Genomic DNA, 114337 nt, shown 5'->3' on the forward strand with positions numbered 1-114337 from the left:
TGCTACATGTCGAACAACACTAAGTGTGATTCAACTCACTGTCAACACCCTTTCCCATGCTGAATTCCCCCATCTCAAAGCCTCGAGGCGGGCCATTGACACCCTCCCCCGCAGCGCCTAGTTTGTTCACATCTAGGTATCCGATTCGTATATGCGAATCCATGGGGAGCGAGGTCACCGCACATCCCCGTACCCCGCACCCCGTCACACGATGCATTCCCCCCGGCCAAAGGAGCCCGAGCATGACCATTGCCGCCCGTCCATGGTTGGACGAGATCCAGGCCTATCGGCCCGGAACCAGATCCGCTTCCGCGGACGGTTCCATGGCCTCCAACGAGTCACCGCTTGGCGCCAGCCCAAAGCTGGGTGATTCCATTGCCAAGGCACTGGCCGGGGTGCACCGCTACCCCGATCCGCTGGCCGATGAGCTGCGCAGCCAACTGGCCGGACTGCACGGCGTGCACCCCGAACAGATCCTCATCGGCAATGGTTCCGACGAGCTGATATTCCTGCTCTCCACCACGTTCCTCGCCCAAGGCGGCCACGCCGTTTGCGCCGACCCCGCCTACCAGATCGACAGGATCGGCGCGCTATCGGTCAACGCCACCATCACCCAGGTCCCCCTACGCGATTGGAAGCACGATCTGGCCGCAATGGCCGCTCTCCGGGCGGACATTGCCTATATCGTGAACCCGCACAATCCGACCGGCACCACCAGGTCCCGGGCAGAGATCGATACCTTCACCGCCGAAAGCCCGGCCCACCTGGTCGTGGTCGACGAGGCCTACATCGACTTCACGACGGATCCCGAGGCGCTCACGGCCATCCCCCTGGTGGCCGGCGGCCGTGTCGCGGTCCTGCGCACCTTCTCCAAGATCCACGGACTGGCCGGCCTGCGGGTCGGCTACCTCGTGGCCGATTCGGCGATCATCGCCGCGATACGCAAGGTCCGGGCCCCCTTCTCCGTTGGCTCCTTGGCCCAGGCCGCCGCATTGGCAGCCCTGGCCGACACCGGGCACCGGGAAGCCGTGCGCGAGCACACGCTGCGCCTGCGCGGGCAGCTGGTCGACCTGTTGGCCTGCCATGGGCTGCACGCGGTGGAATCGGAGGCGAACTTCGTTCTCCTGCCGGTCCCAGACGAAAACGCCTTCGTCGCGGGCCTGCGCACCCACGGTGTCTCGGTTCGCCCCGGGTCCGCTCTCGGGGCACCGGGTACCGTGCGCATCTCCGTGCCCACCGAGGCCGGGCTCGAGCTCTTGCGCTCGGCCCTGCACCACACCCATCCCGCAAACCACCGCGAAACCGCCAACCACCGATAAAGGAGATCCACCCATGTTCGTACGCAACGCCTGGTATGTCATCGCCCAGTCAGAGGAAATCGACAGGGTTCCGCTCAAGCGCACCGTGCTCGGCGAGGACGTGGTCCTGTTCCGCAAGACCGACGGGACGGTCGCTGCCTTGGACGACCGCTGCGCCCACCGCGCCTATCCGCTGTCCGAGGGCCGGATCGTCGGGGACAACATCCAATGCGGTTACCACGGCTTCGAGTACAACTGCGCCGGGGTCTGCGTCAGGGTCCCCGCCCAGGCCCGCATCCCCGAACGCGCCGTGGTGAGGTCATACCCCGTCGTCGAGTCCCACCGGTGGGTGTGGATCTGGATGGGAGATGCGGCCCTCGCGAAAACCGCTGAGGTGCCCGACACGCACTGGATGACCGATCCCGCCTGGGACCGCGTGACCCACCAGCGGCTCTTTGAATGCAGTGCCGACCTGATCCACGACAACCTCTTGGACCTGACCCACGAGGGCTTCCTGCATGAATCGACCATCGGCGACGAGGCCGTGTACGAAAACGGGATCACCGTGGAGGTCGACGGGAACACCGTCTCGGTGGACCGCTGGATGCCTGCATGCCACCCTTCGGCGCTGTTCGAGAAGGCCACCGGACTCAGCCTCGCGGATCGCTGGCACACCACGGTCTTCCAGCTTCCCTCCCTGCATGTCATCCACGCCGGGGTGGTGGAGGTCGGTGGAAGACGCGAGGATGGCCACCTGCTGCGGGTGCTCAATGCGATCACCCCGGCCACCGAGAACACCGCATGGTACTTCTACGCCTTCTGCCGCGACTTCTCCGTGGGTGACACGGCCCTGAACGAGCTGCTGGCCGAGAGCCTGGGCGGGGTACTGACCGAGGACTCCGACGCCCTGGCGCTCCAGCAGGTCAAGATGGAGTCTCGCCCCGCGAACATGCCCGATGTGCTGATTGCCCAGGACGCCGGCGTGGCCAAGGCCCGAAGGATGATGAAGCAGCTGCTGGCCGCCGAGTTCCGGGCCCAGTCCCCGGCGCCCGAGAAAGTCGCTGCCCCGTGAGGTTGCTGTTGCGCGCCAATGCGCACCGCCGCGAGCCCGGCGGGGGCATGGAAATCGCGGCTTCCCCGGACACCCGCGAGCGTGAACGCTGGCAATGGGACGTGCACCTGGCCGCGGACCCGGTCGGGGAGGCGCCGCTGCCGGCCTCGGTGGAGTCCCTGGTGGCCACCGGGGCCATGGCGCTGGCCGACGGATCGCTTGTGCACGTGGTGGCCCGCTCGGCGCCGGCCGAGGCCGTGCCCTCGGTGGAAATCCACCACCTGGCCGACGCCATGGAGCTGTGCCGCGGCCTGCACGAGGTCATGCTCGTGGTGGCAGGCGGGCCGGGGCTACTGGTCGAGGGGCGCCACCGGCTGGAGCGGCTTGATGCCCTGGTCCTGGAGGGGGACGACCCGTTGACGCTCCCGCTCGAAGCCGATGGTGCCGGACCAATACCGATCGCCGTCATACGGCTCAAGGGCACGGGGCAACTCGGCTGGGTGCCCTAGCGACAGGAGGACGGGAACCGCGCGAAGGAATAACACCGGTCATTTCACCGCTGCCCCTGAGGGATGCGCCGCCGCAGCGGCGGCGCGGGGAAGGACAGATGAAAAAAATCGGTTTCTTGACCTTTGGCCATTCGGGCGGCTCCAGCAATTCGCCGGTGCCCACCGGCGCCGACGCCGTGCGCCAGATGGTGGACCTGGCCGTCGCGGCCGAGGAGTCCGGGTTCGACGGAGCCTGGATGCGGGTGCACCACTTTGGCAACTCGCTCTCCACGCCGTTCCCCCTGTTGGCGGCCATGGCGGCGAAAACCACGACGCTCGAGGTCGGCACCGGGGTGATCGACATGAGATATGAAAATCCCCTCTACATGGCCGAGCAGGCGGGCGCCGTGGATGCGATCAGCAGCGGCCGGCTGCAGCTGGGCGTCAGCCGCGGGTCGCCCGAGCCGGCCCGCGACGGGCAGCACCAGTTCGGCTACCACCTGGAGCCGGGCAACAGCTGGGCCAACGAGACCCGCGAACGCACCGCCCTGTTCCGCAAGGCGATCTCAGGGGCGGGCATCGCCCATCCGGAACCCGGCGGGCACCACCACGACCATGACGAGCTGCTGCCGATCAACCCGATCTCCCCGGGCCTGGAAAACAGGATCTGGTGGGGAGCGGCGACCATCGGCTCGGGGCTGTGGACCGGCGAAGTCGGCATGAACCTGCTCTCCTCCACGCTGCTGCTGGAGGACGACGGGCGGCCCTTCCACGTGCTGCAGGCCGACCAGCTTCGCCGGTACAAGGCTGCATATGCCGCCAGCGGGCACACCACCGGGGGGATGACCGCGGTGACCCGCAGCGCGTTCCCGGTCACCACCGACAAGGACGAGATCTACTTCGGGCGCCGCGAACGCGGGGACTCGGTGGGGATCCTGGACGGCTCGGTGGCCCGCTCGGGACCCACCTATTCGGGTTCCCCCGAGGAAGTCGCACAGCAGTTCATGGCGGACGAGGCGATCGGCGAGGCCGACTACGTCCTCTTCGCGCTGCCGAACCAGCTCGGTGTGGACTACAACGCGCACGTGATGACGGAGATCGCGAACATCGCCCGTGAAATCGGCTGGAAGAACTAGCTTTCCCCCATGCCGTTGGGCTTCTACCGGAAATCCGGGCCCGCGCCCTGCCGCTCCTCGTCCAGGGCGACCGCCACGGCAAGCCTTCGCGCCGCGTCCAGCTCAATGGCCGCGGCAAGTGCCAGCACCAGCACCAGCACCAGCACCAGGATGGCCAAGGCAGTGAACAGCAGCCCGGCGACGTAGCTGTGGACGCCACTGGGCATCGTGTCGCGGTGGAAGAATTCGGCGTTCTCCCCGGCCACGCGCACGTCGCCGGCGACGGTGAGCATCGCGCCGCCGGTTCGGCCAGGCCCCGGCCCGGATTGACCCGGGTTCCGGCGGGCCGGCCGGTGCGGACCAGCCCCGCGGCTCGCAGTTCCCGGTAGGCCTTGGCCACCGTGCCGGAGGCCAGGCGCAGGTCCCCGGCGAGCTGGCGCACGGTGGGCAGCCTGGCATTGGCCGGCAGCACACCTCCGTGGATCAGTGCGGCGAGCTGGCAACGGACCTGTTCGGCGGGACCCGACGGGTGCACCGGGTCCACGATGATCGATCCGGCGACCAGGGCTTCCGGTGTCGGTTGCGCGGGGAGAACCGCCGGACGCCGTTGACGCGTTCACGAATCCACCTTCCCCAACTTGTATCGGTGCAACACTCCAAGCACCACCGACATCTTGTGTCAATACGTTGACACCAGAATGCGAGGGGCCCATTGGCGCCCCTTGGCCAAGAAAGGGCATGGCACCGGGAGCGAGGCCCGGGCCGAGCAAGGCAGGCGGATCCGGTCACCTACTCCCAATCCACGCCTCCGCCAGGAGGCCAGGCAGTCCCCGCGCCAGCACCCGGCACCAAAACCGAACGGGCGCTTCCCCCTGCCGGGAGCACCCACCCTCCGCCGTTCCTGCCGCTGGGCGCGAACGCGGCCCGACCCCAACCACTCGCACCCCGGGACCAATTCGATGATATGGATCACAAATCGACGTCGAATCATGAAGCCGTTGAGAAACGTTGATTTTCAGAAATGCTTTACCATCGCATGTGAACCGTGACACACTATGGTTGTTATCCATAACATGCTGTGCGGTTTGGCAACACGTTGGGTGGGGACGTCGTGTGGGCTGGGGCCGTTCGCAACTGATGAGGAGCAAGATGCGAAGTTCACCAGGCAAGATTCGTAGAGCCGTCGGTCTAAGTGCCGTCGGCGCCATCGCGGCCGCCGCGCTGGTCCCGCTGGGGATCACCGGGGCCGCGGCAGTACCCGAGGCCACCGACGCGTCGGCAAGCACCATTTCCTCGCAAGCACTCCAGGTCACGGTCTCCCGCGACTTCCCGCAGGTGCTCAAGTACACCGAGGCCTCCACCTCCGCGACCCTCGACGGAGCCACCAAGCCCATCGATGCGATCACGATCAACGGCGAGACCCGCAAGGTCGAGGTGACTTCGAAGCCAGCCGGCGAATCGGCCATGGACTACCGGATCACCGTTCCGGAAATCCCGGGCGCCGTGATCAAGGCCCGAATCAGCGTCGAGGACTCCGTGATGACGTTCCGCGTCACGGAGATCACCGACGGCGACTCCACCAAGATCCGCACGCTGGGCATCCCCGGAAACAACCTGGTCAGCGTGTCCTCGACCAACCCCGGCGCCCAGGTCTCCACGGCCAACCTCTCGGTGGACCGCGCCAAGAGCGGTGACACCTTCACCCGGGTCTCCGACTCCACGCCCCTGGACACCAAGCCCCAGGAATCGGCCTTCGCCCTGGCAAACACCGATAAACTCGCCGCGGCGCTGGAATCCAATTCCCTGTACGACACCTCCTCCGGTTCCGGATACCGGTCCCAGGGCCGCTTCCAGCGCCAGGCCGTGAAGGACGGCGAGCACGTGCGCGTGGGCATCTCCAGCGGCGACTGGCTCTACCGCGCCAAGGAATCCAACGAGATCGAGGAGCTGCCCTGGTCCAAGGTGAAGATCACCGCCGACGCCAACGCCGATGGGACGGTCGACTGGCAGGACGCCGCCATCGCGCTGCGCGACATCGCGGTGCTCCCGCACAAGGGCGAAGACGTCAAGGACAAGGTCGTCCAGCGCATCCCGTTCAACTTCGCCTCCCAGGCAACGCACCCGTTCCTGCGCACACTGGATGACACCAAGCGCATCGCGCTGGCCACCGACGGTCTCGGCCAGTCGGCCATCCTCAAGGGGTTCGGCAACGAGGGGCACGACTCGGCAAACACCGACTTCGCCGACAACTACAACACCCGCGCCGGCGGACTTGGGGACCTGAACCAGCTCCTGGAGGCCAGCAAGAAATGGAACGCCTCCTACGGCGTCCACATCAACCAGACCGAGGCCTACCCGGAATCCAAGTTCTTCTCCGACGACCTGGTCGACCCGAAGGCCAAGGGCTGGAGCTGGCTGGACCAGTCGTACTACATCAACCAGCGCAAGGACATCCTCACCGGCAACCTGGCCGAGCGCGTGAAGAAATTCCGCGAACAGACCAGCGAGAACCTGGACATGGTCTACGTCGATGTCTACTACCAATATGGCTGGCTGGCCGAGCGCCTGCAGAAGGAACTGGTCAAGAACGGCTTCCGGGTCAGCTCCGAGTGGGCCCACTCGCTGGACCGGAACAACACGTGGTCCCACTGGGCCACTGACGAGAAGTACGGCGGATCCAACAACAAGGGCGTCAACTCGGACATCATCCGATTTGCGCTCAACTCGCAGAAGGACACCTGGAACCCGCACCCGTTGCTGGGCAACGCCAACATCGTCGAGTGGGAAGGCTGGACAGGGCAGAACGACTACAACGCCTTCTACCAGAACATCTGGAAGAAGAACCTGCCGGCGAAGTTCCTGCAGCAGCAGGAAATCGTCAATTGGGAGAAGGAACGGATCGACCTCACCGGCGGCGTCTCCGTCACCGGGACCTCGGCCGGGGACCGGGTCATCACCGATTCGGGCGCCGAGGTGCTGCGCGGGGACAGCTACCTGTTGCCCTGGGCAGCGGACGGCACCTTCGACGCCAGCGGCGACGAACCCACCAAGCTGTACCACTACAGCGCCAAGGGAGGCACCAGCACCTGGACGCTGCCGGAGCGCTTTCGCCAAAACGGCGGGTACAAGCTCTACAAGCTCACCGACACCGGCCGCGAACTGGTCGACCAGCCCAAGGCCAGCAAGGGCAAGATCACGCTGAGGGCCGAGGCCGGGCAGCCCTACGTGCTCGCGCACGACGCCCGTCCCGCGCTGCCGCAGCAGGCGGACTTCGGCCAGGGAACCGGCGTCACCGACCCCGGCTTCAATTCCGGCACCCTGGAATCCTGGAACCCGGCCGGCTCGGCCACCGTCGAACGCAACGACAAGGGCCACAGCTACGCGGTCCTGGGCGAAGGAACCTCCGCGATCTCGCAGAAGCTGGGCAAACTGGAACCGGGAACCTACTCGGTCGGCGCCTGGGTCGAGGTGGAAAAGGGCAAGTCCCGGGAAACGACGCTGTCCGTGCAGGGCCAGGGCACCGCATCCGTGTCCAACACCATCCACAGCTCACGGGCCACCAACTACGTCGCCGCCGACGAGAAGCACGGCACCAACTTCCAGCGCTTGCGCGTACTGGTCGAGGTGAAGGAATCGGGCTCCCCGGAGCTGCGGATCTCCGTCAGCGACGGAACGGCCAAGGTCCGCATCGACGACGTGCGCGTCGTGGCCACCGCAAAGGTCCCCACCTCCGGCGTCATCTCGGAGGACTTCGAGGACATCGACCAGGGGTGGGGCCCCTTCGTGAAGGGCAATGCCGGCGGGTCCACGGATCCCCGCACCCACCTCGCCGAACTCAACGCGCCGTATACGCAGTCCGGCTGGAACTCCAAGGCAACCGACGACGTCATCGACGGCAAGTGGTCGCTGAAATCCCATGCGGAGAACAAGGGCCCGGGCGGCGGCCCGGGGCTGGTCTACCGGACCAGCAACTACACCGTCCCGATGACACCGGGCCACGAGTACCGGGTCGGCTTCGACTACCAGAACGCCTTGGCGGGCGAATACAACTGGGTTGGCGGCTACGCCTCGGCCAATGGCACCGTCAAGACCCAAACCAAGGCGCTGCCGCGCCAGCTGGAAACCGCCCGCTTCACCGACACCGTCGTGGCCGGCGGATGCGGCGACACCTGGGTGGGACTCGAACGCGTTGGCAGTTCGGAACTGGCCGACTTCTCGCTGGACAACCTGCTGGTCGAGGACCTCGGTGCAGCGGCAAGCATTCCCGCCTGCGGGCAGGTTGACGTCGCGCTGGAGGGCGACGTGATCAAGCAGGACCAGGAGAACACCTTCACCACCACGTTCACCAGCGACGAGCCCGCCGACATCAAGGACCTCGAGGTAGCCCTCGAGCTACCCGAAGGCTGGAGGGCCACGGCCAAGACCGCGAACACAGCCGCCACGCTGGCCCCGGGTGCGAAGCTGGAAACCACGTGGGCCGTGGTGCCCCCGGCATCCGCGGACGGAGATTACACGGTGGGCACCACCGCGTCCTACTTCACCACCGCGGACCCGGTGGGTACGCGCACGGTCTCCGACGACGTGGCCGTCTACACGCTGCCGGCACCTCCCGCGGGCACCGTCTACGCCAGCGACCACCAGTGGGTCAGCGCCGACAACGGCTGGGGCCCGGTGGAGAAGGACAAGGCCAACGGCGAAAACGGCGAGGGCGACGGGCCTGCCATCACCCTGAACGGCGTCGTCTACCCCAAGGGCCTGGGTGCGCACGCACCCAGCACCGTGCGCTACTTCACGGGCGGCAAGTGCTCCTCCTTCACGGCGCAGGTCGGCATCGACGACGTCCAGAAGACCCTGGGCTCGGTCGGCTTCACCGTGCTGGCCGACGGCAAGTCCGTCGCTGCTTCCCCGGTGATGCGGGCAACCAGTGCTACCCACGCGCTGAGTGCCGACATCACCGGCGCCGAGTACGTCGACCTGGTGGCAGACGTTGCCGGGGACGGCAACGGCAACGACCACGCGGACTGGGCCGACGCCAAGTTCACCTGCAAGTAGGCGTTCGCCACCGGTCGGTTGGGGCCCTTGCCCCCGGGATTCGTTCCCGGGGGCAAGGGCCCCTTCCCGTATCGCGGTCCGTCCCCGCACAACAACAACGCCCGCAAACAACGATGGCGTCGGGCCTGCCTTCCACGGAAGGTCGACCCGACGCCATCGGCGTTGCAGCCAAGAACTACGCGGTCGCCACGATGTACGTGGTGGCGGTGACCGTGGCGTGCTTGGCCGCGACCAGCACGTCGATGAGCGAGGAGAGCACGACCATCGAGCCGTCCACCTCCAGCTTCACCGGGTACTGGTGCGCCAGCATGGCCAGCATCCCGCGGATCGGCTCGGCCGATTCGTCCTGGCCCAGTTCCGGGTTCCAGCCCAGCAGCACGTCGGCGGGCGCATCGGCGCGCGCCGGGGTGTAGCTGATGGCAAAGGACAGGATCTTCCCGCCGCGGGCCTTGGGCTTGTCGCGGAACACGATCACTCCCTGGGCACCGGTGGCGTCATCGAGCAACATCTTCTGCGCGCTGCCCAGGGTCATGTTCGCCGGATCCCACTTGTGGATCGAGTTGTAGAACTCGATGACCAGCTTTGTCAGCTCGACGCTGCCGGTTCCGATGTCCTCCAGGGTCAGCCCGTCGTCGTCGAAGAGCGGCAGCGCCAGGCCACCGGGCTCGACAACCACGTCGCGGGCCACCTGGATCTGTTTCATGCCCAGCGACGCGCAGAACCCCGCCGCCGTAGCAGCATCGGTTCCTGCTGTCACGGTGTAGCGGGCCTTCAGCTCGGTGCTTTGCCCGGCAGGGACCAACGCGCGAAGGCGCGCCACCAGCTCCGTGCCCACGCCGGTGCGGCGGTGCTCCCGTGCCACTTCCACATACAGCCACAGCCGCTGCGGATGCAGGGTCGAGGCGAACACCACCCCGGCGGCGACCGCGATGCCCTGGTCGGTGGCCACCAGCGCGCGGCTGAACGGCGCATTCGAGTCCTTGCGGAACATCGTGCGGTCCTGGTGGGCGTGCGGGGAGGCCGGGTCGCCGAAGATCTCCAGCAACGCCAGGTCGTCCCCGTCCGTCCAGGGCCGGTACTCGAGTGTCGACATGTTCCTAGGCTCCGTTGAGGCGCTCGGACAGGTAGGTGCGCACCTTGTCCAGTGCCACGCGTTCCTGGGCCATGGTGTCGCGGTCGCGGATGGTCACGGCCTGGTCCTCGAGGGTGTCGAAGTCCACGGTGATGCAGAAAGGCGTGCCGATCTCATCCTGGCGGCGGTAGCGGCGGCCAATGGCGCCTGCGTCGTCGAAGTCGATGTTCCAGGACTTGCGCAGCTCGGCGGCAAGCGCCTTGGCCTTCGGGGACAGGTCCTCGTTGCGCGAAAGCGGAAGCACCGCGGCCTTGACCGGGGCCAGGCGCGGATCGAGCTTGAGCACGGTGCGCTTGTCCACCCCGCCCTTGGCGTTCGGGGCCTCGTCCTCGACGTAGGCGTCGACCAGGAACGCCATCATCGAACGGGTCAGGCCAAAGGACGGCTCGATCACGTACGGGGTGAAACGCTCTCCGGTGGCCTGGTTGAAGTAGGACAGCTCGGTGCCCGAGGCCTTGGAGTGGGAAGACAGGTCGTAGTCGGTGCGGTTGGCGACACCCATGAGCTCGCCCCACTCCGAACCCTGGAAGCCGAAGCGGTACTCGAAGTCGATGGTGGCCTCGGAGTAGTGGGCACGCTCGCCGTCCGGGACGTCGAAGCGGCGCAGGTTTTCCTCGTTGATGCCCAAATCCAGGAACCAGGCCCAGCAGTCCTCGACCCACTTGTCGAAGAACGCCGGGGCGTCCTCGGGTGCGGTGAAGAACTCGATTTCCATCTGCTCGAACTCGCGGGTGCGGAAGATGAAGTTGCCGGGGGTGATCTCGTTGCGGAAGGCCTTGCCGATCTGGCCGATGCCGAACGGCGGCTTCTTGCGGGACGCGGTGAGCACGTTGTTGAAGTTCACGAAGATGCCCTGGGCGGTTTCCGGACGCATGTAGGCCATGCCGGCGGCCGTGTCGACCGGGCCCAGGAAGGTCTTCATCAGCCCGGAGAACATCTGCGGTTCGGTGAACTGGCCCTTGGTGCCGCAGTCCGGGCAGGGGATTTCGCTCATGCCGTCGACCGGCTTGCGCTTCTTCTTGGCCTCGAAGGCCTCCAGGAGGTGGTCCGCGCGGTGGCGCTTGTGGCAGGAGGTGCACTCGACCAGCGGGTCGGTGAACGTTGCAACATGGCCGGAAGCTTCCCAGACGGCCTTGGGCAGGATGATGGAGGAGTCAAGTCCCACCATGTCCTCGCGCCCGCGGACGAAGGTCTGCCACCATTCGCGCTTGATGTTTTCCTTGAGCTCGGTGCCCAGGGGTCCGTAGTCCCATGCCGAGCGGGAGCCACCGTAGATTTCACCGGCCTGGAAGACGAAGCCGCGCCGTTTGGCGAGGGAGATGACTTGATCGAGCTTGGACTGAGGCGCCATAACAACTCCAATGGTTCACGAGGCCGCTGGTTGCGGTCCGTTGGGCGAAAACATACTCGCCAAGCCTAACGTGTTTGCCCCGTGAAGTCCGAGTTTCCGCCCCGGTCCCGGCGCATGATGCCCGGCACCCTGCCGCCGCCTTGCGAAGGCGGACCCAGGTCTGCCGGATTGCCGCATCGAGCAGGAGGTTCATTCTTCGCCGGGCCCGCTGGAGGTTGTCGCAGGAGTCGGTGTCATGCCCGTAGCCGGCTCTGGTTTTCCTACTCAGCAGTCTCCCCAGATGTGGTGCGGCTTCGCCATCGACCGCGGCCAGCAACTTCACGGCGTTGCGCTGGTCCTCCCGCTTTGCATGCGTTCCCAGTGGGAAGGCGCAGATGGCGTCGCAGGCCGCGATGCCCGCATGGACGCACGGCGTGAGAACAGCGTCCGGTGCGTCCCGGGCCTCATCGGCCAGTTCCAGTGCATCCGTTACCACTTTGCGAAATTGGACCGCTTTCGCCACGCGTCCTCGACGAACCCCCGCCTCGGCGGGAACGGTTTTCACGAGGCCAGCTTCGAGCGACCCGGCCTGTGCTCAGGCGATGCCCGCTCACCTGCAATGTGGATGCCGTCACGCACGATGGAATCGAAAACGGGGTCAGGTGTGATTTCCGAATCCCGTCACACCAGCAGCCGGGTATCGTTTCCGGTTCATTTCGATACGGCAGCGGAGAAGTCGTTCAAATCTGCGTTTGCCGGAACATCTCCGACGTCGTCGGGAAGGACCACAAGCACGTCAATGTCGCTGTCGAGTGTCATCTCGCCGCGCGCAGCGGACCCGAACATCGTCACGGCCAATGGTTGGACATCCCAAGGCCGGATCAGTTGTTGCATGCCCAATAAAAGTCGCCGCTTCGTCTGAGCCATTTCCATGAGTAGGCCCTGCACTCAAATGATCCCGGTTCAACACGTACACGAATGCGTTGCCGTGACGCTCTTCCAGAACGATTCCCTGCTGCACAAGCCTGGCAATCCCCTGGCGCAATCCGTTCAAGCATCCGGCATCCGGCATGAGCCCTCGGATCCTGGGCACAGTAAGTGGTGCTTCTGCTCTCGCCAAGACAAGCAGGATCCCGGCTTCGAGTGTTGGAGTGATGACAGGCAACGGGTTCTGAAGGCGCATGCGGCTGGTCCTGTCGCCGAATGAACGGCTGCAAGCCCCAGGTGCAGAATATTGCACCTGGATTCAGAATACTGCGTCTTACTTGCCCATACCGATATTGCCCCTGAATTCAATCCGGTCAGGAGAGGAGTCCCCGGCCCGCAGCCACACCGGCGCGGACGCCCCCAACGACTCGACCCCGCCACGGGGATTCGGTTTCGGCTCCGCGTCAACGATTGACATCGATGCAATCGTTTCCCCGCCGCCCCGCTTTCGCTTGAAGCTTGGCTGAAAGTCTTTCGAGCCATGCCCGTCCCTGCACCCGGATCCCACCGAGCGGCTCCCGATCAGTGCGGGGGCGCCCCCGGGAAGCCTCCGGGGCGAAACCGCCGGACCACCTTGGTATTGAATTCCCCCATCACACAATTTTGGCGGTCCGCGGCTGAGAACGTCGGCCACGGCCCGCCAAAAGGACCAAGTCATTTCCGGGACAACAGGGTCTTTCCCCCGTGGCCAGGAAGGACCGGGAAATGGGCCGGGCCCTGTTCAGGCTTTCGCAGCCACGGCGGGGTACCTGCCCCATCCCCGGCGGGACAGACACAACGAACCACTTGCCCCTCGACCCCCGGCAACACGCAAAAGTAACTGGTTGTCTCTTGGATCGTCATCACGGTCGCTCCCGGGTCTTCCGTTGCCATCGCGGAGAGCGGACCCAGACCCGCCAAGAACAGTGTGCCTGCGGCCAATCCGGTGAGACCCGACGCCTTGTGTGGAAAAAACATGATGCCACCTTCCATATTTCCTGAATTCGATACTTCAACACTGCTCTCGGACACCGTGTTCCTGCATCGGGAATGAGCACCCAGAAGACGACGCAAATACCTGAGATACCGGGCACTCTCGCCTATGGAGGTGCAAGCTGCGAGACTGGATCGCATGGCCCCCGATCGTGAATGGACCAGCCCGGAACTCGTCGGACGGGCTACTGAACTGGGTGAAATAGATGCCGTCCTGCGCGGTGCCCATGCCGGAACGGCCGTCACATTGGTGGTCTCGGGAGACCCCGGTGTCGGAAAAACGACACTGATCAATCGGGCCTGCTCGAATGCGGATTCCGCGGCTTCGATTCTTTTCGGCGGGTGCCTGCCATTGGCCTCGATCAGCGTCCCTTTCCTTCCCTTGCGCACCGTCATCCGGGGTTCTCCCCCGGTGGGGGGAATCCCCCACCCCGTGTTCGGAACCAGCGGCCAGACGCCAGATGAGTCCATCGTGGCCCTTGACGACTGGCTGACGGAGATCAGCCGGGCCCGACCCGTGGTGCTGGTGGTTGATGACCTGCACTGGGCCGATCCAAGTACCCTCGATGCACTGATGTACCTGATAGCGGGGCCTGGTGACAGGCGCCTGTCTATCCTCGCCACCCTGCGCAACGTGGAAGTCGGCGAAGGACATCCGCTGCAGCGCTGGCTGGCGGACATCCGACGCATGCCCCGCGTTTCCTGGCTGGAGCTGGGGCCACTGGACTATCGGGCGACGGGAGCCCAGCTGGCCCAGGTGTTGGGTTCCGCACCGCACCAGTCATTGATTCGGGAGGTCTTTTCCCACACCGCAGGGAACCCCTACCTGAACCGGCTCATGGTTGGCGGGCTGCGCGCCGACACCCGCCATTTGCCGGCGCAGCTGCCTGTGGACCTGCGGACAGCGGTCCTGCGGTCCTGGCACAGCCTGACTCCGGAGGCGCGCGAACTCACCGAGCTGATGGCCGTTGGCGGTCGCCCCCAGCGGGCGGAGGACCTGGACGAATTTATGCAGCAATCCGGGCCCCGGTGTAACGTTTTGGCCTTCTTGCGTGAGGCGGCGGACGCAGGAATTGCGGAATGCGACGCCGGCGGCGCACTGTGGTGGTTCCACCATCCGCTCATCGCCGAAGCCCTGGAACAGGGGCTTGATGAGGGGAGACGGCGACGTTGGCACGCGGTTTTCGCCGCGCACGAGGAAAGACGGCTAGGCGAAGGGGTCACCGCTCGTTTCGGGTCGCTGGCGGCACTGGCCCACCACCATGATGCCGCCGGAAACTTCGCCGAGGCCTATCGGTGGACGTTGCGTGCCGCCACCGCGACCAACGAGGCCAGCGGAACCGTTGGAAAGTTGCCGCTGCTCCGCCGCGCGCTGGAGTTGCAGGACATTCTTGGCCATGAGAAGGAAGAACGTGAATGGCTGCTCAACAGGATGCGCGCCGCGGCAGCAGACACCGGTGCCATGGAGGATGAATTGGAGGCGGTGGAGGCCTTGATTTCGGAGATCACCGCCGTTGATCGACCGCTTGAGGCCTCCGAACTGATGGTGAGGCAGGCCCAGCTGAGGTTTACCACCGGACAGGAGTTTCTCTCGATCAGCCGGATGAGCCGCGCAGTGCAGCTTGCCAGTGCGAATAAACAGAGTTGGCAATACGCCTTGGCGCTTGCCGAACTCGCTGTTGCAGAATTATGGAGGGAGGAACCCGACGGGCAAGTCCACGCATCGGAGGCCTTGCGCGCTGCCCGGCGTGCGGGCAACCCCCGCGCGTTGTCCTATGCCTATGTTGCCAATGCCATGGCCTCTTTGAATAGTGGAAATTTGACCCGAGGTCGCGAAGCGGCGGCGCTGGGGGTCGAAGCCGCGACACGGACGCGAGATTTCATGGCGATGTTTTCTGCCATCGTGTGGCAGGCAAACGTCACGGAATCATTTGCCAGCCAGACCTATGCCGATTTCATGCGCGCCGGCAGGGGCATCATGGCAAACAAGGGATCACCGCATGTTTACCTCGCCACGCTGGCCGGTTTTGAGGCAGGCGCCTACTTGGCCATCGGTCGTTGGACGGATTGCGCCTTGGCACTTCGCGTGGCCCTTGGTTCGGACCCCGGCGCCATGGGTGATGTCTTGGCTCGATTGACGGCCGCCCAGCTGGCGGTCCGGCAGGGCAAACAAAGCGAGGCCGAAGCGCACCTTGCCCGAGCCGAGGAATTGTCCGCACAAGCGTCCAAGTTCATGAATCATAAATTCGACGACATCCGTGCCGAGGTCTATCTGGCTGCCGGAAACCCCGAGGCTGCATACACGACCATCATGCGCTACGCCAAAGCCGAACTCCCGGCCGAGTACATGACCGAAGCAAGCGTTCCACTGGCTGCCCGTGCGCTGGCGGATCGCATCGAACGTGCACGCGATGAGGGAAGCCCCACCGCAGATCTGCTCGCGTTCGTCGACGATCTCCTGCAACTTTTTCCCCGCGTGCTTCAGGAAGAATTCGACACCGAGCTGTTCAAAACGCAGATGCAAGCCCTCAATGGGCTTTTTCGGGCCGAGGTCGGCCGTGCCCGCTCCTCCTCCGAGAACGGTCGGCAATGGGTGGCGGCGGCGGATGCATGCCGGGATGCAACCCTCCGCTGGGAGGAAGCCTATTGCTGCTGGCGGGCCGTGCAAGCGATGCTGTTGCACGCCAACAGCCAACGCGGGCCGGCCACCGAGATTCTTCGCCGCGGCCTCGAACTTGCCGAGCAACTCCAGGCCCGTCCGATCCAGGCATCGCTGATGCAAATTGCCGCCCAGGCCAGAATCGCCATACTTCGCCCGGCCCCAGGGGCCTCTGCCGGTGGCATGGTCGAATTGCCCGGTCTCACCCCGCGCGAACGGGAGCTCCTTGGCTTTGTCGTCTCCGGTCTGACTTACGCGGAGATCGCCCGGACCTTGGTCATCAGTGAGAAGACCGTCAGCACGCACGTCTCAAACATGTTGCGCAAAACGGGCACCGCGAACCGCCTGGATCTATCCCAACTGGCCACCCGACAGCGCAATGACCCGACAACGAGGACCGGCCGACCCTAGCCTGGCCACGGGCGGCATTATCCCGGCGGCCATCCGCGGGTCTTGGAGCCGGCAGGGGTTTGCCGGCCGGGCCGAAGCCCGACCGGCAAACCGGTGTCGTAGATGCCTAGCGTTCAGGGACCCAGGTCGGGGCCTCGACGCCGGCCCCGGTCAGGCTGTCGCAGCGGACCAGTTGCGTTCCAATCCTTGTCAGCGAACACGTCGAGGTATCCGTGGTGACAGTGCTGACCGTGGTTTGCTCATCGACGATTGGTCCTCCGGGATCCAGCCGGGCAAATGCCGGGGAGGAAGCGGCGAGGGCCACTGCCAGCGAGGCAAAGACCAGGCCGGCGAACCGTGTTGTCTTGCGTGCGGAATTCATGGAGCTTGCCTTTCGTGTGCAGTGATTCCGATACCTCAATCGTGCTCGTTGGCCGCTTCGGGGGCATCGGGAACGGCCCCTCAAAAAACCGGCCAAACCCCTGAGATTACGGCTCCCGCGGGGCCCGATGGTGACAAACTGGATTTGTGGCACTGGAACTTGGGGTGACGGGCCCGGAACTCGTGGGGAGGGCGACGGAGCTCGATGACATCGGCGCGTCCTTGGAGGCGGCGATATCCGGTGCCGCCTGCATCCTGGTGGTCTCCGGAGACCCCGGTGTCGGGAAGACCGCGCTCGTGCAGCACGCCTGCGCGGCGGTCTCCTCCGAGATGTGGATCCTGGCAGGGGCCGCACTGCCGCTGGCCTCCATCACCGTCCCGTTCCTGCCACTGCGCTCGGCCATCCGCAGGGCCCCGGTTCTCGAGGGGATCCCGACCCCCGGCCTTGGGCCCGGAGGATGGGCGGCCAACGACGTGATTGTCGCGATCGATGACTGGTTGACCCAGCTGTGCCTGTTACGGCCCGTGGCGCTGGTCGTCGATGACCTGCAATGGGCGGACCAGGGCACCTTGGATGCGCTGATGTACCTCATCGCCGGGCCCGCGGACCGCCGCCTGGCCATCCTGGCGACCCTACGCAGCGGCGAGCTGGGGGAACTGCATCCTCTGCAGCGCTGGCTGGCCGACATCCGGCGCATGCCCCGGATCTCCTGGGTGGCGCTGGAGCCGCTGGACCGCACCTCGACCGGAGCCCAGATTGCCCAGGCCATGGGATCCGCCCCGCACCAGTCGCTGGTGCAAGAGGTTTTTTCACGCACCGCCGGAAACGCCTACCTCAACCGGCTCATGGTCAGCGGCCTGCGCCCCGAGACCAGGCACCTGCCCCGGACGCTGCCCGAGGACCTCAAGTCGGCCGTACTGCGGTCCTGGCGCGGCATGTCCGACGGCGCGCGGCAGCTGACCCAGCTCATGGCCGTGGGCGGTCGTCCCATCCGAGCCCAGGACCTGGCCGGCCTGTCGCAGCAGGCCGGGACCCAGCACGACGCCGCGGCCATCCTGCGGGAGACGACGGAGGCCGGGATCACCGAATGCTGGCCGGACGGGACGCACTGGTGGTTCCACCATCCGATGATCTCCGAGGTCCTGGAACAGGGAATGGAAAGCGGGCAGCGCCGGGACTGGCACGCGCTGTTCGCCGCCTACGGGGCGCGACTGCTGGCCCAGGGAACCACCCCGGACTTCGAATTCATGGCGGCCCTTGCCCAGCACCACTACGATGCAGGGAACGTCGGCGAGTCCTACCGCTGGACGCTGCGGGCCGTCGCGGCCGCGGGATCGGCCGGCGGGTCAAACGAGATCCTGCGCCTGTTGCATCGGGCGCTGGCCCTGCACGGACAGCTGCCGCAGGTCGATGAAAGCCGCGAGGAACTGTTGCATCGGTTGCGCACCGTTGCCGAGGCGGCCGGGGCCATGGAGGATGAACTCGATGCCTTGGACGCCCTGTTGGCGGAGCTTGACCCGGCCCGGCGGCCACTGGACGTCGCAGAGATGCTGGTGCGCCGCACGCTGGTGCGTTTTTCCTCGGGGCTCGAATTCCTCTCGGCCGATGCGCTGCTCCAGGCCGTCCGACTGGCTGAGGTTTCCCCCGAGAGCTGGCAATATGCCTATGCCCTGGCCGAGCTCGCCCATGTGGGCCTGTGGAAGGACGATCCCGACGCGCGCCGAATGGCCGCTACGGCGCTGGAGCTGGCCCGGAAGGCGGGAAACCCCCGGGCCCTGTCCTACGCACTGACGGCCAACTCCATGGCTGCGCTGCTCGGGGAACGCCCCGGCGAGGCACGCCTGCTGGCCGCCCAGGGTGCCGCGGCCGCCGCGCGGGCCCGGGATTTCTGGGCCCTTCTCCACGCGACGACCTGGCAGGCCAACGCGACCGAGGCCTGGACCAGCCAGGTGTTTGCCGACCTGATGCGCTCGGGCAGGCAGCAGATGGCCATGCTCGGCTCCCCGCACGTGTATCTCTCCAAGATGGCTGCGGACGAGGCCAGCAGCTACCTGTCCATCGGCCGCTGGCGCGAATGCAGGCAGGCCCTGCGCGTGGCACTGGGCGCGGACCCGGGCCCGCTGGGCGATGTTGCCGCCCGCCTGACCGCCGCCCGGCTGGCTGCCCTGCAGGGCAGCCAGGACGAGGCCAAGGCGCATCTGGCCCGTGCCGAGGAACTGTTCGCACACAAGTCCGGGTACAACAACCTCGACTTCGACGCGGTCCGCGCGGAGGTGCTCCTGGCCGACGGCGACCCTTCGGCGGCCTACCTCGCTGCCATGGCCGGGGCCGGCAAGGAGGGCCAGCCTCCGACCATGTGCGAGTGGCTGCTGCCGCTTGCGGCCCGCGCCCTGGCGGACATGCTTCAGGGCGCCCGGGACGAGGGCGCCGACACCGCGGACATGCTTGCGTCCACCGACGAGCTGGTGGAACGATTCCCCTCCGTGCTGCGGGAATCGGGCAACGACACCCCGTTCTATGCGGCGCAGGTAGCCGCCTTCGAGTGGCTCTACCGCGCGGAGACCGGCAGGGCCCGCTCCGACGCCGGGAACGCTGCGCAGTGGATCGCCGCTGCCGAAGCCTGCCAGGGGGGATCCCTGCGCTGGGAGGAAGCCTACTGCTGCCGGCGGGCGGTGCAGGTGCTGCTGCTTCACGGCCATTCCGGCCACGGGCCCGCCACTTCGTACCTTCGCCGCGGGCTCGTCCTGGCCAACGAACTTCATGCACGTCCCATCCAGGACTCGCTGCTGGAAATCGCCGCCCGGGCCAGGATCGCCACCCACCAGCCAAGCATCGGGCAGGCACCCGACGGATCCATCGAGCTGCCGGGCCTCACGGCGCGCGAACGGGAGATCCTCGGCTACGTCGTGGCCGGGCGCACCTATGGGGAAATCGCCCGGTCCCTGGTCATCAGCGAAAAGACCGTCAGCTCGCACATCTCAAACATGCTGCGCAAGACCGGCACCTCCAACCGCCTTGACCTCTCGCGCTTCGCGACCCGGCATGGACCGGAACCCACCGCGCCTGATGACCGACGCTGACCCGCCGGCGCTGTGGCGGGTACGTCAGCCGACAGCGGCCCGGCGGGCTTCGATCGGATCGAGCAGGGCGCCGCGCATTTCCTCGCTGAGTTGCGGGGGCACATCAATCTCCACGGCCAGGGCCTGCAGGATCCGGCTGAGGTAGTTCCGGGCCGCCGCCGCGAGCGTGATGTCAACAATCTCCCGGTCGGTGAAGCCGAGGTCGCGCAATCGCCGGCTGTCTGACTCGTCCATGGCGGCCGAGTCGCCGCTGAGCTTCACGGCGTAATCCATCATCGCCACCTCGGCCTCGGCCAGGCCGGCGGAACGGTAGTCCGTGGCGATCCCCAGCAGTTCCCGCTCGTCGATGTACTTCAGGGCCTTGTTCCCGTGGGCCAGCCGGCAGTGCCGGGAGCCGATGCCCAGCGCCGCGGCCAGGGTGACCAGTTCGTAGCGGCGCATGCCCATGGATTTGGTGATCGAGGACTGCAGGGCCTTCCACGCCTCAAAGGCCTCGGGGTTCAGGGCCAGGACCTTGGTGTGGCTCGGCACGTAGCCCAGCGCGGCGCGGTCCGCGGCGTAGGCTGCTGCGGTTGCGCCGACGGCCTCGGCCTCGCTGGTGGTCTGGAGAATGCCCATGGCGTCCTGCTTCCTTGGTCCTTCGGATGTTCCTGTTTCATCCTGAGTGTAGAAGCGCCGGCCGCCGCGGCACATGGGGAAGATGCCCCATCTTCGCCGCCTGGGTGCGCCCGGCTTCCGTGCAAGGAAGCGGGCGCGCCACTATTTGCGCAGGTGCCGGAACGTGCTGACGGGGATCGAGGCCAGCGACACCGCGGCCAGGGTGAGCAGCGTCCCGGCAATGGTCGCGGCATCGATGACGGTGCCGGGGGCCGGCACCAACACATCGATCAGCAGGGAGCCGAGAAGCTGACCGCAGATCATTCCCAGCCCGGTCAAAAGGACCCCGAGGTGCTTGACCAGGAATGCCGATAGCCCGATGAACACGCAGCCCAACGGGCCGCCAAGGTAATACCACCACTCGGCGGGCAACGCCGCCGGAGGGCCGGTGGCCGGCATGCGCACCAGCAGCAGGATGGCCAGCAGGATCCCGCCAACCACGAAGTTCACCAGCGTCGCTGCCACCGGCGTCCCGTAGGCCTGGGCCTGGACCCCGTTCATTGCGGCCTGGAACGCCATGAGAAAACCCACCACCAGGGGCACGGCCATGGGCACCAGCAACGTGGCGATGGCCCCGGCCGACCCCATCCGCGGGCCGACAGCCCAGATGACCCCGGCTATGGTCAGCCCGGCTCCCAGCGCCCGGATGGCGCTGACGCGCCGCCGGCCCCCGGGTCCGAAACCCAGGCCGTCGACCAGCAGGGAGCCCAGCGTCTGGCCCGTGACGATGGCGACCGTGAACAATGCGACGCCGACCAGTGGCACGGTGAGCGTCTGGGAGATCACCACGAACGCACCGACGCAGCCGGCGGCCAGGTACCAGAGCGGGAAGCGCTTTTCCCGCAGGGCCCGTGGGATGGCCAGGGCCCCGGCCCGAGCCCCCGGCAGCGCAAGGGAGGCGATGGCCAGCAGGATGAGCCCGGTGGTGAAGCTGACCAGCGAGGCGGCGACCGGGTCCCCGAGCTTGGCGCCCAGGGCTCCGTTGATGCGGCTCTGGATCGGCATTGCCAGTCCGGCAAACACCGCCGTAGCCAGGTACAGGGGCATCAGCGAACGCTGGTCGGTCCGGGTGGCTGCTGTTGTTGGACTCATGGTGTCTTTCGTGTCTTCCATCGTGGCCGGCCGTTGGGTTGCCAGGAGGCCACCAGGACCGCCAGCAGGGTGACCAGTGTTCCAATGATTTCATTTCCGCCGACCTTCTCCGGCGTCAGGATCAGGTCCATCGCCAGGGATCCGACCAGTTGTCCGGTGACCAACCCGATTCCCAGCACCAGGGCGCCAAGCCGCGGCACCAGGGTGACCCCGGTGACCACGAACAGGATTCCCAGCGGCCCGGCAAGGTACATCCACCACAGCGGAACGGAGGTGAACCCGAACGATTCGATCTTCAGCAAGGCCACGATCGCCATGGCGATGAGCAGCCCGGCGGTGGAGGCCAGATAGTTGATGGCCGTGGCAGTGGTCGTGGACCCGTAGGCCTGACCGGCTCGGCCGTTCATCGATTGCTGGAAGCTCACCAAGAGGCCTGCCTCCATGGCCACGGCCAGGGAAACCCAGGCAAGCGGCGACTCGGCCGAGCGTGCACCGGTCCCCCAGGAGGCGATCACGGCGCCGACGACCAACAGCACCGCCCCGAGGATCCGGATGCGGGTCACGGGCTGCTTTCCGGCCGGGCTGAATCCGATCACGTCGATGACGATACTGGTCAGGGTCCTGGCACCGACCACGGCAACGGCGAAGAGCGCCAGGCCGATGTTGCTCACGCTCATGGCCTGGGCCACCATGTAGTACGCACCCACCAGCCCGGCCAGGAGGAACCAGCGCGGGATCTGGCGCTCGCGCCACACGGAACCGAATTTCTTCCAGCCCGCCCGGGCCCCGGGAAGCGCGATGCTTGCCACCACCAGGCAGGCCAGGGAGGTCAGTGCGCTGATCAACGCCGCCGCAAAGTAGCCGCCCAGGAAACCCGCCGCGTTGGAGGTGATCAGCGCCTGCAGGGGCATCAACATGCCAGCCGAACCTGCCAACGCCAGCGGAACTGCGTGCGAGCGGGGTTCGGGGCGGGCCACGGCTCTCCTTGGGGACGGGGAATCTTCCTACTACTGAAACCTACTGTTAACCGTCTGCGGGCCCGGCATTGTGTCGTTCACAGCACAATGCGGGGCCCTGACCCCGTATTGGTGCATGGTCATGGACCCGTATGCGCCATGATGGATACATGGCAAAATCCGAAGCATTCCACCTCCAAATCCGCGACGAATCGATCCGACTGGGCCAGCTGTTGAAGCTTGCCTCGTTCGCCGAAGACGGATTCCATGCAAAGCAGATGATCGAAGACGGGCTGGTGAAGGTCAACGGCGAGATCGAAACCCGTCGCGGCGCCCAGATCCGCAACGGCGACACCGTGAGCGTCAATGGCGAATCCATCACGGTCGAGTCGGCATAGCTCGCCGCATCGAACGGGTGGCGGCCAGCGGCCCTACCAGCTGACCGTCGCCAGCCCCTGCACTGCTTCCGGGCTCATGCCGGCGGCCCGCGCCGCGGCAACCAGGCTCCTGGCCTCCGCCAGCGCCGGGTCCTGAAGCGCCCGGCCCGCGTTCACCCGGGTTCCGTTGGCGCGCCCGGTGCCCACCAATCCGGCGCCCTCGAGTTCCCTAAAGGCCTTGTCCCTGGGTCCGGGCACGGGTCCACGGTCCCCGAGTGTTCCAGCTGACGCACCAGCGGGTTGCCCCGGCCGCGAAACCTCAGGGTGCCGGCACGGCAATCGGTTGATCGCGCGCGGTGCCCGCATCGTGGGCCACGCACAAAAAACCTCCTGCTTGCACCAATGGTTCACGGCAAGCAGGAGGTCGTGTTCACGTCTTCTGCCCGACAGTCGCCGGTCGCACTAGATCGAGGCGCCCTTGAGCACGACGTGGCTCAGGAATTCGTGGACGTGCGCCATTTCCTGGGCATTGACCGAGTGGAGCATGTTCGCATAGAGCACCTTGGTGACGTGCACGTCGGTGGTTGCCCAGGCGTGGGTGTAGTCGATCTTGTCCTGGGTGATGACCGGGTCGGCCTGGTCGCGTCCCCAGAACACCGGCTTCTTCATGTCCCTGAGCAGCTCGTCCTGGAAGAAGCCTTCGCCTTCTTCCGGCACGGCGAATCCCGACAGGCCGATGACCGTGGAAATAGCCTGGGGCTGGTGGCGCAGCAGGGAGGTGGCCACGGCCATGCCCATGGAGAAGCCCAGGAGGCTCACCGAGGAGTGCTGCTTGGAGACCGGCTCCAACCATTCCCACAGGTCGGCGATGGCCTTCTTGACGGCATCGAACGAGTAGTCGAGGTCCTGCATCAGCGGGAACCAGGTGTACCCGGGGCCCAAGGCCTGGGGCGCCCTCACCGATACCACGGTGAACTCCTCGGGCAGCATGGGGGCCAGGCCCATCAGGTCTTCTTCATTGGAGAGGTAACCGTGCAGAAGCACCAAAAGCGGGGTGCCGGTACGTTCGGCTTCCGGGCGGGACCAAATGACAGTGGGGTTCCAACTTGTTTCACTCACCAGACCAGTCAAGCAGAAATCCCTCTCCCCGGGGAATCCGGAAGAAACCTACGCTTAGGTAACTTACGTATTCTTTGGTAGGACTAAGTTGTGAACAACATCAGCGAGACCCCTTCCGTGGAAACCGCCGCCACCGGCTCCGCCCTTCATCCCTGGCGACGCTACGTGGCCCTGGGCGATTCCTTCACGGAGGGCATCGGCGATGTCGACCCACAGAGCCCAGGCGGCTACCGCGGCTGGGCGGACCGCGTGGCCGAACAGCTCAGCCACGGCATTGACGACTTTGCCTATGCCAACCTGGCCGTCCGTGGCCGGCTCATCACCCGGATCTTTGACGAACAAGCCGGCCCCGCCCTCGAGCTCAAGCCCGATCTCATCAGCCTCTGCGCGGGCGGCAACGACGTCATCCGCCCCGGCGGGGACCCGGATGCCATTGCCGACAAGCTCGACGCCTTGATGCGCATCCTGGCTACGTCGAACGCAACCATCCTGCTTTTCACCGGACCCGACATCCGAGACACCCCGGTGCTCGGCGGCATCCGCGGCAAGGTCGCGATCTACAACGAAAACGTCCGCACCATCGCCGCCCGCTACGACGCGGTGGTCGCCGACATGTGGTCCCTGCGCGAATTGCACGAACCGCGGATGTGGGCCGACGACCGCCTGCATTTCTCCCCCTTGGGCCACCACACGATTGCGGCCATGGCCCTTGACGCGCTGAACGTGCCGCACGACCTGCAGCACCTCGAACCCGGCGAGGTCGAGGTCAAGAACTGGCGCGAAGCCCGGCGCGACGACTTCATCTGGGCACGCGCGCACCTGGCACCCTGGGTCCTGCGCCGCATCCGGCACCAGTCCTCGGGCGATGGAATCTCAGCCAAGCGGCCGCTGGCCACGACGTTCACGGTGCCGCCACCCAACGACTCGCTGGGCAACGGCCCGGCGATCTAGGAGCGCGACGGCTCGACACCAGAACGGCATCCAACCATCAAAGGTGAGGTCACGGTCGGAAAACGTTTCCGGGTTTGAGGGCCACGGTTCACCGCTCCGTGATCTACTGGTGCAAAGCGAAGGATGTCCGCCGGCCCCACGGGCTGGCCCCACGAGAACGGCTGCCGCATGAACTTCACCGAGGATTCCCTGGACGAGCAGGAATTTGTCGACTTTGGCACGGTGCAACCCGGCCCCTTCGGCGACTCGAATCCCATGAACGACCTGGTGGTTGGATTCGGTGTTTTCAGCGTGCTCTTCGCAATCGCCTTTGTGGCGGTGATCGGGTTCATTGTCTTTGTGGCCGTCCGGAACTACAAGGCCGGCAAGAACGCGGGCCTGGATCCATTCACCCTGCAAACCGAACTGGCGGTCCGCGCCGCAAAGTCGCAGATGCTGGCACCCCGGCAAAGCCGCGAACAACGCCTGGCCGAGCTCGAGGACCTGCTGGCCCGCCGGGTGATCACCTCCGAGGAACACCAACAGGCCCGGATGAAGATCCTGACCGAGGACTGAAGGCAAAAAGACGGCCGGGGCCCGAAGAAGCGTTCACTTCTTCGGGCCCCGGCCGCTTGCCCGCACCGCGGATGTGCGGGCGAGGTTGCGTCAGCTGAAGATCTCCCGTGTCAGCGGCTCGCTGAGCTGCTCGATGTCGGTCAGGAATCCGTCGTGGCCGATCGGCGAGGTGATGTACTTGACCTCGCACGGGTTCGGCAGCGTCTTGGCCAGAAGCTCGGACTGCTCGGGCCAGTACAGGCGATCCGAATCGACGGCACCCACCAGGAAATTCACGCCCGCGAGCCTGCCCAGGGCATCCCTGAGCGACCCGTGCCCGCGGCCCACGTCGTGGCTCATCAAGGCCTCGGTCAGCACCAGGTAGCTGTTGGCGTCGAAGCGGCCCACCAACTTGTCGGCCTGGTGGTCCAGATAGCTCTCCACCTGGTACCGGCCCCGGTCAAGGCCAACACTGGCCACCGGCTGCTCGGACCCCTGCGGGGCACGGCCGAACCGGACATCCAGCTCGGCTGCCGTGCGGTAGGTGATGTGGGCAATGCGCCGTGCGATGCCCAGACCTGCCGAGGGAACGCGTTCGTTGGAGTAGTAGTCGCCCCCGGCAAAGTCCGGATCCAACCGGATGGCCGCGGACTGCGCCTGCGCAAAGGCGATCTGCTCGGCCGAGGACTCCGCTGCGGCCGCGACCACCACGCAGTTCTTCACCCGTTCGGGGAACTCCACGGCCCACTCCAGGGCACGTGCCCCGCCCATGGAACCGCCCAGCACCGTGTGCCAGGCCTTGATGCCCAGCGCATCGGCAAGCCGCGCCTCCAGGCGCACGGAATCCTTGATGGTGGTGAAGGGGAAACGGGATCCCCAGGGCACGCCCTCCGGATCAAGGCTGGCCGGACCGGTGGAACCGGAGCAGCCACCAACCATGTTGGCCGCCACGACGAAGTAGCGGTTGGTGTCCACCGTCTTGCCCGGGCCCACGAAACCGTCCCACCAACCGGGTTCGGTCGATGCGCCACGGGCCACGTGGCTGTCTCCGGTCAGCGCATGGGCGATATAGACGGCGTTGGTGGCCTCGGCGTTCAGCATGCCCCAGGTTTCATATCCCAGCACGATCTGCGGGAGCGTCGCACCGGTTTCGAAGGTGTAGGGCCCGGTAGGCAAGTGCCGCAGGATTCCGTCGGGCGCCTGGTCCAGCGCGGTGGCGGTTTCTGCGTCGTAGAGCACCACGTTGGCCTCCACGCTCACCGAGTGGCCTGCAGTTCAACATCGCCCAGGGAGGCCACGGCTTCGAAGCCGTCGCGCAGGTCGGCGATGATGTCTGCAATGTTTTCGATGCCCACGCTCAGTCGGACCAGGCCCGGGGAAACACCCGCGGCGACCTGCTCGGCCTCGGTGAGCTGGGAGTGCGTGGTGGAGGCCGGGTGGACCACCAGCGACCGCACATCCCCCAGGTTCGCGACGTGGGAGTGCAGCTTCAACGCGTCGACGAAGCCCTGACCTGCCTCGCGGCCGCCGGAAATCTCGAAGGAGACGATGGCGCCGGTGCCCTTGGGTCCGTACTTGCGTCCGCGCTCGAACCACGGACTGGAGGGGATGCCGGCGTAAATGACGCGTTCCACCTGAGGCTGGGCCTCGAGCCACTGGGCCACTTCCACGGCGTTGGAGACATGCCGCTCAATGCGCAGCGACAGGGTCTCGAGCCCCTGGGCGATGAGGAAGGCGTTGAAGGGGGCAACCGCCGAGCCAAGGTCGCGCAGCAGCTGCACGCGGGCCTTGAGAACATAGGCAAGGTTCGCACCCAGGGCGCCGTTGACGCCCAGGTCCCGGGCGTACACCAGGCCGTTGTATGACTCGTCGGGGGTGTTGAAGCCGGGGAACTTCTCCGGATCGGCGGCAAAGTCGAAGTTGCCCGAGTCCACGATGACCCCGGCCATCGCGGTGCCGTGCCCGCCGAGGTACTTGGTTGCCGAGTGCACGACGATGTCCGCTCCCCATTCGATGGGGCGGATCAGGTACGGGGTGGACAAGGTGTTGTCGACGATCAGCGGGACGCCTGCCTCGTGGGCAATCGCGGAGACCGCTTCGATGTCGAGCACGTCCTGGCGGGGGTTGGAAACCACTTCGCCAAAGAAGGCCTTGGTGTTCGGCTTGACGGCGGCTTTCCAACCCTCGAGGTCATCGGGTTCCGAGACGAAGGTGACCTCGATGCCGAGCTTGCGCAGCGTGTGCTTGAACAGGTTCTGGGTTCCGCCGTAGAGGCTGGGGCTCGCCACGATGTGGTCGCCGGCCTCGGCCAGGTTCAGGATGGCGAAGGTGGTTGCCGCCTGGCCCGAGGCCAGCAGCAGCGCACCCACGCCACCCTCGAGACTGGCGATGCGCTGCTCGACGGCATCCTGGGTGGGATTGCCGATGCGCGTGTAGATGGGCCCCAAATCGCCCAGGGCAAAGCGTGCCGCGGCGGTCTCGGCGCTCGGGAACACGAAGGCGGTGGTCTGGTAGATCGGCAGTGCGCGTGCGCCGGCCGTGGCGTCAGGCTCCTGCCCTGCGTGGATCTGACGTGTTTCAAAGGACCAGTTGTTAGACATTTCTTCCCCTTCAAGGATTTAAGGGGTATGCCCATGGCCGGCTCCGCGATGGAGTCGTCTATGTGCTGGGGCATTCCCGCGCTTGTCCCGCGTCTTTTTGACGCGGGGCCTGGTCTTCACCCGGGGCACCCCACCGCGGTGGAGGGTTGCCGTTCAGCAAGCCGGGGCCTTCTGCTGAAACTCATGACCTTGGCAACAAGTCTGGCCCACGGCGCCGCAGCTCCGCAACCACGTCTCAAATTGTGACAAAACAATTGGACTGCACACCGCTCCTGCGCGTACCCCGAACAACCAGCCCAGATGCAAGTTAGGCCATCCTAAGTCGAGAGCCAGATCACAAAGTGCCATGATAGGCACATGATGAGGTTGGACCATGTAACTTACGCTTGTGGACCCGACGGCCTCGCGGCTACTGCCGCTCGGATCGGCGAGGCCCTTGGACTCGAATCTGTAAAGGGCGGTGTACACCCACGCTTTGGTACGCGCAATGTCATCTTCCCGCTGAAGAATGGCCAGTACCTGGAAGTTGTTGAAGTCCTGAACCACCCGTCGTCTGACAAGGCGCCGTTTGGCCAGGCCGTTCGCGCCCGATCCGAACTCGGTGGCGGCTGGATGGGCTGGTGCGTCGCTGTTGACGACCTGGCTCCGGCGGAAGAGCGCCTGGGCCGGGGTTCGGTTCCGGGCAACCGGAAATTCCCGGACGGACAGGAACTGACCTGGCGCCAGATCGGCATCAATGGCTTGATCGCGGATCCGCAGGTTCCCTACCTGCTGCGCTGGGATGACGGAACCCAGGACCTGCATCCGTCAAAGGCCCTGGAGCCGGTTGGCAAGATCTCCTCGATCAGCATTGCCGGTTCCAGCGAACGCGTTGCCGACTGGCTCGGACAGCCCGAGCAGCTGCCCGTCGGCGAGGTCGTTGTCAACTGGCAGGCTCCCAACGGGACACCGGGAATCCTTTCGGTGACCTTTGAAACGCCAAAGGGTTCAATCACGCTGTAACGACGCAGTCGCAGGAAGCTCCGCCAAGGCGGGGGCCGGCCGGTTTGAACTGGCCGGCCCCCGCCTTGCTTCGTTACTGGCCGGTACCGCCACCGGAGATGTTGTCTTCGGCGGCGTTGCGCAGTTCATCCATCAGGATCTCGAAGTGCCTGACCGCGATCGATCCGGCAGCCAGGAACGTGCCTTGCCGAAGCAGCCAGAAGAGCCCTCCCGGCATCGTGATTCCGGCGCGGTAGAAGCCACCGGGTGATCGCACAACCCAGCAGCGGCGTCAGGACGACGTGGAAGAGCACCCCGATGATCCCCAGGAGCACTCCCAGCCGGAACATCGTCTTCGAGACATCGTCTTCGAGCCCATGGGATGTGGCATGTTCAACTCCCGGATCGATGCGCCGGGCCCCTGCCGCCGGAAGGCCGGCAGGAAAGTGCGCCCAGCGCGCGGACGCCGGTCCCCCGGGCCCAATAGGCCTGCCCAGGAACTCAAGTGATGGCATCAAACGTCATCCAACCGTGTTTTAGGTGCCCAACCCGATGGCCGGACCGAGCAACGCATAACCGACGAACCCGGCGATGTCCAGCAAGGCGTGGGCGATCACCAGCGGCATGACCCTGCCCTTCCTCGAATACACCCAGCCAAAAACGACCCCCATGGCGACGTTGCCGATGAAGGGACCGATCCCCTGGTACAGGTGGTAGCTGCCACGCAGCACGGCACTGGCGCATATGATCTGCCACTTTCCCCAGCCCAGGCGCCCCAGCCGGTCAAAGAAGTACCCGACGACGATGACTTCTTCCAGGATGCCGTGGCGGATCGCGGAGAAGACCAGCACCGGAATCGTCCACCAGTAGTCGTCCAGCGCCGCCGGCACGATGATGGTGGTCAGTCCCAGGGCCCGGCCGGCCGCGTAGACGCCCAGGGTTCCGAGCCCCATGGCCAGAAACAGTCCGGCTCCCCACCCCAGGTCACGGAACGGCCTGGCCACATCAAGGCCGAGCCGGGCAAAGGGGTTGCCTCCGGGAATCCTCCAAAGCAGGTAGAAGACCAGCATCACCGGAACCAGCGCAAAGAAGATGTCCAGCAACTGGTAGGTCAAATCGAAGTACTGGCGCTGGTTCAGCGAATTGTTCAGCGAGGTCGTCTGCGAGCCCAGCGGCGCGCGAGTCATCTTGTCGATGAGATTCACGATCGAGTAGATGCCCGATTGCCCCAGGGAAAGCCCCAGGACAATGAGCAGCTCGATCTTCAGTCCGCGGCGGGTGCCGGGCTCGGGGCCGCTGCGCCCCAAGGACTCGCTGGATGCGGTGTCTTCCGACGCTTTTGGGCTCATGACTTCGATCCTACGTGCTGGGCCTGTGTACCCACATACCAGCTGACCTGCAAGGATGGAAGGATGAGTAGAGAAGCGCTGCCCCGTGAACTTCAGCTGGCCAACGCCCTTTTCCCGGGTCCGGAGTGGAAGAAGGGGCACGTCGATGAGGGAGGACAGTTCCACCTGGTGCTGGTGGCCCCCGGCGAGGCGGTGATGCGCATGAGCCGCACCCCCGCCGCCGCCCGGGACATGCAACGAAGGGTGGACCTCATCGAGGCGCTCTCGGCCCGGTTCAGCTTCCTGCTGCCCACCGCCTTGAGCGAGGTGTGGCACGGCGAGGGGTTCTCCGCCGTCGTCCAGCGCTATGTCCCGGGTGCTGCGCATCCGCCGCACACCGGGGAGCCGGCCGCGCTGCGCGCGCTGCTGGAGGAACTTGCCGCCGTTGACCTCAGGCCGATCGCCCACCTGCTGGCACCGCCGTTTTCCTTCAGGGGACCCTGGACCGGGCAGAAGACCGACGCGACGCTGGCGGCACTGCCGGCGGAATTGGAAGGTGCCGCAGACCTGGTCCTGGAAGCCATCAAGGCCTTTGCGTCGGTACCCACCTCGCTGGTCCACGGGGACCTGGCGGGGAACAACATGCGCTGGAACCAGGGAACGCTGCGCGGAATCATCGACTGGGACCTGGCCTCCGCCTGGGATCCGGCGTTGAACACCGCCTACCTGTCCATGTGGCACGGTGCGGATTTCATCGAAGCCATCGCGCCGAACCCGCAGGAGGCTTGGCGCGCCCGCATTTGGCTGGGCGCCATGGCCCTGGAAAGCGTTTACGACGCGTCGCTGGATCCCGGCCGGGATCTGGCCGCGCTGGCGGAAAAGATCGGGCCGCGCCTGCTGGCCGCCGCCGCGGCCACCGGCTAAAGGACGCCCGTCCCCGGGCCGGCGACGATGACCGGGATGCCTGCCTCCACCAGCTCGCGCTTCTGCTCCTCGGTGATTCCGTCATCGGTGATCAGCGCGCTGAACGTCGAGCGGGTCAGGGTGGCGAAGGCGCTGTGCCCGATCTTCGAGGAGTCGCAGACCAGGTAGCTGCGCCGTGCCCGGCGGATCATCAGGTCGTTGATGGATGCCTCGAACTCGTCCGAGACCGTCGGACCGATGTGCGCCTCCAGCCCGTTGATGCCCACGAAGGCCACGTCGAGGGTGACCTTCTCCAGGGTCTGCTCGGCAAAGGGGCCCACCAACTCGTAGGACCTGGGGTTGAGCACTCCCCCGGTGACCATGACCTTCACGTGCGTGCGCACCGCCAGCATCGAGGCGATATTCACGGCATTGGTCACCACGGTGAAGGTGGTGCGTCCGGAGTCGTCGACCAGGTCGCGGCGCATTCCCAGCTGTGTGGCGATGGCACTCGAGGTGGTGCCCCCGGACAGTCCCACGACCATGTCCCGGGTGACCATGGAGGCTGCGAGCACCGCGATGGCGTGCTTCTGCACCGCGGCGTCTTCCTTTTGGTAGCGCACCGGCAGGTCATAGGCCACGGTGTTGGACACCGCTCCCCCGTGCGTGCGCGAGAGCAGCGACGATGCCGCCAGCGAGTCCAGGTCCCGGCGTGCGGTGGCCGGGGACACCTCGAGCCTGCGCACGACCTCGTCGACCTCGATCTTCCCGAACCGCGAAAGCAGTTCGAGAATGGTGTTGAGGCGTTCTTCGCGTTTCACCCTTGCACCCGTCTGTCGTCATGTGGCTGGTTGGGGCCGCATCCGGCCCCCTGGCGGCACCCCGGGCCTTCGGTTGCCCGGGGCCCGGCGTCTTTGGACCGGTCCCCGCCCGGCTCCGCCGGGGCGGTGCAGGGCCATGTCACCAACGAATTGGCGTCCGGGACGCGGGCATGGAAACCTACTTTACAGCTCCGGCGGACAGTCCGCCGATCAGCCGCTTCTCAATGAGCATGAACAGCACGATCACCGGGATGATGGCCACGATCGAGACGCCGAAAACGTATTGCCAGGCCGTGGAGTACTGGCCGACGAACTTGGTCAGCGCCACCGACAGCGGCTGGTTTTCCGCGGTGGAGAGGATCACCAGCGAGGCGGCGAATTCGTTCCAGCAGGAGACGAAGGTGAAGATCACCGCGGTGACGATGCCGGGCCAGACCAGCGGCAGATTGATCTTGAACAGCACCCTCAGCTTTCCGGCCCCGTCGATCTGGGCCGCCTCATCGACTTCCTTGGGCACCGAGGCGAAGAAGGAGTGCATGATCCACACCGCGAAGGCCAGGTTGAAGGCCGCGTTGATCAGGATCATTGCCAGCCAGGTGTCGTACAGGTTCATGGCCAGCATCTGCTTGAACAGGCCCGCGGTCAGCACCGCCGGCTGCAGCATCTGGGTGACGATGACCAGGAACATGAAGACCATCTTGCCCGGGAACTTGAAGCGCGCGGTGTAGTAGGCGGCCGGGGTGGCCACCAGCAACACCAGCAGGGTGGCGCAGAGCGAGATCACGATGGTGGAGATGAGGTTGTAGGCCACCGGCGTTTCGGGGGTGTCCCACATGGTCAGGTAGTTGGACCACTGGGCGCCCTCGCGGGGCATGTAGCTGGGCGGGATCGAGAGGATCTCGGAGCGGGTCTTGAGCGAGCCGATGAGCATGACCGCGTACGGGACCAGGAACAGGGCGGCGACGCCGAGTCCGGCGACCATGCGCCAGATGACGGTCTTTTGGGAGGCGCGGTCTTCGGTGACCAGGAACGACATTTTCCTAGACCTCCTTCATGGGCTTGACGGTCTTGACGTAGATCGCGACGATGACCAGCACGATCGCGAAGTTGACCACCGAGAGCGCGGAGGAGATGTCCAGCCGGCGGTCGAATTGCAGGACCTTGAAGATGTAGGTCATCAGGGTGTCGGCGCTGTAGCCGGGGATGGCTCCGGTGATGATCTTCAGGATCGGCAGGTTGTTGAAGACATTGATGATGTTGATCAGCACCGCGACGGCCAGGGCCCCGCGCAGCTGCGGCAGGATCACGAACAGGTAGGTGCCCCAGCGGTTGGCGCCGTCCATGCGGGCGGCTTCCAGGGTCTCGTTGGGGATGGCCTGCAGCCCGGCGAGGATCGTGTAGGTGGTGAACGGGATCGAGACGAAGATGGCCACCACGATGGCCACGGCCATGGCCGGGACCGCGTTCTTGGTGAAGCCGAAACCCTCGTCCAGGATGCCGATGTCCGTGAGGAACTTGTTGAAGATCCCGTAGTTGGGATCCACCGCGTAGTAGAACACGGTGGTGGTCATGACGACCGAGGCGGCCCAGGGGACGATGACGGCCATGCGGACCAGGGTCCGTCCGGGGAAGGGCTTGTTCAGGAACTGGGCCAGGGCCAGGGAGATCAGCACCGTGAAGGCCACCACGACCACGACCCAGACCACCGTGTTCAGAAGGATGCGCGGCAGTGCGGGGTCGGCAAAGACCTTGGCGAAGTTGTCCAAACCCACGCCCTTGAGGTCGGTGCCGACCTGCGAGATCTTCCGGGTGGAGTTGTAGATCATGTACCCGGCGGGGAACACCACGATCGCCAGGATCAGCAACAGAGCCGGGCCGATCCACGGCAGTGCCGCGAGGAACGATCCCCCTTCCCGGGCGGATGAGCGCTTGGCGGTGCGCTTCGGTGCGGTGGCGACGCTCATGAGGGTTCTCCTGCGTGACGTGGTGAAAATTCTGTGGCCCGGCCATGCGTCGGGGCCCACCCGTTGGTTCAGGTGGGCCCCGTTGCGTGGTTGGGTGGCAAAGCCGGTGCGGCTACTTGGCCGCGTCGGCCTTGGCCTGGATTTCCTTCAGGACATCCGGGGCGGACTTGCCGGTGGCGATCTGGCCCATCAGCGACTTGAAGGCTCCATCGGTGGCGTTCCAGGCCGGGTTGGTGGTCGGGTAGAACACCGCGTTGGGCAGCATGTCCAGGAACGGCTTGAGGGTTTCGTCGCCGGCCAGCTTCTCGGAGCCCGACATGGTGGTCGGCAGGAAGCCCTCGGTGGAGACCCAGTCGGTGTAGACATCGGCGGAGAAGAAGTAGTCCATGAACTTCTTGACCGCTGCGGCCTTGGAACCATCGTTCTTGAAGGACATCAGGCGGTCTGCAACGCCTAGGGTTGCCGGTTCGCCGGACTTGGTGGCAACCGGTGCGATGCCGTATTCAAGCTTCGGGTTCTCGGTCTTGATCTGTCCCACGGTCTGCGGCAGGCCGTAGGCAAAGCCGAGCTTGCCCTGGATGAAGGTGTTGAGCATCGGGGTGCGCTGGGTGGCGCCCGGATCCTTTTGGGTGACGCCGTCCTTGACCATCTTCTGCATGAACTCAGCGGCCTCGACGTTGGCCGGGGTGTCGACGGCGATGTTGGTGGCGTCGCCGAAGTTTCCGCCGTTGCCGGCGAACCAGATCAGCGATTCGCCCTGGGCCTCTTCGTTGCCCAGGGGCATGCCGTAGCCGTCGGACTTGGTCTTGTCACTGATGGCCTTGGCCGCGTCGTGCAGCTCGTCCCAGGTCTTGGGGACCTCGGTGACGCCCGCCTCTTCCATCAGGGTCTTGTTGTAGAACAGGGCGCGGGCCGAGGCGATCAGCGGCAGGCCGTACTGGGTGCCGTCAACCTTCTCGTTCTCTGCAAAGGACGGCTGGAAGTCGGCCACTGTTGCCTCGGAGGCAATGTCGGTGGCCGGTGCGAGCAGGCCTTCGGCGGCGAACTCGGCAAAGGCGCCTCCGTTGTAGATGTCCGGTGCCTTGTTGCCCTGGATCTTGGTCTTCAGCACGCCTTCGATGTTTTCCCACGACTGCATTTCAAGGTTGACCTTGACGTCGGTGTTGGCTGCCTCGAAGTCCTTGATGACCTTTTCCCAGAGGGCCTTGGTGCCGTCGGAGTAGCTCGGGACCATCATGTCCAGGGTGGTGACGGCGCCGGGTGAGCTGACATCGTCGTTTCCGCCGGTGTTTCCCCCGCCAAAGCCGCAAGAGGTCAGCAGCAGTGCGGCGGCGGCAGCACCGGCAACGACCACGCCTCGGAGATTGCGCTTTTTCATTGATCCTCGTTCCATGGGGTCGTTGTGATCGTTTGGCATTTCACAACGACAAGAATGATGTTATGTGCTTTATTTGCGATCAGAACGATCAATAAAGTACATGCACTCTTGATTATGGTGTGACGACTGACACTGGGTCAAGCCGATTGGGTCACAAAGCAGATACATTTCACACGGATCACGGTTTTGCCTCGACCGGCCTTCGTTTTCGGGCTCAATGGATTCCCGGCGCCGGGAAGGGAGCCGGCAAGCGGGGTCGAGCTAGTTCGATTCCCCGGCAAAGAGGCGCAGCAAGCGTGCGCTCTCCGTCGCCATGGCCTCGCGGCCGCGGGTTAGGTACTTGCGCGAATCCACGACACTCGGATTGGCTTCGAGGTATTCGCGGATGGCCCGGGTGAAGAAGCCGTTCAGGTGCGTGGAGACGTTGATCTTGGTCATGCCCGCATGGATGGCGGCCACGATGTTCTCGTCGCTGACGCCCGAGGAACCGTGCAGCACCAGCGGCACGTCCAGTGCCGCACGGATGCGGGCGATCAGCTCGATGTCCAGGGTGGCGGAGCGGTCCAGCATGGCGTGGGAGGAACCGACCGCCACGGCCAGGGCGTCGACGCCGGTGGCCTGGACAAACGCGCGCGCCTCGTCGGGATCGGTGCGCACGCCCGGCGCATGGGCTCCGTCCTTGCCGCCGATCTTCCCCAGCTCGGCCTCGACGTAGACGCCTGCCGCGTGGGCATACTCGGCCACGCGCCGGGTGGCCGCGACGTTCTGCCCGTACTCCAGGTGCGCGCCGTCGAACATGATCGACCCAAAGCCCAAATCGACCGCGGCCTTGGCCAGGTCCTCGGATTCGGCGTGGTCAAGGTGCACGGCGACCGGGACGTCGGCATTGCGGGCGGCGGCCAGGGATGCCAGGGCAATGGGTTCCAGGGAGCCGTGGTAGCCCACGCAGTTTTCGGAGATCTGCAGGATCACCGGGGTTTGGGCGATCTCGGCGCCGCGGATGAGCGCCTCGGCGCTTTCCAGGTGGATGACGTTGAAGGCGCCCTGGCCGATGTTGGCGGCGCGCGCGGCATTCATGATTTCAGCGGTGTTGACCAGGGGCACGGTGGGTGCGTCCTTTCAAGGAGGGGTGGGTGCGCCCTAGGGCGCCGTGGAGGAGGAGAGCACCAGGGCCCGGGCCAGCTCGGGGTGGGAGGGGTGCAGTTCCCCGGCCGTGGGCATGAGCACCGCGGAGGCGGACCAGGCGGCGGCACGCGGCAGGATCACCGTCGCGTGGTCCTCGCCAAGGTGCAGGCCCGCTGCGATGGCGGCGACCACCGAGTCCCCGGCCCCGGTGGGGTTGCCCACCAGCGGTTCGGGCAACCGGGCGGCGTTCCAGCGCGTCGGGGAGTGGGCCCCGAAGTGGAAGAGCCCTTCTTCCCCGGCGCTGGCATAGACGTGCTTGGCGCCGGCGGCCAACAGGATCGCTGCTCCGGTTTGGAGCGAATCGGTGCCGGTGATCTCTGCCAGCTCGTGGTGGTTGGGCTTGAGCACCGTGGCGCCGGCGCGCGCGGCGGCCAGCAGCGCGGGGCCGGAGGTGTCGATGATGCTGGGGATTCTCCGGCGTGCGGCCTCGCGCACGCACCACGGGTAGAAGTCCTCATCCGCCCCCTCGGGCAGCGAGCCGGAGGCGGCCAGCACGGTGGCGCCCTGGTCCAGCAGGGCAATGATTTGTGCGCGCAGGGAGTCCCATTCGGCGTCGCTCAGGGCGCCGCCGCGCTCGTTCAGGACCGTGGTGCGCCCGGTGCCGTGTTCGACCACGGCCATGCTGCGCCTGGTTTCTGGGGCAACATGGACCAGCGAGTGCGCGACGCCGGCGGCTTCAAGCTCCCTGGCGAACACCCGCCCGTTGGCGCCACCCACAGGGGCCAGCGCGATGACGGGCAAGCCCTGGGAGTGCAGCACTCGTGCCACGTTCAGGCCCTTGCCGCCGGCCCTCCGATGCGGGGCGTCGACGCGGTTGGATCCGCCGACATCCAGCGCCTGGAGGCCGTAGGTTTCATCCACCGCGGGATTCGGGGTGATGGTCAGGATCACGGGTGCACTTCCCTGGCTTCGGCTGCCTTCAGGTAGGCGCCGCGCAGGCCGGCGTCCTGGCCCAGCCGGGCCGGGACGATCAGCGGTTCGCGGTGGTAGGAGAGCTTGTGGCGCAGCGAGCGGCGCAGCGGTTCCAGCAACGCCTCTCCGGCCTGGGCCAGCCCGCCGCCGATGATCACTGCCTCGGGTGCGATCGAGGAGCACAGCTGGGCGATGGAGAAGGCGATGGCCTCCACGGCCTCGTTCCAGATCCGTGCGGCCACCGGGTCCCCGGCCTTCATGGCCTTGAGCACCTCGTGGGCGCCTTCGACCGGGCGGCCGCTGGCCTGTGTGTAGCGCTTGGCAATGCCACCTGCCGAGCCGATGGTTTCGAGGCAGCCGTGGGCGCCGCAGGCGCAGTCGAGCCCTCCGGGAACCGCGGCGTGGCCCAGTTCCCCGGCGTAGCCGCCGGCCGAGACGGCGTGGCCGTCGATGAAGAGGGCGGCGGCGATCCCCGTGCCGATCACCAGCATCACCGCGTTGCGCACCTTGGTGCCCAGGGCGGCGCCGGCACCGAAGCGCAGTTCGGCTGCCCCGGCCGTTGACACATCGTGGCCGAAGCCCACCGGCAGGGCGAAGGCCTTGGAAGCCATCTCCCGCAGCGGGGCATCGCGCCAGCCGAGGTTCGCGGAGAAGACCCCGAGCCCCGCGTCCTCGTCAACGATTCCACAGACCAGCAGGCCCACGGCCTGCGGGACGAGCAGGGGCGATTGGGCCATCAGGTCCGTTCCCAGGCCGTGCAGTTGGTCGATCAGCGAGGCGGCCGGATCGGGAGTGCCGCGCCGGGTGGGAACCCGGCGGATGCCCAACAGGTTTCCCGCATCGTCGGACAGCGCCGACTTGATGTCGGTGCCTCCCACGTCAAAGAGCAGGTACGGAGGGTTCATGGTGTGCGGCACTCCCGATCGGTTCCCTAGGCGTCTTCGGACAGGATGACCGAGCGCGACAGGTTGCGCGGGCTATCCGGGTTCATGCCGCGGGCGCGGGCACGGTCCAGGGTGACGCGGTGGATGCGGGCCAGCTCGGCCAGCGGGTGCACGTCGTTGTTGATGTACAGGGCGCCGGTGCGCACCATGTCCCCGGCCAGCCCCTCGGGCTCTTCGCCCAGCATCCAGGTCACGCGGTTCGGTGCGGCGATGGAGATCGGGCCGTGGCGGTAGTCCATGGCCGGGTAGGACTCGGTCCAGCCCTGGACGGCCTCGCGCATCTTCAGCGCAGCCTCGTGGGCCAGGCCGATGGTCCAGCCGCGGCCCAGGAAGGTGAACTGCTCGGCGTCGATCAGTTCCTTCGGGGTTTCGGCGGTGACGGCGGTGCGGGCATCGGCCACGGCCTCGGTCAGGTCGACCCCGACGCTGGTGAGCAGGTAGGCCAGCGCGGAGGTGGCGAAGCGGGTCTGCACGACGGACTGCTCGTCGGCGTAGGGCAGCTCGACCACGGCATCGACCTTGGTGACGATCGGGGAGGTGGTGTCGCCGATGACCGCGACGGTCCGGATCGAGCCATCAAGGTGGCCCAGCAGTTCCAGGACCTCGGAGGTGGTGCCCGAGCGGGTGATGGCCACCAGCACGTCGTAGTCGCGGGTGGCGATGAATGCCTCGGAGGCGGCGAACGCGTCGGTGACGCCCTTGCCGGCAGATTCGCGGGCGGCGGCGTAGGCCTGGGCCATGAACCAGGAGGTGCCGCAGCCGACGACCGCTACGCGCAGGCCATCCGCGGGAAGCAGGGACTCGGCCTTGGACTGGGCGATGGCGCGTTCCCAGATCTCCGGCTGCGAGGTGAGTTCGATGTCCATGTGGTGGCCAAGCTGGCTGATGTCGCTCAAGACTGTCTCCTTCTGTGACCCGGGGCCCACGAATGTGCCCGGGAATGGCAAGTTCTTCCCTACTATGATTGCTTATGATCGTTTGACTTGTCTACCGATCATAAAAAATCTCAACGCGTACATTCCGTTTGGCCTGCCGTGGCGGCACGTTTCGTTCTGGGAACCTGTGTATTCGGCTTCCGGTACCGGAGCCTGCCACCACCCGCACCGCACCGCTTCCGGGCTCTGGCGGTTTCCGGAATTGCCCGGCCGCCTTAAAGCAGTGAAGCCCCGGCACCTGGGAATCTAAAGTGATTCCGGGTGCCGGGGCCCACCCCCAGGCTGCGGCCCGGCTGCGAGGCAGCCAAGCCGAGCAAGGATGCCTAGGACAGCGCGGCGATTGCTGCGTCGTAGTTCGGTTCGCTGGAGATTTCCGGAACCACCTCGTGGTGCAGGACCACGCCGTTCTCGTCGAGGACCACGACCGCGCGGGCCAGCAGGCCGCGCAGCGGTCCGTCGGCCTGGGTCAGGCCGAATTCTGCGCCGAAGTCGGAGCGGAAGCTCGACGCCGGAACAACGTTCTCGAGGCCTTCGGCACCGCAGAAGCGGCCCAGGGCGAACGGCAGGTCGGCCGAAGCACACACGACTGCGGTGTTCTCCAGGCCGGCGGCCAATTCGTTGAACTTGCGGACCGAGGAGGCGCAGACACCGGTGTCGATCGACGGGAAGACGTTGAGCACGACGCGCTTGCCGCGCAGCTCGCTGCTGTTTACGTCGCCAAGGTCGGCGCCGGTGAAAGCAAAGTCGGGAGCGGTTGCGCCAACGGCGGGCAGCTCGCCAACGGTTTGGACAGGGGTACCTTTGAGTGCAGTAATAGCCATGCTCCTTGTTTATCACGAGCGCGACCGGCATCACTAAAAAATTCGCTGGCGGCGTCCGACATCAAGCCAGCCGCGTAATATCCGGTTCGTTGGGCAAATGTCAGTCATAAATCGCAGAACGATGCCCCAGTTCCAATGCGACGATGACCAACTGGTCGTCACTGAGGTCACAAATGATGCGGTAATCCCCAACCCTGTATCGCCACAGGCCAGCCAAGGAGCCGGTGAGCCCCCTGCCCCGGGAACGGGGGTCCGCCAGAGCGGATATCTCTTCCAGCGCCATTATCATTCGTCTTGCCGAGGGCTTGTCCAGCTTTCGCAACTCTTTCGCAGCGCGTTGCGAGTACCTAATCGTCCAGGCCAAGATCACGCTTCATTTCTTCATGGCTAATGGTCAGCTCGCGACCGGCACGTATGTCCGAGGCCAACTGGGCGATGCCGTACTCGCGCTCCAGGCGGGGCAGCCCGGATTCGATGAGCTCTCGCAAGTAGAAGGCCTTCGAACGATTGGTTTGGGCGGCGAGGCGATCCAAACGGGCTTCGGTCTCCTCGTCCAGTCGAACTGAAGTCATGATGCTCCTCTTTTGACTACGATGATTACACGTATTCAAACTATAGGCCTTCTCCCTGGAAGATCTACGGAATGGGACAGGTACTTCCAACGGTCGGAACCCCATGGTGCCTCCGCTTCCGTCATGGCGTTCCGCCGTGACGTCAGGATCTTGACGATGCCACTGCGGGCCTCGAGGGCCAAGAACATGTTGGGAAAGTGTTCATCGTGCCGTTCCGGGTTGCCAGGACCGTCGAAGCGGTGGGCGGGCGCACCTTCAAGGCGGTGCTGCTGACCCACGGGCACGATGACCACATCCGGTACGCCCGCGAATTCGCGGACCTGGTCCAGGCACCGATCCACCTGAACCCGGCCGATACGATGCTCTGGCAGGACGTGTTCCCCGGAACCACCGCCGATGCCGGGATCGCCGACGGGCAGGAGTTCGAGGTGGCCGGCACCACGCTGGTGGCCCTGCACACCCCCGGGCACTCCCCGGGTTCCACCTGCTTCCATGTGGAGTCCCTGGGCACCGTGTTTTCCGGGGACACGCTGTTCAACGGCGGTCCGGGTGCCACCGGGCGCAGCCATTCGAGTTTCGAGACGATCATCGACTCGATCCGCGAACGCCTGCTCACCCTGCCGGCGAGCACCGTGGTGAACACCGGCCACGGGGATGCCACCACGATCGGGGCCGAGGCACCGAACCTGGACGAGTGGATCAAACGCGGCCACTGACATTCGTGTTTGCTGGTGTGGGAGTCATGCAACTTCATGACTCCCACACCTGTTTAATGGGCGCCTACAGTTTCACCATGGAAAGATTGACTATCTCAGGGCCCGAGGCTGGATGCATGCCAAACTCGGTGTCGATATGCGCAAAAATCGAAGTACCTGGAGCGTCAGCCTCGATCTGCACGCCTAAATTTTGCAAGAATCGCGCATAACATACACATTTCAAATAAGCGCTCTGACATGTGGAATCTACAAGCTACGCATAAGTTATGCGTAAAATTATGCATAACTTATGCGCAATACGAACACCAACCCACGGTGCGCATGAGTCACGCTCAGTGCGGGTGGGTGTTCGTATAGACACTCTCCGGCAACGGTGACGAAAACACGGAGCCGACTAGAACTTTGTTGCATCCATGAATGTCTTCGAGTGCGGCACTGCGATGGCTACCCCCGCTTAGACTTTCCCGGCCACCAGTTTTCCGGCGCGAAATACCGGTCCGGAAAGATTCATTCCGGGTCGGTAGGCAAGGTGGGCAACAGAAGGTGCGTTGAGCAGCTGGATATCGGCACGCTTGCCAACTTCCAAGGTTCCGACCTGATCTTGCACGCCCAGGGCCAATGCCCCGCCATAGGTTGCCGCAACGATTGCTTCCTCAATGCTCAGGTGCATCTGCAGCACCGCAGTTGTCACGCAGAAAGCCATCGACGAGGTGTATGAGGTGCCCGGGTTGCAGTTCGATGCCAGCGCGATCTGCACCCCGGCATCGATGAGTTCGCGGCCTGGGGCAAATGGCATGCGAGTGGAAAGGTCGCAGGCCGGCAAGCAGGTGGCAACGGTCCCCACGGTACCGCTGCGGGTGCCAGCATCCCAGCCGGTCCAGGATCCGGCAAGAGCCGAGATGTCGGCCTCATCCAAGAAGTTCACGTGATCGACGCTTGCGGCACCGAATTCGACCGCAAGTTGAGTTCCGGGGCCTGGGCCAAGCTGGTTCCCGTGGACGCGCAACCCCAGCCCCGCGTCGCGGGCGGCAGTGAGCACCTGACGGGACTGGGCTTCGTTGAAGGCCCCGCGTTCGCAGAAGACATCGGCGTACTGCACATAGGGAGCCACCCGTTGGAGCATTTCTCCGCAGACAAGGTCCGTATATTCCTGTGCGTCCATGCCCGCTGGCACCAGGTGCGCTCCGAGGAATGTCACCTGGTCTACGACTGTGGAGGCAATGCGTGCATGGCGGGCTTCTTCCTCGACGGACAGTCCGTAGCCGGTCTTGGTCTCGAGGTAGGTCGTGCCGCCGGCCAGTGCCTCGGCAGCCCGTCCCATGACCAGGCGGGTTAGATCATAATCCGAGGCCGCGCGGGTGGCCGCGGTGGTCACGGCAATTCCGCCGGCTTCGTAGTCCTGCCCGGCCATGCGGGCAACGAATTCGCGGCTGCGATCTCCCGCAAAAACCAGGTGGCTGTGTGAATCAACCCAACCCGGCAATGCGGCACGGTATCCGGCGTCAATGATGGTGTCGGCGTCCGGGGCATCGGCGGCAGGGCCGATCCAAGCGATCCGTTCATCATTGATCAGGATTGCCGCGTTCGGAATCAGGGTGTGATCGACATCCGAGGTGAAAGCCTCAGAAATATTTGTAATCAGTGTGGTGCTCATGAAAACTCCGGGTGCTCGGTGAAGAATGCTGTATAGAGGTCCGCAGGATCCCCCAGCGTTGTGTGGATCCCGTCGCGGGCCACCAGCTGGCCGTTGATGTGCACTTCGGCGATATCCGCGGCAGTTGCCGTGAGCGGAAGCTGTGCCGTGCGTGATCCGGCAGTGCGCATGGTGTCGGTGCGCACCGCGATGTGGTCGTCGTTGCCGGCAAGACCCAGGGAGCGCAGGCCACCTTCGCGGGCTGCAGCGGAAATTTCGGCCGGGGCAAAGCGTCCGCGTTGCCCACTGCGTAACCGTTCGCCGTATTCCAAGCCGCGCTGTTCAAGATAGGGATCCAGCACCGCGTGCTGGTCGCTACCCAGGGAAATGATGGCTCCGGCATTGGCTAGCTCACGGGCCGGACCAATTCCGTCGCCCAGATCCGCCTCGGTGGTGGGGCACATGACAATCCCTGCGCCAGCGGCGCCCAGGGCAGCAATGTCCGCATCGCTGAGGTGGGTTGCGTGCACCGCGGAGAGCCGCGGGCCCAGCAGACCAGCGCGTTCCAGCAATCCGGTGGGTGTCATTCCGAACGCTGCCCGGCAGGATTCGTTTTCCGCAGGTTGCTCGGAAAGGTGCACGTGCAGCGGCAGCGCTGGATCCAGCCCGGCGGCAATCTGTTCCAAGGCTTGTGGGGAAACCGCACGCACCGAGTGGATGGCCGCGCCCAGGCTAACGAGGCCTTCTCCCGCATCCAACTGCCGCAGCGCGGTGGCCAATGAGTTGTGCCGGGCCAACCAGCCGGCAACATCCCCATCGGAGAAACGCTGCTGGGTTTCGTTGAGTTCCAGCACGGTGCCTTGTGCATCCAGCCCGCCCTGCAGGTAGCAGGTGTCCAGCAGCACCAGGCGGATGCCGGCGGCCTTCGCCGCACGGGCCAGCGCAAGTTCCATGCCGTGTTCATCGGCCCCCGTGTAGGGAGCCCCGTCCACGTCGTGGTGCAGGTAATGGAATTCACCCACCGCGCTATAGCCGTTGACAACCATTTCGGCGAACACCGCGGTGGCCAGCTGCTGGTAGCCGGCCGGGGTGAGCCCGGCCGCGGCCTCGTACATCTGCTCGCGCCAGGTCCAGAAGTTCCCGGCCCCGCCGTCGGCGCCCTGGTGGGTGCGTCCGCGCAGGATCCGGTGGAAGGCGTGCGAGTGCGCGTTGACCGGGGCCGGAACCCGGGTGGTGGCCCGGCTCACAGCAGGTCCGCAAGCGCGTCGGCCAGCGCCAGCACGCCCGTGGCGGCGTCGTCGTCCTCGACATGTTCCTCCGGGGAGTGGCTGATGCCCGAGGGGTTGCGCACGTAGAGCATGCCCGAGGGCACTTCGGCGGCGAGCACCCCTGCGTCGTGGCCGGCACCGGTGGGCAGCAGCGGGGCGTCGGGCACCAGGCGGCGCACCGAGTTGGCCAGCGAGCGGGTCAGCCCGGAATCGAAGTGCACGGTGTTGGAGAAGGATTCCTCGGTCAATTGCACGCTGCAGCCCTCGAAGGCGGCCAGCTTCTGCGCCTGCCCGTGGATCTTCTCCACCAGCATCGCGGTCACTGCGTCATCCGGGTGGCGCACATCCAGCCACAGATCCACGCGGGAGGCGATCACGTTGGTGCCCCCGGGCACCGGCTCGATCCGGCCCACGGTGGCCCGGGCGTTGTCCTGCGCGGCGCCGATCTGCCGGACCGCGACGACGGTCTGGGCCGCGGCAATCATCGGGTCGGCGCGGTCGGCCATCAGGGTGGTGCCGGCGTGGTTGCCCTGCCCGGAGAACGAGAGCTTCCAGCGGCCGTGGCCCAGGATGGTGTCGCCCACCGCGACGGCCGGGCCGCGTCCGGCGTGATCGGTGTGTGCCTCGGAGTTCAGGCCCTTGCCCTGCTCCACGTGCAGTTCGATGAAATCCCCGATCCGGGCCAGCGCCACCTCGTCGCGGCCCATGCGCGCCGGGTCCAAGCCGTGGGCGGAAGCCACGTCGGCGAAGGTGTTGCCCTGTTCGTCACGCAGGTTCAGCGCGCGCGCCGGGTCGATGGCGCCGGTGAGCAGGCGCGAGCCCAGGCAGGCCACGCCGAAGCGCGAGCCCTCTTCCTCGGGGAACACCGTGATGGCCAGGGCGCGGTTGCGCACCAGGGAGCCGGCCGTCTCACGTTTGGCGAGCTCGTCGTAGGCGGCCAGCGCGCTTGCCACGCCCAGCGGGCCGTCGAACGCGCCGCCGCCTGGCACCGAGTCGAGGTGCGAGCCGGTGACCAATGCGCCGCGGCGCGAGGCCTCGTCCTTGGCCGATCCGGGCATATCCCACCAAGCCCAGATGATGCCGTTGGCATCGGTGGAGACTTCCAGGGACCGGCCGGTGGCCTCGGCGATGAACCATTCGCGCAGCGTGGTTTCGGCGGCCGAATACACGGGACGCGAATAGCCGCCGCGCTTGGCGTCGCGGCCGATGTCTTCGATGGCCCCCAGCAGGGAGTTGACGGTTTGGGTGTGCACGTTCATAATTCCTATCTGCCGACCATAAGGAAGGCAATGGGGCTGGCGATGAGGATGGTCAGGGCCACGCGTTGGGCCCAGATGACGACCAGGTGCCAGATCTTCAACGGTATCCGGGTTGCCAGGATGCAGGGCACCACCGCGGAGAAGAAGATGATGGCCGAGACACAGACGACGGCAATGACCAGGCGTAGCTGTTCGGATTCGTGTCCTGCCACCACGGTGGCCGGCAGGAACATCTCGGCGATGCCCACTGCCGAGGCCTTGGCGGCCAACAGCGGATCCGGCAGGCCGGCAACCCAGGTGAAGGGGAGGAAAATGTAGCCCAGCCAGTCAAAGACCGGGGTGAAGCGGGCCAGCAGCAAGCCGATCAGCCCGACCGAAAGGATCGAGGGCAGGATCGCCATGGCCATCAGCACGCCGTCCTTGAAGTTGTCTCGCACGTTGGCGCCCAACTTCGGGGCGGTGGCCAGCATCCCCATGGCGTCCCGCCATGCGGTGGCCAGCCGCCTGGAGGTGACCATTTCCTCGGGCTGCGGGGTGGAGGACCAGAAGTAAGTGTCCTCGATCCTGCTCAGCGGAGGAATGCGGACCACGATCGCGGTGACCAGGAACGTCACCCCGAACGTGAGGAAGAAGTAGGGCAGCCACAGGTGCATGATCTCAAGCGTCTTGGCCACGATCAGCATGAAGGTGACCGAGACGGTGGAGAAGCCGGTGGCGATGATCGCCGATTCGCGCCCGGTGTACCGCCCGGACTGGTACATCCGGTCGGTGATCAGCAGGCCCAGCGAGTAGCTGCCCACGAACGACGCCACCGCGTCGACCGCCGAGCGGCCTGGGGTGCGCCAGATGGGGCGCATGATGCGCTGGACCATCACCCCGACGAACTCCATCAGCCCGTAGCCGACCAGCAGGGCCAGGAAGACGGCACCAATGGGAACGATCATCCCGACCGGGATCACCAGCTTGTTGAACAGGAAGGGTCCGAGGTCCGGGTCGAAGAGCAGCGCCGGGCCGACGTTGAACACCAGCATCGTGCCGGTGGCCAGGCCCAGGATGTTCAGGAACGCAAAGAGCGTCTTGACCCGCGAGTCCTTCCAGCGCCCGGAGGCGAAGGGGTAGATCGTTCCGGCCAGGATCAAGCCCAGGATCAGGTACTTGACCGCCGGGCCGAGCAGCGCGGTGATCGCGGTGACCAGGTGGTCCAGCGGGATGGTGCTTTTCCCGCCGAGGGTGATCGGGATGAAGAACATGAAGATCCCGATGAGGCTGTAGACGAAGAACCGCCACAGCCCCTTCGGTTTCCCGGCGACATGTCCCTCATCAATTATTGTCCCAATGGTGCCGTCGTTGGCCATGTTTTTTCTACTGCGCCATCGGGATGCGCACGCCGCGCTCGTTGGCGACCTCGATGGCGCGCTCGTAGCCGGCGTCGACGTGGCGGATCACGCCCATGCCCGGGTCGTTGGTCAGCAGCGCCTCGAGCTTGGCCGCGGCCAGCTCGGTGCCGTCGGCCAGCGAGACCTGTCCGGCGTGGATGGAACGGCCGATGCCGACCCCGCCGCCGTGGTGGATCGAGACCCAGGTGGCACCGGAGGCGGTGGCGGTCAATGCGTTGAGCAGCGGCCAGTCGGCAATCGCGTCCGAGCCGTCCTTCATGGATTCGGTCTCGCGGTACGGTGAAGCCACGGAGCCCGAGTCAAGGTGGTCGCGGCCGATCACGATCGGCGCGGAGACCTTGCCCTCGGCCACCAACTGGTTGAACAGCAGGCCGGCCTTCTGGCGTTCGCCGTAGCCCAGCCAGCAGATGCGTGCCGGCAGGCCCTCGAACTCGACGTGCTTCTGGGCGGCATCGAGCCAGCGGTGCAGGTGCTCGTTTTCGGGGAAGAGTTCCTTCAGCGCCTCGTCGGTGACGCGGATGTCTTCCGGGTCTCCGGAGAGCGCGACCCAGCGGAACGGGCCAAGGCCCTCGCAGAACAGCGGGCGGATGTAGGCAGGGACGAAGCCGGGGAATTCGAAGGCGCGGTCGTAGCCGCCCTGGCGTGCCTCATCACGGATCGAGTTGCCGTAGTCAAAGACCTCGACGCCGATGTCCTGGAAGCCGACCATGGCCTCGACGTGTGAGGCCATGGCGGCCTGGGCCTTCTTGGTGAAGCCTGCCTCGTCGGCCTTGGCCTCCGCGTCCCACTGCTCGATGGTGTATTCCACCGGCAGGTAGCTCAAAGGGTCGTGTGCGGAGGTCTGGTCGGTGACGATGTCGAAGGAGACCGTCCCGGCCTGCTGGCGGCGCAGCAGCTCCGGGAATACTTCCGCGGCGTTGCCGACGTAGCCCACCGACAGCGCACGGCCCTCGTTCTTCGCGGCGGTGACCTTGGCGATTGCGGCATCCAGGTCCAGCTCGACGTCGTCGAGGTAGCGCTTGCCCAGGCGGCGGCGCAGGCGCTCCTCGGAGACGTCGACGATCAGGCAGGCGCCGCCGTTGAGGGTGACGGCCAGCGGCTGGGCGCCGCCCATGCCGCCGCAGCCGCCGGTGAGGGTCAGCGTGCCGGCCAGGGTGCCGTTGAAGCGCTTCACGCCGATCGCGGCGAAGGTCTCGTAGGTGCCCTGCAGGATGCCCTGGGTGCCGATGTAGATCCAGGACCCCGCGGTCATCTGGCCGTACATCATCAGGCCCTCGGCCTCGAGCTTGCGGAACTCCGGCCAGTTGGCCCAGTCGCCGACCAGGTTGGAGTTGGCGATCAGCACGCGCGGTGCCCACTTGTTGGTGCGGAAGACGCCGACCGGCTTTCCGGACTGGACCAGCAGGGTCTCGTCCTCTTCCAGGTCGGTCAGGGTCTTGATGATTGCGTCGTAGGCTTCCCAGGAGCGGGCCGCGCGTCCGGTGCCGCCGTAGACGACCAGGTCCTCGGGGCGCTCGGCGACCTCCGGGTCGAGGTTGTTCATCAGCATCCGCAGCGGCGCCTCGGTCTGCCAGCTCTTGGCCGTCAGCTTGGTTCCGCGCGGGGAACGGATGACGCGGGAGGGATCATGTTGGGTGAAGCTCATGGCTGGTTCTCCTGTTGGTAGGCGGTCAAAACGTTGTGGGCCTCTTCGGCGACGAGTTCGCCGATGGCCTTGATCTTTTCGGGATTCATGCGATAGCTGGGGGCCACGATGCTCAGCGCCGCAATCACCCGGGTCCCGGTGGTGGTTCCATCGGGAGCGTGCATTTCCACCGCGATCGGTGCTGCGATGGCGGTGACGTCCGCTTCGACACCGCGGTCCACCACCACATACCCGGCTTTCGGGGTCTTGCCCGAGAGCACCGCACCCGATGCGCTGCCCTCCATCGGGACGGTGCGCCCGACCCAGGAGGAATGGCGCACCGAGTGGGTGCCTTCGCGCATGGCGATGTAGAGCCCGTGCTCCCCGCCGGGCCCGTGGTGGGCCCGGACGTTGACATAGGCCGATTCGCCGGTGGCCTCCACGATCCGCTCCAGCGCCGGCTCGGCGAGGGAAATGATCGACTCGTGGCTCAGTGCCTGGGCACCGAGCTGCACGATGCGCAGCCCCGGTCGGTAGGCCCCCTCGTCGTCCTTGCGGACGAAGCCGGCGGATTCCAGCGTGCGAAGCAGGCGCAGCGCAGTGGATGCTGAGAGTTCGGTTCCTCGCGCGGCATCGGCAAGCGTCAGGAAACCGGCGTCACAGACCGAGCCCAGCAGCTGCAGGGCCCGCTCCACGGTGCGGGTCGACGGTTCGGCCACGATGATCTCCAATGTCGGAATCTGTTGGTAATACTGCCCCAGGGGTTGCCCTTTGGCACTCACTGCGTTTCACTTATTGAAACGTGTATTTCATCCAATGGCAAGCCTTCACCATATTTTGTTCCCGAAAGGACACCCCCATGACCCCCACCGTTATCGTTTCAACCGGAGCACTGAACTCAGCCGACGTCGTGGACGTGGCCCGCCATCTGGTCGCGGTCGAGCTGTCCACCGATTCGCTGGCGGCGATGGCCGACTCGCGCAACGTCATCGATGCACTGGTGACCGACACGGTTCCGCACTACGGGGTATCCACCGGATTCGGGGCCTTGGCCACCAAGCAGATCCCGATCGAGCTGCGCACCCAGCTGCAGCGCTCGCTGATCCGCTCGCACGCCGCCTCCTCCGGTGCCGAGATCGACCGGGAGATCGTGCGCGGGCTGATGCTCAACCGCCTCTCCACCATGGCCACCGGCCGCACCGGGGTGCGCCCGGTGGTGGCGCAGACCTACGCGGCGCTGCTGAACGCGGCCATCACCCCGGTGGTCGGGGAATACGGGTCGCTTGGCTGCTCCGGCGATCTGGCGCCACTGTCCCATTGCGCCCTGGCCGTGATGGGCGAGGGCAAGGTCCGCAATGCCGACGGCGTTCTGCTCGACGCTGCCGAGGCCATGGCCGCGGAAGGCATCGAGCCGGTCGTGTTGGCCGAAAAGGAGGGTCTGGCCCTGATCAACGGCACCGACGGCATGCTGGGCATGCTGCTGATGGCAGCAGCCGACCTGCGCCGACTGGCCTCGATCGCCGACATCTCCGCGGCCATGAGCGTCGAGGGCCTGCTGGGCACCGACTCCGTCTTCGCGGCCGACCTGCACGCACTGCGCCCGCACCCGGGCCAGCGCGACGCTGCTGCGAACATCCGCGCCGTCCTTGCGGATTCAACGATGATTGCCGAGCAAAAGGCCGGAGCCCACAAGTTCACCCGCGTGCAGGACGCCTACTCGCTGCGTTGCGCGCCGCAGGTCCACGGAGCGGTGCGCGCAACACTTGCCCACGCCGAATCGGTCGCGGCGATCGAGCTGGCCTCGGCCATCGACAACCCGGTGGTCACCGTCGATGGCCGCGTCGAGTCCAACGGCAACTTCCACGGCGCCCCCATCGGCTACGTGCTGGACTTCCTGGCCATCGCGGTCGCGGACCTGGCCTCGATCTCCGAGCGCCGCACCGACAGGTTCCTGGACACCGCCCGCAACCACGGCCTGAACGCCTTCCTGGCCGATGACCCCGGGGTGGATTCCGGGCACATGATCGCCCAGTACACCGCCGCCGGCATCGTCTCCGAGCTCAAGCGTCTGGCCGTCCCGGCCTCGGTGGATTCCATCCCGTCCTCGGCCATGCAGGAAGACCACGTCTCCATGGGCTGGCATGCCGGCCTGAAGCTGCGCCGTGCCATCGACGGCCTGGAGCGCGTGCTCGCCATCGAGCTGCTCACCAGCGCCCGCGCACTGGACATGCGCGACGGCGGCCTGGCCACCTCCAAGTCCTCGCCCGTCATCACCGCGGTGCGCACGGCGATCCGCGCGAAGGTCCAGGGCCCGGACACCGACAGGTTCATCGCCCCGGAGATGGAGGAAGTGCGCCTGCTGGTGGCCGATGCCTCGATCCTGGACGCCGCCAACTCGGTGCTCGATGCCCCACTGTCCTAGCAGCGGCACCCCGCCAACGGAGGAACGCGCCATGAGCACAGCACCGAACCAGGCACTGTCCCCCGGCAGCGTCCTGCCCTATTCCGAACTGGTACCAGCCCCGTGGCGCAATGGCGGCGGGGTGACCCGGCAGATCGCCTCGGGGAAGCTGGGTGCGGCAGGCGAACCGGTGCCCGCCACCGGGGACGAGTGGGACTGGCGGCTGAGCATTGCCGATGTGGAATCCGAAGGAGATTTCTCGGCGTTCGACGGGATGACCCGGATCCTGACCGTCATCGAGGGCGGGACCTTGGCCATCACCGTCGATGGGACGACGCAGCAACTGGAGAAGTTCCGGCCGCTGCGCTTCGACGGCGGGGCGGCGACCAGCGCGAGGCTGCCCGCCGGGCCGATCCGGGACCTGAACTTGATGGTCCGCACTGGAAGAGTGAAGGGGCGGGTCGCGATCGTTGAGTTCTCGGAAAAGCACCCGGTGCGGATCACCGGTGGCCGGCTCGGGGTCCTGCTCCATGGCCGGGCCGGGTTGCTGCTCGGCGAAAACAAGGCCCAGACACTGGAACGCCATGACACCGTCGTTGGCGGCGAAGAAGCAACACCGGCAATAAGCGGCTACGGCCTCTTGGCCGTGGTTTCGCTGGAGCCGGACCTGGCGTGCTCCGCGCAGCCATCCTGAACGGGATCGGCCGCCGACGGCTCACTGCCGGCCTCGGGCGCCGGCTGACGGGAGGGTGCGCTGGCTCCCTCCCGTCAGCCACCGGGGCACGGTGGCCCAAAGCACCGGCGACCCCATGCCTTGGGAAGCTCCACCAGCTGCGAGCCGCGGGGAGGCGCACCCATGCGAACCGTTCGCATGCCGGGAAGCCTCCGGGTGCGCCGCGACAAACAAGTACCTCGCCGAGCTGAAGTCCGCCAGTTCCGCGGGAGACGAGCGCAAGAAGCAACTCGCCGCCGGCCCCCTGCAACCCTGGTCGAGACAGACAAGTTCCATGGGTTCACGCTGGTTCCCCGGGATTCCGTTGTTGACGGGCCGTCCGCTGAATGATTGCCTCCTTGAAGGATCCTGCGCGGCGTATTCCGTCTCGTTCACCGCAAAGCGGTAACACCCGAGATCCTGCTCACCACCAGGGGATCCCATTTCGTTTCGCAACCCGCCAAGCCAGATAATGGTGCCATGCCGTCTTCATCTCTCCTGGGCTTCGCCGGGGTAGCCCTGGTCGTGGTGCTGGCCCCGGGGCCCGACACCTTCCTTGCGCTCCGCTATGCCCTGAACCGCCCGCGCAACGGGATCGCTGCCGCACTGGGGATGATGGTCTCCATCATGGGTTGGGCGGCTTTGGCCGGGCTGGGCGTGGCGGCCTTGCTGCAGACCTACCCGGCCATCCACCAGGTCATCGCCATCGTCGGCGGCGCGTACCTGCTCTACCTGGGCCTGGGCTCGCTGATCAAGGCGAAGTTCCTGGCCGGAGCCACGGCGGCGACAGCGCGCACGACCACGCGTTCAGCGACGGTTCCCGGAACCGAATACACGATCCTCCAATCCATCCGCGCCGGCATTATCTCCTCGGCGCTGAACCCGAAGCTTGGCCTGCTTTTCCTGGCGTTGATGCCTCCCTTCATACCCGCCGGATCGAACATGCTCGGCTCCGCCATGGCACTGGGGGCAATCTTTGCGGCCATGGGATTTGCCTACCTTGCCGTCCTGACGGCCATCGCCGCCCGGGCCATGGCCTGGTTCAAGAGCCCGACCGTGGGCATCTGGCTCGAGCGGGTGTCCTCCGCGGCTCTGGCCATCATGGGCGTCGTGGTGCTCATCGGGGCCTTCCTCTAGCCCCGTTAGACTTCTTCCCATGACAACCACGAACCGCGCCCTGGCCACCGGCACCGTCTTGCACCTTGCCGATTCCGCCAAGAGGAAATGGGCCCACGGCGACGTGCGGGAAATTGCCGCCGGAATGTTGGGCCCGGATGCCGGCTTGCTGCCCGCCGAAGGCAGCCATTGGGACTGGCGCCTGAGCGTCGCATCGATCGAGCGCGCCGGGGAGTTCACTCCCTATGACGGATTCGACCGCACACTGACGGTGATCGCCGGCGAGCTGCTCGAACTGACCGTCGACGGCGCCGCCCAGGCGGTGGAGGCCCTGCGGCCCTTGAGGTTCTCCGGCGGCAGCGCGGTCAAGGCCGCGCTGCCCACCGGCGAGGTGCTGGCGCTGAACCTGATCACCCGTTCCGGAGCAGTGCGGGGCAGCGTACGCATCGTGGAGCTGTCCAAGAAGCGCGAGCAGCATCTGTTCGGCGCCCAGTTCGGCGTGCTGCTGCAGGGCAAGGCCGTCATGCGGCACGCCGACACCGAAGAGCCGCTGGAACTGCGCGACACCGTCATTGGCGGCGAGGAGGACTCCCCGCGGATATCCGGCCGCGGCTTCATGGCCGTGGTGTCCCTGGACCGTCCATGATTCCGGGGCCCCGACAACGACTGCCACGTTGCCCGGGGCCGTCGGCGAACTCCTACCGGGTCTTGTACTACTTGGTGAGACCCGGCGAGACCGGCACGAATTCGATGGCGTTCTTGCGATGGATCTTCACCGGCGAGCGCGAGAAGCCCTTGGCGTCCATATTGTTTCCCAGGCGGAAATCTGCCAAGGCAGCGTCATAGAGCTCGTTCATCCGGCGACCGCTGACTTCTTCCTGTGTCCCGTCGGCGAAGGTGACGGTCAGGGTCATCTTCTCGGGAAAGTGGCGGTTCATCCGCACGAATCCGTCGGCGTCCTGCTTGAGGTTGATCATGTGCATCCTTCATTCGATAGCGTGTATCCCCCAGTCTTCACCACGCCCGGCCGTTTTCTGCAGCGCCTTGCATAGCGGCGGCAAGTTTTTCGCGCCGGCCCTTCAGGCCTGGTTCGCTACCAGGGCCTCGTGTATGACCTGCGAACGCGTCTTATGTTCCTTCTTTGCCCGGGCATAGATGGCTGCAAGCTCCTCCACGCTCGGCCGCACCGGGACGACCTGAGACGGCGGGGCCCCACGACCGGGTCGACCGCGCCCTCGCTTCTCGAGGGCCTGCATGTCGTATCCACGCTCTGCCTCTGCAGCCCAGGCCGCCATGTGCCCCTCGGAGACCGGAACGCCGTTGATCGTCTCGTATTCACTCACACGAATATTGTCATCCGGAAGGCCCGTTGGCGGAAGGCGGACTGGCACCGGCCAGACCCGGCTTGGCCCCGTCTGCGGTGAACCGGTCTCGTGTCAGGGCTCGGGCGCATCCCAGGGCATGACACACCGGGACCGGCAGTCGTCCTGCCTCTTGCCCGGCCACTGCATGCCGAAGGACCGGTTGCACGGGCAGCGGCCCTGGGCGTTCGGGTTCCCGATGCCGTGGGAACGCCCTTCCCCGCACCCAAGAAGGCCACCGACCAGAGGAATCCTGCCGCGACGCTGCCCTCGCCACTCCGAGGCCAACATGCATGACACCAAATTGTTGGCACAGGCCATTGACGTGACGTCATCATGGTCTCACTCTGGCATCGTGAACATTTCCCGTTACGTCAAGAACCTGCAGAACCAGCTCTCGGCGGCCGCCCAGGCCTCGGGCGACGAGGCCCAGGCCGTCGCCGAACGGCTGGCCCCGACGCTCGATGCCTCGGTGAGACTGCTGCTGCTTGAGGTCCTCTCGGACGCCGCAGCAGAAATCACCACCGACCTGGCACCGGGCTCGGTCGATGTGCGGCTGCGCGGAGCCGACCCCGAATTCGTCGTCACCGCTCCCCCGTCTGCTTCCCCCGATTCCGCCGACCACGAATCCTCCCCGGCCGAATCCTCGTTGCCGGAGCCGGGCCAAGACGCCGATCCGGCGACCGCGCGGCTGACCCTGCGGCTGCCCGAAGGCCTCAAGACCCAGGTCGAGGCCGCCGCCGCACGCGAGGGCCTCTCGGTCAACACGTGGCTGGTGCGTGCCGTCTCGGCCACGCTCAACACCCCGCCCGGGGCCCCCGCACAACCCCAGAAGAACTCCGGCCACCGCTTCACCGGCTGGGTCCGTTAGGACAACGCCATGCACACCTTCAAGCCATCCGGCCCCGTTACCGCCTCCATCGACCTGTCGATGGGCAACATCCGCATTCTCGCCGGCGACGGCGGGATCCTCACCGTGCAGGTTGAGCCGTCCAACCCCGCCAAGGCCGCCGATGTCCGCTCGGCCGAGTCCACCGTCGTCGAATTCTCCGGAGACCGGCTGGAAGTCATCCAGCCCAAGTCGCTGCGCACCTACACGTGGTTCAGCTCCGGCAGCTCCATCGAGCTGGTCGTCCATCTTCCTTCCGGCTCCCGCATCGGGGCAAACACCGCCTACGGGTCCATCCGCACCGAGGGAGCCCTCGGACCCTCGAGCCTCACGACCTCCTACGGGGACATCACGGTCGAGGAAGGCGAGGACCTGCGACTGCGCACCGGCTACGGGGATGTGGTCCTGGACCGCGGCACCGGACACACCGACATCCGTGGCGGGAAGGTCCGTGTGGGGCAGCTCGACGGCACCGCCGCAATCCGCAGCGCCGAGCACGGCACCCACGTGGGCCTGGCCACCGGTGACCTGCGGGTAGCCTCCTCCTACGGCGACATCGAGGTCGACAGCGCCCTGGCGACCGTCGTGGCCAAGACCGCCTACGGGAAGGTGCGCATCCACGACGCATTGCGCGGGGCCATCGACATGCGCAGTTCCTACGGCGAGCTGGAACTCGGCATCCGCGAGGGCAGCGCGGCCTGGCTGGATCTGGAAACCGGCCACGGCACCGTGCGCAACAACCTCACCGCCACCGATTCGGTTCCCGGGGCTTCGACGGACACCCTGCAGGTCACCGGCCGCACCTCCCACGGCGACATCACCATCGGCCGCGCCCGCCCGGTCCGCTGAACGGTACGGGACCACACACCCCGCAGCCGGGCCCTGCCTCGAACAGGCGGGAACCCCGGGCAGGCCATTGCTTCCACCCGGTCACGGGGCCTACATTTAGAGAACGCACAGTTCTCTAAGGCGTTCGGGTTCCCGGCCGTGCAACGCAGGTCCGCATCCCCAGGAGGAAACATGGGCACAACGACGGCTTCCCGCCCCGTGACCGTTGCACCGCTGGCCGAGTTCGGCTCGGCAGACCTCCCCGTGGTCGGCGGCAAGGCGGCAAACCTCGGCGAGCTCATGCGCGCGGGACTGCCCGTGCCCGACGGATTCGTGGTCACCACCGACGCCTACGCGCAGGCAGCGCAGCTCGCCGGGCTGCAGGCGCTCGTCACCGACCCGGCCGCCACGCCGGCGGCCCTGCGCGAGGCGATCCTGTCCACCGGGATGCCGAAGGACATCGGCCAGGCGGTCACCGCAGCCTACCGCCGGCTCGGGGAAAACATCCCGGTCGCGGTGCGTTCCAGCGCCACGGCCGAGGACCTGCCCGGTGCTGCCTTCGCCGGCCAGCAGGACACCTACCTCAACGTCGTCGGGGCCGATGCGGTCATCGATGCGGTGGGCCGCTGCTGGGCCTCGCTGTTCACCGACCGCGCCGTCGACTACCGGCGCCACCGCCCGTTCACCCCGGCCGAGGTCCGCATCGCCGTGGTGGTGCAGGTGATGGTCGAATCCGACACCGCCGGGGTGATGTTCACCGCGGACCCGCTCAGTGGGGCGCGCGACCGCATCCTCATCGACGCCGGCGCCGGCCTGGGCGAGGCCGTGGTTTCCGGCCTTGTCACCCCCGACCACTACGTCCTGGAGACCGGCGGGAAACTGCTGGAATGGAAGCCCGGACGCGGCGAGGTCGTCATCCGACCGGCTGCAGGCGGCGGGGTGTCCCACGAGGCGGCGACGCGAAAGACGGTGCCGGCCGGCGGAAGCGAGCTTCACGGCGCGCTGCTCACCGCCGCGAACCTGGCGTCCCTGGCAGGCCATGCGCGCACCATTGCCGGGCATTTCGGCCGCCCGCAGGACATCGAATGGGCGATCGCCGCCGGCAAGACCTGGATCGTGCAGGCCCGGCCCATGACGGCACTGCCCGAACCCACCGCACCCCTGGGACGCCTCCGCCGGCTGCAGGGCGCAATCCTGGCCGAGTACCTGCCCGTGCGGCCCTACCCGCTGGATGTGACCACGCAGATCGCCCACGGACCGGCCGAAATGATGCACCGGATCACCGAATACTTCGGGCTGGAGGGTGCCTTCACCAACTACCTGCGCGAGCAGGACGGGGTGGTCGTTGCCCTGGTCCCGCCGTCCCCGCGCCCCACCCCGCGCCTGCTCCTCACCCCGGCGAAGCTGGCCTGCAAGGCCCGCCGCTTCAAGTCCGCCCACTGGTCCGCCGACCCCCGGCAGGCCGCCTTCCTCGCCGAGGTCCACGCGCTGGAGTCACTCGAGCTTGCGGCGCTGCCATGGGCCGCGCTGCTGGATGTGCCGGCCCGCGCCATGGCCACGCAGGACTTTTGCCGGGACCTGCGGATCGACTACCTGCCCGGCAGCGGGCTTGCCCTGGCGCGAATGATCGTGTTCACGGCCGTGCTGGGCCGCCGCAAGCTCGTCGCGGACCTGCTCGGTGGCGCGCAGACCCGCACCGAGGACTCCAACCAGGCCCTGGCCAGGCTGGCCGACGAGCTGCGGGCCGACCCGCAGCTGCGTGGTGCACTCACCGGACTCGACGTGGAACAGGTTTCCCTCGCGCTGTCGCGGGATCCGCGGCTCGCCGGATTCGCCGCCCGGCTGGAAGCCTTCCTCGCCGAGTTCGGCCGCCGCGAAACCACCTCCCCGTTGCTGGTCAGCCCACCGACACTGGCTGAGTCCCCGCAGATCGTGCTGGGCATGGCACTGTCCCTGGCCGGCGACCCGGCCGCCGCCCCCGCAGCAGCGGATTCGCGCTCCGCCACCGCCCGGGACCGCCTGCTGGAACACCGGCTGCTGCGCGGCCCGCGCCTGGCCAAACTCGCCCGCGCTTGGGTCCAGGCCGCCCGGGAAGCGGTGGTCTTCCGCGAGGACACCCACTTCCATTTCACCGCCGCGCTGCCGGTGCTGCGCCGCTCGCTGCTGCAGATCGGCGCCCGGCTGCAGGAAGCGGGGGTGCTGAACGAGCCGGAGGAGGTCTTCCACCTGCGCTGGGAGGAGCTCACCGGCATCTTCGACGCAGCGGCCATCCCCGCCGGGCAGGCCGAGCGGATACGCGCCGCCGTGACGGCGCGCACGGCCAAGCGCACCGGGCTCGCCGGCGTGCCGATGTTCGACGCCTCGGTGTTCTTCCCCGCCGCGGCCGCTTCGGATGCCCTGGCCACCGGCACCCCGGCAGGCTCGGGAACCGCCACCGGCGTGGCCCGGATCATCCGCGACGCCGCCGACTTCGAGCGGCTGGGCCACGGCGAGATCCTGGTGTGCCCCTACACCAACCCGGTCTGGACGCCGCTGTTCCGGCGGGCCGCCGCCGTGGTGGTGGACACCGGCTCCGTGGCCTCGCACGCGGCGATCGTGGCGCGCGAGTACGGGATCCCCGCCGTCATGGGGACCGGAACCGGAACCGCGGTGATCTCCGACGGGGAGAAGGTCACCGTGGACGGGACGCGCGGGCGCATCACCCGCGCAGTGCAGGCAGCGGCCACGACATGAAAACGGAGCCCCCGGACCACCGCACGCTGCCGCGCCGACACGGCCAGGAACTGGAAGAGGCCATCCTCGCCGCGGCCCTGGCCGAGCTTTCCGAGCACGGCTACCCGGCCTTGACGATGGAGGCGGTCGCCAAGCGGGCCGGAGCCAGCAAGGCCTCGCTGTACCGGAGGTGGCAGACCCGCGCGGCACTGGTCATGGACGCCGTCTACACGCTGGCACCTTCACCGCAGGCCCTGCCCGACACCGGCGCGCTGCGTGGCGACCTGCTCGCGGCCCTCCGCCTGGGCGCGGCCGCGCTTCGGGGCCCGGCCGGGGAGGCAATGCGCGGGATGCTCGCCGAGACGCTTCCGGATGCCGATCGAAGCAAGGCCCTGCGGGCCCGGTCCCAGGGCAGGAACCGCCAGCTGATGGCCGAGGTGCTGCGCCGCGCGGGCGCACGGGGCCAGGTCCCGGACGGAGCGGTGACCCCCGCCCGGCTGGAGGTCGGGGCCGCCTTGCTGCGCAACCACTTCCTCTTTCGCGGGGAACCGCTGGACGAAGGCACGCTCGTGGGCTTCGTGGACGAGGTGCTGCTGCCGCTCTTCGGCACGCTCCCGAACCAGACAGGCTGAGCCGCGGGTTCCCTGAGGTGGCCCGGATAGGATTGCCCCTTCAGCGCCAACCAGGAACGGGGAACGGCAGCCATGGACTACAACGACTTCGAGCTCGTCGCCTTCCGGGTGCTCTGCCTCGCCGCGGCACTGCCGCTGGTGGCCATCGGGATCCACGTGCACGTGCGCCGCGGCGCCAGGGCCGGCCACTGGTACATGGTCCTGGGATGCCTCGGTTCGATCGTCTACGGGCTCTTCGCCGGCCCGGCCGTCGGGGCGGTGTTCCCCCCTCCCTATGTCCCGGGCCTCTCCGAGGGCAAGGGCCTGGACCTGCGCGGAATCTCCTTGGTCTTCGGCTCCTGGTTCGGCGGATTGCTCGGTGCCCTCGCCACCCTGGCCACCTTCGCGACCTCCCAGGCCGTCCGCCGGCGCCGGCAACGCCGGGCCGCGCGATCCGCCCACATGCCCGCGCCAGGCACCGGGTTGGACCAGGCCGGCCCGGCTCAGGCGCGCAACGCCCGGTCCTCGATCTGATCGGGCACCCAAGCGCTCCCGTCCCGGACCAGGTTGACCGCCAACGGCAATTGGTGCGAGGCGCTTTCCACGATGTGCATCAGGTAGCCGGCGGTGTTGGGAAACGCGACCACATCGTCCGGGGCGGCACCTTGGGGGAACTCGAACCGCCGGCGCAGGATCAGCTCCTCCTCGATGCAGTAGGCACCGACCAAGAACCCGCTGAACGGCTCGCGTGCCCGCCGCGGCCCGGCCGCGTGCAGCAGGATCGGGTCAAGCAGGAAGTCCGCCGAGGTCGATCGGCACTGGGTCCTGTTCATGTGCAGGCCCAGCAGCGGGACCCCGTCGCTGCGCTCCTTGCCGAAGGCCACCGCGGCCAGGGTCAGGCCGCACCCGTCCAACACCGAACGCCCCGGTTCGCAGCGCAGCTGGAGGTTCCGTGCAACCAGCAGCTGCGCGATGGTTCCCGCGGCTCCCGCGGGCCGGAAGGCCAGGACCGCATCGAGCCACGGGCCGCGGACCAGGTCCTGGTGGTAGGGGTAGACGCCGGTTCCAGGGTTCTTGCCCACGGCTCCCAGTGAATCGGCTTTCCAGGTGATGTCCTCGCTCCCGGCGGGCTGCCCGGCGAGCGCCTCCCAGAAACCGGTCCATTGGGCGGCGCTCTCCAGGTAGGACATCGGGATGCCGCCTCCCATGTCGATGAAACCCGGTGCATGGCCCAGCTCCGCCAGCTCGTCGACGAGCCGGAGGGATTCGGCCAGCACCAGGGCGCGATGTTCGGCGCTGTAGCCGTTGAGGTGGAAGTGGATCCCGGCGACCTCAAGTCCGGAGCGGTCGTGGTGCCCGCCCAGGAACGCGAGCCAGTGATCCGCCCGCAGGCCGAAGCGGGTCGGCGGCAGCAGGGGGTTGGAGGAGGCCAGGCGCAGGGCGACCCTGGCCCGCATCCCGCGGGCGGCGGCAACCTCCAGGAGGTCCTCGGCTTCGTCCCGGTTGTCCAGGCTCACCACCACGTCGTTGTCCAGGGCCAGGGCCAGCAGCTCACGGGATTTCACGGCCGCCGTGACGATGACCCGGGCAGGGTCCACGCCGCGGCGCAGGGCCTGGTCGAGCTCGTGGAAGCCTGCCACGTCGATCCCGCAGCCCGCCTCGACCGCAGCATCGATGGCTCCGATGGTCTTGTTGGCCTTGCGCGCCAGATACACCCGGAAATCCACGCGGTGCCCGGCGGCCGCTGCACGCAGCTCGTCGGCGTTGCGGCCCAGGGCGGAGAAGTCGTGGAGGTTCACCGGGGATCCGAAGGTGTCGATCAGTTCCCGGCACCCCGCGGGGTCGGCGAGCAGAGCCTCCATCCAGGGTTCGAGGCGGGCGGTGAGCGGGAGTGTTCCGTGCATCAGGGGTTTCATGTTCGTTCTCCAAGGTCTTGGGGCATCCGTTGCCGTGCGATGCGTCGGGCCCACCGCACATGTTCGTCGTGCAGCGAGCGGTTCAGGGTGTCGTGGCCCAGCGTGGGGCCCTCGGTGGGGCGTCCGAGCGCGGCCAGGGATTCGTTGCGGTTGCCGCTTGCGTCGAGGCAGGTTCCATCGGTGTCGGTCAACATCCCGGTTTCCCCCTCGCGCACCATGAGTTCTCCGGCGGCCAGCAGGCCCGCCATGACGGGCGAGAATGCCGCTCCGCCGGGCGCCGGTGCCGCCAGGATGCCGGGAGGCGGCGTGACCGCATCGATGACCAGGGTGTCGGCCGGAGCATGTTGTGGGAATGCCCCTTGGTCCAGCAGGCCGGAGTCGAAGAGCGCCAGCAGCTTCAGTGCCGTGTTTTCGGGAGGTCCGAAGGCCATGCGCTCCAGCGATCTGGCAACGCGCCGGAAAATCCGGGCCTGCGCGGGATCCCAGCGCACCCGGGAGACCGCGAGCACCAGCTGCGGATACAGTCCCGACCAGACCCTGCCCCATACCCACGCCGTGCCCGGAGGCGTGTGACCCCGGTTCACCGCGATGCTGCGGCGGAGGTGTTCGGCGGCCGTCTCGGTGCCGGGTCCCGGTTCCCCGCGCCCGGTCAGGGCAGTGCGCCACAGGGCCAGGGGCGTGGCCGGTGCCCCGGAGAGTTGCGCGCATTCCATGGCGCAGGCCAGCAGGATGCCAAAGAGCCCGGTGCATCGGGCGCCGGGGCCGCCCGGGCGGGCCTCGGGGCCGGCGCCCCACGCCAGGACCTGGTCCCGGTACGCGTCAAGGCACCGGTTGATCGATTCGGGCACCCGCACGGGCTTGGGGTCCGTGGGCAGGTTGCTCAACGATCCCATGGCGATCTTCGCCGGTTCCCGGCCCGTGGGGACATATCCCAGCGACGGGCCGCCGGCCCCCTCGGCCGGGATCCACCGCCCGCCGCGGCCCTCGGTCAGCAAGAGCACCGCATCGTAGGCGGTCAGTGCCGCACCCCGGATCAGGACCCGGCTTCCGGCGGGGATGGATGCCTCCCCCAGCGCACCGTAGTCCCCGATGAGTGCGTCTTGGTTGCGCGCGCCGGCGAACCGGGGCCCGGGGGCCTCGCCGGGCAGCCCGTGTCCGGTCGCCAGCACCACCTCGTCGTAGAACCCGGTCCCGGCGTCGCCGGCCACCTCCCATAGCTCCCCGGCACGGGCCACGCCGGTGACCCGGGCCGGCACGTGGGCCAGCTGGAAACTCGCGGTTTCGGCCAGCGTCCGGAACCGCTCCCGCAGGTAGCTGCCGACCACGGCACGGGGCGGGTAGCGCTCGGTGACGTAACGGGGTTCGACCCGAGCCACCCAGGAAGCGAAGGACCCGGCTCCTTCGGCGGAGGTGGCGTCGACAATGCCCGCCGCCACGTTCAGCCGCACGTGCCTGGGCTGGCCCGCCTGCCAGACCCGTCCGGCACCGGGCGGGTAGGGGTCGAAGACATCGACGCTCAGGTCCTCGGCGCCCACGGGGGAACATTGGTCATTCAGTTCCAGCAACGCAAACAGGGCCTTGGGCCCTCCACCGACGAAGGCGATGCGTGTCATCGGGTGCTGGTGCCCTGCACCTGGTCCACGGTGCCTGGTTCCGGCTCGTGGCCGAGGTTGTTGCGGACCCAGTCGTCGTCATAGACGGTGTGCAGGTACGGCACGCCCGAATCGTGGACCAGGAAGCCGAGGCGCGAGCCTTCCTCGGTGCCGTGAATCTGCTGTTCCATCGCCGCAACGATGGCCCCGGTGGAGGCGCCCGCCAGGATCCCCTCGCGCTTGGCCAGCGTGCGGCACCCGCGAACCATGTCGATCTCCTCGATCCTGCACACCACGTCGGGGTCCGCCTGCAGGGAAAGCTCCGTCACGACGCCCGCACCGAGCCCCGGGAAGCGCCGCTGGCCTTCCGCGCCGCCGAACAGCACCGATCCGACGGCGTCCACGGCCACCAGCGTGGTTTCCGGATGGTGTTGGCGCAGGTACCGTTGGCAGCCCAGGAGGGTGCCGGTGGTGCTGGTGGCCACGAACAGCATGTCCAGCCGTCCGCCGACGGCCTCCATGAATTCGGGCATCGTCGTGCCGAAGTGCGCGTCCGGGTTGGCGGGAGATCCGTATTGGTTGGTGGTCACCGCCCCGGGGTTCTCGTTCAGCAGCTGCTGGACCCGTTGCCGCCGGGCGGCGAGCTTGTTGCCGTCGGGCGGCGTTGGCACCAGCTCGATCCTGGCCCCGTAGGCCCGCATGATCTCGAGCGCCGAGCGGTTGGCGTTCTCGTCGACGACCGCCACGAACCCGATCCCGCGGACCACCGATTGCCGGGCCAGCGCGATGCCAAGGTTCCCGGAGGTCGATTCCACGATCAGGCCCCCGGGTTCGAGCCGGCCGGAAGCCACCAGCGATTCAATGAGGCTGTTGGCCGTTCGTTCCTTGGTGCTGCCCGAGAGCTGGAGCAGGTCCAGCTTGGCAAAGACCTCCGTCCCGGAGCCCTCGAAAAGACGATTGAGCTTGGCCGTCGGGGATTTCATCGGGCTCAGCGTTCCGTCGCTGTACATGTTCGCTCCTTGCTTCTGGTTGGAAAGATCATCCGGCCCGGCTGCCCTGGAACGGAAGGGACCTGGCTGGAGCCGAGGCCATCCGGCCATGCGCCCCGGCGGGGAAGGCCAAAACCGAAACCACGGACGTACCCGTGGCGGAGGGTGACGACTGTGGCCAGTCTAGGAGCGGGGTACAGGTTCTGAACAGGGAATATCGACAGAATCGACATTCCCCCGGGAAACTCGCAGGTAAGACCTGCCCGAGATGCACAAGCGCCCGGCATCGCACGTTCGGGAAGGCCCGATGCCGGGCCGTGGTCCGGTGCCCGGCATGGCAAAATAGTGCCATGGACATGCCCATGGACATGCCCCTGGACACCCTCGCCACGCGGCTGGTCGGACAGCAATTCCCGCTGATCGCCCTGCCCGCCACCAGCGGAAAGACCATGGGGCCAATGGACTTCGCCACCGGTTCCTTCGTGCTGTTCATCTATCCGCGCACCGGACGCCCGGACACCGTGGAACCGCCAGAGTGGTCGCTGGTTCCCGGCGCCAAGGGCTGCACCCCGGAGGCCTGCGAGTTCCGCGACCTCGCCGCCGACTTCGCGTCAATCGGCTACCGCGTCCTTGGCCTGTCGAACCAGGACACCGGTTACCAACGCGAAGCCGCCGAACGCCTGCATCTGCCCTACCCGCTGCTTTCGGATCCCGGCTTCGTGCTGGCCACCGCGTGCGGCCTGCCGACCTTCGGCTTCGACGGTGAACTGCTCCACGTCCGCAGCACCCTGGTCGTGCGCGACCGCATGATCACCCACGCCTTCCTCGGCATCACCGAAGCGGCGGCGCATCCGCGCGACCTGCTTGATCGGCTCCGCGCCGGCAGGTAACCGGCGCCGCACCCGGCAAGAACCTGCCGGGGCGTCACCGCATCGGTGCCGGGCACTCCCCGGGAGCATTCGGAGACCCACCACGCGTAACATTCAGAATTCCTGGAGCTTGTTAAGCCGACAGGTTTCCGTTTCGCCCGCTTCTGCCCACCGCCGTCCCGTCGGGCCGGAACCCCGCGGAAATACACCCTCCGAACCACGCTGAGACTCGCCTCACTCCATGTGGGAGCCGGATTCGACGATTTCTCGCCCAAACCCCTGGCAGTGTCCATCAGGGGTCGAGCGAGGCGCCGCGAACCTCCACGGGCACCGCCCCGAAGCCCCGCCGCAGACGGAAAACACCACCCGCACGAGACGAACACCTACCGTACACGCATCGTTCACCTGGCCCATTTACGTTGGCTGGACTTGACGAAGGAAAGGGTGAATCCGCAATGGATGGTCCTGGGCAGCCGCCCCGGGCCGGACGTGGAGGATGCCGTTCGAGGTGTTGCCTGCCGGCCCCCGTGCGTCGCGCTTGACGGCGCAACTCATGCGGCAATCGGGCACCCCAGCGGTGTACTCCTCGACGGTATTCGACCTCTTCCCCCAAAAAAGGAGTAGGGCCATGACAGCACGCGCGAACACTACCGGCAAGAAGATCGGCCAGCCAAGCAAACCCAACCAGCGGGTAGCCAAACCCGCAACCGGCAAGACCCCTGAAGCGTCCGTGGCCCCTTCCGCCAAGGCCGCCACGGACATCGCGCCCGCTGCGACACCCACCACACGTACCCCGGCAGCCAAGACCGCGGCATCCACGCCTCCGGAGACGGCGGCGAAGAAAACCACGGCAACGACCAAGTCCTCGGAAGCCGCGGCGTTGCCGTCCGGCGCAGCCGCACAGGCCGTCGCCGAGAAGTCCACCGCAACGAAGGCCTCCGAAGCACAGTCCACGTCTTCCCCCGCAGCAAAGACTCCCGAAGTGAAGCCCTCCGCAGCCAAGGCCACGGCACCGGCCCCGGTTTCCTCCGCACCCAAGCCCGCTTCCGCAAAGGCCGCCGAGCTGAAGCCCGATGCGGCCAAGACCAGCACGGAAAAGCCCGCCGCGACAACGTCCGCAGAGACGAAGCCCGTGACGGCTTCCACCACCGCAAAACCCCCCGCCAAGCTTTCACCCGCCATCGTTGTGCCCCCGCGGGCGACGGCGACCGCGAAGCCGACGACCGCGGCGAGCCGCACCGTCCCGAGTGCCGGGGCCAAGAGCGCGGAAACCATGGCTTCCCAAGGTTCCTCCGCGCTCCTCCCCCGGACCACGACGGACACCGGCGACACCGCCACCAAGGCGCAAACGGCCATAGGCACCGCGGCTCCTGCCCCGGTCCCCGCCGCGACGGCACCGGCACAACCTGCCGCCACCCCGTCGGTCGACGCTGCGCCCCGCACGCCCGAGGCATCGTCCCCGGGCTCCAAGCCACAAACCCCGGCCACCGGCTCCGCAGAAACCAAACCCGTGGCCCCGGCCGCCACCCCGGTGGCGGAGTCGATGCCGCGCGCAACCCCGACCGGCCCGGAGGCCCCCGAGGCCACCGTCGGCACCGACGCGGCCTTCGCCTCCACCGTGCCGTGCCCGCCCCTCCTGCACACCCTGCGCAACATCTCCGAGGTCCGCCACTTCTTCCGCACCAACGACGTGCCGATCTTCTTCATCGGAGCCACCCCGTTCAACCTGCTGGGCCTGGACCGCTGGGTCCGCAACTTCACCTACGTCAGCTACTACGACGCCTGGGACGGCGCCCACCCGCGGGTCTTCACCCCCGCGCACAAGCCCTACCGCGAGTTCGGCTCGGGCGAGGAAATCAACAACTGGCTGCTGCTGAACCCCGAGGTCCGCACCCGCATGACCAAGGACCTGCGTCCCGGGGTGCGGCCCAAGGTCGCGATGGTCTTCTTCGATACGGAGACCGAGCAGATCTGCGAGGAGCTGGGATACGACCTGATCCTGCCCTCGGCCGCATTGCGCCACCGGCTCGACTCGAAGATCACCACCACCGTCCTGGGCAACGAGGCCGGGGTGTCCTCGGTGCCCAACGTCCTGGGCACCGGCAGCGACTACAAGACCCTGCGCGCGGCCGCCGACGCCGCCGGGCTCGGGGAGGAACTGGTCGTGCAGACCCCCTACGGGGACTCGGGCAAGACCACCTACTTCATCAACTCCGAGGCGGACTGGGAGAAGCACAGCACCGGGATCGTCGGGGAAGAAATCAAGATCATGCGCCGGATCAACAACCTGCCGGTGGCCGTCGAGGCGGTGCTGACCCGTTCGGGCACCCTGGTCGGCCCGTTCCTCACCGAGCTGGCGGGCCACGAGGACCTGACCCCGTACCCCGGGGGCTGGTGCGGCAACGAGATGCACCCCGACGTCTTCACCGACTCGCAGCGGGCCCGGGCCACGGAACTGGTCAAGCGCATGGGCGACCGCCTGGCCACGGAGGGCTACCGCGGTTTCTTCGAGGTCGACGTGCTGGTGGACACCGACACCGACAAGGTCTACCTGGGCGAACTGAACCCCCGCATTTCCGGGGCCAGCGCCATCACCAACGTCACCGCCGGTGCCTACGCCGATGTCCCGCTGTTCCTCTTCCACCTGCTCGAGTACATGGACGTGGAATTCGAGCTGGACATCGAGGAGATCAACCAGCGCTGGGAGGCGCTCTCCGGGGCGGATGTGTGGAGCCAGATGGTCATCAAGGAAACCTCCGAGACCCTCGAGCTGCTCACCGCCACCCCGGCCACCGGCCAGTACCACCTCGATGCCAACGGCGCCCTGGTCTTCGGCCGCCCCGCCATGGACTGGCACATGCTGCAGAACGAGTCCGAGGCGTTCTTCCTGCGCGTCTACGGGCCCGGCGACTACCGCTGGAAGGGCGGGGACCTGGGCATCCTGGTGACCAAGGGGCGGCTGCAGGTCGAGCGCAACGGGTCGCGGCAGCTGAGCATCCGCGCCCGGCACTTCATCGACTCCATCCGGGCGGGCTTCGCCGGATTGCCGCTGGGCGGCGCGGTGCTGGAGCAGGAGATTCGCTCCGACGGCGCCGTCGAGGTGAACGTCCACTCGGACGGCGTCGGGATCGGGGTGCAGTCGCGTTGGTAACACCCGAGAATCCGGACGCCGCACACCGGCGGCGTCCCTGATGCCGCACCGATGCGGCGCCGCCGGCGGCGGGGGCAGCCGTGCTGGGCACTGACCCCGGCTACGGCGCCCCCTCCTCGGGCGTGGGAGTGGGCAACTGGCAACTGCCGCACAACCTGCACTGGTCCTTCCAACACATCTCCGAGTTCCTGCCCACCGCGCTGGTCTCGCGCGGGACCACCCCGGTGTCGGTCCTGCCGTGCGCACCCCGGGACCTGGGTCCCATCGTGCTGCCCGCCGCCTACCCCGGCGAGCCGCCGATGACCGTGGCCTCGGTCATGGCGGAAACCGACACCGACGCCTGGATGCTGCTGCACCGCGGGAACGTGCTCGCCGAGTCCTACCTCGGCGGGATGCTCCCGGCCACGGAGCACCTGCTGATGTCGGTGAGCAAGTCGATGGTCGGCACGGTTGCCGGGGTGCTGCATGATGCGGGGCTGCTGGACACCAAGGCCCCGCTGACCGACTACATCCCGGCACTGGCCGGCACCGGCTATGCCGGGGCCACGGTGCGGCACCTTTTGGACATGCGCTCGGGCATCGCGTTCTCCGAGGAATACCTGGATCCGCATGCGGAGGTGCGGATGCTGGAGGAGGCGATCGGCTGGGCCCCGCCCTCGCGCCCCGGGCCGGTGGGGATGTACCCGTACCTGCTGACGCTGGGACAGAAATGGGGGCACGGCGGGGTCTTCGAGTACCGGTCCTGCGAGACCGACATGCTCGGCTGGGTCTGCGAGGCCGCGGCCCGGGCACCCATGCCGATGTTGCTCTCCCATCTGCTCTGGGGCAAGCTCGGCGCCGAGTACAACGCCTCGATCGGAACCGACCAGTTCGGCACCGGCATGTTCGACGGCGGCATCAACGCCACGCTGCGGGATTTGGCCCGCTTCGGATCGCTCTTCCTGCACGACGGGGTGGCGCCCTCCGGCAAGCGCGTGCTCTCCCGCTCCTGGATCTCCCAGACGCTGGCCGGGGCCCCCGACTCGCGGGCGGCGTTCGCCAACAGCCCGGGCGACAACCGCATGCCCGGCGGGATGTACCGGAACCAGATGTGGTTCCCCTATCCCGGCAACGACGTGCTACTGGCCCTGGGCATCCACGGGCAGATGATCTACATCAACCGCCCCGCCCAGGTGGTGGCCGTGAAGCTCTCCTCCTGGCCGTACCCGCAGGACGCCGCGAAGCTCTTTGCCACGCTGCGCGCCTTCGATGCCGTTTCCGCGGTGCTCTCCGCCGAGCACCATGCCGAGCGCCAGTCCTATCTTCCGCTTTTCTCCGTCCCCCCGCGGGAACGGCCCGGCCCCTTTGCCCCGGACTCCCGTCCCTGACCACGCCCCCGTGAGGCCCCTGCCGGGGCACACCCCTGAAATGGAACAGACATGAAAGCGCCCATGGCGAACATCGACACCCAGAAATGTGCAACGCCCTCCAGCGTCTGGCGGTTGCGCACCGACGCCTGGGAGTACCTGGGCTACGCGGCCAAGCAGCTGCAGGGCCCGACGGATCCGGGCGGCGGCGAGCATGCCGTCGAGCCCGGCCTGCTGGCCGAGGCCACCCGCCAGCTGCACGTCCTGGCGGCCGTGGAGACCTACTGGGCGGTGCCCGGCAAGGCGCACGTGCTTGAGCTCGCAGCGCGGATCCACGAGGGTGACTTCGCCGCGGCGCTGGCCCTCATCGAGACCGTGACCCGCGGGTTCACCCGTTTCCGGCACGAGCTCGATGCGAAGCTGCCCGATTCCGGTCCGGACCCCGATCCCGCGGCCGAGGTGCCGGACGCCGCGGTCCCGGCCATCGCCGATCGCCGCCCGCGCTTCGAGGTGCTGGTCATCGATGACGTCTCGGCAACTGTGCGCGAGGAACTCGTCGCCGAGATGGCCGGCCAGCGCCGGGATTCGGACGCCTTCATCTACCAGATCAACGTGGTCCCCTCCCTCGAGGATGCGATCATCGCCGTGCTGCTGAACCCCACCATCCAGGCCTGCATCCTGCGCCCCGGCTTCGGGGTCGCTGCCCGCCACCGGCCCGACGACGACCTGCGCCGGTACCTGGACAATTTCCTGGATCCGGCAATCGCCTCCCACCCGCCCAAGGCACGCATCCTGGCGCTGGCCGACAAGCTCAAGGAACTGCGCCCGGAACTGGACCTCTATCTGGTGGCCGATGTGTCCATCGAGGAACTGGCCGGGCTGGCGAACCGGCGCTTCGCCAGGCTCTTTCGCCGCGAGGAGTCCATGGAACTGCACCTGTCCCTGCTGGGCGGGGTCGCGGCGCGCTACAAGACCCCGTTCTTCGACGCCGTGCAGGCCCACAGCCGCAAGCCCGCGGCGGTCTTCCACGCGCTGCCCGTCTCGCGCGGCGGATCGGTGGTCAACTCCCGGTGGATCAAGGACATGGGCGAGTTCTACGGAATGAACCTCCTGCACGCCGAGACCTCCGCGACCTCCGGCGGGCTGGACTCGCTGCTGGAGCCGCGTTCCACCATCCGCGACGCCCAGGTGCTGGCGGCCCGCGCATTCGGCGCCCGGCGCTCCTATTTCGTCACCAACGGCACCTCCACGGCCAACAAGATCGTGCACCAGTCGATCCTGGCCCCCGGGGACGTGGTCATCGCGGACCGCAACTGCCACAAGTCCCACCACTACGCGCTGATGCTCGCCGGCGCCCAGATCGCCTACGTGGATGCGTACCCGCTGAACGAGTACGCGTTCTACGGGGCGGTGCCGCTGCGCACCATCAAGTCGATGCTGCTGGACTACCGCCGCGCCGGGCGATTGGACCAGGTCAAGATGGTCACCCTGACCAACTGCACCTTCGACGGCATCGTCTACGACGTCGAACGGGTCATGGCCGAGTGCCTGGCCATCAAGCCGGATCTGGTGTTCCTCTGGGACGAGGCATGGTTCGCGTTTGCCGGCTTCCACCCGGTCTACCGGCGGCGCACCGCGATGGCCGCGGCCGCCAAGCTGGTTGCCGATTTCAAGGACCCCGCCTACATCGCCGCGGCCGCGGCCCAGCGGGCCACGCTCTTCGATCCGGAGACCGGGGAACCCGCCGACGACGAGGCGTGGCTGTCCGCCCGGCTGCTCCCTGACCCGGGGGCCGCCCGGTTGCGGGTCTACGCAACCCAGTCCACGCACAAGACGCTCACCGCGCTGCGCCAGGGCTCGATGATCCACATCTTCGACCAGGACTTCGCGCAGCTGAACGAGGTGACGTTCAAGGCCGCGTACATGACCCATACCTCGACCTCGCCGAACTACCAGATCCTGGCCTCGCTGGACATCGGGCGGCGGCAGGCGGAGCTGGAGGGCTACGAGCTGGTGCAGCGCCAGGCCTATCTGGCCCTGTCGGTGGCCCAGGCGGTGGCCCGCCACCCGTTGCTGAAGAAGTACTTCCGGGTCTTGAGCACCTGCGACCTGATCCCCGAGGAGTTCCGCGAAACCCGGCGCCCGATGCCGCTGCGCGACGGGATCGCCGCGATGGACGAGGCCTGGCGCACCGACGAGTTCGTGATGGACCCCAGCCGGCTGACCCTGCATGTCGGGAACACCGGGGTCGACGGGGACACCTTCAAGCACAAGTACCTGATGGACCGCCACGGCATCCAGGTCAACAAGACTTCGCGGAACACGGTGCTGTTCATGACCAACATCGGCACCTCGCGCAGCGCCGTCGCGTACCTGATCGATGTGCTGCTCAAGCTCGCCGAGCACTTCGAGGCCGAGCGGGCGGAGATGTCGCCGCACGCGCTGGCTGCCCGCGACGCAAGGGTCGCCGGCATGGCCGCCTCCCCGCCGCCGCTGCCGGACTTCAGCCGCTTTGCGCAGCGGTTCCGCACCGATGCGGACACCGTCGACGGGGACATCCGCAGCGCCTACTTCACCACCTACAAGACCGGTTCCTGCGGCTACCTGATGCCCGGCGAGCTCCATGCGCGGGTGGCCGCCGGTGACGAGGTGGTCTCGGCCGGCTTCGTCACCCCCTATCCGCCGGGCTTCCCGGTGCTGGTGCCCGGGCAGGTCTTCACCCGTCAGATTCTGTCCTTCATGGAGCATCTGGACACCCGGGAGATCCACGGGTTCGACGCGGAGCTTGGCTACCGGGTCATCAACGAGGTCCCGAGCCCCGGGTCCTGACACCAAAACCCATGCCGGCAAGGGGCAACCGGAGGGCAGTGGCGCCCGGCCACCGGTGGCCGGGCGCCACTGGCTCAGGGCCTCGGGCGGACCACCAGCACCGGGCAGGCGGCGTGCCGCACGCATTGTTCGCTGACCGAGCCCAGCAGCATCCCCTTCAGTCCCCCGCGCCCGCGCGTTCCCACCACCAGCATGCGCGCATCGTGCGAGATGGCGACGAGGCTCTTGAGCGGCGGCGCATGCACCGGGCTGTAGGTGATCTCGACGCCGGGGAACTTCTCGGCGACGGGACGCGCGTCGCGCACCATCTCCTCCTTGACCGCGGCGGCGAACTCCTCGAACGGCGGGACGTATCCGGAGGTCCACTGTGCCGGCTTCGGTGCCGTGACGATGGACCACGCCCGGGAGACGACCACCGGCAGCGCCAACTGCCCGGCCAGTTCCACGGCCGTTTCCAGGGCGAGCTGTGCGCCCTTGGATCCGTCGTGCCCCACGACGATGCTGCCTGCCGGTGCCGGCTGGATGGGGGGTGTTGCGCCAAACGGGTTCTCGCTGTCCATGATCGTTTCTCCTTGCTGGTCGGTCTCCTGCCCGCTGGCAATGGCTATTGCTGCGGGTATTCATCGTGCTGCCGGTGTGCCTCGGCCACCAGCGCGCGGATCTTGTCGACGTCCTTGGCCTTGTTGCGGTATTTCAGCTCCATCGCCTGGATCTGCGCCTCCTCCTGCGTCAGCAACCGGTAGACCCGCTCGCGCTCGGCGGGATCGGCGGTGTAGCCGAGGTCCGTGAATTCAACGGCATGCCTGCGCGCACTGTTGATCGCCGTCTGTGCCTTTCCTGCCTTGCTCAGCAGGGACACGACCACCGTCACCACCAGCACCCCGATGATGAAGCCCAGGGACAGTGCCGTGGTGATCTCGATGACCGGGACGGGTTCTCCGTCGTTGATGAAGGGCAGGTTGTTTTCGTGCAGCGCGTGGAGCACCAGCTTGATGCCGATGAACGCCAGGATCGCGGCCAGCCCGTAGGAGAGGTAGATGAGGCGGTCCAGCAGTCCATCGAGCAGGAAGTACAGCTGGCGCAGCCCCATCAGCGAAAAGGCCGTGGCGGTGAAGACGATGTACACGTTCTGCGTCAGGCCGAAGATCGCGGGAATGGAGTCCAGCGCGAACAGGATGTCGGTGCCGCCGATCGACACCATGACCAGCAGCATGGGTGTCAGCGCCCGCTTGCCGTGGTGCATGGTGAACAGCTTGTCGCCGTCGAAGTGGTCGGTCGTGTGCAGGAACCTCTTGGCCAGACGCATGACGAAGTTCTCCGACTGGTCCGTCGCCTGGTCCCCGGGCTTGAGCAGATTGCCGGCGGTGACCAGCAGGACCAGGCCAAAGATGTAGAACACCCAGGCAAAGGAATTGATCAGCGCCGCACCCAGGAAAATGAACCCGGTCCGGGCCACCAGCGAGAACACGATGCCGAAGAGCAGCACCTTTTGCTGGTCCTCGCGCGGGACCCGGAAGCTGGCGATGACGATGAGGAAGACAAAGAGATTGTCGACCGACAGCGCCTTCTCCGTGATGTAGCCGGCGAAGTACTCCGAGCCCATCGTGGTCCCGCCGAAGACCATGACCAGGATTCCGAACAGGATGGCAATGCCCACATAGACCGATGACCAGATCGAGGCTTCCTTGAGCGTGGGCACGTGGGCCTTGCGGATGTGGAAGAAGTAGTCAAAGGCGAGCAGGGCAACGATGGCGCCGACGGTGATGCCCCAGATAAGGGGTGAAACACTCATGTGCCCCTGCTTTCGGACGGCGGTGCGCGGGTCGGGCGCCGTGGGCTGCGTTGCCGGGCCCGGGCCCGTACACACCCGTCCGGGCCGTGGCGGGATCCGCGGTGACTAGCAACGCAGCAAGTCCATTGGGACAAAAGTAGCATCTGGACTGGTCGTTTGTTAACCCCCTGCCGGGGTGCGAGAGACCCTGGGTGTCCTGCTCCCGCCGGGTGTATGCCCCGGCCGATGCCGATTGGCCTACAGCGCCCCGCCGGCGGCTTCCGGCGTCCCGCCCGATCCGCCGGACTGCCCTGGATCCCCCACGGACTCGCGGGCCAGGAACGTTTCGACGTCGAAGAGGTTGCTCGCCCTCCGGGCCACGTTCAGCAGCGTCGACATCGAGGCCACCTCTTCGACCTGCTCCTTGAGGAACCACAGCATGAACTGCTCGCCCAAGGGGTCCTCCTCGGCACGGGCCAGGGCAAAGAGCTCCTTGATCCGCTCGGTGACCTCCAGTTCCTGTTCCAGGGCCAGGATCAGCGGATCCTCCGCCGTCTCGAAGTCGTTGCGTACCGCCTCGACGCCCGGGATGCTGGCCTTGATGCCGCGATCCAGCATGTACTGGACCATCATCATGGCGTGGTTCCGTTCCTCCAGGGATTGGCGGTAGAAGTGTTTCGCCAGCTGTGGCAGGTCCTTCCCGTCGTACCAAACGGCGACGGCAACGTACTGCTGGGAGGCGGCGAACTCGTTGCCGATCTGGTGCGTCAGCATGTCGTTGAACTTCGTGCTCATGATGCTCTCCTGGGCCGGGTGTGCGCGGATGGGGGTCCGTCGGCCGCCAATCCTTCGGGCGGTGACCGACAGAGTGCCTGGTTCGAGGTTCCCCGCTCCCGCTGGCCCAGTCAAGGGGGCGGGGAACCCCAGGAGCCTCGGCGGTGCGAAGATCCCTCTCCCCTGTGAACCGCGGCTGCGCATCTCTTTGTGCCGTCCCGGGACGTCTTTTCCCGGAACGGTCCGTCGGCATGGGGATGCAAGCACCCGGATCCCCCGTATTGACATGTCGCCATGCGGTTCCCCGCCACCAGGAATTCGACGGCCACGGTCCCTCGACAAAGTGCGGGCGCCCGGATCGCGTCTAACCCAGGTCGAGCACCAGGCGCTTGCCCTTGCACCGCGACACGCAGATCATCATGGTGTCCCCCGCCTCGCGTTCCTCGTCCGAGAGCAGGGAATCGCGGTGGTCGATCTCCCCGGAGAGCACGGGGGTTTCGCAGGTGCCGCAGATCCCCTCGCGGCAGGAATTCAGCGGATTGCGCCCCGCGTCCTCCAGTGCCTGCAGGATGCTGACCCCGACCGGGACCCTGACCTCGGTGCCGTCGGTGCCCTGGACCGTGAACTCATGGTCGCCCTCGTGCGGCGCCACTGCCGCTTCCGCGGTCGCGGGGTCGGCGGCAAAGCGTTCGAAGTGCAGGCGGGAAGGATCAAGCCAGCCCCCGGCCAGGGATTCGATCACCTTCAGCAGCGGTCCGGGGCCACAGGTGTACACATGGAAATCCGCGCCCGGATCGGCGAGCAATTCCGCCAGCGGATAGAAGCCGCTCTCATCGTCGGCGTGGATGTGCACGTTCTGTCCGTAGCCGGCGAGCTCGTCGAGGAAGGCCATGTTCTTCCGGCTGCGGCCCATGTAGATCAGCCGCCACGGCTTGTCCCCGGCGGCGGCGGCCCGCACCATGGGCAGGATCGGGGTGATGCCGATCCCGCCGGCCAGGAACACATGCTCCGCGGCCGGCGCCAGGGCGAAGTTGTTCTTGGGACCGCGCACCTGGATCTTGGTGCCGGGGCGCAGTTCGTCGTGCACGAAGGCCGAGCCGCCGCGTCCTGCCGGTTCCCGCAGCACCGCCAGGCGCCAGGAATCCCGCTGCCCGGGATCCGAGCACAGGGAATACTGCCGGATCAGTCCGTTGGGCAGCAGCACGTCCAAGTGGGACCCGGCATCCCATTCCGGCAGTTGATGGCCCAGCGGATGGCGCAGTTCCATGGACAGGACGCCGTCGGACTCGTGGGTGATGCGGTGGACTTCGGTTTCAAAGAATTCCAGGGTCGACATCTGTATGTGCCCTTTCAAGGATGCGTGGATGGATGGTTGATGCGTGTCTCAGCGCACCGAGGCCAGGAAGGCGCGGGTGCGTTCGTGCTGCGGATTGCCGATGACCTCCTTGGCCGGGCCCTGCTCCACGACATGGCCGTCGGCCATGAACACCACCCGGTCCGCAACGTCCCGGGCAAAGTTCATCTCGTGGGTCACCACGACCATGGTCATGCCGGTGGCCGCCAGGTCCTTCATGACCTTCAGGACCTCTCCCACCAGCTCGGGATCCAGGGCCGAGGTCGGCTCGTCAAAGAGCATGACCTTCGGGCGCATGCACAGGGCCCGGGCGATGGCCACGCGTTGCTGCTGACCGCCCGAAAGCTGTCGGGGGAAGGACTTGGCCTTGTCGGCCAGCCCCACCGAATCAAGCAGCTGAAGGGCCCGCGCCGTCGCGGTGGAGCGTTTCTCCTTCAGCACCAGGCGCGGTGCCTCGATGAGGTTCTCCAGCACGTTCATGTGCGGGAACAGGTTGAAGTGCTGGAACACCATGCCGATCTCCACCCGGGACCGGCAGATCCGCGCATGTGACTGCTCGTGCAGCTTGGTGCCCTTGAGGTCGTAGCCCATCACCGACCCGTCCACCCACATGCGCCCGCCGTCGATGGTCTCGAGGTGGTTGATGCAGCGCAGCAGCGTCGATTTGCCCGACCCGGAGGGGCCGATCAGGCACACCACCTCCCCGCGCCCGACCTGCAGGTCGATGCCCTTGAGGACCTCCAGGCGGCCGTAGTTCTTGCGGATCGCATTGGCCATGATCATCGGTTCCAGCGCCTTGGCGGTGGTGGTTGCCTCCATGATGGTTGCACTCATTTCTTGGCTCCCTTCGCGCTCAACGGGTCATGGACCCGCACGAAGCGTTTGAGTTGTTGCCACGGGGTCGGCGGCAGGCTGCGCTGCCCGCCCTTGGCGTAGTGTCGCTCCAGGTAGAACTGCCCCACGCCCAGGATCGAGGTCACCACGATGTACCAGATGCTGGCCACCATCAACAGCGGGATCGTCTCGAAGTTCCGGGCGTAGATGATCTGCGCGGAGTACAGCAGTTCGGGCACCGAGATGACCGAGACCAGTGCGGTGGTCTTGAGCATGCCGATGGTCTCGTTGCCCGTGGGCGGGATGATCACCCGCATGGCCTGGGGCAGGATGACCCTGCGCATGGTCTGCAGCCTGTTGATGCCCAGCGCCCCGGCCGCCTCGGACTGGCCGTGCTCCACCGACAGGATGCCGGCGCGCACGATCTCGGACATGTAGGCCGCCTGGTTCAGGCCCAGCCCCAGGATCGCGGCGGTCAGCGGCGTGATGATCGCATTTGCGTCCAGGTCCACCCCCGGGATCCCGAGGGTGATCGAAGGGTAGAGCGCCGCCAGATTGTACCAGAACAGCAGCTGGACCAGCACCGGAGTGCCGCGGAAAAAGCTGATGTAGGCGAAGGAGGCGGTGCGCACCACCGGGTTCGCCGAGATCCGCATCACGGCCAGCACCACTCCCAGGACGATGCCGATCACCATGCAGATGGCGGTCAGCTCCAGGGTGATGGCGATGCCGCGCACGATCGAGACGTCGCGGATGTACATCCCGACGGTTGCCCACCCGAAGTTCGGGTTGGAAACCACCGAGCGCAGCAGCAGCAGCCCGATGAACACGATGACCGCGGCCGAGATCCAGCGCCCGGGGTGCCGGGCCTTGACGATGCTGAAATCGTCTGCCGCGGCCGCGGTCTTGTAACGTTCGGTAGCAATGCTCATGGTGTGGGTATCACTTCTACTTCAACACGACGTCGGCGGGGGTGATCGCCACGGTCGAGGGCAGCTTCCACTTGGAATTCATCTCCAGGTAGACCGGGGATTCAAGGACCGCGGCCGTGGCGGCCTGGATGGCAGGGATCAGCTCGCTGTTCTTGGCCAGCGCGGCGGCGGTCAGCTCGGGCTCGAAATCAGGGCCCTCGGCGAGTTCGAACTTCCCGCCGGCCAATTCGCCCTGGTAGGCCAGGGACACCGAGTCGGCCATGACACCTTGCACGCGCCCGGAGGTCAGTGCCAGGTTCGCATCGTTCTGCGTGGGGAAGAACTGCATGTCGATGGCGGGGTTCCCGGCCTCGGTGCAGGTCTTGGAGAAGGCCGGCAGGATATCCAGGGACTGGATGGAGCCCTTCTGCGCGGCGATCTTCTTGCCACACAGGCGCTCCGGGTCCACCCCGAGCTTTTCCGGGTTCCCCGGCGCCACGGCGATTCCGGTGCCGCCCTGCAGGTTGGGAACGAAGTCCACTGCCTTGCGGCGCTCGTCGGTGACGGTGAAGGTGGACATCCCCATGTCGTACTTGCCCGACTGCAGTCCCGGCAGGATGGTGTCGAAGGTGGCCGGCACGTGCTCGACGCTAAGGCCCAGAACCGCGCCGATTGCGTCGCCCATGTCCACGTCCCAGCCGATCATGGTCTTGTTGTCGGTGTCGTAGAACTCGAAAGGCGGGTAGGTGGGGTCCGAGGCGATGCTCAGCACGCCCTTGTCGCGGAAGGCCGCCGGCAGCAGTGCGCGGGCTTCTTCGTTGACGCCCAGGGCAGCCGCGGAGGCGGAACCGGCAGCCGGGGCGGCGCTGCCCTGGGTCGGTTCGGCCTGGGTGACGGTGGTGCATCCGGTTGCGGCAAGGGCAAGGAGCATGCCGCCGGCCAAGATACCTGCGGTGCGGTGCGAGATCATGTTCTGTCCTTTTGTGGTGGTGTCCGGGCCGGAATCGGCACCGGATTTTCGGTGTGGTGGAACGGGATACTACGGATCAAGGGGGTCAAGGGCCCGGGCGATGTGCAGCATGTGGCTGCCCGGGGACACCACAGTTGGTCGACGCAAGATTGCGACAACGCCATCGGTGCGTGCAGTGAACAGCCTCGGGGGCCGGTCCAGCTCGTCGATGAAGTGCACGCGCGCCACCGGCTGCCCGGCGGCCACCGTGTCTCCCAGGTCAACCAGCGGCTCGAACAGCCCGGCCACCGAGGAGGTCACCGGCGATTCCGGAACCAGGCCCAGCCACTGCGGGTCGGCCACGGGTGCGGCGCCGAGGTCGTCCTTCAGGATCCCCAAGCCGCCGAGCAATGCATCCATACCGCGGCGCAGGCACCCCAGTGCCTGACGGTCCACGGTCCCGGCACCGGAGATCTCGGTGGAGATCGTGGGGATCCCCGCCAGATCCCCGGCGCTGGACAACGATCCGGGCTCGAGCATCGGGCCCACCACCATCACGTAGGGAAGCCCGAGAAGCCGGGCGGCGCGCAGCTTCGCACCCCATAATCCTTCGTCGGGGCCGCGATAGATGAACGCGCACGGCAGGTACGTCGAGTTCGACCCTCCGGAATGCATATCGATCACGAAATCGGCGCGCGGCAGCAGCTCCCCGGCAATCAGCGCGGCCACCTGTTCGGTTGGCCCGCCGTCTGCGCGGCCCGGATAGCTGCGGTTGAGGTTTCCCGCATCGATGGGCGAGACCCGCGCGGCACCGCGCACGGCCGGGGAGTTGGCCGCAGGTACCACGATCACGGTGCCCGTCAGCCGCTCCGGGTCCAGCTCGCGGATCAGTTCGTGGGCCAGGACCTGGCCCTCGTACTCGTCCCCGTGGGTGCCGGCGACCAGCAGGGCCACCGGTCCGGGTCCTGAGGAAATCACGGCCACGGGCACCGGGATGACCGACCCGTCGTGCACGTTGTCCGAATGCACCACGTGTCCGTAGCCAAGTTGCTTCCCTGGGGCGGAAAAGTCGATCCCGCTGAAGGCCGAACCGACCGGGGCGAGCTGGCGCGCCGGCAGCGTCCCGAGTTTCACGGCACCCAGCGCAGGGCCGGGGCACGGCGCGGCGCCAGCATTGTCACCGAGACCCGGGCCTCGGGTGCGGTCAGCGAGAGGCGCAGCGACTCGTCGTCCTCGCCCTCCACGATGAACACGTCGCCGGGATTCAGCCAGCGCTCCCAGGGACCGTCGACCGCGGCGATGAGCACCTGGCCGTGCAGCGAGGTCACCACCATCTGGTGCCCTGCGGCTCGCTCGACGATGCCGGTGTAGCCGTCGGCGTACACGCGGGTCTGCACCCCGATGTAGTCGGGGTCCGCCTCGACATGGACCTCGGGTCCGGCCTGTTCCTGGATCAGGCGGGCGGTCCAGCGCCACGGGTCCCCGCGTTCGTCGGTGTCCGGGCAGGCGGCCAGCGTGCGCTGCCCGGGTTCCGCATCCCAGTAGTCGTCAAGCGAGTCCTTGCGTACCAGCAACCACATGGCGTCTAGGCCCTTGCGCCGGCGGCGGAGCGGTCCGCGACGGCGGCCTGCTCGCGCTTGATGAGCGTGGAAAGGATGCGCCGGGCCTTGGCCACGCCGCCGTCCTGGGCGATGAGCACGTCGAACTCGCCGGCCGGGCGGGACTGCATGCCGATTTCCTGGGCTTCCAGGGCCTCGGCATCCTCGCGCAGCACCGTCTCCAGGCCCACGCGCAGGTCCTCGGTGGCCTGTGCGTCGTCGACGGCGAAGTTGCGGCTGAAGGCGTAGTAGTACCAGGAGTTGTGCGCGTCGATCGGTGTGATGCCGTTGAGCACCTTGATCAGGTAGCCCTCGGCGCGGGGCTTGCCTTCCCCGGTGATCCCGGAGTGCAGCACGTGCAGGTTCGGCACAAAGAACTCGGTGCAGTGGAAGCGGTCGAACAGGCCGCGGGCATTCATGGTGTCGGCGTACAGCGGGGGGGCCTCGACCGAGGGCATCAGCCTATCGACGCTGACCACCGATCCCTCGACTTCAACGGTGATGCCGTGCTCGTAGATGTAGTCGTCGCCCACGGTGGTCTTGTGCAGGAAGGACTCGTGGGTCAGGTCCAGCAGGTTGTCGTGGATCAGTTCGGCACGGCAGGCGAACGGCACCGAGTGGGTCACGGTGGCCCATTCCGGGTCGTTCATCCAGTGGGTGTCGGGTACGTCCGCGGGGTCGGCCGCCGCCGCGTCGCCCATCCAAGCCCAGATCCAGCCGTCCTTTTCCACCAGCGGGTATTTGCGGACCTTGGCGCGTTCGGGGATGGTGCTCTGCGCGGGGACCTTGGTGCACATGCCGTCCTCGCCATAGGTGAAGCCGTGGTAGCCGCACTCGATGGAGTCCCCGATGGTGCGGCCCGCCGAGAGCGGGAAGGCACGGTGGGCGCAGCGGTCGGCCAGGGCCACGGGCGTACCGTTCTGGGTGCGAAAGAGCACGAGTGGCTGCTCGCAGATCACGCGCTTGACCGGTTTGCGGTCGACCTCGTTGCTCCAGGCCGCCACGTACCAGGTGTTCAAGACATACATGTTTTTTCCTTTTCCGGAAGGTGGAGAGTGCTTGACTGTATTCACCGTATACAGTGGATACAGATGGGTCAAGGGTTTTTTGTGACCCATGCCACCAGTGCCGCGACGCGGAGTGAAAACCGCACGATAGAATGCTGGGAACCGCGACGAAACATTTTCAGGGAGACGCATGGCTACGGGAGTCCACGACGCAAGGCCACTGGCGGTGCGCGTCCATGACCAGATCGCCTCCGAAATCGTCAGCGGAGCGCTGAAGCCGGGAGCCTCCCTGGTCCAGGAGCAGGTTGCCGCCCAATTCGGGGTGTCGCGTACCCCGGTGCGCGACGCATTGGCCCAGATCGCCATGGAGGGGCTGGCCACGCTGGTGCCCGGGAGCGGGTACGTGGTCAACGACCTCACCGCCCAGGATGTGCACAACGTCTTTGAGGTGCGTTACCACCTGGAGCAGCTGGCGATGGCACAGGCCATCGGCAGGCACTCCCCCGCGCAACTGGTGCGGCTGCGGGCACTTATCGACGAATTCGAGACGGTGGAACCCACCGACGCGGAGGAACAGTTCCGCCTCGGCAAGGAATTCCACCTGAGGCTCATGGATCCCTGTCCCAACCAGTACCTGCGCGAGACACTGGAAAGCATCTGGGGACACCCGATCCAGCGGAGGATCACCCGCGCCTACCAACTGGGGCCCGAACACCAGGCCTCCATTGCGCGGGCGCACCGCGAGATCCTCGAGGCGTTGCCCGCCGGCGACCTTCAAACGATCATCCGGGTCCTGGGCTACTGCCACGACTCCGGCGACATCGACCCGCAGGCCCTTCCCACCCGCGGGTGAACCCGCCAGAACCGGGCCGCTACGCCCCGGTGGCTCGGGCCCGGATCCGCAGGATCTCTGTCTGGTAGGCGAGGTAAAGGTTCGCGATCAGGCCCGGCTCGCCCAGGCTCCCGCCGAGGATCTCGCCCACTTTCTTCACGCGGTAGCGAACCGTGTTCGGGTGGACGTAGAGCCAGGCCGCGACCTTGGCAACATCCTGGTCCAGCGCCAAGTACCCCTGGATCGTGTCTACCAGTTCCTTTTCCTGCCGCAGCGGCTGCACAAACCGGGTCAATCGCTTGCGGTCGGCCGGCCCCTTCAGCCTGGCCAGCAACCAACTCGCGGGATCGACCTGCTCCATCCGGACCATGCATCCGCTCCCGCCCGCATCACCGGATGGCCGCCGCCGGGCGATGCCCGCGGCCAGCTCGGCCTCCTGGAACTGCTCCGGGACCTGCGCCAATGAACCGAAGGGCTCGCTCAGCCCAATCGCCATACCCGGTGCAGCGGCTTCCAGCCATTGCCCGCCAACCCGGGACTCCGGAAGCAGTGCGTGGAACCCCGGCGGCACCTCGGGCGTTTTCCCGTTCTCGGCAAATAGCAGCGGAACATCCAACCGTCCGGCGGAATCCACCAAGGTCTCAACCCTGGCCGGGGTCAACAACGCTTCACCCAGCGTGGTGGCCACGACCACGCGGACCTGCTCGAAGGCCTTGAACCCCAAGGGCTTGAGCAACTCCCAGTAGCGCAGTTCCCGGGAGACCTCGATCCCGTCCTGCAGGCTGGTGAGCAGCCTGGCATTTTCATGGCGTTGGCGCGAGGTGTCGAAATGGCTGATGCCCTCGATGGCTCCGAGCATGCGTTGGGTGGTTTCCAGCAGGACATCGCCCAGGTCATCGAGCAGCGTCCCCTGCCGCGTGGCAATCGCCAGGTGATAGCCGCGGCCGCGCAGCACCATCGAACGGTACATCACTTCCCAGCGGCCGATCGAGATCCTGTCCAGTGGCGAGGACCCGTTGCCGATGGCCGAGAGGATCAAATTCGTGGGACCCTCCCCCGTGGATTCGACAATTGCCCCGGAATCCTCGTAGAGCACCGCGGTTCCCCGGCAAGCCGCGCCCACCCGGCCAATAAGCGACTTCACCGGAGTGTCCGAGGAGATACTTTCCAGCAGGTCGTTGGTCAGCCACAGCATGCGCTTGAGGCCGTATTCCTTGGGTATCGACGCATTTCGGTTGACGTGGTTTTCGATGTGCCGGAAGGGGACATCCGGGGCGACCGCCACCAGCGGCAATCCCAGTTCCAAGCAGTTGTCGCGCAACGAATCGGGAATCGAGGGGAAATACAGGCCGATGCCGAAGAACAGGGCGGCGATATCCGCCCGGATCAGTGCCTCCACCAGCTCGCGCGCCGCGGCTTCCGGCCGCGCTTCATTCAGGAACCGCATACCGGTGGTCAGCATGATGTTTCCCGATTCAAACCAGCGGGCAGGATCGTGGATCTCGGAACTATGGGCACCGGTGACCCGCGGATCAAGGTCGCCGGCGACCACAAGCTCCAATCCCAGGGTCTTGTCCTTCACCAGGTCGCTTAAGTGCAACACCGCGATTCCCTTCGCTCGATCCGCCGCTCGATCTACTCTTCGCATTCGAGGCCGTGGGACCCCGGATCATCCCGAGCAGTACGGGATTTTGTAGAAAATACAATGATAGGCCCGAGACCTTTGAAATCCGCCAATGACAGAGATGCGCGTCACACTGCATGGTTGTGGAAAGCGAAAACCCGAACCAGCAAGGAGCGCAGAATGGCCAATTTACGAGTTGCCGTGGACGTGGGAGGCACGTTCACCGACGTCTGCATTTTCGACGAAGAAACCCAGGAAATGCGGGTCACCAAGGTTCCCTCCACGCCCCATGACCCCATGCTGGCCGTCATGGGCGGCGTGGAAAGGGCCAACATCAATCTTGCAGATGTCTCTTTGTTCTCACACGGAACGACGGTGGCAACAAACGCCCTCATCACTCGCAAGTTCCCGGCTTCGGCCATGATCACCACCCGTGGTTTCCGCGATGTCATCGAAATCCGCGACGGAACGAAGGACGATCTTTGGGATGCCTACAACGACGTCTCGGGCCCCTACATCCGACGCCGCGACCGTTTCGAGGTCACTGAGCGAATCGATTTCTCCGGCAAGGTCGTCACCCCCTTGGACGAGGTCGAGGCCCGGCGGCTCGCCGCATTGCTGCGCAAGCGCGGAACCACCACGATTGCCGTGTGCTTCATTAACTCCTACGCCAACCCCGCCAACGAGATCAGGATGCGCGAGATCCTCCAGGAGGAACTTCCCGAGGCCACCGTTTCGGCATCCGCCGAGATCCTGCCCGAGATCTTCGAGCACGACCGCTTCAACACCGCGGTCTCCAATGCCGTGCTGGCCCCGCTAGTGACCGGATACGTGGACCGCCTAGCCACACAGCTCAAGGACGGCGGCTATTCCGGGGACCTGCTGCTGCTTCACTCCGGCGGCGGATCGATGACCCCGCGCATGGTCAAGCGCTATCCTGTGAGGCTCGCGGCCTCCGGCATTGCAGCCGGCGCCATCGCCGCCAAGCATGTCGCCCAGCAATGCGGCTTCGAAAACGCTGTCGGACTGGACATGGGCGGCACCTCCACCGACATCTGCCTGGTCTCGGACGGCGAATTGCGCATCACCAAGGAATGGCACGTCGAATACGGCCACCCCATCGTCTTCCCCTCCATCGAGGTCATGACCATCGGTGCCGGCGGCGGCTCCCTGGCCCACATCGACATCGCCGGATCCCTGCGCAACGGCCCCCAGTCCGCGGGCGCGGCACCGGGCCCGGCCTGCTACAACACCGGCGGTGAAGAGCCCACCAACTGCGACGCCAACCTGGCCTTGAACCGCTTGGGAACCTCCCTGGCCGGCGGTGCCAAGTCCCTCGACCGCGACCTGTCCTTGGCGGCCATCAAGCGGGTCATCTCCGAACCGCTGGGTATGGAAGAGGCCGAGGCCGCCCATGCCATCCTGCAGGTCGCCAACGCCAACATGGCCGATGCGGTTCGCCTGATCTCGATCCGCCGGGGCTACGACCCGCGCGATTTCGCGCTCATCGCCTTTGGCGGGGCCGGGGCGCTGCACGGCGCCGAGGTGGCCCGCGAGCTGAACATCCCCACCGTCGTGGTCCCGGCGAATCCCGGAGTTACCTCCGCGCTGGGCTGCCTGCTGGTCGACATCCGCCACGACCTCTCGGCCATGTTCACGGGCCTGGCCTCCGAGAGCGATCCGGCAGAAATCGAAGCCCGGTTCGCGACCCTGGAAAGGGAAGCTTCCTCGCGCCTACGGCACGAGGGAGTCAGCGACGAGAACGCCGTGCTGCAACGCGAGATCTCCATGCGCTATGCGGGACAGTGGCGTTCGCTCTCGGTGCCCATCGGCTCCGGACGCGGCGCCCTGGACACCGCCATCGAGACCTTCCACCAGGAACACGAGCGGGAGTTCGCCTTCCGCCAGGACGACCAGCCGGTCGAGATCTACCAGCTGCTGCTCAGCGCCGTCGGCAAGACCCCGAAGCCTGCCTTCATTCCGGCCCCCCAGCTCAACGCCGACCCTGGCCCCCCGGTTTCCACCCGCGAGGTCTACTTCGGCGACGCCGGATGGCTGTCCACCCCTGTCTACGACAGGGCCCAGCTTCCCGCCGGCGCCACGTTCCCCGGGCCGGCCATCATCGACCAGCTCGATTCCACCAGCGTCGTTCCGCCCCGCACGACCGCCGAGATCGACGGCTGGGGCAACATTCGCATCCACCTCCACGATCTTTCCTCAAGCAAGGAGTCCTAGTCATGACCGATACACTCGTTGCCCCAGACACCCTGGCCAACACGGCGAGGCACGCATCCCTGGACCCCGTCACCTTCGAGGTGCTCAAGAACGCGTTCGCGACCTCGGTCGACCTGATGAGCGAACAGATCCTGCGCACCTGCTACTCCTTCGTCATCTACTCCCGCGACTTCTCCTCGGCATTGTGCGATGCCCAGGGCAACACCGTGATGCAGGGATCTGGCGACATCGCGGTGCACGTGGGCACACTGCATTTCCAGTGCAAAGCCGTGATCGAAGAGTTCGGCACCGACATCCACCCGGGCGATGTCTTCGCGATCAACGACCCCTACCGCGGCGGCACCCACTTCAACGACGTGTCCTTCATCCGGCCGATCTTCGCCGACGGCGAGGTCATCGCCTTCGCCCAGAACAAGGGCCACTGGGCCGACATCGGCGGCAACGTCCCCGGTTCCTTTGACGTCAACGCCAAGGAGCACTTCGGCGAGGGCCTGCGCATCACCCCGGTGCGCATCTGGTCCAAGGGCGTTTTCCTGCACGACGTCGCCCAACTGCTGGTGTCCAACACCCGCGCGCCGCGCCAGGCCATGGGGGACCTCCATGCCCAGTCCGAGGCCACCGCCGTCTGCGAGCGCGAAGTGCACCGCCTGGTCGGCAAGTACACCAAGGGCACCGTGCTGGCGGCCATGCAGGAAACCCAGGACTACGTGGAACGGACGGTCCTGCGACAGCTGGAGTCCCTGCCCCGCGGCGAATGGGAAACCACCGACTACATCGACGTGGACCCGGGCAAGGGCGAGGGCCTGGTACCGATCAAGATCAAGCTCACCCTCGACGGGCACGGAATCCACTACGACCTGACCGGGTCGGCTCCCGCCGTGGCCACCTTCCTGAATTCCGGATACGGAACCACCCACTCGGCCATCTACGCCGGCACCAAGACCTTCTTCCCGGAAGTCCCGCTGAACTCCGGCTTCTACGCTGCGGTCCGTGCGGAGATCGGCCCGGAAGGCACCGTGGTCAACGCCGGATGGCCCTACGCCGTCACCGGGTTCTGTTCCGGCCCGTACGAAAAAATCATGAACGGTATCTTCGAACTGTGGAGCCAGATCATGCCCGAACGCGCCATGGCGTGCGCATTCAACCTCGAATACCTGCTGGTCGGCGGCAAGGACGCCCGGACCCCGACCAACGAGTATTTCATGTGGTACGACTGGATGGCCGGCGGCTGGGGCGGACGCGCCAGCAAGGACGGCTCATCGGCCACTGCACCGGTCTTCGGTCCCGGCCTGGCCGTGCAGCCGATCGAGGGCCAGGAACGACTCTCCCCCGTGCTGACCACCCGGCACGAGATCGCCATGGACTCCGCCGGTCCGGGCCGCTACCGCGGCGGACTGGGGATCGAAAAGGGAGGGGTGCTCACCGACGCCTTCGACACCGTCATGAGCTACTGCTGTGACCGGGCCCGCTCCATCACCTGGGGCATCGAGGGAGGCCTGCCCTCCATCCCGCACGGGGTCTGGCTGAACAAGGGGACGGACGGGGAACGCTACCTCGGCTCGAACTTCTCCTCCGTGCCGGTGCAGTCCGGCGACACCTTTACCCGACCCTCCGCCGGCGGCGGTGGCTTCGGCGACCCGCTGATGCGCACCGCCGCCGAGGTCAGGGAGGACGTCATCGACGGCTACGTCTCGATCGACCGCGCCGCCAAGGACTACGGCGTGGTGATTCGCGAGATCGACGCGGAACTCGACGATTTCGAGATCGACGAGGCCGCCACCACGGAGTTGCGCGAGCAGATCCGTGCCGCGCGGCACGGCTGGCTCACCGAGGACCCGCACGCGGTCGCCGAAAGCTACCGCAACGGCACCACGGACATGCTCGATGTCATCCGGCGCCACGGCGTGATCCTGGACTGGGGCACCGGCGAACTGTATGAAAACACCACCGCGGAGTACCGGCAGTTGATGAAGCGCCGCTCATCGGCCCACTGGCACTAGCCGCACCCACCGCCGCCAGGCGGAGGGGGCAGCGCAAGACCGGCCGGTTTCCTCCCCCTTCCGCCCGGCCGCACCGCCTCCTTGCGGGGGCTCGAAGGATTCCGAGTGGTTATCCCCCTGCCGAGGCATGCGGAGCCCCGCTCGGTGAAGACGGCGCGGGAATCCGCTGCGGGTCCCCGCACCAGCACGCAGCACTTGTCCGGCTTCACACACAGGGCACCGGCTGATCCCCAAGGGATGGCCTCGGCGCCATTCCTTGTCACACACCCCTGGCACCAAGCACCTGCGGGATCGTCCCCGTTGCCCTGCCGTGCCCTTCTGAAGGAGAAGTCCCGTGTCAACCCCGTCAACGGCCGAACAACCGGCCACAGAAAACAGCAAAATGAGTGCCGGCTCACTGTCCATGGCCTGGTACGGCCTGGTCTCGGCCATGTTCTTCATCTACATCGGCGCCTCGCTGGCCCAGGCCTACGGCACCATCGACACCCTTATCGGGTTGGCAATCACCATCGTCCTCTATGGCGCGATCAACCGGATCCTGGCCGGCTACGCACTGAAGCATTCCCTGACCGTCGCCCAGTTCTCCCGCACGCTGCTCGGCAGCAAGGGCGCCATGTTGGCCACCCTGGTCTTCGCCGCCACCGCCATCTACTATGCGGTCTTCGAGGGCGCCATCCTCGGCTACGCCTTCCAGGCGCAGTTCGGAGGCCCCATCGAGCTCTGGTACGCACTGGTGGTGCTCTACACGATCCCGCTGATAGCCGGCGGCATCCAACGCTGGCTGGACAAGATCAACGGCTGGCTGCTGCCGATCTACTGGGGCGGCCTGCTCGTCGCCGTCATCTGGGCTTCCATCGCCCATCCCGATGGCGGTGCCTGGCTCACCCACTCCCCCGGAGCTCTGCCGTTCACCGCCGGCGGGCCGGGCTGGCTGGCCACCTGCGCCGCCTTCATGGGCGTATGGATCCTGATGATGTACACGATGGACTTCGCCGCCCTGGGCCGCGCCAAGGACGTGAAGTTCCACCAGCGGTACACCTTCGGCTGGCTTTTCTACATCCTGGCCTTCGGTGTCAACTCGCTGATCGGCATCTACCTGATCTTCACCATTCCCGGCGCCGAGGCCACGGAGACCGGTGTCGCCGGCGCCTTGGTCCAGCTCATGGGCCCACTGGGCCTGCTGGTGATCTTCGTGTCGCAGACCCGGATCAACACCGCGAACTACGCACTGGGCATTGCCAACCTGCGCGAATTCGCCCAGCGCGCCCTGCACTTGCGCCTGCCCTCGCTGGCCTGGGTCGGGATCGGAGCCATCATCATCTACCTGCTGATGCTGCTGCCGGTGGTCAAGTACCTGTTGCTGGCCCTGTCATGGCAGGGGGCATTGGTCACCGGCTGGGTGGCGATCGCACTGGTGCACATCTTCGTCCACGAGCGGCGCGGCAGCATCGTGCCGGACGGTTCACTTCCGGACTCCGCCTTTCCCTCGCTGAACCGGGCCGGGGTCGCGGCCTGGGTGCTCTCGGCAGCGGCCGGGATCACGCTGGTCCAATCCGGCAGCCCCTGGGCCTCGAACATCGGTTCGCTGGCCACCCCGGTCCTGGCGGCACTGATCTACGGTGCGTTGATCGGTCGCTCGCGCTCCGAAACCGAGCTTCCCGCCGCGAGCCTGGCCGGCCGATAGGACCCGTCCGCACCGGATGCACGGTGGCATCGGCACCGGCCACGGCAAGTGGCCAACAACCGCTTAACCGGGTGTCGCCCGCACTCCCCCACGATGGGGACTGCGGGCGACACCTGCTTTGTGGATCTAGCGGCTGGCGACGAACGCCTGCACGCAGGCCTCGATGTCCTCGGCCGAGTGCGCTGCCGAGAGCTGCACGCGGATGCGTGCTGCGCCCTTCGGGACCACCGGGAAACTGAAGGCCGTGACAAAGACGCCCTGCTCGAGCATCTTGCCGGCGACCTCGGCGGCCTTCACGGCATCGCCGAACATCACCGGAACGATGGCGTGTTCGCCGTCGAGCAGGTCGAAGCCTTCCTCGGTCATGCGGGTGCGGAAGTGCGCGGCGTTTTCGAACAGCTTCCCGCGCAGCTCGCCCGAACCCTCAACGAGTTCGAGTGCCTTGAGCGTTGCGGCAACGATGGCAGGGGCCAGCGAGTTGGAGAACAGGTACGGGCGCGCCTTCTGGCGCAGCATCGCCACGATCTCGCCGCGGCCTGCAACGTAGCCACCCGAGGCGCCGCCCAGTGCCTTGCCGAAGGTGCCGGTGTAGATGTCCACGCGGTCAGAGACACCCGCGTGCTCCGGGGTTCCGGCGCCGGTGGCGCCCATGAAGCCCACGGCGTGGGAGTCATCGACCATGACCAGTGCGCCGTACTTGTCGGCCAAGTCGCAGATGGCCCCCAGCGGGGCGATGAAGCCGTCCATGGAGAAGATGCCGTCGGTGACGACGATGGTGCGGCGTGCACCCTTGCCCTCGTTCAGCGCGGCTGCCGCCTGCAGCTGGGTTTCCAAATCGGCCATGTCCTGGTTTGCGTAGCGGAAGCGCGCGGCCTTGGACAGGCGGATGCCATCGATGATCGAGGCGTGGTTCAGTGCATCGGAGATGATTGCGTCCTCGGGCCCAAAGAGCGACTCGAAGACACCGCCGTTGGCATCGAAGCAGCTGGAGAACAAGATGGTGTCCTCGGTGCCCAGGAACTTGGAGACTGCTGCCTCAAGTTCCAGGTGCAGGTCCTGGGTGCCGCAGATGAAGCGGACCGAGGCCATGCCGAAGCCGCGGGTGTCCATGGCGTTCTTGGCGGCCTCGATGATGCGCGCATCATCGGCCAGGCCGAGGTAGTTGTTGGCGCAGAAGTTCAGCACCTTCTTGGCCTCGGAGCCGAGCTCGCCGGCGGAGATGCGGTTGGACTGGGCCGAGTCGATGTGGCGTTCCGACTTGAACAGGCCGTCGGTGCGCAGCTGGGCCAGTTCGGCTGCCAGCTCGTCTTTCATGGTGGTGTACATGTGCTTCTCCTGGAAGTCGCGGGTGGTGTGGAAGAGGCTTGGAGGGGGTTTAGAAGACTGTCCAGTCCAGGACGACCTTGCCGCCGTGGCCGGAGCGGGCGGCGTCGAAGCCGGCTTCCCATTCCGTGGCCGGCAGGTAGTCGGTGACCACCGAGGCAACGCGCTCGCGCAGCACCGGGTTGGAGGTGAGCATCGCGCTCATGGCGTACCAGGTCTCGAACATCTCGCGGCCGTAGATGCCCTTGAGCGTGAGCATGTGGGTGACGACCTTGCCCCAGTCGATGTCGATGGAGCTTGAGGGCAGGCCGAGCATCGAGATGTGCCCGCCGTGGTTCATGTTCTCGATCATTTCCGGCAGTGCGGTGGGGTGTCCGGACATTTCCATGCCGAAGTCGAAGCCCTCGCGCATGCCAAGTTCGCGTTGGGCGTCCTTGATGCGGGTCTTGGAGACGTCGATGGCCAAATCCACACCCATGCCGCGGGCCAGTTCCAGGCGCTGCGGGGAGACGTCGGTGATGGCGATCTTGCGTGCGCCTGCGTGACGGGCGACGGCGATGGCCATCAGGCCGATGGGGCCCGCACCGGTGATCAGCACGTCCTCGCCGACCAGCGGGAAGGACAGCGCCGTGTGCACGGCGTTGCCGAACGGGTCGAAGATCGCGCCGAGTTCCGGGGTGATCGAGGGGTCGCGGTGGACCCAGACGTTGGTTTCGGGGATGACCACGAATTCGGCGAAGGCCCCGTCGCGCTGTACGCCGACCGAGACGGTGTTGATGCACATCTGGCGGCGGCCGGCGCGGCAGTTGCGGCACATGCCGCAGACCACGTGGCCCTCGCCGGAGACGCGGTCGCCGATCTTCACGTCGGAGACCTCGTCGCCAACCTCGACGACCTCGCCGTAGAACTCGTGGCCCGGAATCATCGGGGCCTTGATCATCGCCTTGGCGGCGTCGTCGTAGGCCTGGATATGCAGGTCGGTGCCGCAGATGCCCGCGGTCATCACACGGATCTTCACGTCGCGGTCGCCGGTCACGGGCTCTGGGCGGTCAACCAGCTCGAACCCTGCGTGCGGTCCGGACTTGTACAGTGCCTTCATGGGTGGCTCCTCTATTGCGCCGCGCAGGCGCGCCTTCATGGACGATTCGCCTCCAGTCTGGCATCTCCCACCCGCCATGGACACCTTAGAAGATACGCATGTTTCTCAATCTACGATTTAGGATTGACTACATGGAAGTCCATCAGTTGCAGATCCTGCGCGAACTCGGCGACCTCGGCTCGGTCAAGGCCGTCGCCAGCGCCATGTATGTCACGCCCTCGGCCGTCTCCCAGCAGCTGGCCCTGCTGCAGCGCAACATCCAGGTCCCGCTGACCCGCAAGGAGGGCCGGAACCTGGTGCTCACCGAGGCCGGGGCGGTGCTGGCCGCCGCCGGCGCCACGGTGATTTCCTCGATGGCAGCAGCGCGCGCCGCGATCGGCGGGTTCCAGGAAAGCACCGCCGTCCCGGTGTCGGTGGCCGGGTTCCACTCCGTGGGCCAGGTGCTCTTCGCCCCGTTGCTGGGCAAGCTGGCGGCGCCCGGACTCCCGACGCCGCGGTTCTTCGACGAGGACGTGGCGCAGCAGGACTTTCCGGCGCTGACCGCCCGCTACGACCTGGTCCTGGCCCACCGCATGGACCACACCCCGCACTGGCCCACCGACCGGGTACTCGTCACCGCGCTGGCGCACGAGCCCCTGGACATCGCCCTGCCGGCCGGCCACCGGCTGGCGGCCAGGGACACGCTGCGCCCGGCGGACCTGGTCGGCGAGCAGTGGGTGGTCAGCCGGGAGGGATTCTCCCCGGCCGATGTGCTCGGCGCCATCAGCGCGGTCGCCGGCTCGGCCCCCGACATCATCCACCGCGTCAACGACTACGCCACGGTCGCCGCCCTGGTCGCCGCCGGGGACGTCATCGGCATCATTCCGCGCTACACCGCCGGCGCCGCGGTGGGCGAGAACGTGGTGCTGCGCGCCCTGGAAGGAATCGCCAACCGGCGGCGCATCGACCTGCTGGCCCGCCCCGAGTCCATGCACCGGCGCAGCGTCCAGCTGGTGGCAGCCGCCATGGGCCAGGCCATGGCCGAGCTCACCGGCGACTGACCGCCGCGAGCCCCGGCGCCGGGCCGCAAACGCCGAAGGGCAGCGCCCCTCCCCCGGATCCTGGTGGAGGGGCGCCCCCCTTGTGGTTGGTGCGTCGGCGGCGGTGCCGCGGCCCGGGCCGTCTCAGGCGTTCACGCGCTCCTGGTTGGCCGCGAAGTAGGCCAGCAGTTCCCCGCTGAGCGGCGGAACCGTCTTGGCCGACCCGTCGGTGCGCAGGGACTCGGTGGCCAGCACGCCCGCGGCAACCGCCGCGCGTGCGGCGACCGGCGAGGTCTGCGTCGGGCCGCCCTCGGAGGCGAAGCGCAGGAACTCGGCGATCAGGCGCGGGTCCGCACCCCCGTGTCCGCCGTCCGCGGCCTCGATCTCCACCTCGAGGTCGGCATCCACGTAGCCGGCCTGGCTGCGGGTGTTCCACACCTTGATGGTGTTGCCCGCGTCGTCGCCGAAGTTCTCCAGCCGGCCGGCGGTTCCGATGACCGTGTAGTTCCTCCAGTAGTCGGGGGTGAAGTGGCACTGCTGGTATGAAGCCAGCACGCCGTTGTCCAGCTTCATCTGCATCATGGAAATGTCTTCCACGTCGATGACCGGGTTCAGGTCCGTCTGCTCGGCCGGCGGCCAGTTCTCCAGCGAGAACCAGTCCCCCATGCGGCGGTCCTTGTTGTCTCGGCGCGATTCGATGTCCCCGTACACGGCCAGGTCCCCGACCGCGGAGACGGTCTCGGTGTAGCCACCGGCGAGCCAGTGGATCACGTCAATGTCGTGCGCGCCCTTTTGCAGCAGCAGGGACGTGGTGTTCTTGCGCTCCGCGTGCCAGTCCTTGAAGTAGTAGTCCCCGCCGTTGCCCACGAAGTGGCGGCACCACACGGCCTTGACCGTACCGATGGCACCGGATTCGATGATCTCGCGCATCTGGCGGACCACCGGCATGTGGCGCATGTTGTGCCCCACGTAGAGCCGGGTTCCGGTGCGGAAGGCCGTGTCCAGCAGGTCGTCAACGGCATCCAGGGTGACATCCAGCGGCTTCTCGCAGAACGTCGGGATACCCGCCTCCAGGGTGCGCTTGGCAACCAGCGCGTGCTGGTTGTCCGGGGTCAGCACCAGCACGGCGTCCAGGCCGGCGGCCAGCAGCTCGTCCAGGTCCGCGGTGATGGTGGCGCCGGGCAGCTTGGCCGCGGCATCGGCGCGGCCACGCTCGGAGGTGTCGCACACCATGGTGACGACCGACCCCTCGCCGGGGCGGTGTGCGTGCTTGTAGAGTCCGGCGCGCAGGCCGAAGCCGACTACACCTACCTTGAGATCCACGAAATGACTCCTTCATTGTGCAGGTTTGTTGGTGGCGGCCGCCGTCGGCGGTGCCGGGGTCCCCGGGAACCCGGGGCGGGTCGATCACCCTGGTTGATCGGTGTGCTTGATCCGGTGGCTGGGCAGGTGCTTGTTCAGGCTCCCGCGCCCTGGACGAATTCGGCCGCGAGGTCCTTGGCGAAGTGGCAGCGCGCCTCGTGGGTGTCCCCGACCGCGATGAGCTCCGGTTCCTTGGTCGCGCAGATCGCCTGCGCCATGGGGCAGCGGGTGTGGAACCGGCAGCCGGCCGGCGGGTCGATCGGCGAGGGCGGGTCGCCCTGCAGGATGATCTTCTCCCGGTCGTTCCCGTCGTTCCTGCGCAGTTCCGGGGCCGCAGACATCAACGCCCGCGTGTACGGCTGCGCGGTCCTGTCATAGACATCCGCGTAGGTGCCCAGCTCCACGACGCGGCCCAAGTACATGGTCGCGACGCGGTCGGAGATGTGCCGCACGATCTGCAGGTCGTGGGCGATGAACAGATAGGACAGGCCCAGTTCCCGTTGCAGGTCATCGAGCAGGTTCACCACCTGGGCCCGCACCGAGACATCCAGCGCGGAGACCGGTTCGTCGCAGATGAGCAGCTGCGGGTTCAGCGCGATGCCACGGGCGATGCCGATGCGCTGCTGCTGCCCGCCGGAGAAGTTGTGCGGGTAGCGGTCGGCGTGGTTGGGGTTCAGCCCGACCAGTTCCAGCAGTTCCTTGATCTTGGCCTTGCGTCCGGCCCTCGGGGCCACCTCGGGGTGGATCTCGTAGGGTTCGGAGACCAGTTGCTCCACCGTCATCCGCGGATTCAGCGAGGAGTACGGGTCCTGGAAGATCAGCTGGATGTTCCGGCGCATCTCCTTCTTCTCGTCCCCGCGCAGCGTGTTGATGTCTTGGCCGCGGAAAAACACCCGGCCCTGCGTGGGCTTTTCCAGTCCGGCCATCACGCGGGCCAGGGTGGATTTGCCGCAGCCGGACTCGCCGATCACGCCCATGGTCTCCCCGGCGTGCACGGACAGGTCGACTCCGTCCAGGGCCTTGACGAACTTGCGCGGGCCGAGGGGCAGGTGGCGGTGCACGGCGTAGTGCTGCTTCACGTCGCGCATTTCCATCAGCGGCGTGCCGGCAGGATGGTTCGCGAAGCCCGGCAGGGCCTGCGTGCTGGTGCTAGGCGTTGGCATGGGCCAGGACCTCCCGGGTGTGGAAGCAGGCGCTGTGCCGTGCCTCGTCGATCAGTTCCAGTGCGGGGATGGAGGCCGCGCACGCCTCGGTGGCGAAGGCGCAGCGGTTGGCGAACGAGCAGCCGGCCGGCAGGTGCAGCAAATCCGGCGGCGTGCCGGGGATCGCCGGCAGGCGTTGGCCCTTGAGCTCTTCCCCGGCGATCGAGGCGGCCAGTCCGCGCGAATACGGGTGCCCGGGACGGGAAAGGACCTCGGCGGTGGGCCCGTGCTCCACGACGCGGCCGGCGTACATGACCGCGACCTGGTCGGTGACCTCCCGGACCACGGAGATGTCGTGGGTGATCAGGATCAGGCCCATGTTGCGTTCCTCCTGCTGTTCCTTGAGCAGCTCGAGGATCTGCGCCTGCACCGTCACGTCCAGCGCGGTGGTCGGCTCGTCGGCGATCAGCAGCACCGGATCCAGGGCCAGTGCCATGGCGATGACGATGCGCTGGCGCATGCCGCCGGAAAACCGGTGCGGGTAGTCGTTCACCCGCTTCGCGGCCGCGGGGATCTTCACCTTCTCCATCATCTTGATGGCCGCGGCCTTGGCGTCCCTGCGCGAGTAGCCGCGGTGCACGCGGTAGAGCTCGCCGATCTGCCGGCCCACCGGGTGCACCGGGTTCAGCGCGGTCAGCGCGTCCTGGAAGACCATCGAGACCCGCGAGCCGACCAGTTGGCGGTGGCGCCTGGGGGCCACGGTGAGCAGGTCCTCGCCCTCCAGGAGGATTTCCCCGCGCGGGATGTGCGCCGGGGGCATGTCCAGGATGCCCATGATGGCACGGGCGGTCACGGACTTGCCGGATCCGGATTCGCCCAGGATGCCCAGCGCCTGCCCGCGCTTGACCTCGAAGTTCATGCCGTTGACCGCCGTGGCGACGCCCTTGGAGGTGTTGAACTCGACCTCGAGGTCTTTCACGCGCAGCAGCACGTCGTCGGCGGCATCGGCTGCGGGGTTCGCATATTGGTGGCTGCCCATGCTATTTTCCTTTCGGGTCGAATTCATCGCGCATGGCCTCGCCAAAGAGCACAAAGCCCAGCACGGTGATGGTCAGGAAGATCGCGGGGAAGATGAGCAGGTGCGGGGCCGCGGAGATGTATTCGCGCGCCGCGGCCAGCTGGAGTCCCCAGGACACCGACGGCGGGGTCAGCCCGATGCCGATGAAGGTCAGTCCGGCCTCGGCGGAGATCACCCCTCCGATGCCCAGGGTCTGGAGCACCAGCAGCGGGGTCAGCGAGTTGGGGATGATGTGTTTGGCGATGATCCGCCCGTTGCCGGCGCCCAGCAGCCTGGAGGCCTGGACGTATTCGCGGTTGCGGACCTCCATCACCGAGGAGCGCATGAACCGCACCCCGCCGGGCCAGGAGAACAGCGCCAGGGCGAAGATGACGGTCCACACGGTGCGCTCGGAGAACAGCTGCAGCACCACGATCGCGGCCAGGATGAACGGCAGGCCGAAGGCCATGTCGCAGGCGCGGGAGATCAGGGTGTCGACCCAGCCGCCGAAGTAGCCGGCCAGCGATCCCAGCAGTGCGGAGATCACGAAGGAGATCGCGGTGACCACGATGCCGACCAGGATCGAGGCCCGCGCCCCGTAGATCACGTTGGTGTAGTAGTCGCAGCCCTGGATGTCGACACCGAAGATGTGCTCGGCGCTGGGCGCCTGGTTGGTGTTCATGATGTCGCAATTGGCGGTCGGGTCCGAGCCGAACCCGGCAAAGAGCTGCGGGAACGCGGCCATCAGCAGCATGATCGCCACGATCGTGCCCGATACCAGGAAACGGGGCTTGAGCCACACCGGCCCCCGGTTGACCTTCGGGGCTAGCTTGCGCCGGAAGGCCGCGGCGGGTGCCGGCGGGCCGGCCGGGGGCCTGATGCCCGACGGGACGGTAATCGGGTTGGTCGGGGCCAACGGATCCGTTGCGGGCACGGTGCCCGGGTTGGCTTCGGTGTTCTGGCTCATATCCGCACCCTTGGATCGATGATGCCGTAGAGCAGGTCCACGAGCAGGTTGAAGACGAGGTACACCAGCACGAGCATCGTGGCGATACCCACCACGACGGTGCCCTCCTTGTTGTTGATGGCCGTGACCATCAATCCGCCGATGCCGGGCATGTTGAAGATCGCCTCGATGATCACCGCCCCTCCCAGCATGCCCGCCAGGGACAGGCCCAGGTAGGTGACCACCGGGATCATGGCGTTGCGCAGGGCATGGCCCCAGATGACCCGGCGCGGGGACAGCCCCTTGGCCCGGGCGGTGCGCAGGTACTCGGCGCGCAGCACGTCCACCAGGGAGGTGCGGGTCAGCCGCGCCAGGCCCGCGGAGGCCTCGATCGCCATGACCAGGGCCGGGAGGATGAAGGCCAGCGGCCAGCCGGCGCGGATGCCGGCAGGATCGACCCAGCCCAGCTGCACCCCGAAGACGGTCTGTGCGCCCAGGGCGATGACGAACCCGGGAATGCCCAGGAAGATCACGGTGAACACCAACGCGAAGTGGTCCCCGGCCTGCCCGTTGCGCAGGCCGCCGTAGACCCCGATGGCCAGGCCGATGGCCAGCTTCAGCACCCAGGCGGTCATCGCCAGGGCAAAGGTGACCGGCAGGCGCTCGAGGATCAGCCCGAGGACCGGGCGGCCGAAGAAGTCGATGCCGAAGTTCCCCTGCAGCAGCCCGAGCATGTAGTTGCCGTACTGGACCAGGAACGGGTCATCGAGGCGGTAGGCCAACCGGATCTGCTGGACCGTGGACTCGGGCAGCGGGCGGGATCCGGTCAGGGCCGCCACCGGGTCCCCGGGCATCAGGAACGTGAGGGCGTAGATGATGAAGGTGGCCCCGAGGACCACCGGGACCATCTGCAGGATTCTGCGTACTGTGTAGCCAAGCATGCAACTGCTTCCTTTCGCGGCCCCTTCGAGGGGTCCGCCTCCGCAAGGGGGTACGGGAGGGCGCCGGCGTTTGGCGGCCGGCGCTCCCGCACCACCTTGCACGTGTTGTGCTTGTTTAGCAGCCGTATCCGGCGCGGTAGAACTGCAGATCGCCCTGGGCGTCGTTCATCACGGCACACTTGGTGTGCAGGCCGAAGTCGGTCGGGATGAACAGCGGGATCGCCGGCATGTCCTTGATGACCAGGGCCTCTGCCTGCGCGTAGCGCGCGGCCGACTTGGCTTCGTCCTGTTCGCCGCGGGCCGAGCGCAGCAGCGCGTCGACGGCCGTGTTCGAGTAACCGGTGGTCACGTTGCCGTCGCCGCCGGTCTCGTACTGGCTCAGGTACTGGTCCGAGCTCTTGTACGACCAGCCCCAGAGGCCGAAGACCGCGCCTTCAAGCTCCTGGTTGTTGCGCCGGGCCTCGAGCTCGGTGCCCAGCATCGGCTTGAGCTGGACCTTGATGCCCAGATTGTCCTGGATCTGCTTGGCGATGGCCTGGACCAGCTGCACGTCCGAGGTCGAGGTGTGCTCGATGACCAGGGTGCCGTCGAAGCCGCCGGCCTTTTTCAGCAGGTCCTTGGCTCCGGCGACGTCAAGGGTGCAGGAGTCGCAGGAGCCTTCCTTGTAGGAATCCAGCGACGGCGGCACCAGGGAATCGGAGGAGGTGGCGTAGCCCTGGAGCAGCGAGGCGGCGATGGCCTCGCGGTCGATCGACATGGAGATGGCGCGGCGCAGGTCCGGGTCTTCCAGGCCCTTGACGTATTCGGGGATCTGCAGCGTGTACTGCTTGGAACCGGTCTTGACCTCGTAGAGGGATTCCTCGCCGAGCTGGCTCTTGGCCTTGGAGACCATGGTCGCCGGCACATTGCGGATCATGTCCAGGTTGTTGGCGGTCATGTCCGTGTAGGCCGCGTCGACGGCGGTGTAGATCTGGCCCACGAGCTTGTCGGCACCGCCGGAGAAGCCGGCTGCGCCCTTGAAGCCGTCCCACTTGTCCAGCACGACTTCCTGGTTGTGGTTCCAGGAGACGAACTTGTACGGGCCGTTGGAGACCGGGTTCTCCTCATAGGCCTTCGCATCGGTGAAGGCGACCTCCGGCAGCGGGCACAGCGGCGAGGTGGAGAGCACCTTCGGGAAGTCCGCGTTGGGCGCGTTGAGGGTGACCTCGAGGTTGTTCGCGTCGATGACCTTTACCCCGGAGAGCGAATCGGTCTTCGGCTTGGAACCGTCGGTCGGGTTCAGTTCCTTGTAGCCAACGAAGGAGACGAAGCTGCCGTTGCCCTGCCAGGCGTTGGAGCCGGTGGCGGTCTTGGACCAGGCCTTGGCGAACGAGTCGGCGGTGACCGGGGTGCCGTCCTGGAAGGTCCAGCCCTCCTGCAGCGCGATCTTCCAGGTGGTGGCGTCCTGGCTCGTGACGGACTTGGCGGCCAGCGGCTCCAGCTCCTGCGTCTCGACGTTGACCTCCATGAGGTTCGCGCAGGTGGCCATGCCGACCTGGCTTCCCGGGTTCTCGTGCGGAACCAGCGATGTTGGTTCGGCGAGCTGGAACGACAGGCGCTTGGCGCCGTCCGTCCCCGCGCCCGGTGTCCCGGCGTCTGCTCCCACCGAACAACCGCTGGCTACCAGCATGAACGCTGCGGATGCCGCTGCAACGGCTATCAACTTCTTCTTCGACATGATGCTCCTCGTGTACGAATGACCCGTGTTACTCCGCCCTGCATGGCGGTGTTAGCCAGGTAACCACATGCTGTGATCGACCTCACCAACTTATTTCACGCTCTAAAATAAACCAGATACAGCACCATGTGTCAATAAATCCAAAAAACACCCACTCGATGGCCTTGGGCATTTGCGCGCCGGCACACGGTTCGGGCGGCTGCGGCACGGCTTGCCCAATCCCCGCCGGCGGCATCGGGAAAGCGGCGTTGTCTAGGGGTTCACCAGGCCCTCGGGAAGCGCGTGGCCCAGCGGATCGTCGAGTACCGCATCGACCATCGTGGAGGCGGCAAAGAGCGAGAGTGAAAATACATGGTCCGAGGACAGCACGACGCGGCCCGCGGCTCCGGAACCCGCATGGGCCCTCCGGGCCACCTCCGCCACCAGGGCGGCGAAGACCGCCGGGGTTTCGGCCGGGGTGCCGGCCACGACCAGCAGCTCGGGGTCGTGGATGTCGATGAGCTGGCTCGCCGCCCGGCCGACGTAGCGGTTGCGCTGTTCCAGCACCTCGATGGCCACCGGGTCCTGGGCCCCGGCCAGTTCCAGCACGTGGTCGATGTTCTGCACGTCTGCCAGCCCGCGCCCCCTGGCCTCGACGGCCACCGCGTCGTCGGAGGCCATCACCGCCAGGCAGCCGGTCTTGCCGCAGGAGCACGGCACCGGCCGGTCGCTGACGCGCAGGTGGGCGATCTGTCCCGCCGTCTGGCTGAATCCCGCACGGATCCGGCCGTCGTCGACCATCACCGACCCGATGTCCGCGGTGATGACCATCAAGACGAAGTCGTTGGTCCGTTGCCCGTGGCCGTAGAGCAATTCGGACTGGGCAGCTGCCCGCGCGTTGTTGTCGACGATGACCGGGGAGGGCAGCCGCCCGCGCAGCAGCTCCATCACGCGCACGTTGTGCCAGCCCGCCCCCGGGTTGTCGATGATCTCCGCCGCATGCCGGTCCACGATGCCGCCGGTGGCGATGCCGGTGCCCAGCAGCGGCCTGCCCCGGGCATGGCCGGCCACCAGCCTGTGGGCCGCGGCAACCACCAGGTCGATGGTTTCGGCAGGGCCCAGGCCGGCGTGCGGCACCAGCACGGAGGCCTGCCCCACGCCGTCGAGTCCCATCAGCACCACGCCCGCGGTGCGCGGCCCCAGGTGGATCCCGAGCACCAGCGCGGACGTTCCGATTTCCAGGGGCACGCGCGGGCGCCCCTGCGCACCCGTGGGCGAGGGCATCGCCCGCAGCAACCCCGCGTCCAACAGGGTGGAGGTGATGTTGGTGACCGACGCGGCACTCAGGCCAAGCTGGGCCGCGATCTCGGACCGGGACAGCCCCGGGTGGCCGAAGACGTGCTTCATGACGGCCGCGGTGTTCAGCCGGCGCAGGTCGTCTCCGCGATGCCCGCGTCCGTTGCGTGGCCCCGTCCCCGGATCCCCTTCGCGTATCTGCATCCCAGGCACACTTTCTCTTGGTTCGGTGTTCCGGGCCGGTCGCGGCCCTGCGCCCGCCGGCCGCGGCATGCGGCTCCCCCCAGGGCGGTTGCGACACGGAACACGTCAAGCGCATCACACCGGGAACGGTTTTCCGACCTTACCCAGCACATCCTCCGAAACCGAAATTCGCAGGCTTCATGAAACAATGTCGTCTACCGCCAGGCACACCGGCCCGGCGAGGAAGAGGCAAGCATGGGCGATCCGACGCCGCAGACCCCGGGCTGGCTCCCGCCACCGGAATACCGCCAGCCGCCACGGCACGAGCTGGCCTACTGGCTCGATCCCCGGACCTCGGCCGAGGTCCCTCTCGAGGCGGGCTCGGCCCTGCGCACCATGGCGCAAAACCTCGGCGCCCGGCGCGGCGCAGCCAGTGTTCCGGTGGGGCTGGGCATCGCCCTGGCCTGCGCCGCCCTCACCAACCTGGTGACTTCGGATGCGCTGCCGGGCGCGTTGCCCTGGCTGTTCCTTGCCTCCGTGGTCCTGACCGTGCTGGGACTGTGTCTCTGGCGCCGGGTCAACTCATCCACGCCAAAGCCCGGCCACGTCTCCACCATGTATGCCAGCCGCAGCGTCGCCGGCGGATGGATCATGGTGGTGGTGCTCGGCGTTCCGCTGTGCGCCATCGCGCATGTGGTGCTGGTGTCCCAGTTCGACGGCACGGGCCGCGGGGCACTGGCCTACGCCGGGTACCAGCTGGCCCTGCTCGCCGGCATTGTCAGCGTCTTTTTCCTGCCCGGATACTTTTCCGGGCACTCCCGGCGGGACCTGCGCCGGCTCATTGCGGGGAATCCCCGCGTGCGCGCCGAGGTCGAGGAGCTGTCGCGGTCCTGGGTCGATCCGATCGGAACCATGTCCTTCGGCCCGCTTTAGGCCTCGGCCAGCAGCTGCCCGATGCCATGGACCCCCACGCCATGCAAGGGATCGCCCACCGGCAGCCCGGCCATGGGCACCGCGTAGTTCACCGCCCAGGCCCGGGCCCGCACCCAGCTGCCCGGCGAATAGAGCCCATGGCCCGCCAACTGCCGCCGGAACTCCGCGCGCCCCGAGGCACTGAAGTGCAACCACGCCACGGCCAGGTCGCTGGCCGGGTCCCCCGCGGTCATGTCGCCGAAGTCGATCACCGCGCCCAGCCGGGTCTTCCCGGTGCCCTCGGCATCGCCGCCGTCGGCATCACGCACGAGCATGTTGTGCGGGCGCGGGTCCCCGTGCAGCCACAGCCGCGGCCCGACATGCCGGACCTCGGCGAGCCCCTGCTCCCAGATGGCCAGCAGTGCCGCGCGCTCCGGCTCCTCCACGGCTTCCAACCGCTCGCGCAGCGTCTGGTCCCGATCCCGCAGCGGCACCCCGCGCACCGGGTTGCGCGGGGCATCGGCCGGGGCCGGGACATGCAACGCCCGGAAGAACGCAGCCAATTTCCCCGCGTACCCGTCGCGCACCGCCGCGCCCACCGACGCCGCGCTGGAACCGGCAAACCACGGCACCACCGCCCAGTGGTACGGGTAGCCCTCCCCCGGCCTGCCGCGGTGCCGCGGCACCGGAACGGGTAGCGGCAGCCGCGGCGCCAGGAACGGGAGCCAGCGCACCTCGTTGAGCAGCAACGCATGGGCAACGTCCCGCCGCGGCAGGCGCACCGCCAATTCGTCCCCCAGCCGGTAGATCACGTTGTCCCAGCCGTCGTCGGCGAACCGAAGTTCCAGCCCCGCCAGATCCGGGTGCTGGGCACCGAGCAGGTCGCATACCAGTTGCTCGTCGATCACCACGTCCCGCTGGGGCCGGGGCGTGGACCCGGCGTGGGTCATGCCCCCGAGGTCTCGTTCATCGCCGCGATCTGGATCAGGTTCCCGCAGGTGTCATCCAGCACCGCGGTGGTCACCGGTCCCATCACGGTCGGCGGCTGGGTAAAGACCACGCCCAGGCCCACCAGTCGTTCGTATTCGGCCTGCACGTCCTCCACGGCGAACGAGGTGAACGGGATCCCGTCGGCCACCAATGCTTCACGGAACGGGCCGACGGCCGGGTGGTTGGCAGGTTCCAGCACCAGCTCGACCCCGTCACGCGCTTCCGGGGAGACCACGGTCAGCCAGGAGAACTCCCCCATCGGGACATCGTTCTTCTTCTCGAACCCGAGCTTGGTCGTGTAGAACTCCAGGCCCTTGGCTTGGTCGTTGACAAAGATGCTTGCAAGATTGATCTTCATGGCTTTTCCTTCTCGATCGGTGTTGGTTCCACCCGCGGGGTGCGAGGGTGGCGGTGTTCATGTCATGGTTCGGGGCGAGTGGGGCCCGGCGGCCACCTCTCGAAGATCCCGGCCAGGGGCGAGGTATCCACGTAGTGGAACTTGTAGCGGCCCGAGCGCTCGCTGCGCACCAGCCCGGCCGCCTCGAGCACCTGAAGGTGCTGCGAGATCGCTTGCCGGCTCGGGTTGATGCCATGCCGCGACGACAACCGGTTGCAGATCTCAAAGAGTGTCTGGCCGGTGTGTTCCACCAGCTCGTCCAGGATCACCGCCCGGGTCGGGTCCGCCAACGCCTTCAACAGCTCTTCCACACCCACCATTAAGGCAAGTGACTGCTTGCCTGTCAAGGGCATGGTTCCCGCCCGCAGCCATGCCCAGGCGCGACCGGTGTTGGCTCCGGATTCATGGCGCCACGGGCCAACGCAATTCTGCACGGGTACGGGCCAAGCCGCAGGAGCAACACGATCGTCGCTCCACGCATTGTTTTCTTGGCATCGGGGGACAAGAATGAGTCGACAAGGGACCGGCTTGGGGCTGGTCCTGCCTTGGGGGGAAGCATCATGGTTCAGTTGACGGGATTGCTCAGGACTATCCTCGGGCCGGCCTCCGGAGTGTTTGCCATCGCCATCATGGCCACCGGAGCTGCCGCGGCTCCGCCCACGGTGTATCCAGCGGCCACAATCACGGTTGCGCAACCCGCGGCCATGCTGCCCACTGCGTCCGCGCCCTTGGCGGTGGCGACGGCCAAGCTGCCCTCGCGGCTGACCACCCAGGCCAACCTGAATCTTCGCACTGGGAACAGCACACGGAAGCGGATCATCCTCACCATACCCAAGGGCACAAGCGTCAAGGTCCATGCCCGCGCCGCCAACGGCTGGTACAAGGTCACCTACAAGTCGCGCACCGGCTGGGCAAGCGGCCAGTATCTTGCCGCCAAGAAACCCGTCAAGTCCGCCAAATCGAAGCTTCCGTCCATTCCGCACGCCCACCAAAACCGCGGGCCCAACAAGACTCCGCGTGTTGTCCTGACCTATGACGATTGCCCTCGCAACCTGTCCTCGTTCAAGGCCGTGATCAATTACGCCGGCAAATCCAACATCGGCCTGGTGATCGCACCGACCGGCGATTGCCTCGTCTCCTTCAAGCGCCGCTACGGGGTGGACCTGGCATCCCTGGCCCGCGCCAAGGGGCAGTGGGTCATCAACCATTCGGTCAACCACGTGGACCTGCGCAAGCTCTCCTGCACGCAGGGAGCACGCGAGTTGCGCGGCACCGGCGTCCGCACCAACTACGGTCGCCCTCCCTACGGAGCCATCAATTCAAATGTGCGCTGCGCCTATGCACGGGCGGACATGAGGATTTGGACCTGGACCCGCGACACCCTCGACTGGATGGTGCGCTCGAAGCAGACCACCGTCGCTCGGGCCGGTGCGGCAAAGCGCGGCGACACCGTGCTGATGCACATGCAGTGGCAGGGATTCACCCCGGATTCCGTCCGACAGATCCGCAACCGCCTCTCGGACCGCGGCATCGGCCTCTGCCGTGCCTATCACGGCAAGGACGGCAAGGGCGCCGTGGCCAGGACACCGGTCAACCTGCCGTCCTCGTTGCCCTGCTGAGTACCCGACATTCCCAGGTGATGTCGACCTGTCAGGGGGGTTGCCCGACCGCCACGCCGGTTATCCACAACCCCGCGCACCGCCGACCGAAACCGGGCCCGGGGGCGCATCCTTGAACCATGACCACCGAAGCAGCCATCGCCCTGCTCACGAGAGCCCGTGAGGATCCGAGGTACCCAGCGACCCCGGACGATGAGCTGCGCGCCTACACCGCCCTCGCGCTGGCGCTCGAGGAACTCGGGCCGCGCATTGCCAAGCACACCACCTCGCCTGCGGACGCGGCCTACTTCGTCCAGGTTGTCGAACGAGCCCACCGCAGCACCGGTTTCGCCCAGCTCTCGGCCACCGATCTGGCCCAGCGCACCCTGGTTCACGAGCTGCCCGGGGACACCCTGGTCGGGATCAACCGGTGCCTTGCGGACCCGGACGCTTATATCGGCGGAACCATCGATATGCCCGATGCTCCCGCCACCCCGCCGAATGGTCGACCCACTTTCAAGGACACCACCGGGTTCCTGCAAAACACGTTCCGCATCGGCTTCATCGAGGCCAGGGACCGTGTGCAGGCCGCCACCCACTTCTTCCCGCACACCGATATCCACGGCATCGAGCGGCCCCCGCAATTCCCTTTGCTGGCCGAAGCACTCGCCAGAGGCAAGGCCTCACCGGCCCAGCTTGCCGATGCCGCCAGAAAACTTGAGCGGCTGCAGCCGGAGATCAAGCAATACCCGAACGCCGAGGAACTTGCCGCCAGGCTCGAGGGCCAGGTGGCCGACTCCGTGCGCGAAGAAGATCCCCGCACCACCAACAAATTGTTCAGTGCCATCCAGGTCGCACTCGATCACGGCGTCAGGGAACCAACCGAGGAAGTGCTGCGCGCCAAGCTCGGCGCGTTCTACCGCGGTACCAACGCCGGGATCGCCGAGTTCCTGCTGCGCGTCCGGGCGGCCGACGCCGAGGCATTGCTTGCGCTCTTTGCCCAAATGGACAACCCGCGCACCAAGGCCGGGGACCGCGGCGCGTTGCTTCAGCAGGCAAGCGACATTTGGAACGGTGCCGATGCCTCCAATACTTCCAACGGTTCCAACGGTTCCAACGGTTCAGATGCTGCCACCGCCGAGGATGGAAACGGCCCACAATCCGGCAACGCACCTTCACTCCCGGATTTCCCCGACTTCCTGGTCGATCCGGCAACCGGCTTCCCGCTGACCGACCCCGCCGAAGCCAACAAACTCACCCTGGACCCGATTCCATCCGAAGCCAACATCCTTGAAGCCATGAACAACACCGAATATGGCTCCGACGGCCTCACTCCACCACAACGGCACCTCCAGGGTTTGATGAACCTGCTCAAGAGCAACGGCAGACAACCCAACGGGACCAAGACCGCGGGGCTTCCCTCACCGGAAATATTCATCATCACGACGCTGGCCGAGCTCGAGGGCCGGGCGGCCCAATCCGGTCTCACGCTGCACGGACAGAAATACACCCCGGCCGAACTCAGGCACGCCTTGTGCGTCGGCGGGGCGATCCCCATCACCATGAACGGGGAAAGCCGGATCCTGGATCTGGGCACCGCGCAGCGCTACTACCCCGACTACATGCGCAAGGCAATCCTCGCCGTCTACGGCGGGTGCATCTTCCCGGGGTGCACTGTGCCACCGGAGCACTGCGAGATCGACCATGACGACGAATGGGCCAAGGGCGGAAGCACCAACATCCAGGACGGGCGGCCCTTCTGTTCCGGGCATCACCATGCCAGGCACACCGGACAGATCACCGTGGTCCGGGACACCGACGGGCTCTTTTCCGTCATCCTGCCCAAGTTCTTGGACCCCGAACAACAACCGCGACGCAACACCTATTGGCGGCCATTGCCCAACACCCCGCCGCTGTTCTGATCCAAGAGCACCACCAACGAAGTCGAGCCCCGGTTCCCCCGCAAAACGGGGAAACCGGGGCTCGACGCCGTCCAAGCGGAAAACGGGGAAACTAGCCCTCGATGCCCAGCTTCTCAAGCACCAATTCGCGCACGCGGCCGGCGTCGGCCTGTCCGCGGGTGGCCTTCATGACCGGGCCCATCAGCGCACCGATGGCCTGGAGCTTGCCGCCCTTGACCTTGGCGACCACGTCGGGCATGGCCTCCATGGCGGCGTCGATCGCGGCACCCAATGCGGAATCGTCGTTGACAACTGCCAGCGAGCGCTTCTCGACGACCTCGGACGGGGTTCCCTCGCCGGCAACCACGAACTCGAGCACCTGTCGGGCGATCTTGTCGTTGATCTTCTTGGACTCGATCAGCGAGTTCAGCTCGACGATCGTGGCCGAGGTGACGCCCAGGTCGGCAACGTCCTTGTCGGCGTTCTTGGCCAGGCGGGCGATCTCGCCCATCCACCACTTGCGGGCCACCGCAGCGGTCGTGCCCGCGGCAATGGTTTCCTCGATCGCTTCGGTGACACCGGCGTTGACGACGTCGCGGAACTCGGCATCCGAGTAGCCCCAGTCGGCCTGCAGGCGCTTGCGGCGCTCGGCCGGCGGCTCGGGCAGGCGGGAGCGCAACTCCTCGATCCACTCGACGGTGGTGATGACCGGAACCAGGTCCGGCTCCGGGAAGTAGCGGTAATCATCCGCATCCGATTTCGGGCGGCCCGAGGTCGTGGTGCGGGTGTCCTCATGCCAGTGGCGGGTTTCCTGCACGATGGCGGCCCCCGAGTTCAGCACCGCCGCGTGGCGCTCGATCTCGAAACGCACCGCATGCTCGACGGCGCGCAGCGAGTTCACGTTCTTGGTCTCGGTGCGGGTGCCGAACTTCTCCGCGCCCTTGAGCATCAGCGAGACGTTGGCGTCGCAACGCACGTTGCCGCGCTCCATCTTCGCATCCGAGACATCCAGCGCCTTGACGATCTCGCGGATCGCCGCGACGTAGGCCTTGGCCAGCTCGGGGGCGCGCTTGCCGGCACCTTCGATGGTCTTGGTGACGATCTCGACCAGCGGCACGCCGGAGCGGTTGTAGTCGACCAGCGAGTAGTCGGCACCCTGGATGCGGCCGGTTGACCCGCCCATGTGGGTGAGTTTTCCGGCGTCCTCTTCCATGTGCGCGCGCTCGATCTCCACGCGGAAGACCTCGCCGTCGGACAGCTCGATGTCGATCCAGCCGTCGTACGCGATCGGGTCGTCGTACTGGGAGGTCTGGAAGTTCTTCGGGGTGTCCGGGTAGAAGTAGTTCTTCCGGGCGAACCCGCACCGCTCGGCGATCTTGCAGTTCAGCGCCAGGCCGATCATGATCGCGTATTCCACCGCGGTCTTGTTGACCACCGGCAGCACGCCGGGCAGGCCCAGGCACACCGGGGTGACGTTGGTGTTGGGCGTATCGCCGAACACGTTCGGTGCGGAGGAGAACATCTTGGTCTTGGTGTTCAGCTCGACGTGGACCTCGAAGCCCAACACCGGGTCGTACTTTTCCAGGGCGACGTCGAAGTCGACAAGTTCTTCTTGGTGCATGGCCATGTTAGGCAACCCCTCCGGTGGTGGCGGCGGACAGTTCGGGGGCCTGATCCAGCAGACGGCCGCCCCATTTGTCTTCCAGCAGTTTCTCAAGTGCCGCTCCGGCACGGTACAGGCGGGCATCCTCGCGGGCCGGGGCCAGGAACTGGATGCCGACCGGCAGGCCCTCGGACAGGCCGCCGGGCACGGTGATGCCCGGGATCCCGGCCATGTTCGCCGGGATGGTCGCCACGTCGTTGAGGTACATCGCCAGCGGGTCATCGGTCTTCGAGCCCAGCTCGAAGGCGACGGTCGGGCTCGTCGGGGAGATCAGCACGTCTGCCTGCTCAAACGCGGCGTCGAAGTCGCGCTGGATCAGCGTGCGGACCTTCTGTGCCGAGCCATAGTAGGCATCGTAGTAGCCTGCGCTCAACGCGTAGGTGCCCAGGATGATGCGGCGCTTGACCTCGTCGCCGAAGCCCGCGGCACGGGTTGCACCCATGACGCGTTCGATGGTCAGCGGGCCCTGGGTGGGAAGCACGCGGGTGCCGAAGCGCACGCCGTCGAACTTGGCCAGGTTGGAGGAGACCTCCGAGGGCATGATCAGGTAGTAGGCACCCAGTGCGTACTTGAAGTTCGGGCAGGAAACCTCGACGATTTCGGCACCGGCGGCACGCAGCGCCTCCAAGGACTCGTTGAAACGTTCCTGGACACCGGCCTCGTAGCCCTCGCCCTGGAGTTCCTTGATGACGCCGACGCGTACGCCGGTCATGTCGCCCGATGCGCCCTGTTCGGCGGCGGCCACCAGGGCCGGAACCGGTTCGTTGAGCGAGGTGGAGTCGGCCGGGTCGTGCCCGCCGATCAGCTCGTGCAGGTAGGCGGAGTCCAGCACGGTGCGGGTGACCGGACCGATCTGGTCAAGCGAGGAGGCCATGGCGATCGCGCCGTAGCGCGAGACCCCGCCATAGGTCGGCTTCACACCGACGGTGCCGGTGACGGCACCGGGCTGGCGGATCGATCCGCCGGTGTCGGTGCCCAGTGCCAGCGGCGCCTCGAAGGCGGCCACGGCGGCGGCGGAACCGCCTCCGGATCCGCCCGGGATCCGGTCCAGGTCCCACGGGTTGCGGGTCGGGCCGTAGGCCGAGTGCTCGGTGGAGGAACCCATCGCAAACTCGTCCAGGTTGGTCTTGCCAAGCATCGGGAGCTTCGCGGCGCGGATCTTTTCGATCACCGTCGCGTCGTAGGGGCTCATCCAGCCCTCGAGCATCTTCGATGCCGCGGTGGTGGGCTGGCCCTTGGTGACGATGAGGTCCTTGACGGCGATCGGCACGCCGGCGAACGGGTGCAGCGCCTGCGCGTCGGCTCCGCCGGCGGCGCGGATGGCATCGACCTCTGCGGCCACGGCCAGTGCTTCTTCGGTGTTCACGTGCAGGAAGGCGTGGACGCCGCGCTCCCCGCCGTCAACCTCTGCGATGCGGTCCAGGTGTGCCTGCACGGCCTGCACGGAGGTGATCTCGCCTGCGCGCAGCTTGGCCGCGAGCTCGGTGGCGGAAAGTTGGATGATCTGGTTCATGGATTACTCTCCATCCAAAATGGCCGGCACCTTGAAGCGGGTGTCGACGGAGTCCGGTGCGTTCATCAGCGCTTCCTCGGCGGTGAGCGTCGGACCCACGACGTCCTCGCGGAAGACGTTCGACAGGGCAATGGGGTGCGTGGTGGCCGGGACGTCGGCCGAGGCGGCCTCAGAGACCGACGCGATTGATTCGACAATGACACCGAGTTCGCCGGTCATTTTGTCCAGCTCGGCATCGCTCATCTCGATGTGGGCCAGCTGCGCCAAATGCGCAACGTCCTCACGGCTGATGGCAGACATGTATCTCCCTAGGTGGGCGGATGGGGTTTCCCCCCTAGTCTAGTACGCCCGGACCCTGCCAATGGCTTCGCGCGGCCCGCCCGCAGGGCCCTCCCCGGCCCCGCTCATCCCGGGGCCGGGGCGCGTTTTGGCTAGGAGAATTCGATGACCGCGCCACGCACCGGCGCACCGGCTTCGGTCCAGGGTGAACCGACCCACGCCGCGGCGCCCGACGAGCCCGCGCCACCGGCAACCGGGCGGCGGATCACGGTGACCTTTTCGGTTCCGCCAGCCGCACCGGCACCCTGGCCGGCGGCGCGCTCCACGCCCACCAGCGGCTCGAGGGTGTGTGAGTCGTTCTGGTGTTGCGCCTGCACGTCCCCGGCCAGCAGGGCGCGCACCTGTGCCTGCCACACCGGGTCGCCCTCGCCGTCGTAGATCCAGCGTGTGCCCAGCACCCCGTGGTCGCTGGTGCCCAGCAGCCATGCTTCGGCCCCTGGCAGTTCCGCCCCGCGGTAGGCCAGCGGCACGTGGTAGGTGACCGGCTCCTCGGGCGCGGTGTCGGCCACGACGATGAATTCCATGCCCACCGCGCCGGCCGGGTCATCGAGCCGGAATCCGCCGAGCGTCCGAAGAACCGGATCGCCCTCGCCGGCAAACCACTCCTGGCGCGGCAGCCACGCCGCAATGAGTTGGTGCTTGGTGGGATTCATGGTGGTGGCAAAAATCTCGCTCATGTTGCTCTCCTGCACGACGTCGACGGAAGGAACCGGCAGCCCAACGCCGTCCGCCCGTGCGGCGGCATCCCGGCCCTGGCTCCAACCCTATCGAATCAGCCCACGTCGGTGGGCGGAACAACGTCACACACCAGATGCGGCAGGCTCCCGTGCCGCGGAAGATCCGCGGCTCGGGAGCCTGGGCCCCGGCACTGCCGCTTGCGCTTTCGGATGGCGGGAGCAGCCCGGCGGGGAAGCCGGAACGCGCTAAGTGCTAAAGCGCGAAGGTGTAGACGACCAACACGATCTCGGTGTTCGGGACGTACCAGTCGCGCGCCGAAACATGGATGAAGCCGTCGGCCTCGTACAGCGCGCGGGCGGCGACCCAGTGGCCACCGGTGGTCAGCGAGACCGTGTGCACGTCCTCGAGCTCGCGGGCGCGGGCAATGACCGCATTGAGCAGGGCGCGTCCGGCACCGGAGCGCTGCACTGCCGGGTCCACCACCAGCATGCGGAATTCAAGCTCGCCCTCGAGGGCGATGTCCGCGTACTCGCTGCCCGGGCGCACCAGGGTGACCGAGCCGATGACCACGCCGTCGCGCTCGGCGACCAGGATCTCCGAGGAGTCGTGGCGCTTGGCGACCTGCTGCACGAACTGCAGGTACTCGTGGTCCGGGTCTTCGAAGTGCCCGGCGTGCAGGTAGGAGTCCACGGTGATCCGCGCAATGTGCGGGTAGTCGGCTTCGGTGGCCGGACGGATCAACAGGGTGCTGGCGGGTGCGAGGGTTGCGGTAGTCATTACCTTCAAGTGTGCCAGCCCCCGCCGTCGCCGGGCACCCGGCGACAGCCGCTTGTTGCCAACCTCACCCCGGAGACAGCAACGAAAGCGGCTCCATTCCAGGCCAACCGCTTCGCGGCACCGCGCAGCGCCATCGCCCCCGTTGACTCGTCACCGCATTGATCCTGCAGCAACGAACCCGGGCCTCTGGTCTTTTGCCCGTTGGTGCCGTTGGCTGGTTGGCATGGCCAATTCACACACGCCGCGGTGTTCCCCGGCCCGCCCGGGCCCCCGCCTGCATTCCCACCCCTACGCCCGCAGCCTCTCCCGGGCGGTGCTGCGCTGATGTCGTCCGAAACCCCCGCTCCGGTCCGTCGGCCGGAGGGATTCAACGCAACCACGCCGCCACCGGTGGTCAAGGCCCCGCCCCGCCCCGGCGAGGCCCGGCTGCGCACCCTGGCCGCGGCCACGCTGATGCCCGGGTTCACCGGCACGCAGATGCCGGACTGGATCGCCGACGCGCTGGCCGCCGGGGTCGGATCGGTGTGCATCTACGGCACCAACCTCACCTCCCCGGCGCAGCTGGCAACGCTGATGGCCCAGCTGCGTGCTGCCTCCCCCACGGTGCTGCTGGCCCTGGACAAGGAGGGCGGGGACGTCACCCGCCTGCACTACCTCACCGGCTCCAACCAGCCGGGCAACGCGGTCCTCGGGCGCATCGACGACGTCGCCGCCACCGAGGCGTCCGCCGCGGCCATCGCCGCGGAGCTCGTGGCCCTGGGTTTCAACCTGAACCTGGCCCCGGACGCGGACGTGAACTCCACCGCCTCCAACCCGGTCATCGGGGTGCGCAGCTTCGGCGCCGACGCCGCCCTGGTCGCCCGGCACACCGCGGCCTTCACCACCGGGCTGCAGCGGGCCGGGGTCGCCGCGTGCGCCAAGCACTTCCCGGGCCACGGCGACACCGCCACCGACTCACACCTTGCCCTGCCCACCATCGCGGCGGATGGGCACACGCTGCGCACCCGCGAGCTGGTGCCTTTTGCCGCGGCGATCGCCGCGGGCACAGCAAGCATCATGACCAGCCACATCATGATGCCGGTGCTCGACGCGGAAAACCCCGCAACGTTCTCGAGGGCGATCCTGAAGGATTTGCTGCGCGGGGAGCTCGGCTTCACCGGCGCGGTCATCACCGACGCGCTGGACATGGCCGGGGCCTGCGCGCCCACCGGCATCGAGGCCGCAGCGGTGCGGGCACTGGCCGCCGGCGCCGATCTGCCCTGCCTGGGTTCGCAGACCCCCGCCGAGCGCTATGCGGGGATCCTGGGGGCAATCGTCGATGCCGTGTACGCCGGGGACCTGCAGGCCTCCCGGTTGGAGGATGCCGCCAGGAGCGTCGCGGTGCTGGCCGCCGGTTACCGCCCGCGGGCCGATGGTTCCCCGCTTCCGGCCAAAGGCACCGCGGGCGCCGTCCCGGATGCCGCGGCCATCACGGCGGCCTTCGACATCGGCCCCGCCGCGCGCTCCTGGCTGGCGGACCGCTCCGCGCCGCTGCTCATCCAGGTCGACAGCGAGGCGAACCTGGCCGTCGGACGCGTCCCGTGGGGCCCGGCCTCCGTCGGGGCCGCGGGCACGCTGAAACATGCCGACCCGTCGGCGAAGATCGCCCTGGTCGGCCGCGGGCTGGATGCGGACCACCCGATCCGGCAGATCGCCGACGAGCTGCGCGCCGATGGGCGCACGCCCATCGTGGTGGAATGCGGCCGGC

The 114337-nt window shown here is 67.0% G+C and carries 99 protein-coding genes, 1 pseudogene and 1 riboswitch (1 of these 101 running past the window's edge); of the genes and pseudogenes, 35 read left to right on the plus strand and 65 right to left on the minus strand.

All coding sequences use genetic code 11. The features are described 5' to 3' along the window. Positions 1–242 precede the first annotated feature (242 nt). The 4 genes from DQ353_RS03165 to DQ353_RS03180 all read left to right on the plus strand — a co-directional run bounded on the left by DQ353_RS03165 (position 243) and on the right by DQ353_RS03180 (position 3973). Positions 243–1319 (plus strand): pyridoxal phosphate-dependent aminotransferase, encoded by a 1077-nt coding sequence (locus tag DQ353_RS03165; RefSeq protein WP_181578218.1) that lies wholly within the window; start codon positions 243–245, stop codon positions 1317–1319. A 13-nt stretch (positions 1320–1332) separates the two neighbouring features. Beyond that, the gene (locus tag DQ353_RS03170) at positions 1333–2370 is read left to right on the plus strand and encodes an aromatic ring-hydroxylating dioxygenase subunit alpha (protein ID WP_113761338.1); all 1038 of its coding nucleotides are present in this window, start codon (positions 1333–1335) and stop codon (positions 2368–2370) included. Next, positions 2367–2858 (plus strand): hypothetical protein, encoded by a 492-nt coding sequence (locus tag DQ353_RS03175; RefSeq protein ID WP_146755186.1) that lies wholly within the window; start codon positions 2367–2369, stop codon positions 2856–2858. Before DQ353_RS03170 ends, DQ353_RS03175 begins: the two co-directional genes overlap by 4 nt. Before the next feature lie 98 nt (positions 2859–2956). Then, the gene (locus DQ353_RS03180) at positions 2957–3973 is read left to right on the plus strand and encodes an LLM class flavin-dependent oxidoreductase (RefSeq protein ID WP_113761340.1); all 1017 of its coding nucleotides are present in this window, start codon (positions 2957–2959) and stop codon (positions 3971–3973) included. 23 nt (positions 3974–3996) lie between these two features. Here DQ353_RS03180 and DQ353_RS03185 read toward each other — a convergent pair whose 3' ends face one another. Then, positions 3997–4245, minus strand: a complete 249-nt coding sequence (locus tag DQ353_RS03185) for a hypothetical protein (RefSeq protein ID WP_113761341.1) — start codon at positions 4243–4245, stop codon at positions 3997–3999. Positions 4246–4292: 47 nt separating this feature from the next. Then, positions 4293–4496 (minus strand): annotated as a pseudogene (locus DQ353_RS03190) (GntR family transcriptional regulator); the annotation flags it as partial. A gap of 605 nt (positions 4497–5101) precedes the next feature. Here DQ353_RS03190 and DQ353_RS03195 point away from each other — a divergent pair. Continuing rightward, the gene (locus DQ353_RS03195) at positions 5102–9004 is read left to right on the plus strand and encodes an endo-alpha-N-acetylgalactosaminidase family protein (protein ID WP_113761342.1); all 3903 of its coding nucleotides are present in this window, start codon (positions 5102–5104) and stop codon (positions 9002–9004) included. Positions 9005–9179: 175 nt separating this feature from the next. Here DQ353_RS03195 and DQ353_RS03200 read toward each other — a convergent pair whose 3' ends face one another. From DQ353_RS03200 to DQ353_RS22500, 3 genes are all read right to left on the minus strand, one after another. Further along, the gene (locus tag DQ353_RS03200; protein ID WP_113761343.1) at positions 9180–10097 is read right to left on the minus strand and encodes a GNAT family N-acetyltransferase; all 918 of its coding nucleotides are present in this window, start codon (positions 10095–10097) and stop codon (positions 9180–9182) included. Between the two features lie 4 nt (positions 10098–10101). Further along, positions 10102–11487, minus strand: coding sequence for a glycine--tRNA ligase (locus DQ353_RS03205; RefSeq protein WP_113761344.1), 1386 nt, complete (start codon positions 11485–11487; stop codon positions 10102–10104). A 690-nt stretch (positions 11488–12177) separates the two neighbouring features. After that, complete coding sequence (locus DQ353_RS22500; protein ID WP_220093959.1) at positions 12178–12399, minus strand: nucleotidyltransferase domain-containing protein; 222 nt, start codon at positions 12397–12399, stop codon at positions 12178–12180. A gap of 1165 nt (positions 12400–13564) precedes the next feature. On the opposite strand from DQ353_RS22500, the gene DQ353_RS03215 reads away from it, so the two are divergent. Next, a complete protein-coding gene (locus DQ353_RS03215; RefSeq protein WP_181578219.1) occupies positions 13565–16495 on the plus strand; it encodes a helix-turn-helix transcriptional regulator in 2931 nt (976 codons plus the stop codon). Between the two features lie 106 nt (positions 16496–16601). Here the strand turns inward: DQ353_RS03215 and DQ353_RS03220 are convergent, their stop codons facing one another. Continuing rightward, a complete protein-coding gene (locus tag DQ353_RS03220; protein WP_113761347.1) occupies positions 16602–16856 on the minus strand; it encodes a hypothetical protein in 255 nt (84 codons plus the stop codon). 146 nt (positions 16857–17002) lie between these two features. Between DQ353_RS03220 and DQ353_RS03225 the strand changes: the two genes are divergently transcribed. Beyond that, positions 17003–19936, plus strand: coding sequence for a helix-turn-helix transcriptional regulator (locus tag DQ353_RS03225; RefSeq protein ID WP_113761348.1), 2934 nt, complete (start codon positions 17003–17005; stop codon positions 19934–19936). Positions 19937–19960: 24 nt separating this feature from the next. On the opposite strand, the gene DQ353_RS03230 is transcribed toward DQ353_RS03225, so the two are convergent. From DQ353_RS03230 to DQ353_RS03240, 3 genes are all read right to left on the minus strand, one after another. Continuing rightward, positions 19961–20554 (minus strand): carboxymuconolactone decarboxylase family protein, encoded by a 594-nt coding sequence (locus tag DQ353_RS03230; RefSeq protein ID WP_113761349.1) that lies wholly within the window; start codon positions 20552–20554, stop codon positions 19961–19963. 141 nt (positions 20555–20695) lie between these two features. Next, positions 20696–21685, minus strand: coding sequence for a DMT family transporter (locus DQ353_RS03235; RefSeq protein WP_181578220.1), 990 nt, complete (start codon positions 21683–21685; stop codon positions 20696–20698). Continuing rightward, positions 21682–22662 carry a DMT family transporter gene (locus DQ353_RS03240; protein ID WP_113761350.1) on the minus strand — a complete coding sequence of 327 codons (981 nt, stop codon included), beginning with the start codon at positions 22660–22662 and terminating at the stop codon, positions 21682–21684. Before DQ353_RS03240 ends, DQ353_RS03235 begins: the two co-directional genes overlap by 4 nt. A gap of 149 nt (positions 22663–22811) precedes the next feature. Here DQ353_RS03240 and DQ353_RS03245 point away from each other — a divergent pair, with 149 nt between their 5' ends. Then, positions 22812–23039, plus strand: a complete 228-nt coding sequence (locus DQ353_RS03245; RefSeq protein WP_245348188.1) for an RNA-binding S4 domain-containing protein — start codon at positions 22812–22814, stop codon at positions 23037–23039. Positions 23040–23072: 33 nt separating this feature from the next. On the opposite strand, the gene DQ353_RS03250 is transcribed toward DQ353_RS03245, so the two are convergent. Together DQ353_RS03250 and DQ353_RS03255 are read right to left on the minus strand one after the other, a co-directional pair. Further along, the gene (locus DQ353_RS03250; protein ID WP_113761352.1) at positions 23073–23276 is read right to left on the minus strand and encodes a hypothetical protein; all 204 of its coding nucleotides are present in this window, start codon (positions 23274–23276) and stop codon (positions 23073–23075) included. Positions 23277–23480: 204 nt separating this feature from the next. After that, a complete protein-coding gene (locus DQ353_RS03255; protein WP_113761353.1) occupies positions 23481–24137 on the minus strand; it encodes an alpha/beta hydrolase in 657 nt (218 codons plus the stop codon). A gap of 99 nt (positions 24138–24236) precedes the next feature. Between DQ353_RS03255 and DQ353_RS03260 the strand changes: the two genes are divergently transcribed. Both DQ353_RS03260 and DQ353_RS03265 read left to right on the plus strand, forming a co-directional pair. Next, on the plus strand, positions 24237–25088 hold the full coding sequence (locus tag DQ353_RS03260) for an SGNH/GDSL hydrolase family protein (protein ID WP_502696372.1): 852 nt from the start codon (positions 24237–24239) through the stop codon (positions 25086–25088). A 168-nt stretch (positions 25089–25256) separates the two neighbouring features. Continuing rightward, entirely contained in the window at positions 25257–25643 is a 387-nt protein-coding gene (locus tag DQ353_RS03265) for an SHOCT domain-containing protein (protein WP_113761355.1), read from the plus strand. 90 nt (positions 25644–25733) lie between these two features. Here the strand turns inward: DQ353_RS03265 and metX are convergent, their stop codons facing one another. Together metX and DQ353_RS03275 are read right to left on the minus strand one after the other, a co-directional pair. Continuing rightward, a complete protein-coding gene (gene metX, locus DQ353_RS03270; protein WP_113761356.1) occupies positions 25734–26882 on the minus strand; it encodes a homoserine O-acetyltransferase MetX in 1149 nt (382 codons plus the stop codon). Beyond that, entirely contained in the window at positions 26879–28222 is a 1344-nt protein-coding gene (locus DQ353_RS03275) for a bifunctional o-acetylhomoserine/o-acetylserine sulfhydrylase (protein WP_113761357.1), read from the minus strand. The genes metX and DQ353_RS03275 overlap by 4 nt, the downstream gene beginning before the upstream one ends. 73 nt (positions 28223–28295) lie before the next feature. Continuing rightward, positions 28296–28411: riboswitch (SAM riboswitch) on the minus strand. Between the two features lie 168 nt (positions 28412–28579). Between DQ353_RS03275 and DQ353_RS03280 the strand changes: the two genes are divergently transcribed. Further along, positions 28580–29224 carry a VOC family protein gene (locus DQ353_RS03280; protein ID WP_113761358.1) on the plus strand — a complete coding sequence of 215 codons (645 nt, stop codon included), beginning with the start codon at positions 28580–28582 and terminating at the stop codon, positions 29222–29224. A 73-nt stretch (positions 29225–29297) separates the two neighbouring features. On the opposite strand, the gene DQ353_RS21275 is transcribed toward DQ353_RS03280, so the two are convergent. Further along, the gene (locus tag DQ353_RS21275; RefSeq protein ID WP_146755188.1) at positions 29298–29480 is read right to left on the minus strand and encodes a hypothetical protein; all 183 of its coding nucleotides are present in this window, start codon (positions 29478–29480) and stop codon (positions 29298–29300) included. A gap of 259 nt (positions 29481–29739) precedes the next feature. Further along, positions 29740–30552, minus strand: a complete 813-nt coding sequence (locus DQ353_RS03285; protein ID WP_286166571.1) for a CPBP family intramembrane glutamic endopeptidase — start codon at positions 30550–30552, stop codon at positions 29740–29742. Between the two features lie 63 nt (positions 30553–30615). On the opposite strand from DQ353_RS03285, the gene DQ353_RS03290 reads away from it, so the two are divergent. After that, positions 30616–31455 carry a phosphotransferase family protein gene (locus DQ353_RS03290; RefSeq protein WP_113761359.1) on the plus strand — a complete coding sequence of 280 codons (840 nt, stop codon included), beginning with the start codon at positions 30616–30618 and terminating at the stop codon, positions 31453–31455. Here the strand turns inward: DQ353_RS03290 and DQ353_RS03295 are convergent. The 11 genes from DQ353_RS03295 to relB all read right to left on the minus strand — a co-directional run bounded on the left by DQ353_RS03295 (position 31452) and on the right by relB (position 40966). After that, complete coding sequence (locus tag DQ353_RS03295) at positions 31452–32255, minus strand: DeoR/GlpR family DNA-binding transcription regulator (RefSeq protein ID WP_113761360.1); 804 nt, start codon at positions 32253–32255, stop codon at positions 31452–31454. The two genes, DQ353_RS03290 and DQ353_RS03295, sit on opposite strands and share 4 nt — an antisense overlap. A gap of 178 nt (positions 32256–32433) precedes the next feature. Continuing rightward, positions 32434–33291 carry a carbohydrate ABC transporter permease gene (locus DQ353_RS03300; RefSeq protein ID WP_209909919.1) on the minus strand — a complete coding sequence of 286 codons (858 nt, stop codon included), beginning with the start codon at positions 33289–33291 and terminating at the stop codon, positions 32434–32436. A gap of 4 nt (positions 33292–33295) precedes the next feature. After that, on the minus strand, positions 33296–34219 hold the full coding sequence (locus DQ353_RS03305) for a carbohydrate ABC transporter permease (RefSeq protein ID WP_113761361.1): 924 nt from the start codon (positions 34217–34219) through the stop codon (positions 33296–33298). Between the two features lie 112 nt (positions 34220–34331). Beyond that, positions 34332–35597: an extracellular solute-binding protein gene (locus DQ353_RS03310; RefSeq protein ID WP_113761362.1), complete on the minus strand. Its 1266-nt coding sequence runs from the start codon at positions 35595–35597 to the stop codon at positions 34332–34334. 261 nt (positions 35598–35858) lie between these two features. Further along, positions 35859–36701 (minus strand): class II fructose-bisphosphate aldolase, encoded by an 843-nt coding sequence (locus tag DQ353_RS03315; RefSeq protein ID WP_113761363.1) that lies wholly within the window; start codon positions 36699–36701, stop codon positions 35859–35861. A gap of 36 nt (positions 36702–36737) precedes the next feature. After that, a complete protein-coding gene (locus DQ353_RS03320) occupies positions 36738–37673 on the minus strand; it encodes a 1-phosphofructokinase family hexose kinase (protein ID WP_113761364.1) in 936 nt (311 codons plus the stop codon). Continuing rightward, positions 37670–38599: an ROK family protein gene (locus DQ353_RS03325; protein ID WP_113761571.1), complete on the minus strand. Its 930-nt coding sequence runs from the start codon at positions 38597–38599 to the stop codon at positions 37670–37672. The genes DQ353_RS03320 and DQ353_RS03325 overlap by 4 nt, the downstream gene beginning before the upstream one ends. A 26-nt stretch (positions 38600–38625) precedes the next feature. Continuing rightward, positions 38626–39504 (minus strand): SIS domain-containing protein, encoded by an 879-nt coding sequence (locus tag DQ353_RS03330; RefSeq protein ID WP_502696373.1) that lies wholly within the window; start codon positions 39502–39504, stop codon positions 38626–38628. 392 nt (positions 39505–39896) lie between these two features. Then, complete coding sequence (gene tpx / locus DQ353_RS03335) at positions 39897–40394, minus strand: thiol peroxidase (RefSeq protein ID WP_113761366.1); 498 nt, start codon at positions 40392–40394, stop codon at positions 39897–39899. A 100-nt stretch (positions 40395–40494) separates the two neighbouring features. Next, the gene (locus DQ353_RS03340; RefSeq protein ID WP_286166573.1) at positions 40495–40764 is read right to left on the minus strand and encodes a type II toxin-antitoxin system RelE family toxin; all 270 of its coding nucleotides are present in this window, start codon (positions 40762–40764) and stop codon (positions 40495–40497) included. Beyond that, on the minus strand, positions 40742–40966 hold the full coding sequence (gene relB / locus DQ353_RS03345) for a type II toxin-antitoxin system RelB family antitoxin (protein ID WP_286166574.1): 225 nt from the start codon (positions 40964–40966) through the stop codon (positions 40742–40744). Before relB ends, DQ353_RS03340 begins: the two co-directional genes overlap by 23 nt. Before the next feature lie 206 nt (positions 40967–41172). Between relB and DQ353_RS03350 the strand changes: the two genes are divergently transcribed. After that, positions 41173–41682 carry an MBL fold metallo-hydrolase gene (locus DQ353_RS03350; protein ID WP_286166575.1) on the plus strand — a complete coding sequence of 170 codons (510 nt, stop codon included), beginning with the start codon at positions 41173–41175 and terminating at the stop codon, positions 41680–41682. Positions 41683–42136: 454 nt separating this feature from the next. On the opposite strand, the gene hutI is transcribed toward DQ353_RS03350, so the two are convergent. From hutI to DQ353_RS03380, 6 genes are read right to left on the minus strand one after another with little or no spacing between them, the layout of a single operon-like run. Further along, positions 42137–43336 carry an imidazolonepropionase gene (hutI, locus tag DQ353_RS03355; protein WP_113761368.1) on the minus strand — a complete coding sequence of 400 codons (1200 nt, stop codon included), beginning with the start codon at positions 43334–43336 and terminating at the stop codon, positions 42137–42139. After that, positions 43333–44562 carry a formimidoylglutamate deiminase gene (locus tag DQ353_RS03360; protein ID WP_113761369.1) on the minus strand — a complete coding sequence of 410 codons (1230 nt, stop codon included), beginning with the start codon at positions 44560–44562 and terminating at the stop codon, positions 43333–43335. The genes hutI and DQ353_RS03360 overlap by 4 nt, the downstream gene beginning before the upstream one ends. Further along, on the minus strand, positions 44559–45842 hold the full coding sequence (locus DQ353_RS03365; protein WP_113761370.1) for an allantoate amidohydrolase: 1284 nt from the start codon (positions 45840–45842) through the stop codon (positions 44559–44561). The genes DQ353_RS03360 and DQ353_RS03365 overlap by 4 nt, the downstream gene beginning before the upstream one ends. A gap of 5 nt (positions 45843–45847) precedes the next feature. After that, entirely contained in the window at positions 45848–47197 is a 1350-nt protein-coding gene (locus tag DQ353_RS03370; RefSeq protein WP_113761371.1) for a YjiH family protein, read from the minus strand. 7 nt (positions 47198–47204) lie between these two features. Continuing rightward, positions 47205–48884 carry a urocanate hydratase gene (gene hutU / locus DQ353_RS03375; RefSeq protein ID WP_113761372.1) on the minus strand — a complete coding sequence of 560 codons (1680 nt, stop codon included), beginning with the start codon at positions 48882–48884 and terminating at the stop codon, positions 47205–47207. Next, on the minus strand, positions 48881–49594 hold the full coding sequence (locus tag DQ353_RS03380) for an IclR family transcriptional regulator (RefSeq protein ID WP_286166576.1): 714 nt from the start codon (positions 49592–49594) through the stop codon (positions 48881–48883). Before DQ353_RS03380 ends, hutU begins: the two co-directional genes overlap by 4 nt. A gap of 128 nt (positions 49595–49722) precedes the next feature. Between DQ353_RS03380 and hutH the strand changes: the two genes are divergently transcribed. From hutH to DQ353_RS03400, 4 genes are all read left to right on the plus strand, one after another. Further along, the gene (gene hutH / locus DQ353_RS03385; RefSeq protein ID WP_113761373.1) at positions 49723–51285 is read left to right on the plus strand and encodes a histidine ammonia-lyase; all 1563 of its coding nucleotides are present in this window, start codon (positions 49723–49725) and stop codon (positions 51283–51285) included. A 31-nt stretch (positions 51286–51316) separates the two neighbouring features. Further along, the gene (locus tag DQ353_RS03390) at positions 51317–51958 is read left to right on the plus strand and encodes a HutD/Ves family protein (protein ID WP_113761374.1); all 642 of its coding nucleotides are present in this window, start codon (positions 51317–51319) and stop codon (positions 51956–51958) included. A 498-nt stretch (positions 51959–52456) separates the two neighbouring features. Beyond that, on the plus strand, positions 52457–53113 hold the full coding sequence (locus DQ353_RS03395) for a LysE family translocator (RefSeq protein ID WP_113761375.1): 657 nt from the start codon (positions 52457–52459) through the stop codon (positions 53111–53113). 19 nt (positions 53114–53132) lie between these two features. Then, complete coding sequence (locus tag DQ353_RS03400; RefSeq protein WP_113761376.1) at positions 53133–53738, plus strand: HutD/Ves family protein; 606 nt, start codon at positions 53133–53135, stop codon at positions 53736–53738. Positions 53739–53805: 67 nt separating this feature from the next. On the opposite strand, the gene DQ353_RS03405 is transcribed toward DQ353_RS03400, so the two are convergent. Continuing rightward, positions 53806–54069, minus strand: a complete 264-nt coding sequence (locus DQ353_RS03405; protein ID WP_113761377.1) for a hypothetical protein — start codon at positions 54067–54069, stop codon at positions 53806–53808. Positions 54070–54171: 102 nt separating this feature from the next. Continuing rightward, a complete protein-coding gene (locus tag DQ353_RS03410; RefSeq protein ID WP_113761378.1) occupies positions 54172–54435 on the minus strand; it encodes a CopG family transcriptional regulator in 264 nt (87 codons plus the stop codon). A 373-nt stretch (positions 54436–54808) separates the two neighbouring features. On the opposite strand from DQ353_RS03410, the gene DQ353_RS03415 reads away from it, so the two are divergent. From DQ353_RS03415 to DQ353_RS03435, 5 genes are all read left to right on the plus strand, one after another. After that, positions 54809–55324: a toxin-antitoxin system HicB family antitoxin gene (locus DQ353_RS03415; protein ID WP_286166578.1), complete on the plus strand. Its 516-nt coding sequence runs from the start codon at positions 54809–54811 to the stop codon at positions 55322–55324. Positions 55325–55333: 9 nt separating this feature from the next. Beyond that, positions 55334–56191, plus strand: coding sequence for a DUF4097 family beta strand repeat-containing protein (locus DQ353_RS03420; RefSeq protein ID WP_113761380.1), 858 nt, complete (start codon positions 55334–55336; stop codon positions 56189–56191). A 171-nt stretch (positions 56192–56362) separates the two neighbouring features. Continuing rightward, complete coding sequence (locus DQ353_RS03425) at positions 56363–58903, plus strand: PEP/pyruvate-binding domain-containing protein (RefSeq protein ID WP_113761381.1); 2541 nt, start codon at positions 56363–56365, stop codon at positions 58901–58903. Beyond that, positions 58900–59514 (plus strand): TetR/AcrR family transcriptional regulator, encoded by a 615-nt coding sequence (locus DQ353_RS03430; RefSeq protein ID WP_113761382.1) that lies wholly within the window; start codon positions 58900–58902, stop codon positions 59512–59514. Before DQ353_RS03425 ends, DQ353_RS03430 begins: the two co-directional genes overlap by 4 nt. Positions 59515–59586: 72 nt before the next feature. After that, positions 59587–60027 carry a hypothetical protein gene (locus DQ353_RS03435; RefSeq protein WP_113761383.1) on the plus strand — a complete coding sequence of 147 codons (441 nt, stop codon included), beginning with the start codon at positions 59587–59589 and terminating at the stop codon, positions 60025–60027. Here DQ353_RS03435 and DQ353_RS03440 read toward each other — a convergent pair. The 3 genes from DQ353_RS03440 to DQ353_RS03450 are packed head-to-tail and all read right to left on the minus strand — an operon-like array spanning position 59997 to position 64011. Then, a complete protein-coding gene (locus DQ353_RS03440) occupies positions 59997–61409 on the minus strand; it encodes an alanine racemase (RefSeq protein ID WP_113761384.1) in 1413 nt (470 codons plus the stop codon). The two genes, DQ353_RS03435 and DQ353_RS03440, sit on opposite strands and share 31 nt — an antisense overlap. Continuing rightward, a complete protein-coding gene (locus tag DQ353_RS03445; RefSeq protein ID WP_113761385.1) occupies positions 61406–63022 on the minus strand; it encodes an FAD/NAD(P)-binding protein in 1617 nt (538 codons plus the stop codon). Before DQ353_RS03445 ends, DQ353_RS03440 begins: the two co-directional genes overlap by 4 nt. Then, the gene (locus DQ353_RS03450) at positions 63019–64011 is read right to left on the minus strand and encodes a pyridoxal-phosphate dependent enzyme (RefSeq protein WP_181578221.1); all 993 of its coding nucleotides are present in this window, start codon (positions 64009–64011) and stop codon (positions 63019–63021) included. The genes DQ353_RS03445 and DQ353_RS03450 overlap by 4 nt, the downstream gene beginning before the upstream one ends. Before the next feature lie 329 nt (positions 64012–64340). Here DQ353_RS03450 and DQ353_RS03455 point away from each other — a divergent pair, with 329 nt between their 5' ends. The 4 genes from DQ353_RS03455 (at position 64341) to DQ353_RS03475 (ending at position 72185) form a co-directional block, all read left to right on the plus strand. Continuing rightward, positions 64341–64880 (plus strand): peroxiredoxin, encoded by a 540-nt coding sequence (locus tag DQ353_RS03455; RefSeq protein ID WP_113761387.1) that lies wholly within the window; start codon positions 64341–64343, stop codon positions 64878–64880. Between the two features lie 607 nt (positions 64881–65487). After that, positions 65488–68010: a biotin carboxylase gene (locus tag DQ353_RS03465; RefSeq protein WP_286166580.1), complete on the plus strand. Its 2523-nt coding sequence runs from the start codon at positions 65488–65490 to the stop codon at positions 68008–68010. 80 nt (positions 68011–68090) lie between these two features. After that, complete coding sequence (locus tag DQ353_RS03470; RefSeq protein WP_113761390.1) at positions 68091–69377, plus strand: serine hydrolase domain-containing protein; 1287 nt, start codon at positions 68091–68093, stop codon at positions 69375–69377. A 51-nt stretch (positions 69378–69428) separates the two neighbouring features. Beyond that, positions 69429–72185: an aminotransferase class I/II-fold pyridoxal phosphate-dependent enzyme gene (locus DQ353_RS03475; RefSeq protein WP_286166581.1), complete on the plus strand. Its 2757-nt coding sequence runs from the start codon at positions 69429–69431 to the stop codon at positions 72183–72185. Positions 72186–72259: 74 nt separating this feature from the next. On the opposite strand, the gene DQ353_RS03480 is transcribed toward DQ353_RS03475, so the two are convergent. From DQ353_RS03480 to DQ353_RS03525, 10 genes are all read right to left on the minus strand, one after another. Further along, positions 72260–72745, minus strand: coding sequence for a universal stress protein (locus DQ353_RS03480; protein ID WP_113761392.1), 486 nt, complete (start codon positions 72743–72745; stop codon positions 72260–72262). A gap of 44 nt (positions 72746–72789) precedes the next feature. Further along, entirely contained in the window at positions 72790–73977 is a 1188-nt protein-coding gene (locus tag DQ353_RS03485; protein ID WP_113761393.1) for a TerC family protein, read from the minus strand. A gap of 237 nt (positions 73978–74214) precedes the next feature. Beyond that, positions 74215–74751, minus strand: coding sequence for a ferritin (locus DQ353_RS03490; protein ID WP_113761394.1), 537 nt, complete (start codon positions 74749–74751; stop codon positions 74215–74217). A gap of 343 nt (positions 74752–75094) precedes the next feature. Continuing rightward, the gene (locus tag DQ353_RS03495) at positions 75095–76066 is read right to left on the minus strand and encodes a PDR/VanB family oxidoreductase (protein ID WP_113761395.1); all 972 of its coding nucleotides are present in this window, start codon (positions 76064–76066) and stop codon (positions 75095–75097) included. Between the two features lie 48 nt (positions 76067–76114). Next, positions 76115–76918: an amino acid ABC transporter ATP-binding protein gene (locus DQ353_RS03500; RefSeq protein ID WP_286166582.1), complete on the minus strand. Its 804-nt coding sequence runs from the start codon at positions 76916–76918 to the stop codon at positions 76115–76117. Beyond that, positions 76915–77850: an amino acid ABC transporter permease gene (locus tag DQ353_RS03505; protein ID WP_113761396.1), complete on the minus strand. Its 936-nt coding sequence runs from the start codon at positions 77848–77850 to the stop codon at positions 76915–76917. The genes DQ353_RS03500 and DQ353_RS03505 overlap by 4 nt, the downstream gene beginning before the upstream one ends. Before the next feature lie 16 nt (positions 77851–77866). Further along, positions 77867–78799, minus strand: coding sequence for an ABC transporter substrate-binding protein (locus DQ353_RS03510; RefSeq protein ID WP_113761397.1), 933 nt, complete (start codon positions 78797–78799; stop codon positions 77867–77869). A gap of 69 nt (positions 78800–78868) precedes the next feature. Continuing rightward, complete coding sequence (locus DQ353_RS03515) at positions 78869–79912, minus strand: succinylglutamate desuccinylase/aspartoacylase family protein (protein WP_286166583.1); 1044 nt, start codon at positions 79910–79912, stop codon at positions 78869–78871. Beyond that, on the minus strand, positions 79909–80358 hold the full coding sequence (locus DQ353_RS03520; RefSeq protein WP_113761398.1) for a hypothetical protein: 450 nt from the start codon (positions 80356–80358) through the stop codon (positions 79909–79911). Before DQ353_RS03520 ends, DQ353_RS03515 begins: the two co-directional genes overlap by 4 nt. 5 nt (positions 80359–80363) lie before the next feature. Further along, a complete protein-coding gene (locus DQ353_RS03525; protein ID WP_113761399.1) occupies positions 80364–81404 on the minus strand; it encodes a Rieske 2Fe-2S domain-containing protein in 1041 nt (346 codons plus the stop codon). Between the two features lie 169 nt (positions 81405–81573). Here DQ353_RS03525 and DQ353_RS03530 point away from each other — a divergent pair, with 169 nt between their 5' ends. Next, entirely contained in the window at positions 81574–82236 is a 663-nt protein-coding gene (locus DQ353_RS03530; protein ID WP_113761400.1) for a GntR family transcriptional regulator, read from the plus strand. 19 nt (positions 82237–82255) lie between these two features. On the opposite strand, the gene DQ353_RS03535 is transcribed toward DQ353_RS03530, so the two are convergent. After that, a complete protein-coding gene (locus DQ353_RS03535; RefSeq protein WP_113761401.1) occupies positions 82256–83818 on the minus strand; it encodes a PucR family transcriptional regulator in 1563 nt (520 codons plus the stop codon). Positions 83819–84019: 201 nt separating this feature from the next. Between DQ353_RS03535 and DQ353_RS03540 the strand changes: the two genes are divergently transcribed. The 3 genes from DQ353_RS03540 to DQ353_RS03550 all read left to right on the plus strand — a co-directional run bounded on the left by DQ353_RS03540 (position 84020) and on the right by DQ353_RS03550 (position 89758). After that, entirely contained in the window at positions 84020–86074 is a 2055-nt protein-coding gene (locus tag DQ353_RS03540; RefSeq protein WP_113761402.1) for a hydantoinase/oxoprolinase family protein, read from the plus strand. A gap of 2 nt (positions 86075–86076) precedes the next feature. Continuing rightward, positions 86077–88074, plus strand: coding sequence for a hydantoinase B/oxoprolinase family protein (locus tag DQ353_RS03545; RefSeq protein ID WP_113761403.1), 1998 nt, complete (start codon positions 86077–86079; stop codon positions 88072–88074). Between the two features lie 382 nt (positions 88075–88456). Then, positions 88457–89758, plus strand: coding sequence for a purine-cytosine permease family protein (locus tag DQ353_RS03550; protein ID WP_113761404.1), 1302 nt, complete (start codon positions 88457–88459; stop codon positions 89756–89758). A 126-nt stretch (positions 89759–89884) separates the two neighbouring features. Here DQ353_RS03550 and DQ353_RS03555 read toward each other — a convergent pair whose 3' ends face one another. Continuing rightward, entirely contained in the window at positions 89885–91084 is a 1200-nt protein-coding gene (locus tag DQ353_RS03555; RefSeq protein WP_113761405.1) for a glycine C-acetyltransferase, read from the minus strand. A 49-nt stretch (positions 91085–91133) separates the two neighbouring features. Then, complete coding sequence (gene tdh / locus DQ353_RS03560) at positions 91134–92180, minus strand: L-threonine 3-dehydrogenase (protein ID WP_113761406.1); 1047 nt, start codon at positions 92178–92180, stop codon at positions 91134–91136. 131 nt (positions 92181–92311) lie between these two features. Between tdh and DQ353_RS03565 the strand changes: the two genes are divergently transcribed. Next, entirely contained in the window at positions 92312–93220 is a 909-nt protein-coding gene (locus tag DQ353_RS03565; protein WP_113761407.1) for a LysR family transcriptional regulator, read from the plus strand. A gap of 123 nt (positions 93221–93343) precedes the next feature. Here DQ353_RS03565 and DQ353_RS03570 read toward each other — a convergent pair whose 3' ends face one another. The 7 genes from DQ353_RS03570 to DQ353_RS03600 all read right to left on the minus strand — a co-directional run bounded on the left by DQ353_RS03570 (position 93344) and on the right by DQ353_RS03600 (position 101843). Further along, positions 93344–94522 (minus strand): Gfo/Idh/MocA family protein, encoded by a 1179-nt coding sequence (locus DQ353_RS03570; protein ID WP_113761408.1) that lies wholly within the window; start codon positions 94520–94522, stop codon positions 93344–93346. A gap of 134 nt (positions 94523–94656) precedes the next feature. Next, positions 94657–95724 carry an ABC transporter ATP-binding protein gene (locus DQ353_RS03575; protein ID WP_113761409.1) on the minus strand — a complete coding sequence of 356 codons (1068 nt, stop codon included), beginning with the start codon at positions 95722–95724 and terminating at the stop codon, positions 94657–94659. After that, complete coding sequence (locus DQ353_RS03580; protein ID WP_113761410.1) at positions 95711–96742, minus strand: ABC transporter ATP-binding protein; 1032 nt, start codon at positions 96740–96742, stop codon at positions 95711–95713. The genes DQ353_RS03575 and DQ353_RS03580 overlap by 14 nt, the downstream gene beginning before the upstream one ends. 1 nt (position 96743) lies before the next feature. After that, the gene (locus DQ353_RS03585; RefSeq protein ID WP_113761411.1) at positions 96744–97727 is read right to left on the minus strand and encodes an ABC transporter permease; all 984 of its coding nucleotides are present in this window, start codon (positions 97725–97727) and stop codon (positions 96744–96746) included. Next, on the minus strand, positions 97724–98647 hold the full coding sequence (locus DQ353_RS03590; protein ID WP_113761412.1) for an ABC transporter permease: 924 nt from the start codon (positions 98645–98647) through the stop codon (positions 97724–97726). Before DQ353_RS03590 ends, DQ353_RS03585 begins: the two co-directional genes overlap by 4 nt. A 115-nt stretch (positions 98648–98762) precedes the next feature. After that, positions 98763–100364, minus strand: a complete 1602-nt coding sequence (locus DQ353_RS03595) for a peptide ABC transporter substrate-binding protein (RefSeq protein WP_113761413.1) — start codon at positions 100362–100364, stop codon at positions 98763–98765. A 252-nt stretch (positions 100365–100616) separates the two neighbouring features. Then, positions 100617–101843: an ROK family transcriptional regulator gene (locus DQ353_RS03600; RefSeq protein WP_181578222.1), complete on the minus strand. Its 1227-nt coding sequence runs from the start codon at positions 101841–101843 to the stop codon at positions 100617–100619. 234 nt (positions 101844–102077) lie between these two features. Here DQ353_RS03600 and DQ353_RS03605 point away from each other — a divergent pair, with 234 nt between their 5' ends. Next, a complete protein-coding gene (locus tag DQ353_RS03605; protein WP_113761415.1) occupies positions 102078–102755 on the plus strand; it encodes a hypothetical protein in 678 nt (225 codons plus the stop codon). Here DQ353_RS03605 and DQ353_RS03610 read toward each other — a convergent pair. The 3 genes from DQ353_RS03610 to DQ353_RS03620 form a co-directional block, all read right to left on the minus strand. Next, positions 102752–103684, minus strand: coding sequence for an aminoglycoside phosphotransferase family protein (locus DQ353_RS03610; RefSeq protein WP_113761416.1), 933 nt, complete (start codon positions 103682–103684; stop codon positions 102752–102754). The two genes, DQ353_RS03605 and DQ353_RS03610, sit on opposite strands and share 4 nt — an antisense overlap. After that, positions 103681–104082 (minus strand): VOC family protein, encoded by a 402-nt coding sequence (locus tag DQ353_RS03615; RefSeq protein WP_113761417.1) that lies wholly within the window; start codon positions 104080–104082, stop codon positions 103681–103683. Before DQ353_RS03615 ends, DQ353_RS03610 begins: the two co-directional genes overlap by 4 nt. Before the next feature lie 62 nt (positions 104083–104144). Beyond that, positions 104145–104432: an ArsR/SmtB family transcription factor gene (locus tag DQ353_RS03620; RefSeq protein WP_220093961.1), complete on the minus strand. Its 288-nt coding sequence runs from the start codon at positions 104430–104432 to the stop codon at positions 104145–104147. 249 nt (positions 104433–104681) lie between these two features. Here DQ353_RS03620 and DQ353_RS03625 point away from each other — a divergent pair, with 249 nt between their 5' ends. Together DQ353_RS03625 and DQ353_RS03630 are read left to right on the plus strand one after the other, a co-directional pair. Next, positions 104682–105740 (plus strand): SH3 domain-containing protein, encoded by a 1059-nt coding sequence (locus DQ353_RS03625; protein ID WP_181578223.1) that lies wholly within the window; start codon positions 104682–104684, stop codon positions 105738–105740. Positions 105741–105859: 119 nt separating this feature from the next. Then, entirely contained in the window at positions 105860–107641 is a 1782-nt protein-coding gene (locus DQ353_RS03630) for an HNH endonuclease signature motif containing protein (RefSeq protein ID WP_113761420.1), read from the plus strand. Positions 107642–107732: 91 nt separating this feature from the next. On the opposite strand, the gene gatB is transcribed toward DQ353_RS03630, so the two are convergent. The 5 genes from gatB to DQ353_RS03655 form a co-directional block, all read right to left on the minus strand. After that, on the minus strand, positions 107733–109247 hold the full coding sequence (gene gatB, locus DQ353_RS03635; RefSeq protein WP_502696367.1) for an Asp-tRNA(Asn)/Glu-tRNA(Gln) amidotransferase subunit GatB: 1515 nt from the start codon (positions 109245–109247) through the stop codon (positions 107733–107735). 1 nt (position 109248) lies between these two features. After that, a complete protein-coding gene (gene gatA / locus DQ353_RS03640) occupies positions 109249–110796 on the minus strand; it encodes an Asp-tRNA(Asn)/Glu-tRNA(Gln) amidotransferase subunit GatA (RefSeq protein ID WP_113761421.1) in 1548 nt (515 codons plus the stop codon). 3 nt (positions 110797–110799) lie between these two features. Next, entirely contained in the window at positions 110800–111096 is a 297-nt protein-coding gene (gatC, locus tag DQ353_RS03645) for an Asp-tRNA(Asn)/Glu-tRNA(Gln) amidotransferase subunit GatC (RefSeq protein WP_071215532.1), read from the minus strand. Between the two features lie 131 nt (positions 111097–111227). Beyond that, positions 111228–111812 carry a maltokinase N-terminal cap-like domain-containing protein gene (locus DQ353_RS03650; protein WP_113761422.1) on the minus strand — a complete coding sequence of 195 codons (585 nt, stop codon included), beginning with the start codon at positions 111810–111812 and terminating at the stop codon, positions 111228–111230. A gap of 253 nt (positions 111813–112065) precedes the next feature. After that, positions 112066–112590, minus strand: coding sequence for a GNAT family N-acetyltransferase (locus DQ353_RS03655; protein WP_113761423.1), 525 nt, complete (start codon positions 112588–112590; stop codon positions 112066–112068). A 324-nt stretch (positions 112591–112914) separates the two neighbouring features. On the opposite strand from DQ353_RS03655, the gene DQ353_RS03660 reads away from it, so the two are divergent. Then, positions 112915–114337 carry the 5' portion of a glycoside hydrolase family 3 N-terminal domain-containing protein gene (locus tag DQ353_RS03660; protein WP_113761424.1) on the plus strand. Its footprint extends 119 nt past the window's final position, so 1423 of the gene's 1542 nt are visible here — the first part of the coding sequence; its start codon is at positions 112915–112917; its stop codon lies beyond the right edge, outside the window.

The sequence above is a fragment of the Arthrobacter sp. AQ5-05 genome, from assembly GCF_003287975.1.
GTDB lineage: Bacteria > Actinomycetota > Actinomycetes > Actinomycetales > Micrococcaceae > Paeniglutamicibacter.

What these genes read in the sequence shown, in the direction of transcription:
- DQ353_RS03290 (WP_113761359.1), top strand. Translation starts at nt 30,616, where the DNA reads ATGAGTAGAGAAGCGCTGCCCCGTGAACTTCAGCTGGCCAACGCCCTT.
- DQ353_RS03310 (WP_113761362.1), bottom strand. Translation starts at nt 35,597, where the DNA reads ATGAAAAAGCGCAATCTCCGAGGCGTGGTCGTTGCCGGTGCTGCCGCC.
- DQ353_RS03475 (WP_286166581.1), top strand. Translation starts at nt 69,429, where the DNA reads ATGAAAGCGCCCATGGCGAACATCGACACCCAGAAATGTGCAACGCCC.
- DQ353_RS03465 (WP_286166580.1), top strand. Translation starts at nt 65,488, where the DNA reads ATGACAGCACGCGCGAACACTACCGGCAAGAAGATCGGCCAGCCAAGC.
- DQ353_RS03245 (WP_245348188.1), top strand. Translation starts at nt 22,812, where the DNA reads ATGGCAAAATCCGAAGCATTCCACCTCCAAATCCGCGACGAATCGATC.
- DQ353_RS03280 (WP_113761358.1), top strand. Translation starts at nt 28,580, where the DNA reads ATGATGAGGTTGGACCATGTAACTTACGCTTGTGGACCCGACGGCCTC.
- DQ353_RS03575 (WP_113761409.1), bottom strand. Translation starts at nt 95,724, where the DNA reads ATGCCAACGCCTAGCACCAGCACGCAGGCCCTGCCGGGCTTCGCGAAC.
- DQ353_RS03565 (WP_113761407.1), top strand. Translation starts at nt 92,312, where the DNA reads ATGGAAGTCCATCAGTTGCAGATCCTGCGCGAACTCGGCGACCTCGGC.
- DQ353_RS03300 (WP_209909919.1), bottom strand. Translation starts at nt 33,291, where the DNA reads ATGTCGTTCCTGGTCACCGAAGACCGCGCCTCCCAAAAGACCGTCATC.
- DQ353_RS03215 (WP_181578219.1), top strand. Translation starts at nt 13,565, where the DNA reads ATGGCCCCCGATCGTGAATGGACCAGCCCGGAACTCGTCGGACGGGCT.
- DQ353_RS03615 (WP_113761417.1), bottom strand. Translation starts at nt 104,082, where the DNA reads ATGAAGATCAATCTTGCAAGCATCTTTGTCAACGACCAAGCCAAGGGC.
- hutU (WP_113761372.1), bottom strand. Translation starts at nt 48,884, where the DNA reads ATGAGCTTCACCCAACATGATCCCTCCCGCGTCATCCGTTCCCCGCGC.
- DQ353_RS03220 (WP_113761347.1), bottom strand. Translation starts at nt 16,856, where the DNA reads ATGAATTCCGCACGCAAGACAACACGGTTCGCCGGCCTGGTCTTTGCC.
- DQ353_RS03440 (WP_113761384.1), bottom strand. Translation starts at nt 61,409, where the DNA reads ATGAAACCCCTGATGCACGGAACACTCCCGCTCACCGCCCGCCTCGAA.
- DQ353_RS03580 (WP_113761410.1), bottom strand. Translation starts at nt 96,742, where the DNA reads ATGGGCAGCCACCAATATGCGAACCCCGCAGCCGATGCCGCCGACGAC.
- gatB (WP_502696367.1), bottom strand. Translation starts at nt 109,247, where the DNA reads ATGGCCATGCACCAAGAAGAACTTGTCGACTTCGACGTCGCCCTGGAA.
- DQ353_RS03235 (WP_181578220.1), bottom strand. Translation starts at nt 21,685, where the DNA reads ATGAGTCCAACAACAGCAGCCACCCGGACCGACCAGCGTTCGCTGATG.
- DQ353_RS03305 (WP_113761361.1), bottom strand. Translation starts at nt 34,219, where the DNA reads ATGAGCGTCGCCACCGCACCGAAGCGCACCGCCAAGCGCTCATCCGCC.
- DQ353_RS03230 (WP_113761349.1), bottom strand. Translation starts at nt 20,554, where the DNA reads ATGGGCATTCTCCAGACCACCAGCGAGGCCGAGGCCGTCGGCGCAACC.
- relB (WP_286166574.1), bottom strand. Translation starts at nt 40,966, where the DNA reads ATGACTTCAGTTCGACTGGACGAGGAGACCGAAGCCCGTTTGGATCGC.
- DQ353_RS03495 (WP_113761395.1), bottom strand. Translation starts at nt 76,066, where the DNA reads ATGTCGACCCTGGAATTCTTTGAAACCGAAGTCCACCGCATCACCCAC.
- DQ353_RS22500 (WP_220093959.1), bottom strand. Translation starts at nt 12,399, where the DNA reads ATGGAAATGGCTCAGACGAAGCGGCGACTTTTATTGGGCATGCAACAA.
- DQ353_RS03545 (WP_113761403.1), top strand. Translation starts at nt 86,077, where the DNA reads ATGACCGATACACTCGTTGCCCCAGACACCCTGGCCAACACGGCGAGG.
- DQ353_RS03325 (WP_113761571.1), bottom strand. Translation starts at nt 38,599, where the DNA reads ATGAACCCTCCGTACCTGCTCTTTGACGTGGGAGGCACCGACATCAAG.
- DQ353_RS03400 (WP_113761376.1), top strand. Translation starts at nt 53,133, where the DNA reads ATGACAACCACGAACCGCGCCCTGGCCACCGGCACCGTCTTGCACCTT.
- DQ353_RS03205 (WP_113761344.1), bottom strand. Translation starts at nt 11,487, where the DNA reads ATGGCGCCTCAGTCCAAGCTCGATCAAGTCATCTCCCTCGCCAAACGG.
- DQ353_RS03520 (WP_113761398.1), bottom strand. Translation starts at nt 80,358, where the DNA reads ATGTGGTTGCTGGTACGCAAGGACTCGCTTGACGACTACTGGGATGCG.
- DQ353_RS03585 (WP_113761411.1), bottom strand. Translation starts at nt 97,727, where the DNA reads ATGAGCCAGAACACCGAAGCCAACCCGGGCACCGTGCCCGCAACGGAT.
- DQ353_RS03595 (WP_113761413.1), bottom strand. Translation starts at nt 100,364, where the DNA reads ATGTCGAAGAAGAAGTTGATAGCCGTTGCAGCGGCATCCGCAGCGTTC.
- DQ353_RS03275 (WP_113761357.1), bottom strand. Translation starts at nt 28,222, where the DNA reads ATGTCTAACAACTGGTCCTTTGAAACACGTCAGATCCACGCAGGGCAG.
- tpx (WP_113761366.1), bottom strand. Translation starts at nt 40,394, where the DNA reads ATGGCTATTACTGCACTCAAAGGTACCCCTGTCCAAACCGTTGGCGAG.
- DQ353_RS03445 (WP_113761385.1), bottom strand. Translation starts at nt 63,022, where the DNA reads ATGACACGCATCGCCTTCGTCGGTGGAGGGCCCAAGGCCCTGTTTGCG.
- DQ353_RS03625 (WP_181578223.1), top strand. Translation starts at nt 104,682, where the DNA reads ATGGTTCAGTTGACGGGATTGCTCAGGACTATCCTCGGGCCGGCCTCC.
- DQ353_RS03590 (WP_113761412.1), bottom strand. Translation starts at nt 98,647, where the DNA reads ATGCTTGGCTACACAGTACGCAGAATCCTGCAGATGGTCCCGGTGGTC.
- DQ353_RS03450 (WP_181578221.1), bottom strand. Translation starts at nt 64,011, where the DNA reads ATGTACAGCGACGGAACGCTGAGCCCGATGAAATCCCCGACGGCCAAG.
- DQ353_RS03330 (WP_502696373.1), bottom strand. Translation starts at nt 39,504, where the DNA reads ATGGACATCGAACTCACCTCGCAGCCGGAGATCTGGGAACGCGCCATC.
- DQ353_RS03265 (WP_113761355.1), top strand. Translation starts at nt 25,257, where the DNA reads ATGAACTTCACCGAGGATTCCCTGGACGAGCAGGAATTTGTCGACTTT.
- DQ353_RS03185 (WP_113761341.1), bottom strand. Translation starts at nt 4,245, where the DNA reads ATGCTCACCGTCGCCGGCGACGTGCGCGTGGCCGGGGAGAACGCCGAA.
- DQ353_RS03390 (WP_113761374.1), top strand. Translation starts at nt 51,317, where the DNA reads ATGAGCACAGCACCGAACCAGGCACTGTCCCCCGGCAGCGTCCTGCCC.
- DQ353_RS03455 (WP_113761387.1), top strand. Translation starts at nt 64,341, where the DNA reads ATGGACATGCCCATGGACATGCCCCTGGACACCCTCGCCACGCGGCTG.
- gatC (WP_071215532.1), bottom strand. Translation starts at nt 111,096, where the DNA reads ATGTCTGCCATCAGCCGTGAGGACGTTGCGCATTTGGCGCAGCTGGCC.
- hutI (WP_113761368.1), bottom strand. Translation starts at nt 43,336, where the DNA reads ATGAGCACCACACTGATTACAAATATTTCTGAGGCTTTCACCTCGGAT.
- DQ353_RS03500 (WP_286166582.1), bottom strand. Translation starts at nt 76,918, where the DNA reads ATGAGTGCAACCATCATGGAGGCAACCACCACCGCCAAGGCGCTGGAA.
- gatA (WP_113761421.1), bottom strand. Translation starts at nt 110,796, where the DNA reads ATGAACCAGATCATCCAACTTTCCGCCACCGAGCTCGCGGCCAAGCTG.
- DQ353_RS03365 (WP_113761370.1), bottom strand. Translation starts at nt 45,842, where the DNA reads ATGAACGTGCACACCCAAACCGTCAACTCCCTGCTGGGGGCCATCGAA.
- DQ353_RS03165 (WP_181578218.1), top strand. Translation starts at nt 243, where the DNA reads ATGACCATTGCCGCCCGTCCATGGTTGGACGAGATCCAGGCCTATCGG.
- DQ353_RS03395 (WP_113761375.1), top strand. Translation starts at nt 52,457, where the DNA reads ATGCCGTCTTCATCTCTCCTGGGCTTCGCCGGGGTAGCCCTGGTCGTG.
- DQ353_RS03180 (WP_113761340.1), top strand. Translation starts at nt 2,957, where the DNA reads ATGAAAAAAATCGGTTTCTTGACCTTTGGCCATTCGGGCGGCTCCAGC.
- DQ353_RS03650 (WP_113761422.1), bottom strand. Translation starts at nt 111,812, where the DNA reads ATGAGCGAGATTTTTGCCACCACCATGAATCCCACCAAGCACCAACTC.
- DQ353_RS03170 (WP_113761338.1), top strand. Translation starts at nt 1,333, where the DNA reads ATGTTCGTACGCAACGCCTGGTATGTCATCGCCCAGTCAGAGGAAATC.
- DQ353_RS03540 (WP_113761402.1), top strand. Translation starts at nt 84,020, where the DNA reads ATGGCCAATTTACGAGTTGCCGTGGACGTGGGAGGCACGTTCACCGAC.
- DQ353_RS03420 (WP_113761380.1), top strand. Translation starts at nt 55,334, where the DNA reads ATGCACACCTTCAAGCCATCCGGCCCCGTTACCGCCTCCATCGACCTG.
- DQ353_RS03505 (WP_113761396.1), bottom strand. Translation starts at nt 77,850, where the DNA reads ATGAGCATTGCTACCGAACGTTACAAGACCGCGGCCGCGGCAGACGAT.
- DQ353_RS03630 (WP_113761420.1), top strand. Translation starts at nt 105,860, where the DNA reads ATGACCACCGAAGCAGCCATCGCCCTGCTCACGAGAGCCCGTGAGGAT.
- DQ353_RS03285 (WP_286166571.1), bottom strand. Translation starts at nt 30,552, where the DNA reads ATGAGCCCAAAAGCGTCGGAAGACACCGCATCCAGCGAGTCCTTGGGG.
- DQ353_RS03610 (WP_113761416.1), bottom strand. Translation starts at nt 103,684, where the DNA reads ATGACCCACGCCGGGTCCACGCCCCGGCCCCAGCGGGACGTGGTGATC.
- DQ353_RS03550 (WP_113761404.1), top strand. Translation starts at nt 88,457, where the DNA reads ATGAGTGCCGGCTCACTGTCCATGGCCTGGTACGGCCTGGTCTCGGCC.
- DQ353_RS03490 (WP_113761394.1), bottom strand. Translation starts at nt 74,751, where the DNA reads ATGAGCACGAAGTTCAACGACATGCTGACGCACCAGATCGGCAACGAG.
- DQ353_RS03195 (WP_113761342.1), top strand. Translation starts at nt 5,102, where the DNA reads ATGCGAAGTTCACCAGGCAAGATTCGTAGAGCCGTCGGTCTAAGTGCC.
- DQ353_RS03510 (WP_113761397.1), bottom strand. Translation starts at nt 78,799, where the DNA reads ATGATCTCGCACCGCACCGCAGGTATCTTGGCCGGCGGCATGCTCCTT.
- hutH (WP_113761373.1), top strand. Translation starts at nt 49,723, where the DNA reads ATGACCCCCACCGTTATCGTTTCAACCGGAGCACTGAACTCAGCCGAC.
- DQ353_RS03480 (WP_113761392.1), bottom strand. Translation starts at nt 72,745, where the DNA reads ATGGACAGCGAGAACCCGTTTGGCGCAACACCCCCCATCCAGCCGGCA.
- DQ353_RS03200 (WP_113761343.1), bottom strand. Translation starts at nt 10,097, where the DNA reads ATGTCGACACTCGAGTACCGGCCCTGGACGGACGGGGACGACCTGGCG.
- DQ353_RS03485 (WP_113761393.1), bottom strand. Translation starts at nt 73,977, where the DNA reads ATGAGTGTTTCACCCCTTATCTGGGGCATCACCGTCGGCGCCATCGTT.
- tdh (WP_113761406.1), bottom strand. Translation starts at nt 92,180, where the DNA reads ATGAAGGCACTGTACAAGTCCGGACCGCACGCAGGGTTCGAGCTGGTT.
- DQ353_RS03425 (WP_113761381.1), top strand. Translation starts at nt 56,363, where the DNA reads ATGGGCACAACGACGGCTTCCCGCCCCGTGACCGTTGCACCGCTGGCC.
- DQ353_RS03435 (WP_113761383.1), top strand. Translation starts at nt 59,587, where the DNA reads ATGGACTACAACGACTTCGAGCTCGTCGCCTTCCGGGTGCTCTGCCTC.
- DQ353_RS03525 (WP_113761399.1), bottom strand. Translation starts at nt 81,404, where the DNA reads ATGTATGTCTTGAACACCTGGTACGTGGCGGCCTGGAGCAACGAGGTC.
- DQ353_RS03530 (WP_113761400.1), top strand. Translation starts at nt 81,574, where the DNA reads ATGGCTACGGGAGTCCACGACGCAAGGCCACTGGCGGTGCGCGTCCAT.
- DQ353_RS03405 (WP_113761377.1), bottom strand. Translation starts at nt 54,069, where the DNA reads ATGATCAACCTCAAGCAGGACGCCGACGGATTCGTGCGGATGAACCGC.
- DQ353_RS03430 (WP_113761382.1), top strand. Translation starts at nt 58,900, where the DNA reads ATGAAAACGGAGCCCCCGGACCACCGCACGCTGCCGCGCCGACACGGC.
- DQ353_RS03555 (WP_113761405.1), bottom strand. Translation starts at nt 91,084, where the DNA reads ATGTACACCACCATGAAAGACGAGCTGGCAGCCGAACTGGCCCAGCTG.
- DQ353_RS03655 (WP_113761423.1), bottom strand. Translation starts at nt 112,590, where the DNA reads ATGACTACCGCAACCCTCGCACCCGCCAGCACCCTGTTGATCCGTCCG.
- DQ353_RS03605 (WP_113761415.1), top strand. Translation starts at nt 102,078, where the DNA reads ATGGGCGATCCGACGCCGCAGACCCCGGGCTGGCTCCCGCCACCGGAA.
- DQ353_RS03600 (WP_181578222.1), bottom strand. Translation starts at nt 101,843, where the DNA reads ATGCAGATACGCGAAGGGGATCCGGGGACGGGGCCACGCAACGGACGC.
- DQ353_RS03370 (WP_113761371.1), bottom strand. Translation starts at nt 47,197, where the DNA reads ATGGCCAACGACGGCACCATTGGGACAATAATTGATGAGGGACATGTC.